Origin of the sequence: Stenotrophomonas sp. JAG2 (assembly GCF_041080745.1) — a bacterium.
GTDB classification, from domain to species: domain Bacteria; phylum Pseudomonadota; class Gammaproteobacteria; order Xanthomonadales; family Xanthomonadaceae; genus Stenotrophomonas; species Stenotrophomonas maltophilia_AA.
In genome coordinates this window covers 225,629-322,878 of sequence record NZ_JBEUMH010000006.1, presented here as the reverse complement: position 1 = coordinate 322,878, position 97,250 = coordinate 225,629, and the positions used below count along the sequence as shown (strand labels likewise).

General features: G+C 67.1%; 90 protein-coding genes, 1 pseudogene and 1 riboswitch (1 of these 92 cut by a window edge). Of the genes and pseudogenes, 44 read left to right on the top strand and 47 right to left on the bottom strand.

Annotated features, from left to right (window positions below):
* Positions 1-137 precede the first annotated feature (137 nt).
* Positions 138-2,258, bottom strand: coding sequence for a M13 family metallopeptidase (locus AB9O74_RS10400; protein ID WP_369349248.1), 2,121 nt, complete (start codon positions 2,256-2,258; stop codon positions 138-140).
* Positions 2,259-2,564: 306 nt separating this feature from the next.
* On the opposite strand from AB9O74_RS10400, the gene AB9O74_RS10395 reads away from it, so the two are divergent.
* On the top strand, positions 2,565-5,513 hold the full coding sequence (locus tag AB9O74_RS10395; RefSeq protein WP_369349247.1) for an EAL domain-containing protein: 2,949 nt from the start codon (positions 2,565-2,567) through the stop codon (positions 5,511-5,513).
* A gap of 33 nt (positions 5,514-5,546) precedes the next feature.
* On the opposite strand, the gene AB9O74_RS10390 is transcribed toward AB9O74_RS10395, so the two are convergent.
* Positions 5,547-6,428: a LysR family transcriptional regulator gene (locus AB9O74_RS10390; protein ID WP_369349246.1), complete on the bottom strand. Its 882-nt coding sequence runs from the start codon at positions 6,426-6,428 to the stop codon at positions 5,547-5,549.
* A gap of 115 nt (positions 6,429-6,543) precedes the next feature.
* On the opposite strand from AB9O74_RS10390, the gene AB9O74_RS10385 reads away from it, so the two are divergent.
* Together AB9O74_RS10385 and AB9O74_RS10380 are read left to right on the top strand one after the other, a co-directional pair.
* Complete coding sequence (locus AB9O74_RS10385; RefSeq protein ID WP_369349245.1) at positions 6,544-7,356, top strand: dioxygenase; 813 nt, start codon at positions 6,544-6,546, stop codon at positions 7,354-7,356.
* Between the two features lie 108 nt (positions 7,357-7,464).
* Positions 7,465-9,108, top strand: a complete 1,644-nt coding sequence (locus AB9O74_RS10380; RefSeq protein WP_369349244.1) for a Na+/H+ antiporter — start codon at positions 7,465-7,467, stop codon at positions 9,106-9,108.
* Between the two features lie 108 nt (positions 9,109-9,216).
* Here the strand turns inward: AB9O74_RS10380 and AB9O74_RS10375 are convergent, their stop codons facing one another.
* On the bottom strand, positions 9,217-9,468 hold the full coding sequence (locus AB9O74_RS10375; RefSeq protein ID WP_088432755.1) for a DUF3297 family protein: 252 nt from the start codon (positions 9,466-9,468) through the stop codon (positions 9,217-9,219).
* Positions 9,469-9,604: 136 nt separating this feature from the next.
* Here AB9O74_RS10375 and AB9O74_RS10370 point away from each other — a divergent pair, with 136 nt between their 5' ends.
* The gene (locus tag AB9O74_RS10370) at positions 9,605-10,147 is read left to right on the top strand and encodes a hypothetical protein (RefSeq protein WP_369349243.1); all 543 of its coding nucleotides are present in this window, start codon (positions 9,605-9,607) and stop codon (positions 10,145-10,147) included.
* 42 nt (positions 10,148-10,189) lie between these two features.
* Here AB9O74_RS10370 and AB9O74_RS10365 read toward each other — a convergent pair whose 3' ends face one another.
* The 5 genes from AB9O74_RS10365 to msrB (AB9O74_RS10345) form a co-directional block, all read right to left on the bottom strand.
* Positions 10,190-10,462 carry a DUF4031 domain-containing protein gene (locus AB9O74_RS10365; protein WP_369349242.1) on the bottom strand — a complete coding sequence of 91 codons (273 nt, stop codon included), beginning with the start codon at positions 10,460-10,462 and terminating at the stop codon, positions 10,190-10,192.
* A 14-nt stretch (positions 10,463-10,476) separates the two neighbouring features.
* Positions 10,477-10,980 (bottom strand): hypothetical protein, encoded by a 504-nt coding sequence (locus AB9O74_RS10360; RefSeq protein WP_369349241.1) that lies wholly within the window; start codon positions 10,978-10,980, stop codon positions 10,477-10,479.
* 104 nt (positions 10,981-11,084) lie between these two features.
* Entirely contained in the window at positions 11,085-12,029 is a 945-nt protein-coding gene (motB, locus tag AB9O74_RS10355) for a flagellar motor protein MotB (RefSeq protein ID WP_346489237.1), read from the bottom strand.
* 9 nt (positions 12,030-12,038) lie between these two features.
* A complete protein-coding gene (gene motA / locus AB9O74_RS10350; RefSeq protein WP_176990637.1) occupies positions 12,039-12,893 on the bottom strand; it encodes a flagellar motor stator protein MotA in 855 nt (284 codons plus the stop codon).
* Between the two features lie 147 nt (positions 12,894-13,040).
* Positions 13,041-13,508: a peptide-methionine (R)-S-oxide reductase MsrB gene (msrB, locus tag AB9O74_RS10345; RefSeq protein WP_176990638.1), complete on the bottom strand. Its 468-nt coding sequence runs from the start codon at positions 13,506-13,508 to the stop codon at positions 13,041-13,043.
* A gap of 127 nt (positions 13,509-13,635) precedes the next feature.
* Between msrB (AB9O74_RS10345) and AB9O74_RS10340 the strand changes: the two genes are divergently transcribed.
* Positions 13,636-14,058, top strand: a complete 423-nt coding sequence (locus AB9O74_RS10340; protein ID WP_369349240.1) for a classical arabinogalactan protein 4 — start codon at positions 13,636-13,638, stop codon at positions 14,056-14,058.
* 173 nt (positions 14,059-14,231) lie between these two features.
* Positions 14,232-14,402: a lana protein gene (locus AB9O74_RS10335; RefSeq protein ID WP_176990639.1), complete on the top strand. Its 171-nt coding sequence runs from the start codon at positions 14,232-14,234 to the stop codon at positions 14,400-14,402.
* Between the two features lie 70 nt (positions 14,403-14,472).
* On the opposite strand, the gene AB9O74_RS10330 is transcribed toward AB9O74_RS10335, so the two are convergent.
* A complete protein-coding gene (locus AB9O74_RS10330) occupies positions 14,473-14,952 on the bottom strand; it encodes an Lrp/AsnC ligand binding domain-containing protein (protein ID WP_019185754.1) in 480 nt (159 codons plus the stop codon).
* A gap of 149 nt (positions 14,953-15,101) precedes the next feature.
* Between AB9O74_RS10330 and AB9O74_RS10325 the strand changes: the two genes are divergently transcribed.
* Positions 15,102-16,412 carry a D-amino acid dehydrogenase gene (locus AB9O74_RS10325; protein WP_369349239.1) on the top strand — a complete coding sequence of 437 codons (1,311 nt, stop codon included), beginning with the start codon at positions 15,102-15,104 and terminating at the stop codon, positions 16,410-16,412.
* Positions 16,391-17,464 carry an alanine racemase gene (alr, locus tag AB9O74_RS10320; RefSeq protein WP_176990641.1) on the top strand — a complete coding sequence of 358 codons (1,074 nt, stop codon included), beginning with the start codon at positions 16,391-16,393 and terminating at the stop codon, positions 17,462-17,464. Before AB9O74_RS10325 ends, alr begins: the two co-directional genes overlap by 22 nt.
* A gap of 8 nt (positions 17,465-17,472) precedes the next feature.
* Here alr and AB9O74_RS10315 read toward each other — a convergent pair whose 3' ends face one another.
* Entirely contained in the window at positions 17,473-18,039 is a 567-nt protein-coding gene (locus AB9O74_RS10315; RefSeq protein ID WP_369349237.1) for a DUF3016 domain-containing protein, read from the bottom strand.
* 234 nt (positions 18,040-18,273) lie between these two features.
* On the opposite strand from AB9O74_RS10315, the gene AB9O74_RS10310 reads away from it, so the two are divergent.
* Complete coding sequence (locus AB9O74_RS10310; protein ID WP_176990689.1) at positions 18,274-20,259, top strand: ATP-binding protein; 1,986 nt, start codon at positions 18,274-18,276, stop codon at positions 20,257-20,259.
* A gap of 67 nt (positions 20,260-20,326) precedes the next feature.
* Positions 20,327-20,617: a DUF3247 family protein gene (locus AB9O74_RS10305; protein ID WP_369349236.1), complete on the top strand. Its 291-nt coding sequence runs from the start codon at positions 20,327-20,329 to the stop codon at positions 20,615-20,617.
* A 33-nt stretch (positions 20,618-20,650) separates the two neighbouring features.
* Here AB9O74_RS10305 and AB9O74_RS10300 read toward each other — a convergent pair whose 3' ends face one another.
* Entirely contained in the window at positions 20,651-20,914 is a 264-nt protein-coding gene (locus AB9O74_RS10300) for a hypothetical protein (RefSeq protein ID WP_123731285.1), read from the bottom strand.
* A gap of 142 nt (positions 20,915-21,056) precedes the next feature.
* Here AB9O74_RS10300 and AB9O74_RS10295 point away from each other — a divergent pair, with 142 nt between their 5' ends.
* The 3 genes from AB9O74_RS10295 to AB9O74_RS10285 are packed head-to-tail and all read left to right on the top strand — an operon-like array spanning position 21,057 to position 23,568.
* Complete coding sequence (locus AB9O74_RS10295; protein ID WP_369349235.1) at positions 21,057-22,178, top strand: class I SAM-dependent methyltransferase; 1,122 nt, start codon at positions 21,057-21,059, stop codon at positions 22,176-22,178.
* Positions 22,175-22,879: a pseudouridine synthase gene (locus AB9O74_RS10290; RefSeq protein WP_176990645.1), complete on the top strand. Its 705-nt coding sequence runs from the start codon at positions 22,175-22,177 to the stop codon at positions 22,877-22,879. Before AB9O74_RS10295 ends, AB9O74_RS10290 begins: the two co-directional genes overlap by 4 nt.
* Positions 22,876-23,568 carry an HAD family hydrolase gene (locus tag AB9O74_RS10285; RefSeq protein WP_369349234.1) on the top strand — a complete coding sequence of 231 codons (693 nt, stop codon included), beginning with the start codon at positions 22,876-22,878 and terminating at the stop codon, positions 23,566-23,568. The genes AB9O74_RS10290 and AB9O74_RS10285 overlap by 4 nt, the downstream gene beginning before the upstream one ends.
* A 76-nt stretch (positions 23,569-23,644) precedes the next feature.
* Here AB9O74_RS10285 and fabB read toward each other — a convergent pair whose 3' ends face one another.
* Both fabB and fabA read right to left on the bottom strand, forming a co-directional pair.
* Positions 23,645-24,853, bottom strand: a complete 1,209-nt coding sequence (gene fabB / locus AB9O74_RS10280) for a beta-ketoacyl-ACP synthase I (protein WP_369349233.1) — start codon at positions 24,851-24,853, stop codon at positions 23,645-23,647.
* Positions 24,853-25,368: a 3-hydroxyacyl-[acyl-carrier-protein] dehydratase FabA gene (gene fabA / locus AB9O74_RS10275; protein ID WP_070471641.1), complete on the bottom strand. Its 516-nt coding sequence runs from the start codon at positions 25,366-25,368 to the stop codon at positions 24,853-24,855. The genes fabB and fabA overlap by 1 nt, the downstream gene beginning before the upstream one ends.
* Before the next feature lie 231 nt (positions 25,369-25,599).
* On the opposite strand from fabA, the gene dinB reads away from it, so the two are divergent.
* Positions 25,600-26,682, top strand: coding sequence for a DNA polymerase IV (dinB, locus tag AB9O74_RS10270; RefSeq protein ID WP_179461114.1), 1,083 nt, complete (start codon positions 25,600-25,602; stop codon positions 26,680-26,682).
* A gap of 366 nt (positions 26,683-27,048) precedes the next feature.
* Here dinB and AB9O74_RS10265 read toward each other — a convergent pair whose 3' ends face one another.
* The gene (locus AB9O74_RS10265) at positions 27,049-27,972 is read right to left on the bottom strand and encodes an MBL fold metallo-hydrolase (protein ID WP_369349232.1); all 924 of its coding nucleotides are present in this window, start codon (positions 27,970-27,972) and stop codon (positions 27,049-27,051) included.
* A gap of 51 nt (positions 27,973-28,023) precedes the next feature.
* The gene (locus tag AB9O74_RS10260) at positions 28,024-28,662 is read right to left on the bottom strand and encodes an NAD(P)-dependent oxidoreductase (protein ID WP_176990650.1); all 639 of its coding nucleotides are present in this window, start codon (positions 28,660-28,662) and stop codon (positions 28,024-28,026) included.
* Between the two features lie 97 nt (positions 28,663-28,759).
* Between AB9O74_RS10260 and AB9O74_RS10255 the strand changes: the two genes are divergently transcribed.
* Both AB9O74_RS10255 and gph read left to right on the top strand, forming a co-directional pair.
* Entirely contained in the window at positions 28,760-29,662 is a 903-nt protein-coding gene (locus AB9O74_RS10255; protein ID WP_369349231.1) for a LysR family transcriptional regulator, read from the top strand.
* Positions 29,663-29,747: 85 nt separating this feature from the next.
* The gene (gene gph / locus AB9O74_RS10250; protein ID WP_369349230.1) at positions 29,748-30,398 is read left to right on the top strand and encodes a phosphoglycolate phosphatase; all 651 of its coding nucleotides are present in this window, start codon (positions 29,748-29,750) and stop codon (positions 30,396-30,398) included.
* A 150-nt stretch (positions 30,399-30,548) separates the two neighbouring features.
* Here the strand turns inward: gph and btuB are convergent, their stop codons facing one another.
* Complete coding sequence (btuB, locus tag AB9O74_RS10245; RefSeq protein WP_369349229.1) at positions 30,549-32,390, bottom strand: TonB-dependent vitamin B12 receptor; 1,842 nt, start codon at positions 32,388-32,390, stop codon at positions 30,549-30,551.
* A 121-nt stretch (positions 32,391-32,511) separates the two neighbouring features.
* Positions 32,512-32,744, bottom strand: a riboswitch (cobalamin riboswitch).
* Positions 32,745-32,896: 152 nt separating this feature from the next.
* Here btuB and AB9O74_RS10240 point away from each other — a divergent pair.
* Entirely contained in the window at positions 32,897-33,475 is a 579-nt protein-coding gene (locus tag AB9O74_RS10240) for a histidine phosphatase family protein (protein ID WP_369349228.1), read from the top strand.
* 37 nt (positions 33,476-33,512) lie between these two features.
* On the opposite strand, the gene AB9O74_RS10235 is transcribed toward AB9O74_RS10240, so the two are convergent.
* Positions 33,513-33,884, bottom strand: a complete 372-nt coding sequence (locus AB9O74_RS10235) for a TfoX/Sxy family protein (RefSeq protein WP_319206690.1) — start codon at positions 33,882-33,884, stop codon at positions 33,513-33,515.
* On the bottom strand, positions 33,881-34,363 hold the full coding sequence (locus AB9O74_RS10230; protein ID WP_088432024.1) for a GAF domain-containing protein: 483 nt from the start codon (positions 34,361-34,363) through the stop codon (positions 33,881-33,883). Before AB9O74_RS10230 ends, AB9O74_RS10235 begins: the two co-directional genes overlap by 4 nt.
* 119 nt (positions 34,364-34,482) lie before the next feature.
* Here AB9O74_RS10230 and bioD point away from each other — a divergent pair, with 119 nt between their 5' ends.
* On the top strand, positions 34,483-35,166 hold the full coding sequence (gene bioD, locus AB9O74_RS10225) for a dethiobiotin synthase (protein ID WP_369349227.1): 684 nt from the start codon (positions 34,483-34,485) through the stop codon (positions 35,164-35,166).
* A gap of 3 nt (positions 35,167-35,169) precedes the next feature.
* On the opposite strand, the gene AB9O74_RS10220 is transcribed toward bioD, so the two are convergent.
* The 4 genes from AB9O74_RS10220 to msrB (AB9O74_RS10205) all read right to left on the bottom strand — a co-directional run bounded on the left by AB9O74_RS10220 (position 35,170) and on the right by msrB (AB9O74_RS10205) (position 39,814).
* Positions 35,170-36,600 carry a PLP-dependent aminotransferase family protein gene (locus AB9O74_RS10220; RefSeq protein WP_369349226.1) on the bottom strand — a complete coding sequence of 477 codons (1,431 nt, stop codon included), beginning with the start codon at positions 36,598-36,600 and terminating at the stop codon, positions 35,170-35,172.
* A gap of 155 nt (positions 36,601-36,755) precedes the next feature.
* Positions 36,756-37,499: a peptide-methionine (S)-S-oxide reductase MsrA gene (msrA, locus tag AB9O74_RS10215; RefSeq protein ID WP_176990658.1), complete on the bottom strand. Its 744-nt coding sequence runs from the start codon at positions 37,497-37,499 to the stop codon at positions 36,756-36,758.
* An 11-nt stretch (positions 37,500-37,510) separates the two neighbouring features.
* The gene (locus AB9O74_RS10210; protein ID WP_369349225.1) at positions 37,511-39,271 is read right to left on the bottom strand and encodes a cytochrome c biogenesis protein DipZ; all 1,761 of its coding nucleotides are present in this window, start codon (positions 39,269-39,271) and stop codon (positions 37,511-37,513) included.
* Positions 39,272-39,307: 36 nt separating this feature from the next.
* Positions 39,308-39,814, bottom strand: a complete 507-nt coding sequence (msrB, locus tag AB9O74_RS10205) for a peptide-methionine (R)-S-oxide reductase MsrB (protein ID WP_176990660.1) — start codon at positions 39,812-39,814, stop codon at positions 39,308-39,310.
* Between the two features lie 146 nt (positions 39,815-39,960).
* Here msrB (AB9O74_RS10205) and AB9O74_RS10200 point away from each other — a divergent pair, with 146 nt between their 5' ends.
* Together AB9O74_RS10200 and AB9O74_RS10195 are read left to right on the top strand one after the other, a co-directional pair.
* Positions 39,961-40,683, top strand: a complete 723-nt coding sequence (locus AB9O74_RS10200; protein WP_176990661.1) for a response regulator transcription factor — start codon at positions 39,961-39,963, stop codon at positions 40,681-40,683.
* A complete protein-coding gene (locus tag AB9O74_RS10195; protein ID WP_369349224.1) occupies positions 40,680-42,149 on the top strand; it encodes a sensor histidine kinase in 1,470 nt (489 codons plus the stop codon). The genes AB9O74_RS10200 and AB9O74_RS10195 overlap by 4 nt, the downstream gene beginning before the upstream one ends.
* A 93-nt stretch (positions 42,150-42,242) precedes the next feature.
* Here AB9O74_RS10195 and AB9O74_RS10190 read toward each other — a convergent pair whose 3' ends face one another.
* Both AB9O74_RS10190 and queD read right to left on the bottom strand, forming a co-directional pair.
* Positions 42,243-42,608: a phasin family protein gene (locus AB9O74_RS10190; RefSeq protein ID WP_088432036.1), complete on the bottom strand. Its 366-nt coding sequence runs from the start codon at positions 42,606-42,608 to the stop codon at positions 42,243-42,245.
* Between the two features lie 149 nt (positions 42,609-42,757).
* A complete protein-coding gene (gene queD / locus AB9O74_RS10185) occupies positions 42,758-43,111 on the bottom strand; it encodes a 6-carboxytetrahydropterin synthase QueD (protein ID WP_176990663.1) in 354 nt (117 codons plus the stop codon).
* 188 nt (positions 43,112-43,299) lie between these two features.
* Here queD and AB9O74_RS10180 point away from each other — a divergent pair, with 188 nt between their 5' ends.
* From AB9O74_RS10180 to AB9O74_RS10165, 4 genes are all read left to right on the top strand, one after another.
* Entirely contained in the window at positions 43,300-45,945 is a 2,646-nt protein-coding gene (locus AB9O74_RS10180) for a TonB-dependent receptor (protein ID WP_369349258.1), read from the top strand.
* 90 nt (positions 45,946-46,035) lie between these two features.
* Positions 46,036-48,600, top strand: coding sequence for a M14 family zinc carboxypeptidase (locus AB9O74_RS10175; protein WP_369349257.1), 2,565 nt, complete (start codon positions 46,036-46,038; stop codon positions 48,598-48,600).
* 269 nt (positions 48,601-48,869) lie between these two features.
* The gene (locus AB9O74_RS10170) at positions 48,870-49,721 is read left to right on the top strand and encodes an EF-hand domain-containing protein (RefSeq protein WP_369349223.1); all 852 of its coding nucleotides are present in this window, start codon (positions 48,870-48,872) and stop codon (positions 49,719-49,721) included.
* 143 nt (positions 49,722-49,864) lie between these two features.
* On the top strand, positions 49,865-52,168 hold the full coding sequence (locus AB9O74_RS10165; RefSeq protein WP_369349222.1) for a TonB-dependent hemoglobin/transferrin/lactoferrin family receptor: 2,304 nt from the start codon (positions 49,865-49,867) through the stop codon (positions 52,166-52,168).
* Between the two features lie 121 nt (positions 52,169-52,289).
* Here the strand turns inward: AB9O74_RS10165 and AB9O74_RS10160 are convergent, their stop codons facing one another.
* Positions 52,290-53,690: a DEAD/DEAH box helicase gene (locus AB9O74_RS10160; RefSeq protein ID WP_176990666.1), complete on the bottom strand. Its 1,401-nt coding sequence runs from the start codon at positions 53,688-53,690 to the stop codon at positions 52,290-52,292.
* 444 nt (positions 53,691-54,134) lie between these two features.
* Between AB9O74_RS10160 and AB9O74_RS10155 the strand changes: the two genes are divergently transcribed.
* The 3 genes from AB9O74_RS10155 to AB9O74_RS10145 all read left to right on the top strand — a co-directional run bounded on the left by AB9O74_RS10155 (position 54,135) and on the right by AB9O74_RS10145 (position 57,875).
* Positions 54,135-55,124, top strand: a complete 990-nt coding sequence (locus AB9O74_RS10155; RefSeq protein ID WP_369349221.1) for a fumarylacetoacetate hydrolase family protein — start codon at positions 54,135-54,137, stop codon at positions 55,122-55,124.
* Between the two features lie 14 nt (positions 55,125-55,138).
* A complete protein-coding gene (gene maiA / locus AB9O74_RS10150; RefSeq protein WP_369349220.1) occupies positions 55,139-55,807 on the top strand; it encodes a maleylacetoacetate isomerase in 669 nt (222 codons plus the stop codon).
* Between the two features lie 127 nt (positions 55,808-55,934).
* The gene (locus tag AB9O74_RS10145; RefSeq protein WP_369349219.1) at positions 55,935-57,875 is read left to right on the top strand and encodes a hypothetical protein; all 1,941 of its coding nucleotides are present in this window, start codon (positions 55,935-55,937) and stop codon (positions 57,873-57,875) included.
* Positions 57,876-57,899: 24 nt separating this feature from the next.
* Here AB9O74_RS10145 and AB9O74_RS10140 read toward each other — a convergent pair whose 3' ends face one another.
* The gene (locus AB9O74_RS10140; RefSeq protein ID WP_369349218.1) at positions 57,900-59,027 is read right to left on the bottom strand and encodes a PilT/PilU family type 4a pilus ATPase; all 1,128 of its coding nucleotides are present in this window, start codon (positions 59,025-59,027) and stop codon (positions 57,900-57,902) included.
* A gap of 97 nt (positions 59,028-59,124) precedes the next feature.
* Here AB9O74_RS10140 and AB9O74_RS10135 point away from each other — a divergent pair, with 97 nt between their 5' ends.
* The 8 genes from AB9O74_RS10135 (at position 59,125) to AB9O74_RS10100 (ending at position 69,496) form a co-directional block, all read left to right on the top strand.
* The gene (locus AB9O74_RS10135) at positions 59,125-59,508 is read left to right on the top strand and encodes a DUF4398 domain-containing protein (protein WP_183073797.1); all 384 of its coding nucleotides are present in this window, start codon (positions 59,125-59,127) and stop codon (positions 59,506-59,508) included.
* Positions 59,509-59,510: 2 nt separating this feature from the next.
* A complete protein-coding gene (locus AB9O74_RS10130; protein WP_369349217.1) occupies positions 59,511-60,404 on the top strand; it encodes a hypothetical protein in 894 nt (297 codons plus the stop codon).
* A 364-nt stretch (positions 60,405-60,768) separates the two neighbouring features.
* Positions 60,769-60,987 carry a YdcH family protein gene (locus AB9O74_RS10125; RefSeq protein WP_176990672.1) on the top strand — a complete coding sequence of 73 codons (219 nt, stop codon included), beginning with the start codon at positions 60,769-60,771 and terminating at the stop codon, positions 60,985-60,987.
* 166 nt (positions 60,988-61,153) lie between these two features.
* Positions 61,154-62,524, top strand: coding sequence for a pyridoxal-phosphate dependent enzyme (locus AB9O74_RS10120; RefSeq protein WP_176990673.1), 1,371 nt, complete (start codon positions 61,154-61,156; stop codon positions 62,522-62,524).
* Positions 62,525-62,643: 119 nt separating this feature from the next.
* Complete coding sequence (locus AB9O74_RS10115; protein ID WP_369349216.1) at positions 62,644-63,825, top strand: cystathionine gamma-synthase; 1,182 nt, start codon at positions 62,644-62,646, stop codon at positions 63,823-63,825.
* 11 nt (positions 63,826-63,836) lie between these two features.
* On the top strand, positions 63,837-64,640 hold the full coding sequence (locus AB9O74_RS10110; protein ID WP_350463650.1) for an ABC transporter permease: 804 nt from the start codon (positions 63,837-63,839) through the stop codon (positions 64,638-64,640).
* On the top strand, positions 64,630-65,994 hold the full coding sequence (locus AB9O74_RS10105; RefSeq protein ID WP_369349215.1) for an ABC transporter ATP-binding protein: 1,365 nt from the start codon (positions 64,630-64,632) through the stop codon (positions 65,992-65,994). Before AB9O74_RS10110 ends, AB9O74_RS10105 begins: the two co-directional genes overlap by 11 nt.
* Position 65,995: 1 nt before the next feature.
* Positions 65,996-69,496, top strand: a complete 3,501-nt coding sequence (locus AB9O74_RS10100; RefSeq protein WP_369349214.1) for a glycosyltransferase — start codon at positions 65,996-65,998, stop codon at positions 69,494-69,496.
* A 62-nt stretch (positions 69,497-69,558) separates the two neighbouring features.
* On the opposite strand, the gene wecB is transcribed toward AB9O74_RS10100, so the two are convergent.
* The gene (wecB, locus tag AB9O74_RS10095) at positions 69,559-70,689 is read right to left on the bottom strand and encodes a non-hydrolyzing UDP-N-acetylglucosamine 2-epimerase (RefSeq protein WP_369349213.1); all 1,131 of its coding nucleotides are present in this window, start codon (positions 70,687-70,689) and stop codon (positions 69,559-69,561) included.
* 179 nt (positions 70,690-70,868) lie between these two features.
* On the opposite strand from wecB, the gene AB9O74_RS10090 reads away from it, so the two are divergent.
* Entirely contained in the window at positions 70,869-71,291 is a 423-nt protein-coding gene (locus AB9O74_RS10090; protein WP_369349212.1) for a hypothetical protein, read from the top strand.
* Between the two features lie 8 nt (positions 71,292-71,299).
* Here AB9O74_RS10090 and AB9O74_RS10085 read toward each other — a convergent pair whose 3' ends face one another.
* The 13 genes from AB9O74_RS10085 to AB9O74_RS10025 all read right to left on the bottom strand — a co-directional run bounded on the left by AB9O74_RS10085 (position 71,300) and on the right by AB9O74_RS10025 (position 83,339).
* Positions 71,300-72,763 carry a hypothetical protein gene (locus AB9O74_RS10085; protein WP_369349211.1) on the bottom strand — a complete coding sequence of 488 codons (1,464 nt, stop codon included), beginning with the start codon at positions 72,761-72,763 and terminating at the stop codon, positions 71,300-71,302.
* 51 nt (positions 72,764-72,814) lie between these two features.
* A complete protein-coding gene (gene rffA, locus AB9O74_RS10080) occupies positions 72,815-73,942 on the bottom strand; it encodes a dTDP-4-amino-4,6-dideoxygalactose transaminase (RefSeq protein WP_350463644.1) in 1,128 nt (375 codons plus the stop codon).
* A gap of 29 nt (positions 73,943-73,971) precedes the next feature.
* Positions 73,972-74,598, bottom strand: a complete 627-nt coding sequence (locus AB9O74_RS10075) for a class I SAM-dependent methyltransferase (RefSeq protein WP_350463643.1) — start codon at positions 74,596-74,598, stop codon at positions 73,972-73,974.
* 3 nt (positions 74,599-74,601) lie between these two features.
* A complete protein-coding gene (locus AB9O74_RS10070) occupies positions 74,602-74,946 on the bottom strand; it encodes an EamA family transporter (RefSeq protein ID WP_248285349.1) in 345 nt (114 codons plus the stop codon).
* A gap of 26 nt (positions 74,947-74,972) precedes the next feature.
* Positions 74,973-76,196 carry an acyl-CoA reductase gene (locus AB9O74_RS10065; protein ID WP_369349210.1) on the bottom strand — a complete coding sequence of 408 codons (1,224 nt, stop codon included), beginning with the start codon at positions 76,194-76,196 and terminating at the stop codon, positions 74,973-74,975.
* Positions 76,193-77,299: an acyl-protein synthetase gene (locus AB9O74_RS10060; protein ID WP_369349209.1), complete on the bottom strand. Its 1,107-nt coding sequence runs from the start codon at positions 77,297-77,299 to the stop codon at positions 76,193-76,195. Before AB9O74_RS10060 ends, AB9O74_RS10065 begins: the two co-directional genes overlap by 4 nt.
* Positions 77,296-78,693: an AMP-binding protein gene (locus AB9O74_RS10055; RefSeq protein WP_369349208.1), complete on the bottom strand. Its 1,398-nt coding sequence runs from the start codon at positions 78,691-78,693 to the stop codon at positions 77,296-77,298. Before AB9O74_RS10055 ends, AB9O74_RS10060 begins: the two co-directional genes overlap by 4 nt.
* Positions 78,694-79,437, bottom strand: a complete 744-nt coding sequence (locus AB9O74_RS10050) for an SDR family NAD(P)-dependent oxidoreductase (protein ID WP_369349207.1) — start codon at positions 79,435-79,437, stop codon at positions 78,694-78,696.
* A 2-nt stretch (positions 79,438-79,439) separates the two neighbouring features.
* Positions 79,440-79,688, bottom strand: coding sequence for an acyl carrier protein (locus tag AB9O74_RS10045; protein ID WP_193984463.1), 249 nt, complete (start codon positions 79,686-79,688; stop codon positions 79,440-79,442).
* A complete protein-coding gene (locus tag AB9O74_RS10040; RefSeq protein WP_369349206.1) occupies positions 79,685-80,443 on the bottom strand; it encodes a hypothetical protein in 759 nt (252 codons plus the stop codon). Before AB9O74_RS10040 ends, AB9O74_RS10045 begins: the two co-directional genes overlap by 4 nt.
* The gene (locus AB9O74_RS10035; protein ID WP_350463637.1) at positions 80,440-81,426 is read right to left on the bottom strand and encodes a glycosyltransferase family 2 protein; all 987 of its coding nucleotides are present in this window, start codon (positions 81,424-81,426) and stop codon (positions 80,440-80,442) included. The genes AB9O74_RS10040 and AB9O74_RS10035 overlap by 4 nt, the downstream gene beginning before the upstream one ends.
* 228 nt (positions 81,427-81,654) lie before the next feature.
* Entirely contained in the window at positions 81,655-82,593 is a 939-nt protein-coding gene (locus AB9O74_RS10030; RefSeq protein WP_369349205.1) for an electron transfer flavoprotein subunit alpha/FixB family protein, read from the bottom strand.
* Complete coding sequence (locus tag AB9O74_RS10025; protein WP_369349204.1) at positions 82,593-83,339, bottom strand: EtfB protein; 747 nt, start codon at positions 83,337-83,339, stop codon at positions 82,593-82,595. The genes AB9O74_RS10030 and AB9O74_RS10025 overlap by 1 nt, the downstream gene beginning before the upstream one ends.
* Before the next feature lie 261 nt (positions 83,340-83,600).
* Here AB9O74_RS10025 and rfbB point away from each other — a divergent pair, with 261 nt between their 5' ends.
* Genes rfbB through rfbD form a run of 4 tightly spaced genes read left to right on the top strand, consistent with a single transcriptional unit; the run spans position 83,601 to position 87,016 of the window.
* Positions 83,601-84,656, top strand: coding sequence for a dTDP-glucose 4,6-dehydratase (rfbB, locus tag AB9O74_RS10020; RefSeq protein WP_369349203.1), 1,056 nt, complete (start codon positions 83,601-83,603; stop codon positions 84,654-84,656).
* A 31-nt stretch (positions 84,657-84,687) separates the two neighbouring features.
* Complete coding sequence (gene rfbA / locus AB9O74_RS10015; protein ID WP_369349202.1) at positions 84,688-85,575, top strand: glucose-1-phosphate thymidylyltransferase RfbA; 888 nt, start codon at positions 84,688-84,690, stop codon at positions 85,573-85,575.
* Positions 85,572-86,129: a dTDP-4-dehydrorhamnose 3,5-epimerase gene (gene rfbC / locus AB9O74_RS10010; RefSeq protein WP_369349201.1), complete on the top strand. Its 558-nt coding sequence runs from the start codon at positions 85,572-85,574 to the stop codon at positions 86,127-86,129. The genes rfbA and rfbC overlap by 4 nt, the downstream gene beginning before the upstream one ends.
* Positions 86,126-87,016 (top strand): dTDP-4-dehydrorhamnose reductase, encoded by an 891-nt coding sequence (gene rfbD / locus AB9O74_RS10005; protein WP_369349200.1) that lies wholly within the window; start codon positions 86,126-86,128, stop codon positions 87,014-87,016. The genes rfbC and rfbD overlap by 4 nt, the downstream gene beginning before the upstream one ends.
* A gap of 134 nt (positions 87,017-87,150) precedes the next feature.
* On the opposite strand, the gene AB9O74_RS10000 is transcribed toward rfbD, so the two are convergent.
* On the bottom strand, positions 87,151-88,554 hold the full coding sequence (locus AB9O74_RS10000) for a mannose-1-phosphate guanylyltransferase/mannose-6-phosphate isomerase (protein WP_369349199.1): 1,404 nt from the start codon (positions 88,552-88,554) through the stop codon (positions 87,151-87,153).
* A 15-nt stretch (positions 88,555-88,569) separates the two neighbouring features.
* On the bottom strand, positions 88,570-89,919 hold the full coding sequence (locus tag AB9O74_RS09995; protein WP_369349198.1) for a phosphomannomutase: 1,350 nt from the start codon (positions 89,917-89,919) through the stop codon (positions 88,570-88,572).
* Between the two features lie 159 nt (positions 89,920-90,078).
* Between AB9O74_RS09995 and AB9O74_RS09990 the strand changes: the two genes are divergently transcribed.
* The 3 genes from AB9O74_RS09990 to AB9O74_RS09980 are packed head-to-tail and all read left to right on the top strand — an operon-like array spanning position 90,079 to position 92,095.
* Positions 90,079-90,813, top strand: coding sequence for a CoA transferase subunit A (locus tag AB9O74_RS09990; RefSeq protein WP_070426573.1), 735 nt, complete (start codon positions 90,079-90,081; stop codon positions 90,811-90,813).
* Between the two features lies 1 nt (position 90,814).
* A complete protein-coding gene (locus AB9O74_RS09985; protein WP_369349197.1) occupies positions 90,815-91,447 on the top strand; it encodes a CoA transferase subunit B in 633 nt (210 codons plus the stop codon).
* Between the two features lie 57 nt (positions 91,448-91,504).
* Positions 91,505-92,095 carry an alpha-ketoglutarate-dependent dioxygenase AlkB gene (locus AB9O74_RS09980; RefSeq protein WP_369349196.1) on the top strand — a complete coding sequence of 197 codons (591 nt, stop codon included), beginning with the start codon at positions 91,505-91,507 and terminating at the stop codon, positions 92,093-92,095.
* Here the strand turns inward: AB9O74_RS09980 and AB9O74_RS09975 are convergent.
* Genes AB9O74_RS09975 through AB9O74_RS09960 form a run of 4 tightly spaced genes read right to left on the bottom strand, consistent with a single transcriptional unit; the run spans position 92,073 to position 95,602 of the window.
* Positions 92,073-92,732: an ABC-type transport auxiliary lipoprotein family protein gene (locus AB9O74_RS09975; protein WP_369349195.1), complete on the bottom strand. Its 660-nt coding sequence runs from the start codon at positions 92,730-92,732 to the stop codon at positions 92,073-92,075. The two genes, AB9O74_RS09980 and AB9O74_RS09975, sit on opposite strands and share 23 nt — an antisense overlap.
* Positions 92,729-93,655 carry an MlaD family protein gene (locus AB9O74_RS09970; protein ID WP_176991044.1) on the bottom strand — a complete coding sequence of 309 codons (927 nt, stop codon included), beginning with the start codon at positions 93,653-93,655 and terminating at the stop codon, positions 92,729-92,731. The genes AB9O74_RS09975 and AB9O74_RS09970 overlap by 4 nt, the downstream gene beginning before the upstream one ends.
* Before the next feature lie 3 nt (positions 93,656-93,658).
* Positions 93,659-94,486, bottom strand: a complete 828-nt coding sequence (locus AB9O74_RS09965) for an ABC transporter ATP-binding protein (protein WP_176991045.1) — start codon at positions 94,484-94,486, stop codon at positions 93,659-93,661.
* A 3-nt stretch (positions 94,487-94,489) separates the two neighbouring features.
* On the bottom strand, positions 94,490-95,602 hold the full coding sequence (locus AB9O74_RS09960; protein ID WP_176991046.1) for an ABC transporter permease: 1,113 nt from the start codon (positions 95,600-95,602) through the stop codon (positions 94,490-94,492).
* 159 nt (positions 95,603-95,761) lie between these two features.
* Here AB9O74_RS09960 and AB9O74_RS09955 point away from each other — a divergent pair, with 159 nt between their 5' ends.
* Entirely contained in the window at positions 95,762-97,021 is a 1,260-nt protein-coding gene (locus AB9O74_RS09955) for a threonine/serine exporter ThrE family protein (RefSeq protein WP_088432072.1), read from the top strand.
* 90 nt (positions 97,022-97,111) lie between these two features.
* On the opposite strand, the pseudogene AB9O74_RS09950 reads toward AB9O74_RS09955, so the two are convergent.
* A pseudogene (locus tag AB9O74_RS09950) lies at positions 97,112-97,250 on the bottom strand (H-NS family nucleoid-associated regulatory protein) (its annotated part continues 236 nt past the right edge of the window); the annotation flags it as partial.

Below are 97,250 nucleotides of genomic sequence, written 5' to 3'. Positions count from 1 at the left end.
CCCCACACCCCACCCATGCCCGCCCAAACCAGCGCAAACGCAGACCCCAGCCGTTGCTCCGCTCCAGCTTTGCAGGGCAAAAAAAACGGGCGCCGTAGCGCCCGTTCTTTCATCTCAGCAAAGTGCGATGAAACACCTCACCACACCTTGACCCGCTTCTCCGGCGCCAGATACAGCTTCTGGCCTTCCTTCACCTCGAAGGCCGGATACCACGCATCCAGGTTGCGCACCGTCAACGCACGGAACTGGCCCGGTGCATGCACATTGGTCAACAGCGAATTGCGCAGCGCCTGCTCACGCGCCTTGCTGCGCCACGCCTGCGCGAAGCCCAGGAAGAACCGCTGATCCGGCGTGAAGCCCTCCAGCGTCTGCCCCGGCTTGCCCTGCAGCGACAGCTGATACGCATCGTAGGCCGTCGACAGACCTGCCACATCGGCAATGTTCTCGCCCAGCGTCAGACGACCATTCACCGAGACCCCCGGGAACGGACTGTAGCTGCTGAACTGCGCCGCCAGCGCATCGCCTGCCGCGTTGAATTGCTTCAGATCCTCCGCCGTCCACCAGTTCTGCAGCTTGCCCGTCTCATCGAACAGAGCACCGGCATTGTCGAACCCGTGGCTGATCTCATGGCCGATCACCGCGCCGATCGCACCGTAGTTCACCGCATCATCGGCCGCACCATCGAAGAACGGCGGCTGCAGGATCGCGGCCGGGAACACCAGGCGGTTCTCCAGCGGCACGTTCATCGCATTGATGGTCTGCGGCAGCATCGCCCACTCGCTGTGGTCGACCGGCTTGCCGAGCTTGGCGATGTTGCGGCGGTACTCAAACAGCTCCGCCCGCTCGGCATTGCCCAGCGCGTCATCGCGCTTGATCTCCAGGCCGGTGTAGTCGCGCCACTTGTCCGGGTAGCCCATGCCGACGGTCAGGCCCTCGACCTTGGCCTTGGCGCGCGCCTTGGTCTGCGGCGACATCCACTCCAGTGCATCGATGCGCTTGGCGAACGCGGCAATGATGTTCTTGGCCATCTCATCGGCGCGGGCCTTGGTGGCCGGGTCGAAATGACGCTCGACGTACAGCTTGCCGATCGCTTCGCCGACCGCATGGTTGCTGTCATCGACGGCACGCTTCCAGCGCTCGCTCTGCTGCGGCGTCCCGTTGAGCGTGGTGCCGTGGAAGGCGAAGCGCGCATCGGCGAACGACTTGGGCAGGTACGGTGCGGCGCGGTCCAGTGCGTGGAAGGCCAGGTAGTCCTTCCAGACCTCCAGCGGCTCGGTGGCGACCAGGCGCGAAATGCCGGCCACGGCCTTGGGCTGCCACACGATGAAGTCCTGCTGGGCATCCAGGCCGGCGGAGGCCAGGAAGGCGCTCCAGTCCATGCCCGGCGCCTTCGCGCTCAGGTCGGCCTGCTTCCAGGCGTTGGCGCCCTTGGCGACGTCGTTGGTGGCTTCCTGCGTAGAGTGCGCCTGGGCGATCTTGGTCTCCAGCGCGACGATGCGCTGGGCCTTGGCCGCCGGATCGGCGACGCCGGCCAGCTGCAGCACCTGCGCGATGTAGGCCTGGTACTGCTTGCGGATCTCGGCCATGCGGCCGCCCTGCAGGTAGAAGTCGCGGTCCGGCAGGCCCAGGCCGCCCTGCACCAGGTACGGCGCGGTGCGGTCGGGCTGCAGCAGATCCACCGACACCCACACGCCGAACAGGCGGTCGGTGTAGAAGTTGGTGGCGTTGAGCAGGTCGACGTCGGCGCGCAGGGTGCCGCCCAGGGCGGTGGCGAGCGCGGCCTTGTCACCGATCCCGGCGATGGCGTCCAGCTCGGGCTTGACCGGGGCGGCGCCGCGCGACTCGATGCCGGTCTCGTCCATGAAGGCGGCGTAGTAATCGCCGATCAGCTTGGTCTCGCCTTCGGCCTTGGTATCGGCCGCGGCGCCCTCGAGGATCGCGCGGGTGTCGGCCAGCGTCTTTTCGGAAATGACGTTGAAGCTGCCGTAGCTGGAGCGGTCGGCCGGAATCTCGGTGTTCTTGACCCAGGTGCCATTGGCGAAGCCGAAGAAGTCATCGCCGGCGGCGATGCTGCGGTCCATGCCGGCGGCGTCGAAGCCGAAGCTGCCCAGCTGCGGCGTGGGCGCGGCCGGTTGCGCCGGGGCGGTCTCGGGCGCGGCGGCGGCCGGCGCAGTGGCCTCGCGGTCGCAGGCGGCCAGGCTCAGCGACAGGCTGGCGGCAATGGCGAGCATCAGGGTGGGGCGACGCAGCTTGGACATGGGGCTTCTCAGCAACGGAAACGTCCAAGTCTAATCCCGTCCGGGGCGCCCGGTTATGCCGGCTGCGGCGGCATCGGGTACCGGATGTGCCCGTCCCCCGGGTTCACCGAGGTGAACCGCCGCCGGGGTGCTTCCCGTGCCGCGTGCGCTGGTGCATGCTGGGGCGGCACGGATTCCGCGCGCGCCTTCTGGGCGCCCGCGTGGCGATCAAGGCGTCAAGAATCCCGGGCAGCGGCCGCTCAGGTTTGGGGAAACCAGGAAGCGTTTACAGATGAAGTCAGCCTGTCGTGCGGAAAAAGGGTTGCGATGCCCGCGTTGAACCGTGCCCTGGCGCGGCCGCTGCGGACCTTCGTGTGGCTCGGGGCCTGCCTGGGCGTGCTGCTGGCCGCCGGGCTGGTGGCGATGCTGGTCAATGATGCCCAGCGCCGGCAGGAAGCCGCGCAGCGCCAGAGCTCGGCGCTGGCGACCGGTGCCCAGCGCCTGCTGCGGCTGGAGCTGCGCAATCTGGAGCGGGCCATGCAGGGCATTTCCCGGGACGGGGCGCTGCTGTTCCAGCGCGTGCCCGCGCAGGCCCCGGACCTGCTCGATGCGGGCATCGCAGGCACCCTGCAGCGGCATGCCGAACTGCACAGCATCGTCGTGGTCGATCAGTACGGGCGCGCCCTGACCAGCGGCAGCGGCGACCTGCAGTTGCCGCTCTGGGCAGTGGATGACAACCGCGGCAGGGGCAGCCAGCTGTTCCTCGGTCCGCCGCAGGCGCTGGACAGCACGCACTGGATCCTGCCGCTGGCGTTGCCGATGGGCGGAGACCGCTGGCTGCTCGCACGGCTGCGCACCTCGGAACTGCAGTCGGTCATCGGCGGCATGGATACCGGCGAGGCCGGGGTGATTTCGATCACCGACCCACAGGGCTATGTGCTGGCGCGCAGCCCCGATCCGGTGGGCGTGGTGGGGCGCCGCTTCGGCCTGGCCAAGCGCGAGCTGCTGCGCCGCGATGCCCTGACCCCATTGGGGACGGAGACCAGCGCGGTCGATGGCGTCGAGCGCATCTCCAGCCTCAGCACGCTGGCCCAGTACCCGCTCGCGGTGTACGCCGGGTTGGGCCGGCGCGATGTGCTGGCGGCCTGGTGGCCGTATGTGCAGGCCTCGGTCGGGGTCTACCTGCTGTACTGGGCGCTGTTTGGCGCGGTCTATGTCAGCCTGCGCCGCGCCACGCGCGACCAGGACAGCCTGAGCGAGGAGCTGCGTACCGGCCACGCCGAACTGCGCATGGCCCATCAGGTCGGCAAGGTCTGCACCTGGTACGTGGACGAGGATGCCTGCCTGCTGCGCTGGTCACCGCTGGCCCGCGAGATTTTCGGCATCGATATCGAGAGCCTGCCGCTCGCCGATTTCTTCGCGCGCGTGCACCACGACGACACGGCGCGCATGCAGCAGGCCTTCGACGCCGCGTTCGCCGGCAGCGGCGTGCTCGATGAAATGTTCCGCCTGGTGTTGCCGGGCGGGGCGATCCGCTGGGTCTCCGCGCGCGGCCAGCGGGTGGCGGTGGTGGACCGCGAGCGACGCATGATCGGCGCGCTGACCGATGTCAGCGAGCGGGTCGATGCGCTGGCCCGTGTGCAGCAGGCCGAGCGCCAGTTCCGTCTGTTGTTCGATCGCAATCCGGCGCCGTTCTGGGTGTTCGATCCGGACACGCTGCGCTTTCTCGAGGTCAACGAAGCGGCGGTGCGCCAGTACGGCTACAGCCGCGATGAATTCCTGTCGATGAGCATCCTCGACATCCGCCCGCGCGAAGGCTGGGAGGAAATCCGCGGGGCGATCGCGCAGGCCCGCATCGGCGATGTGCAGGACGCGCAGGTGCGCCTGCACCAGCGCAAGGACGGCAGCGTCTTCGAGGTGCGTGCGCATCTGGCGCGGCTGGATTTCGATGGCCGCCAGGCCTGTCTGGTGCTGGCCGAGGACGTCAGCGAGCGGCTGGCCTATGAGCGCGACCTGGCCTACCACGCCACCCACAACCCGGCGACCGGCCTGCTCAACACGCGCGCACTGGCCGCGCAGCTGGACGAGGAGGGCGGGGCGTACACGATCGCGTACGTGCAGTTCCGCGGCCTGCAGCTGGTGTCGGACACGCTGGGTCGCGAAGTCGGCGACGTGGTGCTGCAGGCGATGGCCAAGCGCCTGGGCGGGCTCGGCGTGCGCTACGGCCTGCTGGCCTTCCAGCCTGCCGAGGATTTCATCTTCGCCATCCGCGACGACCATCAGCGCCAGACCGCGCTGGATACGCTGGTGCAGACGGTGTCCGAACCGGTGCGCGGGCAGGATTGGCTGCACCAGTTCGAGCCGCGCATCGGCGTCGCCGTGAAGTTCGACGGCGATGCCAGCACGGCCGAGCAGGTCATCGGCATGGCCGCGCAGGCCGCGCATGCGGCGCGCGACGAAGGCAATGTCATCGCGTGGTACGACACCACCGTGAGTTCCCGTTTTGCCGAGCGGCTGCGCCTGGCCGGGCGCATCCACAGTGCGATCGATACCGAGTTCGAGCTGTACTACCAGCCGATCTGCCACGCCGGCGACAGCAGCCCGGCCGCGCTGGAAGCCCTGCTGCGCTGGCCGCAGGCGGATGGCAGCTTCATTCCGCCGGGCGAGTTCATCCAGCTGTGCGAGGACACCGGGCTGATCCTCGCGCTCGGCCGCTGGGTGATCCGCGCCGCGGCACAGGCACAGCGGCAGCTGGTCGATGCCGGCTGGGACCTGCCGATCGCGGTAAACGTCTCGGCGGTGCAGTTCTTCAACAGCGATCTGGTCGCCGAATTCACCCGCGCCAGCCAGGAGTTCGGGCTGGCCCGCGGTGCGCTGCAGGTCGAGCTGACCGAGAGCAGCCTGATGCGCAAGCCGGGCCAGGCCAAGCAGACCATGCAGCGCCTGCACGAGCAGGGCATCTGCATTTCGCTGGATGATTTCGGCACCGGGTATTCCAACATGTCCTATCTGCAGCATCTGCCGCTGGACATCCTGAAGATCGACCGCAGCTTCGTGGCGGACGTGGAAACCAATCCGCGCAATGCCTCGATCTGCCGCGCGCTGCTGTCACTGGGCCACAGCATGGGCCTGACCATCATCGCCGAAGGCGTGGAGACCCCGGGCCAGCATCAATGGCTGGCCGCGCACGGCTGCGACCAGGTGCAGGGCTATCTGCTCGGCCGGCCGATGCCGCTGGCCAAAGTGATCGCACAGCTGGAATCGGTGGAGGCGTAACGCCGGGGGCTGCCCGGCCGCCGCCACGCGTGGTCAGCCCAGCGCTTCGACCAGGTAGTCGATGAAGCTGCGGACCTTGGGCGCCAGATGGCTGCGGCTGGTGTACACCGCGTGGATGCCGATGCCGGGCACCGCCCACGCGGGCAGCACGCGTTCCAACCGGCCGTCGGCGATGGCCTCGGCGACCAGGAAGTCCGGCTGCACGATGATGCCCATGCCGGCGATCGCGGCCTCGCGCAGCACATCGCCATTGTTGGCGCGGATGCTGCCGTGCACCGGCACGGAGACCTCGCCACGCGGGCCGTGCAGCTGCCAGGCATCGCCACCGGCCCAGTAGCTGTAGCTCAGGCAATCGTGTGCGGACAGGTCTTCAGGCTGCTGCGGGCGGCCGTGCGCATCCAGATACGACGGCGCCGCGCACAGGCTGATCTGCACGTCGGCGAGCTTGCGCGCGATCAGGGTCGGGCTGGGCTGGCGGGTGATGCGGATCGCCACGTCGTAGCCTTCTTCCACCATGTCCACCAGGCGGTCGGACAACGACAGGTCCAGTTCCACCTGCGGGTAGCGCGCGCGATAGCCGGCCAGCAGCGGACCGAGCCGCGCGATGCCATAGCTGACCGGCGCGTTGATCCGCAGCCGTCCGGAGGGCTCCAGCGCCTGCGCGCTGATGCCGGCCTCCAGCGCATCGAATTCGGCCAGCAGACGCACGCACTCGGCGTAATAGGCCGCGCCCGTGCTGGTCGGGCTCACGCGACGGGTCGTACGGTTGAGCAGGCGGGTCGACAGGCGCTTTTCCAGCGCGGCGATCTGCCGGGTGACCCCCGCCGTGGACAGGTCCAGGGCCTGCGCGGCGGCACTGAAGCCGTTGCGCTCGACCACGGCGACAAACACACGCATGGCGTCCAGAGTGTCCATTGTTTCTCTTTCCGGAATAAACAGCGTCGATGCATCGTATTTATTGGCGGATCCGTACGCAATAGTCTGAGATCCAGGAACCGCCCCGGTTGGCGTCCCGCTATTGGAGTCCGTGATGTCCCGCTTGCCCTCCCTTTACATCTCCCACGGTTCGCCGATGACCGCGCTGAATCCCGGTCTGATCGGCGAGCGCCTGGCCGCACTGGCGGCGCGCCTGCCGCGGCCGCGCGCGATCGTGATGGCCTCGGCGCACTGGCTGACCCACCAGCCGGTGGTGGGCGGGCATGCCCAGCCGCCCACGATCCACGATTTCGGGGGTTTTCCGCAGGCGCTGTTCGATCTGCAGTACCCGGCGCCGGGCGACCCCGCACTGGCCCAGGAGATCGCGCAGCGGCTGACTGCGGCCGGCCTGCCGACGGCGACCGATCCGCAGCGCGGCCTCGACCACGGTGCCTGGGTGCCGCTGCGCTTCCTGTACCCGCAGGCGGAGATTCCGGTCGTGCCGCTGGCGATCCAGCCATTGCTTGGGCCGGCCCATCAGTTCGCGCTTGGCCGCGCGCTGGCGCCGCTGCGCGAACAGGGCGTGCTGTTGATCGGCTCGGGCAGCATCACCCACAACCTGCACGATTGGCGCAGCTACCAAGACGGCAAGGAAGCGCCGTATGTGCGGCCCTTCATCGAGTGGGTGGAGCAGCGCCTGCAGGCCGATGACAGTGCCGCACTCCTGGACTACCGCCGTCAGGCCCCGCACGCCGTGCAGGCGCACCCCAGCGACGAGCACCTGCAGCCGCTGCACTTCGCGATGGGCGCGGCCGGTGGTGATGCGCTCGGCGCACAGCGTATCGATGCCGGCATCGATGCCGGTTTCCTGGCGATGGACATCTATCGCTTCGACGGCGCCGACGCGCAGCTGCTGTCCGCCGACTGAGCCTGGTTCGCCCCGCGCATTCGCGTGGCGGCGCACGTGTGGTACGTTTTTTCCTGTTTCCGGCGCCGGCTGCCCGCAGCCTCCCCCGCGCTGCTTACTGGAAAATGCATGCATACCATTGAAGTCGTCCTGGCGATGCTGGTGGCGGTGGTCGCCAGCGGCTACCTGGTCCGCGTCCTGCCGTTGTCCCTGCCGCTGCCGCTGGTGCAGATCGGGCTGGGCGCGGTCATTGCCGGGGTGTTCAACCGCGGCCACGCGCTGGAGCCGGAGATGTTCTTCCTGCTGTTCCTGCCGCCGCTGCTGTTCCTGGATGGCTGGCGCATCCCCAAGCAGGGCCTGTTCCGCGATAAAGGCGTGATCCTGGAGCTGGCGTTCGGGCTGGTGGTGTTCACCGTGATCGGTGCCGGCTTCCTGATTCACTGGATGATCCCGGTGATGCCGCTGGCCGTGGCCTTCGCGCTGGCGGCGATCATCTCGCCGACCGATCCGGTGGCGGTCGGTTCGATCGCCTCGCGCGCGCCGATCCCCAAGCGGCTGATGCACATCCTGGAAGGCGAGTCGCTGCTCAACGATGCCTCCGGCCTGGTCTGCTTCCGCTTCGCGGTGGCAGCCGTGATGACCGGCACCTTCTCGCTGGCGACAGCCTCGCTCACCTTCCTGTGGGTGGCGGTGGCCGGGCTGGCGATCGGTGTGGCGGTGACGCTGGGCGTGTCGACCTTCCAGCGCTGGCTGTGGCGGCGCTTCGGTGAGGAGCCCGGCGCGGCGCTGCTGGTGAATCTGCTGATCCCGTTCGCCGCCTACCTGCTGGCCGAAGAGTTCAACGCCTCGGGCATCCTCTCCGCGGTCGCCGCGGGCATCACGATGAGCTACGTGGAACTGAGCGGCCGCGTCTCGGGCAGCATGCGCGTGCAGCGTACGGCCGTGTGGAACATGCTGCAGTTCAGCTTCAACGGCATCATGTTCGTGCTGCTCGGCGAGCAGCTGCCCGGCATCGTCGAGCGCGCGATCAAGACGGTCAGCGAGAGCGGGCACCACAGTGCGTGGTGGCTGCTGGTCTACGTGGTGGTGATCAACCTGGCGCTGGTGCTGCTGCGCCTGGCCTGGGTGTGGCTGTCGCTGCGCTGGAGCCTGCTGCGCGCGCGGCACCGGGGTGAAGCACGCCCGGGCACGTCGTGGCGGATCGTGGTGGCGACCTCGCTGGCCGGCGTGCGCGGGGCGATCACCCTGGCCGGCGTGCTGACCCTGCCGCTGTTCCTGCCCGATGGCAGTGCGTTCCCGGCGCGCGATCTGGTGATCTTCCTCGCCGCGGCGGTGATCCTGATCTCGCTGGTCGGGGCCAGCATCGCGCTGCCGCGCCTGCTCAAGGGGCTGGAACTGCCGGCCGATTCGGGCGAGCGCAAGGAAGAAGACCTGGCCCGCAAGCTCGCCGCCAAGGCCGCGCTGGCCGGGGTGGAGCGTACGCGCCAGCAGCTGGTGCAGAACCAGACCACCGAGAACGTGCAGCTCTACAACGACGCCGCCTCACGGGTGAGCCTGCTGTACCAGCGCAATCTGGAGAAGGACGCCGGGCCGGATGCCGATCCGGAAAAGGTGAAGCGGATGGAGCAGGGCTATCGCCAGCTGCGCACCGCCGGGCTCACCGCCGAGCGCGAAGAGCTGTTCCGGCTGACCCGGCGCGGGAAGATTTCCGATGAGATCTCGCGCAGGCTGATCCGCAACCTGGACCTGCTGGAGACGCGGCAACGCGATTGAAGCCGCACCGTGCCACCCCATGGGTGGCTGCGCGGACCTGCTGGAACCCACGCGCCCGGGACGAAGGGCAGCCACCCATGGGGTGGCTCTACCCCGGCACACGTGGGATCAGGCGTCCGGCTTCTGATCCAGGAAGTAGGCCACCACGGTGCCCTTGATCTTGATCGTCATCGGGTTGCCGCGACGGTCGCGGGCCTTGCCGGCCTGCACGCGGATCCAGCCTTCGCTGACCGAATACTCCTCGACGTTGTCGCGCTCGACATCGTTGAAGCGGATGCCCACGCCGCGCTCCAGCGCAGCGGCATCGTGGAAGGGGCTGGCCGGGTTGATCGCCAGGTGATCGGGAGGGGTATCGCTCATGGTCACAGGATGCTGACGACCACCAAGGCCGTCTTCTGGCGTACAGGATAAACCGCAGCGGGCCCCGCGCCGAATTTCGCTTCCTGCCAACGCCCTTGCACGGCAGAATGCGCCCCTGTCTCCAGGAATACCGGTCATGCCCGACAACAGCGATTATTTCGACTTCGAAGAAGAGGAACGCGATTTCGACGAGGACGATTTCGAGGCGCGGATCTGGAACCTGTTCGTGCTGATCAACCCGGGCGATGAAGAACTGGCCCTGCAGCAGTTCAACCGCTGGCGCGAGGCACTGCTGGAAAGTGGTGAAGGCATCGATGAAGACGCCGACTGGCTGCCGCCGATGATGGCTGCGATCGCCTGGCAGTCCGGCTTCGAGGTCGAGCGCAGCGATGCCGATGCGCTGATGTCGGCCGTCAACGAGCTGTCCGCGCGCTGGAACCTGCAGATCGACTGGGGTGGCGACCTGGACGATGAGGATTTCGCCGCCGGGGTGGACGCGCCGGCGCTGATGGCTACCGCCCACGACCGCCTGCGCGAGCACAACTATGCGCTGTGGAGCGTGGATTCCGGCAATGACACCCTGGCCGGCTGGATGGCGCTCAACCGCGATGACGACGCGATGCTGGCGCTGTGCTCGCTGCTGGGCGTGGAAGTGCGGCCGGGCAGCGATCCGTTCTGACGGCGTGACCGCGGTCTGCGTATGCCGACCAACGGTCGGCACCTACCGGTATTGGCTTCTCGCATTGGCGATGACCGCTTTGACCAGCTCGCGGTCCGTATGCCGTGAGATGGCCTGTGCGCCCAGGGCGATCGCCTGCAGGCGCAGCGGGGCGGGCACGTCGTAGTGCGCGCCGCTGCGGCGGTTCTGGAACGCCCGCAGCGGAATCCCGAGCTGCGCCGCCATGGCGTGCAGCTCGGGCAGGGTGTCGGCCATCAGATGCGCCCAGCGCTCGCCGCGCCAGGGGTGTACCGCATCGTCGATATAGACCGTCACCGGATCGCCGTGGCTCAGGCCTGCGGCTTGTCGTCGCTGGCGGCCGGGGCCGGCTCGGCATCTGCCGGGGCAGCGGCGGCGTCGTCGGCCACGATCTCGGCATCGTCGGCGTCGGCGTCGGCTTCGTCGTCACCTTCCACGCCTTCGAACTCGGAAACCAGCTGCGACAGGTACTCGTCGGCGGTCTTGCCTTCATCGGCGGCCAGGTCGTCGATCAGCTGCTGTAGCTGGGTCGAGTACTCCAGGTTGACCTTGCGGCCTTCCTTCTCCTGGACGTTGGACAGGTGCTTGAGCATGGCCAGCATCGGCACCGGGTTGTCGGCGTTGCCCATGGTCTGGCCGCCGATGGCCAGCAGCCACTCGGTGCCCTGCAGGCCGATCGCGGCGACGACCTGGCCTTCTTCGTTGGTCAGCACGGCATGGTTCTGCACCGGCTGCTGGGCGTTGAGGCGGTTGATCGGACGCTTGGGCTGCTGCTTCTTGCGCTTGTCGCGCTTGGCCTTGGACTGCTTGGACATGAGGACGGTCTATCTACAAAAGGAAAGACCCATTGTAGTGCCGGCCGCTGGCCGGCTCCACGGATTCCCTGAATTCCCCCCTGCAGCTCCCGCCGCCGCGCCCCTTACGGCGCGACAGCCGGCGCCAGCGCCGCCTGGATATCCGCATCGGCCGCCGTGGGCGACAGCGCCACTTCCTGGCCGGCACCGGCCAGGGCGGCGGCCTCGGCAGCCTTGGTCATCACCACGATGCTGATCCGGCGGTTGATCGGGTTGTCCGGCTGGGTCCGGTCGAACAGCACCGACGAGGACAGGCCGACCACACGGGTCACCTTGTCTTCGGTCATCCCGCCATCCAGCAGCGCACGCCGGGCGGCGTTGGCGCGGTCGGCGCTGAGCTCCCAGTTGCTGTAGCCATGCACGGCGTTGTACGCGGTGGTGTCGGTATGCCCGGTGATGCTGATCCGGTTCGGCACGTGGTTGATGAACTGCGACAGCTCCCGCAGGATCTCGCGCGTGTAGGGCTTGAGCGTGGCGCTGCCCATGTCGAACATCGGGCGGTTCTGCTTGTCCACGATCTGGATGCGCAGGCCTTCCGGGGTGAGGTCGAGCAGCAGCTGGTCCTTGAACGGCTCCAGCGCCTGGCTCTTGCTGATCGCTTCTTCCAGCTCCTGCTTGAGCGCTTCGAGCTGCTGCTTCTCCCGCTCGCGATCGGTCTGCGGCACCGGCTTGGTGGCCTGCTGGCTCTGGAAGGGATCGTTGCTGTTGCCGCGCGAGATGTCGGTGGCGCCACCCAGTTTGATCATCGAGGTGCTGGCGCCGCCCGGACCGGCCATGCCGGGGGCCGGAGTGGAGCTGCTGCCGGCCAGCGGGCTGGGGTTGCGGAAGTACTCGGAGATCGCCGCGCGCTCGGGCTTGGTGGTGGCGGCCATCAGCCACAGCACCAGGAAGAAGGCCATCATCGCGGTCACGAAGTCGGCATAGGCCACCTTCCAGGCACCGCCATGGTGCGCGGCGTGGCCGGCCTTCTTGACCCGGCGGACGATGACGGTGGGTTTGTTCTCGGCCATGGCGCTGCCTTACTTGACCGTCTTGAGGTGCTGTTCGAACGCGCTGAAGCCCGGACGCACGTTGGACGGCAGGGTCTTGCGGGCGAATTCGAGGGCGATCTTCGGGTTGTAGCCGCGCAGGCAGGCCAGCAGGGCAGTCTTCACCGATTCGTAGATGCGCGCGTCCTGTTCGGCGCGGGCTTCCACGGCCGAGGCCAGCGGGCCGACGAAGCCATAGGCCAGCAGGATGCCCAGGAAGGTGCCGACCAGTGCGCCGGCGACGTGCGCGCCGACTTCGGTGATCTCGCCGCCGATCGAGCCCATGGTGATCACGATGCCGAGCACCGCAGCCACGATGCCGAAGCCCGGCAGGCCGTCGGCGACCTTGTTGAGCACCGCCGCCGGCTGCATCGCCTCGCCGTGATGCTTCTCCAGCTCCATCTCCAGCAGCGGCTCCAGCTCATGCGGCTCGATGTTGCTGCCGATCATCAGGCGCAGGCAGTCGGTGATGAAGTCGACCAGGTGATGGTCGGCCTGCACCTTGGGGTAGTTGGCGAAGATGCTGCTCTCGGCCGGGCGCTCGACATGGTCTTCCAGCGCCATGAAGCCTTCGCGGCGGGCCTTGTTGAGCAGTTCGTAGAGCAGGCTGAGGACGTCGATGTAGTCCTGCTGCTTGTAGCGCGGGCCCTTGAACACGCCGACGGTGGCCTGCAGGGTCTGCTTCACGGTTTTGACCGGGGTGCCGACCAGGAACGCGCCCAGCGCGGCGCCGCCGATGATCACCAGTTCATAGGGCTGCCACAGCGCGCCGAGTTTGCCGTGCGCGCCCACATAACCGCCAAGCACGCTGAGGATGACGACGAGAAGTCCAACGATGATGAGCATGGGGCCGACGCGGGAAGGGGATACCTCCATGTCGGCCCCTTCACACCTTTTCTGAAGGGGGGCGTTCGACCAATGTCACACTTTTGCGCCGTCGCGTGCGGGCCCAGCCTCAGGCAAGCCGCAAGCGTGCGGACCGACGGGCCGTGCTTACGCCGCCGCGCCGGCTTCAGCACCGCCGCGCTGCAGGGGATCCGGATAGGCCTGCCCGTTGGGCGTGAACGACAGCGAGACCGAGTTCAGGCAGTGGCGCTCGTGGGTCGGCGGCGGGCCATCGGGGAACACATGGCCGAGATGGCTGTCACATCGCGCGCAGACGATTTCGGTGCGGACCATGCCATGGCTGGCATCGCGGATCTCGCGGACATGGGCCGGGTCGAAGGGGGCGAAGAAGCTCGGCCAGCCGGTGCCGGAGTCGAACTTGGTGCTGGAGCGGAACAGCGGCAGGCCACACAAGCGGCAGCCGTAGACCCCGTCCTGCTTGTTGTCCAGGAAGACGCCGCAGAACGGCGCCTCGGTGCCATGGTGCAGCAGCACGCGCTGTTCATCGGCACTGAGCCCGGCGACCAAGGCCTGGCGCTGGGCGTCGGTGGGCGGGGAAAGGTCGAAAGCGGTCATGGGCAGTCCTCGTGGCGATGCACCCTACATTGGGCCGCCGCCCGGGAGTTCCAAGCCGCCGTTGTTCATGGCGCTGATACCCGCACGGGTGCATGGTGAAGGCCTGAACCGCCGCCGGGAGATCGCCATGTACCGCCCACGTCGCCTCGCCGCTGCCCTGCTGGTGCTGCTGCCGTTGAGCGCGGCCGCGCAGATCGGCCCGCCGCCCAAGCCCACCGCCACGCGCCCGGTGGTCGCGCCGCAGCCGACGCCCACGCCGCTGCCCATCCCCGTCCAACCGGCGCCGGTCGACAGCCTGTCCGGGCAGATGGCGCCGGTGAAGTCGTCCTCGCAGACCCAGCAGCAGCTGCGCACGCATCCGATCCAGAGCAAAGGCCCGTCGCAGCCTGCGCCGATGCAGGGGCCCGCGATACAGGGCAAGGTCTACGACCGTCATGGCCGGATCATTCCCGGGGCCCGGCAGGTGAGCCCCAACCGTGTGCTCGATACCCGCACCGGCCGTTACTACGACTCCATTCCCAGCGGCGACGGCCAGCAGATCAAACCGTAAACGACGGGGGTCGCCGGCGAACAAGATGAATGGTTTACATCGCCTTGCCCGCAGTCATCGCCGTCAACGGAATGCCTCACCGATTTTTCGCCTGTGATTAACCGGCTCGGCGAGACCCTGTCCACGCGCCGCAACACAGCGCATCCCCGAGGTTTTTCGAGAAGAGTGCAATCATGGCTAACCAGCAGAACCGCAGTCCCGGCAAGGCGCCGCAGGAACAGCAGGGCAGTCAGCAACAGAACCAGAAGCCCGGCCAGCAGAACCAGCAGCAGTGGGACCAGCAGAATCAGAAGGGCGGCAAGCAGCAGGACCAGAAGCATCAGGACCAGAAACAGCAGCGCTGATGCGCTTGACGCAATGAACGAAGGCGGTGCGCACATGCGCGCCGCCTTTCTGCTTTGAACCGGCCCGCGCTCAATCCGGGATCGGCAGGGTCAGGGTTTCCTTGACCTCTTCCATGACGATGTAGCTCTTGGATTCACGCACATGCGGCAGGGTCAGCAGCGTGCTGCCAAGCAGCTTGCGGTACGAGGCCATCTCGCTGATGCGCGCCTTGAGCAGGTAATCGAAGTCGCCCGAGACCAGATGGCATTCCAGCACGTTGGGCAGCTTCAACGCCGCACGCCGGAACTCTTCGAAGATGTCACCGGACTTGTAGGCCAGGCTGATCTCCACGAACACCAGCAGGCTGGCCTTGAGATAATGCGGATCGAGCTTGGCGTAGTAGCCGGTGATGGCGCCGTCGCGCTCGAGCCGGCGGACGCGCTCGGTGCAGGGCGTGGTCGACAGGCCGACGCGCTCGCCCAGCTCGGTGAAGGAAATCCGGCCCTCGTCCTGCAGGATGCGCAGGATCTTGCGGTCGATCTTGTCCAGTTCGCGGGCACGCGCAGCCATCGGCGTCAGCCTCTCAAGGGTGTTGGCAGGACAATACCCTGCCTCAGGCTCTAAAAACAGGCGAATTGCTTGGTTGTGGCTGACTATACTTCCTCAATTATGGTCCCTGCGTGCTCCTGCGCAGGGAATGATCGGGTTGGAGAGGTGTCATGCGCGTTCTAGTCCTTGGCAGCGGTGTGATCGGCACGACCAGTGCCTGGTACCTGCGGCAGGCCGGGTTTGAAGTCACGGTCGTCGACCGCCAGCCCGGTCCGGCGCTGGAAACCAGTTTCGCCAACGCAGGCCAGCTGTCGTTCGGCTATACCTCGCCCTGGGCGGCCCCGGGCGTGCCGCTCAAGGCGGTCAAGTGGCTGTTCTCCGAACATGCACCGCTGGCGATCCGCCCCGGCCTGGATTGGCACCAGTACCGCTGGCTGGCGCAGATGCTGCGCAACTGCACGCACGAGCGCTACGCGATCAACAAGGCGCGCATGGTGCGCATGTCCGAGTACAGCCGCGATTGCCTCAACGACCTCCGCCGCGAGACCGGCATCGAGTTCGAAGGCCGCGACCTGGGCACCACCCAGCTGTTCCGTACCCAGCAGCAGCTGGATGCCTCCGCGCAGGACATCGAGGTGCTGGCGCAGTACGGCGTGCCCTATCAGGTGCTCGACCGCGACGGCATCATCGCGCACGAACCGGCCCTGGCCGGCGTGGCCGACACGCTCGTCGGCGCGCTGCGCCTGCCGCGCGACCAGACCGGCGACTGCCAGCTGTTCACCCGCCGCCTGGCGCAGATGTGTGTCGATGCCGGGGTCGAATTCCGCTTCGACCAGGACATCGCCGGCCTGCAGAGCGACGGCGACCGCATCACCGGTGTGCGCATCGACGGCAAGCTGGAAACCGCCGATCACTACGTGGTCGCGCTGGGCAGCTATTCGCCGTCGCTGGTCGCGCCGCTGGGCATGCAGCTGCCGGTGTACCCACTCAAGGGTTACTCGCTGACGCTGCCGATCACCGACCCGGCGATGGCCCCGACCTCGACCATCCTGGACGAAAGCTACAAGGTGGCCGTGACCCGCTTCGACGACCGCATCCGCGTGGGTGGCATGGCCGAAGTGGGCGGGTTCGACCTGTCCCTCTCGCCGCGCCGCCGCGCCACGCTCGAGAAGGTCGTGCGCGATCTGTACCCGCACGGCGGCGATCTGTCGCGCGCCGAGTTCTGGACCGGCCTGCGACCGGCCACGCCGGATGGCACGCCGGTGGTCGGCGCCACGCCGTACCGCAACCTGTTCCTCAATACCGGCCACGGCACCCTGGGCTGGACCATGGCGTGCGGCTCCGGCCGCTACCTGGCCGACCTGATGGATGCCCGCCAGCCGCAGATCAGCACCGAAGGCCTGGATATCTTCCGTTACACCCACCACGCCGCGTCCGTCCGTCACCGTGAGTCGAGTTCATGCGCCCAGCCCGTGCGTTGATTGATCTGGACGCGCTGCGCGGCAACTACCGGCTGGCACGCGAACTGGGGGGCGGCAAGGCCGTTGCAGTGATCAAGGCCGATGCCTACGGGCACGGTGCGGTGCGCTGCGCCCGTGCGCTGCAGGCCGAGGCCGATGCGTTCGGCGTGGCCTGCATCGAGGAAGCGCTGGAACTGCGGGCGGCCGGCATCACCGGTCCGATCCTCTTGCTGGAAGGCTTCTTCGACGCTGACGAGCTGCCGTTGATCGTCGAACACGATCTGTGGTTCGCGGTCGGCGCGCCGTGGCAGGTCGAGGCGGTCGCCGCGTTCCAGACCACCGCCACGCTTACCGTGTGGTTGAAGCTGGACAGCGGCATGCATCGCCTGGGCCTGTGGCCGGACGAGTTCCGCGCCGCGCATGCCACGCTGAGCACGCTGGCGCATGTCGGGCCGATGGTGCTGATGACCCACATGGCGCGTGCCGACGAACTGGACAGCCCGCGCACCCGCGAGCAGGCCGACGTGTTTGCCGCCGCCATCGAGGGTCTGGCCGGGCAGACCAGCCTGTGCAATTCGCCCGCGCTGCTGGGCTGGCCGGACGTGCGCAGCGACTGGGTCCGTCCGGGCCTGATGTTGTACGGGATCAACCCGATGCCCGCGCATACCGCGCTGACCCAGCGCCTGCGCCCGGTCATGACCATGCGCTCGAAAATCTTCGCGGTGCGCGATATCGCGGTGGGCGAGCCGGTCGGCTACGGCGCGCGGTTCGTCGCGCAGCGGCCGACCCGGGTCGGCGTGGTCGCCCTCGGCTATGCCGATGGTTACCCGCAGTTCGCGCCGAACGGCACGCCCGTGCGCATCGATGAGCAGCCCGGCATCGTGATCGGTCGGGTCTCGATGGACATGCTCACCGTCGACCTCACCCACCTGCCGCAGGCCGGTATCGGCAGCACGGTGACGCTGTGGGGCGATGCCCCGCGCATCGAGGCGCTGGCACCGCTGTGCGGTGTCAGTGCCTACCAGCTGCCGTGCGGCGTGAAGCGGGTCGTGCGCGAGTACCTGGGCGGCTGAGGGATGGCTCAGGTGCTGGCGGTGGCCTGGTTGCGCAGCTCGCGCCGGATCCAGTCATCCAGCAGGCGCTTCTCGTAGCGCAGCGGATCGGTGTCGCTCTGCCGGCCGATGTTGTGCAGGTAGCCGGTGTCCTGCAGCTTGCGCTCCCCTTCGCCGATCACCTGGCCCTGCGCATCCTTGAGGGTGTAGGTCAGCGACACGCGCGGCGGATAGATGTCGCGCATCACCCGGATGTCGTTGGAGCGCGGGCCGTGCCACGGCTCGTAATCGCCGGCGCGTTTGATGTCGGTAAACGTCACTTCCAGCGTCTGGCCAGGCTGCAGCTCCTTGCCGGCGGTGGTCTGGACGTACTTGGCCAGCTGCTGCACCCAGTCGCCGCGTTCGGCTTCGAAGCGGTTGTTGCTCTGGCGGATCTCGGTGAACTGCGCCGGGTCGGTCCAGGTCACCTGGACCGGGCCATCGGCCTGGAGCGCGCGCGGGGCCTGCGGGTCGGTCACGGTACGCGGGGCGGCGGAGGCACTGCCGACGAGCAGCAGGCCAGCCAGAGCGCCGGCGATCAGGGATGTGCGGTTCATGACAACTCCTGGGTCGCGATCACAAGTGGGATCAGGTGCCCAGTGTGATCCCGATCCGGGTGGCCCACAATGCAGGCGTGTATGCTCCGCCTCTGCGGTTGGCGCCAATTCACCCAGGCCCGCCCCCCGACCCTCGGCGCTTGACGCTGCGAATACGCGCGTTGGCCGATCCTGTCCTCCTCTGTTTCGCCAGTTGCCTCATTGAAGCCCTTGCCCAGCCTGCCCACTTCGACGTTGGAACGCGCCTCTTTCCTGGCTTCATCGCCGGATCCGGCCCTGTATCGCACGGTACTTGAACGCCTGAATGCGGGGTTCTGCATCATCGAAGTGATCTTCGATGACGCGGGTGTCGGCGTTGACTACCGGTTCGTCGAGGTAAACGAGGCGTTTGCCCGTAACACCGGGCTCGACAACGCCTGTGGCCAGCGGATGAGCAGCCTGCAGCCCGGGCATGAGCAGGATTGGTACCGTGTCTATGGCGAGGTGGCACTGAGCGGCCAGGCCAGGCAGTTCGAGATGGAAGCACGCGCCTTGAACCGGTGGTACTCGGTCGAGGCGGTCAGGGTGGGCGAGCCCGGCGAGCATCTGGTGGCCGTGGTGTTCTTCGACATCACCAACCGCAAGCACATCGAAGTGGAGCTGGCCGAAAGCGAGGCGCGCTTCAGTGCGCTGGCCGATGGCCTGCCGATGCCGGTCTGGGTGCTGGATGAGCGTGGCCATTCGCGCTTCGTCAACAGCGCCTTCAGTGAGTTCTTCGGCGGCGATGAGCAGCGCGTGCCGGATGACGTCTGGCGTGGGCTGGTGCATCCCGATGATGCCTCGGTGTTCGATTACGAACTGCAGGAAGCGCTGAAGTCGCAGCGCTCCATGCACGCGCTGGTCCGCGGCCGCCGCGCCGATGGCCAGTGGCGCTGGCTGGAAATGAATGCGCGTCCGCGCTTCTCGCGGATGGGCCGTTTCATCGGCCTTGCCGGCAGCAGTCCGGACGTGACCGAGCGCCGCGAGATCGAAATGGCGCGCGAGGAACTGCTGCAGTCCGAGCGTGCCGCACGCAGCGCTGCCGAAAACATGGCGCGCTTGAAGGATGAGTTCCTGGCCACGCTGTCGCACGAGCTTCGCACCCCGCTGACCACCATCCTGGGCTGGAGCGAACTGCTGCTGCAGCGCATCGACAACACCAGCCCGATGTACAAGGGCCTGGGCGTGATCGCCAACAGTGCGATGGCGCAGAAACGCCTGATCTCGGACATGCTGGACCTGAGCAGCATGCTGCTGGGCAAGGTCCAGCTGGAAGTGGAGATGCTGGATCTGCGCGCGCAGCTGGAAGAAGCGATGCGCGCGCAGGAGCTGGTCGCCGAAGGCAAAGCGCTGTCGATGGAACTGGTGATGCCCGACGAGCCCTGCCTGGTGCTCGGCGATGCCACGCGCCTGCAGCAGGTGCTGTGGAACCTGCTCTCCAACGCGATCAAGTTCACCCCCGCCGAAGGGCGCGTGATCCTGACCCTGGCCGCCGACGGTGGGCAGTGGTCGATCACAGTGACCGATTCCGGCGACGGTATCGCACCGGAATTCCTGCGCCATCTGTTCAGCCGCTTCCGCCAGGCCGACGGCACCACTACGCGCCGCCACGGCGGGTTGGGGCTTGGGCTGGCGATCGTGCAGCAGCTGGTCGAACTGCATGGCGGCGTGGTCGCGGCCAGCAGCGAGGGCCACGGGCAGGGGGCGAGCTTCAACGTGCGCCTGCCGCGCTATCAGCCACAGGCTGACGGTCGTCCGCTGCGCGAAGTGTTCAGTGGCCCGATCACCGAGCAGATCATCGAACCGTACCCGCTCAAGGGCCTGCACCTGCTGGCCGTGGAAGACCAGCCCGAAGTGCTGGAGTACCTGCGGCGGCTGCTGGAGGAACAGGGGGCCTCGGTCACCACGGCCTCCTCGGCCGGGGAAGCGCTGGCCCTGCTCAACGAGAACGGGCATGAGGGCATCGACGCGCTGCTGACCGATATCGGCATGCCGGGCATGGATGGCTACGGGCTGGTCCGCACGCTGCGCGACAACATGGGGGTGGAACCCGACGCGCTGCCGGCCGTGGCGGTGACGGCGCTGGCGCGTGCCGACGATCGCAAGCGCGCGCTCGCCTCGGGCTTCCAGGAACATGTGGCCAAGCCGTATTCGGTGGCCCAGCTGGTCGCCGCTGTGCGCGGCGTGCTTGGCGGGCGCTGAGCGTCCGCCGTTGGCGGTGTGTTGACGCCGCCACGGGCACACTGAGGCGTACGCCACAGGAGTTGCCATGTCCCGTTACGCCCCCCGCATCCACACCGATCCGGCCGCCATCGCGGCTCTGGAAGCGCTGCTGCCGCAGCTGCATGGCCAGATCCAGGTCGAACTCACGCTTGACGATGGTAGCCGCCTGCTGGGCACCGTTGCCGTGCAGCCGACGCTGCAGCAGTACCGCGACGCCGAGGAGAACGAAGGCAGCAATGGCCAGCTGCGGCTGGACGATCTGGACACCCCGGTGCAGCAGCACGTGGTGTGGCTGGACCAGATCAAGGCCATCCGGCAGCTGCCCTACCGCGAGTGATCGCGGTGGGCAGGCGCGCCGCCAGAGACGGGATCAGTGGATGAATTCGCTGGGTTCGGCCTCGAAACGGCGCGCGTAGGCCCGCTCATCGGCGATCCGGGCCACTTCTTCATCGGCCAGGTCCGGGGCGCCATACACCGCATAGGCCACGCTGCCGTCGGCCGTTTTGCCGACCTGGTGGAGCCGGTAGCGCGAATGGCCGCCGCCGGTGTCTTCGGGGTAATGCACCGGTGGTTGGCTGCCCTCCATGTCCATCTCGCTGTTGTCGACTACGCCACCGACGAACAATGCACGCATGAGCCATCTCCACGGGAAGTGAGGCTCCACCCTGCCGGTTTGGATGTTGTCAGGGCATCAACAGGACGTTGAATAAACGCAAATCCGGGTGGGGCGGGGCGAACCGGTAGAATGGCGGCCTCTTTCAAGATGTGCCCCCCGCATGGCTGCCCAGCACGACGCTCCCCTGGAAACCCTGTTCCTGCCGTTCGCCAGTGGCGTGCTGTCCTGGCCCGCCGGCCCCGTGCTGTTCCTGCGCGCCCGCGATGGCGCCCCGCTGCGCGAGCACGCCCAGCCGGCCCAGCTGGTCTGCGAGCAGAGCTTCCGCCCGTTCGCCGATGCGCTGGAAGCCAGTGGCTGGACGGTGCGCGACGAACAGCAGCTGGCCACCGATGCCACCCGCTACGCGGTGGTGCTGGTGCTGCCGCCGCGCCAGCGTGAGGAAGCCAAGGCCCTGTTCGCCCGCGCGCTGGCCCTGGCCGCCCCGGGCGGCATCGTGGTGGCCTGCCAGCACAACAACGAAGGGGCGCGCTCCGGCGAAGGCGACCTGCAGCAGCTGGCCGGCCTGGGCGGCAAGCTGACCAAGAACCACTGCCGCGCCTACTGGACCGCCCCGCTCAACGGCCAGCACGACGCCGCGCTGGCGCAGCGCTGGGCGTCGCTGGACGCGCCGCGCGCGATCCTGGGCGGCCTCTTCCAGAGCCGCCCGGGCATCTTCGCCTGGGACCGCATCGACCCGGCCTCGGCCCTGCTGGTCGAGCAGCTGCCGGCCGATCTGGCCGGCCGTGGCGCCGACCTGGGCGCCGGCTTCGGCTATCTGTCCGCCGAAGTGCTGGCGCGCTGCCCGAACGTGACTGCGCTGGACCTGTACGAGGCCGAAGGCCGCGCGCTGGCGCTGGCCCGCGAGAACCTCGGCGCGCTCGGCAAGCCGGCGGCGCTGGCCTACCACTGGCAGGACGTCACCGCCGGGATCGACGGCGAGTACGACTTCATCGTGACCAACCCGCCGTTCCACACCCCGTCCCGCGCCGACCGTCCCGACATCGGCCAGCGCTTCATCGCCGTGGCCGCGCAGGCGCTGCGCCCGGGCGGCCGGATGTGGCTGGTGGCCAACCGCCACCTGCCGTACGAGCAGATCCTCAACGAGAGCTTCGGCCAGGTCCGCGTGGCCGCCGAGCGCGATGGCTTCAAGCTGATCGAAGCGACCAAGGCCAGCAAGAACGCCACGCCGGTCCGGACGCCGCGCAGCACCGAGCCGAAGTGGGGCCGCGGAGGCCGCGCATGAAGCTGGTCAAGCTGTTGGCCAACCTCGGCTATGGCAGCCGCAAGCAGGTGCAGGGGATGTTCCGCGCCGGCCTGATCACCGATGCCGAGGGCGAGGTGCTGTACGCCGACGACGCGGTCGCGCATGAGGCGATCCGGGTCGAGGGCGAGCCGCTGGACCCGCCGCAGGGCCTGACCCTGCTGCTGCACAAGCCGCGCGGCTATACCTGCTCGACCAAGGACAAGGGCCGGCTGATCTACGACCTGCTGCCGCCGCGCTATCGCGACCGTGCGCCGGTGCTGTCCTCGGTGGGGCGCCTGGACCGCGATACCAGCGGGATGCTGCTGATGACCGACGACGGCGCGCTGCTGCACCGGATCGTGTCGCCGAAGTCGCGCCTGGACAAGGCCTACGAGGTCACCTTGGCCGAAGACCTGCGCGGCGATGAAACCGCGCGCTTCGCCAGCGGCACGCTGCTGCTGGAATCGGATGACAAGCCGCTGCTGCCGGCCGAGCTGCACGTCAACGGGCCGCGCCAGGCGCAGTTGGTGCTGCATGAAGGCCGCTACCACCAGGCCCGCCGCATGTTCGCGGCGGTCGGCAACCACGTCGAGGCACTGCATCGCAGCCGCATCGGCGGGCTGTCGCTCGGCGGGCTGCCGGAAGGCGAGTGGCGCATGCTGGATGCGGCCGATCTCGAGACACTGTTCAACGTCCCATGACCGCCTTCGCCGCGCTGCCGTTCCTGCCCGACGCCGTCATCTTCGACATGGACGGCCTCATGATCGACAGCGAGCGGGTCTCGGTCGCGTGCTGGTCGCAGGCGGCGCAGGAACTGGCGCTGCCGTTCCCGGAGGGGTTCTGGCTGCGCATGGTGGGCCTGGGTGATCGCGATTGCGAACGCCTGCTGCTGCAGACGGTGAATGCCGCGCAGGTCGCTGCGCTGTTCGCGCGCTGTCATGACCTGTACGAGGCGCGTACGCAGCAGGGGCTGCCGCTGCGTCCGGGCATCCTGGAGATCCTGCAGCTGCTGCACGAACACGGCATTCCGCGTGCGGTGGCGACCTCGACGCGGCAGCCGCGTGCCTCGCGCAAGCTGGCGGCGGCCGGGCTGCTGCCGTTCTTCGAGGTGGTGGTGACCAGCAGCGACGTGTCGCATCCCAAGCCGGCCCCGGACATCTATCTGCTGGCGGCGCAGAAGCTGGGCAAGGACCCGGCGCGCTGCCTGGCGCTGGAGGATTCCCCCGCCGGCATCCGCGCGGCGGTGGGGGCGGGCATGACCGCGATCCAGGTGCCGGACCTGGTGCATCCGGACGAGGAACTGCGTGCGCTGGGGCATCGCATCGTCGATTCGTTGCTGGATGCGCGGCAGTTGCTGGTGCCGTTGTTGCGGATGACCGGCCCGCGGTAACGAATGGCGTTGCCCGTCTGGACCACGAAAAAGCCCGGCACAAGGCCGGGCTTTTTCATGTCGATCCAGGCGGTACTCAGAGGCGACTGAACACCAGCGCCGCATTCGTGCCGCCAAAGCCGAAGCTGTTGGACATCACGGTGTTCAGCTGTGCCGGCTGGGTCTGCTGCACGATCGGGAAGCCTTCCACCAGCGGATCCAGCTCGCCGATGTTGGCCGAGCCGGCGATGAAGCCATCGCGCATCATCAGCAGGCAGTAGATCGCTTCGTGCACGCTTGCCGCGCCCAGCGAGTGGCCGGACAGCGCCTTGGTCGAGGACAGCGGCGGAATGCTCTCGCCGAACACTTCACGGACGGCCTTCAGCTCGGTGACGTCGCCCAGCGGGGTCGAGGTGCCGTGCGTGTTGAGGTAGTCGATCGGGGCGGTGATGTGCTCCATCGCCATGTTCATGCAGCGCACCGCGCCTTCACCGGACGGAGCGACCATGTCGGCACCATCGGAGGTGACACCGTAGCCGACCAGCTCGGCATAGATGCGCGCACCACGGGCCACGGCGTGGTCGTAGTCTTCCAGCACCAGCATGCCGCCGCCACCGGCGATGACGAAGCCGTCGCGGTCCTTGTCGTACGGGCGCGAGGCCGACGCCGGCGTCTCGTTGAAACGGGTCGACAGCGCGCCCATCGCATCGAACATCACGCTCATCGACCAGTGCAGGTCTTCACCGCCACCGGCGAACATCACGTCCTGCGCGCCATGACGGATCAGGTCCGCGGCGGCGCCGATGCAATGCGCCGAGGTGGCGCAGGCGGCCGACAGCGAATAGCTCAGGCCTTTGATCTGGAACGCGGTGGCCAGGCAGGCCGACACGGTGGAGCACATCGTGCGCGGCACCATGTACGGGCCGACCTTGCGCACGCCACGCGCACGCAGGATGTCGGCCGATTCCACCTGCCACTGGCTGGAGCCACCGCCGGAGCCGGCGATCAGGCCGGTACGCGGATTGGCGACCTGTGCTTCATCCAGGCCGGCATCGGCGATGGCGTCGCGCATGGCGATGTAGGCGTAGGCCGAGGCATCGCTCATGAAGCGCTTCACCTTGCGGTCGATCTGCGCGTCCAGGTCCAACTCGATGTTGCCGCCCACGTGGCTGCGCAGGCCGGCTTCGGCGTGATCGGGCAGGTGGCGGATGCCGGCGCGGCCTTCACGCAGTGCCGAGGACACGGTGTCCAGATCGTTGCCCAGGCACGAAGTGATGCCCATTCCGGTAATGACGACGCGACGCATCAGAAGTTCTCAGTGGAAGTGAACAGACCTACACGCAGGTCCTTGGCAGAATAGATTTCGCGACCGTCCACCAGCATGCGGGCATCGGACTGTGCCATCACCAGCTTGCGGTTGATGACGCGCGAGATGTCGATTTCGTAGGTAACGCGCTTGGCGCTCGGCAGCACCTGGCCGGTGAATTTGACTTCGCCGCAGCCCAGGGCGCGGCCACGGCCGGGCGCACCGATCCAGGTCAGGAAGAAGCCGGTCAGCTGCCACATGGCATCCAGGCCGAGGCAACCGGGCATGACCGGGTCGCCGAGGAAGTGACAGTCGAAGAACCACAGGTCAGGGCGGATATCCAGTTCCGCGCGTACCATGCCTTTGCCATGGGGACCGCCGTCCTCGCGGATGTCGGTGATGCGATCGAACATCAGCATCGGATCATTGGGCAGGCGGCCGCTGCCCGGGCCGAACAGTTCACCGCGGGCGCTGGCCAGCAGCTGGTCGCGCGAGAACGCGTTGAGACGAGTCATGGAAAACGCAATCCTGAAGAAGTTGTCATCGGGGTGAGCCGACCACAGGTCGACTGCTCTTGCATGAAGCAAGTGCTCAAGAGTGCATGAGAAAAAGTGATTCAATCAAACGTTTTAACCGTACGCCGCCGTAGTGTTTTCAGGTTCAAAAACGCATGTCGTTGTTATCCAACAACCATACTGCGGCGTGTGGCTGTAATCTTGTTCATCTGAATCCGAGTGCCGACGCCCGTGTCCCGCCCCCGCAAGATCATTCACGTCGACATGGACGCCTTCTACGCGTCCGTGGAGCAGCGTGACGACCCTTCCTTGCGGGGCAAGCCGGTGGTCGTGGCGTGGCGGGGGATGCGCTCGGTGGTGTGTGCGGCGTCCTACGAGGCACGGGTGTTCGGGGTGCGTTCGGCGATGCCGGCGGTGCGTGCGGAGCGGCTGTGTCCGGATGCGGTGTTCGTGCCGCCGGATTTCGTGCGCTACAAGGCGGTCTCACGCCAGGTGCGCGAGATTTTCCTGCGGCATACGGACCTGGTGGAGCCGCTGTCGCTGGATGAGGCGTATCTGGATGTGACCGAGCACAAGGGCGGGATGACGGTGGCGACGGAGATCGCGCAGATCATCCGTGCGCAGATCCGCGAGGAGACGCAGTTGACGGCCTCGGCGGGGATCGCGCCGAACAAGTTCCTGGCGAAGATCGCGTCGGATTGGCGCAAGCCGGATGGTCAGTTCGTGGTGCCGCCGCATCGCATCGAGCAGTTCCTGACGCCATTGCCGGTGAACCGTGTGCCGGGCGTGGGCAAGGTGATGGCGGCGAAGTTGGCGGAGCTGGGCGTGGCGACGGTGGGCGATCTGCGCACGCTGCCGCTGGAGGAACTGGAGGCGCGGTTCGGGACGTTCGGGGGACGGTTGTTCAATCGTGCGCGGGGCGTGGATGAGCGGCCGGTGGAGCCGGACCAGCCGGTGCAGTCGATTTCGTCGGAGGATACGTTCGCGGAGGATCTGTTGCTGGAGGATCTGGCGCCGGCGATCGTGCAGTTGGCGGAGAAGACCTGGCAGGCGACGCGGAAGACGGACCGGGTGGGGCACACGGTGGTGTTGAAGTTGAAGACGTCGCAGTTCCGGATCATTACGCGCAGTTTTACGCCGGAGTCGCCGCCGGATTCGTTGGAGGAGTTGCGGGAGATTGCGTTGGGGTTGCGGGCGCGGGTGGAGTTGCCGTTGGAGACGCGGTATCGGTTGGTGGGGGTGGGGTTGGGGGGATTCCGGGAGCGGGAGGTGGTGCGCCAGCCGGGGTTGTTTGATCACCTTGGTGATGTGTAGCTGGGCGGTATTCGTCCGTGTTTTTTGCCGTGTTTCTTGAGCTGTCTAAGTGTTGACGGCAACGGCGACAGCAACATCAACATCAACATCAAGATCAAGATCAAGATCAAAATCAAAATCAAAATCAAAATCAAGATCAACTGCTAAGGCGCTGGTATCTGCGTGGTGAGGGCTTGGGACGACGCGGGTGGGGTATCGGGACCCGCCGCAAGTACGTCCATGTAGGCTCGTGTGTTGCCATCCATGGCAACACACGGTCCCGATACCCCACCCGCGCCGTCCCTCCGACACAGGTCGGTGCGCAGAGAGGAAACGCGTCGCGCTTTTCAATGTGCGCAATGACGTTGGGCTTCTACGAATGCGCCTTTACGGCCACTGCATTTCGCCCTTGGCTACTTTCGCGCTCAGTTCCAATGAGCTCTCGCCGGCCAGGTTTGGATAGCGCTTTTTCATTGCGGCGATCAGTGCGTTGGCGTCTTTGCTGCGTGCGGTTTCTTCCTCGAAGGCGCGGATGTAGTCGGCGGTGAAATCCACTGTGCTGATGTCGAGGGGGGCACCTGCTGCGTAATGGCCGGGGATGACGCGGGTGGGCTTCAGCGCCTTGATGGTTGCCAGTGTCTGCAGCCAGTGCGCGTGCGATTGGGCGCTCTGGGTGTCGGCCATCCAGACGTGTTCGCCGGCGACGACCGGGATGCCGCCTAGGACGGTGTGGAGGGTGGGGATCCACAGGACGGTGCGGTCCGGGGTGGGGCCGGTGAGGCCGATGATCTTGATCGGTTGGCCTTCGAGGGTGAGGGTGTCGCCGGCGATGGATTTGGGGATAACGATGCGGGTCGGTTTGCCTGCGCCCATCTGTGGGCCCCAGTACGCGAGTTTGGCGGCCTGGGTGGCGTTGATATGGGCGACGGTCGCGGGGGTGGCGAGGATGCGGGCGCCCGGGAAGGCGTCCTGCAGGGTGGCCAGGCCGAAGTAGTAGTCGGGGTCGCCGTGGCTGATGTAGATCGTGGTCAGCCGTTTGCCGGAATCACGGATGCGCTGGACGAGTTGCGCGGCATCGGTGGCGGCGAACTGTGCGTCGACGAGGATGGCGTCGTGGCGGCCGGTGATCAGGGTCGACGAGACGGCGAACAGGGCGTCGTCGCCGGGGTGGTAGGGCTGCACCGCGAGGGGAGCGGCCTGGGCCGGGGCGGTCGCGGCCGGGCCGGCGTGGCTGCTGGTCGGCGCGAGGGCGGTGAGGCCGGTGATCAGGGCCAGGCTGAGGGCGAGAGGGGCGCGGGAGAGCATGGACATGCGGTGGGTTCCATCCAGGGCCCCGGCGGGGATCGCCGGGGCGGGCAGGGCTCAGTACGCGACGGTGGCGATCTGGCGGAGGTACTGCGGGGTCTCGATCTCGCTGACGAAGGCGTCGGCGTAGTCGGCGTAGCTGATCCGGCTGTGGCCGTCATCGCCGACCAGGAAATTCCTGGCCTGGGTGCGGAAACCGCCGCGCTGCGGGCCGGGGCCGATTTCGGCGGCGGGGGAGTAGAACGTCCAGTCGAGGTCGTCGACGGCGCGCAGCTGCGTCAGCGTCTCGCGGGCGGCCAGGGCGACCGGCTTGTAGGCGTCCGGGAAGCCCTCGGTGTCCACCAGCTGCACGCCGGGGGCAACTTCCAGGCTGCCGGCGCCACCGACCATGATGAAGCGGGGCACGCCGGCCTGGCGCGCAGCGGCGACCAGCGCGGCACTGGTGGTGGTCACCGTGGCGGGGGCATCGCCCGGGCGCGGGCCGAAGGCGCTGGCCAGGACGTCATGGCCGGCGATCACGGCGGCCAGCGCGTCGGTGTCATCCAGCGCGGCCACGGCCAGCTGGGCGCCGTCCAGTTCAGCCGGGAGGTCGGTCTCGCGGCGCACGATGGCGGTGACCTGATGGCCGCGGGCGAGGGCCTGGCGGGCGATTTCACGGCCGATGTTGCCGGTCGCACCAACGAGAGCGATTTTCATGGGGGAGGTCCGTTTGAGGAAGGAAGGCCAGCGTATGCCTCTGGAATCGAACGAAAAACCGCGTATAACGGCCTAATTTGTTGCACGGATCGATCAAATGGACCGGATGACCGCCATGAACGTGTTCGTCGAGGTCGCCGAGCGCGGCAGCCTGACGGCGGCGGCCGAGGCGCTGGAGATGTCGCGGGCGATGGTGACGCGCTATCTGGCCGAGGTGGAGCGCTGGCTGGGCGCGCGGTTACTGCACCGGACCACGCGCCGGATCAGCCTGACCGGGCCGGGCGAGGCGGCGCTGCTGCGCTTCCGCCAGATGCTGGCGATCGGCGATGAACTGCGCGGTGAGCTGGCCACCGACAACCCCGAGCCGCACGGGCTGCTGCGGGTCACCGCGAGTGTCTCGTTCGGGCAGATCCACCTGGCTGCGGCGGTGGCCGAGTTCGTCAAACGGCATCCGCTGACGCGGGTGGAACTGCTCCTCGTCGATCGGGTGGTGAACCTGGTCGAAGAGCGCGTGGATATCGCCGTGCGCATCTCGCGCGCGATCGATCCGAGCCTGATCGCGCGGCCGTTGGCGCCGTGCCGTTCGGTGCTGTGCGCGGCGCCGGCGTACCTGGCCGAGCGCGGTACGCCGGCCACGGCCGACGCACTGGCCGCGCACAACTGCCTGACCCATCACTACGTCGGCAAGAGCGTGTGGCACCTGCAGCGCGAGGGACGGAAGATCGCGGTGGCCGTGGGGGGCAACATCAGTGCCAATGAAGCGTCGCTGCTGCTGGAAGCGGTGCGCGCCGGTGCCGGCATCGCGATGCTGCCCACGTACCAGATCGCCCCGTTGCTGCGCAGTGGCGAACTGATCGAAGTGCTGCCCGATTACGAGGTTGAAGGGCTGGGCATCCACGCGGTATATGCGTCTCGCCGGCAGTTGCCGACGATCATGCGCAGCTTCCTGGATTTCCTGGTGGAGCGGTTCAGCAGCCCACGGTTCCTGGCGTCGCTCTGAGCGCCGGGCGTCAACGGCGCATGAGCTGGAACGCGCAGGGGCGACCTTACAATGGCCTCCCCACGTCGTTGAAGTGAGTGTCGTCTTGTCCTATCCGTATCCGTTGGTGGTGTTCGATCTGGATGGCACGCTGGTGGACAGCGCTGCCGATATCGCCGAAGCGCTCAACCGCACGCTGCAGGACTGGCAGTTGCCGCGCGTGCCGGAGGCGACGGTGTTGACGTGGATCGGGGATGGCGTGCGACGGCTGGTCGAGCAGGCGTTTACCGCAGCCGGCAGTGATATCGATCTGGACAAGGTGATGCCGGGTTTCATGCGGCACTACGAAGCGTGCCTGTTGCGCAGCCCGCGCCTGTTCGATGGTGTCGCCGAAACTGTGGCTGACTTGCGCGCACGTTCGGTGACGCTGGCGATCTGCACCAACAAGCCGTCCGCGCTGGTGGCGCCCTTGCTGCAGCACTTCGGTCTGCAGGACGCATTCGCGCTGGTGCTGGGCGGGGATTCCTTGCCGGAGCGCAAGCCGAGTGGTGCGCCGTTGCGGCACATCGCGGCGCAGTTCGGCGTGGCCGTCGAGGCAGCGTTGATGGTGGGCGATTCGATCACGGATTACCGGGCGGCCGTGGATGCGGGCATGCCGGTGGCGCTGGTGCGTTATGGGTATCCGCGCGGGCTGGATCTGGACACCGTCGAGGCGATTGCCGTGGTGGATGATCTGCGGGAACTGCTGGTGCTGTGACGCATCAAGGCGTGTGCCGACCAACGGTCGGCACCTGCCAGGATCAATGAGTGCCGACCAACGGTCGGCACCTACCAGGTTCAATGAGTGCCGACCAACGGTCGGCACCTACCGAGGCCGGGACGGCGGCGGTGCCGCCGTCCGGATGCCTTATTTCGGCTGGTAACGCACGCTGAGGCGGTATTCGCGGCCGGGCTGGTTGTACCAGGCAACGGTTTCGTAGTCGCGGTCGAACACGTTGCTGACCCGACCCAGCACCGACCAGTCACGGGTCAGGGCGTATTCCAGGCGCAGGTCGAGGGTGCCGTAGCCGCCCAGGCGCACGGTGTTGGCCGCGTCGTCGTAGCGCTTGCCGGCGCCGTTGGCGGTGAGGCCGGCGCGGACGTCACCGAAGCGGCGATCCACGTCCAGACGCGCGGTGTTCTGTGCGCGGCGGGCCAGCCAGTTGTCGAACTGCGCGCTGCCGTTGGTGCGGTTGCGTGGGTCGGTGTGGCTGAGCTGTGCGTTGAGGTCGAACCCGGCGACGGTGATCGCGCCGGTCAGTTCGGCACCGCGGATGCGGGCCTTTTCGACCTGCGACATCATGAAGGTGGTCGCGTCGTAGGTGATCAGGTCATCGATGCGGGTTTCGTACACGTCCAGGCCCCAGCGCCAGCCGTCGCCCTGCTGGGCGATGCCGACGTTCGCACTCTTGGACTTCTCCGGATCCAGGGTCGGCACGCCGCTCCACGGGTCGTAGAGGTCGCTGAAGGTCGGCGCCTTGAACGCGGTGCCGTAGCTGGCGTTGAGGCGGAACCCGCTGCCCAGCTCCAGGCCCCAGCCGAGGCTGCCGGTGGTGTGGTTGCCGAACTGCTCGTTGTCGTCGTTGCGCACGCTGGCCTGCAGGTGGTGTGCGCCGAAGCGACCCTGGTACTGCGCGAACACGCCGGTGTTGTCGCGGCTGTCGACCAGGTAACCGGCACTGCTGCCGTCCAGGTTGTCCTGGCTCCAGTCCACGCCGGCGCTCAGCAGCTGGCCCTCGGCGATGCCGATATCGGCCTGCACCGAGGCGCTGTCGCGGTGGGTCTGCGCGTTGCCCAGCCAGGTGTCGCCGTTGAAGTTGTCCGATTCGTTGTCGGCGCGGCCGACATTCACGGTCAGGTTGAAGCGCTCGCTGGGCGTGTAGCGCAGCTTGCCGCCGAGCACCTGCTGCAGGGTCTCGGAGTAGTTGTAGTAACCGTCGTAATGGTTCTCGCCTTCGGCACGCAGCGCGGTGCCTTCCAGGCTCAGCGTATCGGTCAGCGCATAGCCGCCGCGCAGGCTCATCGACAGGTTGCGGTAGCCGTCGCGGTCGGGCTCATCGGCGCCGCACCCGGCGAACGGCGACACCGAGCCGCGGCAGGCGTTGATGCCATCGGTGTGCTGGTAGGCGATGTCGGTGCCGAACCAGCCACGCGCGCCACTGCCGCCGAAACCGCCGCTGGCCTCACGCAGGCCGTTGCTGCCCCCACCGAGCTGCAGGTGCGGCGCGAACTGGCCGGCGTTGCGACGGGTGAAGATCTGGATCACGCCACCAATCGCATCGGCGCCGTACAGACTGGACTGCGGACCCCGCACGATTTCGATGCGCTCGATCTGCGCCAGCGGCAGGTCCTGGATCATGGCCAGGCCGAGGTCGCCGGTGTTGATGCGCACGCCATCGACCAGCACCAGGGTGTGGGCCGAATTGGTGCCGCGCAGGAACAGCGAGCTCTGCTTGCCCAGGCCACCGCTGTTGTTGAGGTTGATGCCGACACGGCCGCGCAGCAGATCCTGCAGCGACGGCGCTTGGCTGCGCTCGATCTCGGCGCGGTCGATGACCTGTGCCGGCGAGATGCTGTCCTGCAGGGCGATCGGGGTGCGGGTCGCGGTGACCAGCACCTGGTCCAGTGCGGTGGCATCGTCCTGTGCGGACGCCAGCAGGGGCAGGGCCGACAGCACGGCCAGGGAAAGAACGCGGGTTTGCAGCTTCATCGATGACTCCATGCACCGCGCACGCCCGCGCGGCAAGGGGTGGGGATGATCGCGCTGCAGGGGCCATCGACGGTGGGCGGGCGCGCAGGCGCCGGCTTGCCGCCGCCATGCCCGCCGCATCGCAACCAGTCGTCTTCCAGGCCGGTCTCCGGGCTCGCGGGTCGATGGCGGTGCCATCGTGCCAGGCGCCTTCCCATGCCGGAGCACAGTGGCGTAGTGCCTGGTGTTTCCACGCTTACCGTTGCGGGGGCAGCGCCGGAGTGGCGGCGTGGCACAGGGCCTGACGCGTCACCGGCTTCCCGTTTCAACCTGGCGGCCTTGCAGCCCCGGGTCACCTGAAAGTGGGCGCAGTCTAAGCCATCGGCCGGGTCGGTGGAGCGCACCGGTTAGAATGCGCCTCGCTTTTTCGATGTGATCTCCATGACCCCAACGTGGTTGCAGCACCCCGGCACCGACGCCCGTGACCCGCACTGGCCGGCCGCAGTGGGTAGCAGACGGGGCCTGGCATGATCCTCGACCTGATCCGCCACGCCAGCACCGGCCGCGACGATCACCTGGATGGCCGCACCGATCCGCCGCTGCACGAGGGCGCGACCGAGGCTATGTGCGCGCGCTATGCAGGGCTGTCCTGGCAGCGTGTGCTGTCCTCGCCACGGCAGCGTGCACGCTCGAGCGCCGAGGCGCTGGCCGCTCTCCACGCGGTGGACGTGGAGGCCGACGAAGAATGGGAGGAACTCGACTTCGGCGACTGGGATGGCCTTGCACTGGAGGCACTGCCGATGGACGCACTGTCGGCTTTCCATCTGGACCCGCATGCCAATCCACCGCCGCACGGGGAAAGCTGGGGCCATTTCGAGCGTCGCATCGTGCGCGGCCTGCATCGGTTGCTGGATGACCCGGACCCGGTGCCGACCCTGATCGTCAGTCATGGCGGGCCGCTGCGGATGGTGCTGTCACAGGTGTGTGGTCTGCCGATGGCCATGTGCTGGGCGCTGCGCATCGATCACGGCACACGCGTGCGTCTGCGCGTGGAGCGCGAGGATGACCGGCTGTGGGGCGAACTGCTGGAGCTGCAGCAGGTGTGAAGCGCACGGGTACCGACGGTGTATCGGTGCCCGCGGATCAGCGGTGGTCGTCGTCGCTCTCGAACGGCGGTGCTTCGTCGCCGTCATCGTCGCGATGCTCCACCGTGCGGTCATAGACCGGACCGGAAGCCGGGGGGGCCTTCTTCAGCGGCTGGTCGGCGATGATCGCTTCGTACTCGGCCACCAGCACAGTGCGGCGTGCTTCCGGCAGTTCCTGCCAGTGGCAGTCCTGCAGCGCACCTTCCAGCGAGTAGAGCAGGTTCAAGCTGGGCTTGAAGCCGGCGCGGCGCACCTTGACGAAGGCACCGACCGCACCGACCGCCACCAGGTCTTCCGGCGTACGCAGACCGACCTGACGCAGCCAGGCTGCGCTCTTCGGGCCGATGTTGCGCAGCTTGACGCCACTCATCCCAGGGCCTCGACGAACACGGCGGCGATCGCTTCCAGACCGGCCTGGTCCTCGGCATCGAAGCGTGCCAGCGAGGGGCTGTCCAGATCGAACACGCCGACCAGGTCACCGTTGTGGACCAGCGGCACGACCAGTTCCGAGCGCGAGGCCGAGTCGCAGGCAATGTGGCCCGGGAACGCGTCGACGTCTTCGATGCGCTGGGTCACGCGCTGCGAGGCCGCGGCGCCACACACGCCCTTGTCGAGCGGAATGCGGACGCAGGCCGGCAGGCCCTGGAACGGGCCGACGACCAGTTCCTTGCCGTCGAAGAAGTAGAAGCCCACCCAGTTCAGGTGCGGCAGGGCGTGGTAGACCAGCGCCGACAGGTTGGCCGCATTGGCGATGCGGTCGCGCTCGCCGTGCACCAGGGCGCGGGCCTGGGCCAGCAGCTGGCCGTACTGTTCCGGCTTGCTGCCGGTGAGCGTGGAAGTATCGAACATGGCCGCAGTCTACCAAGCTGCACGCCCGTCTGCGCCGGGCCCGACGGAACGCAGCGGACCGCGTGGCGGCGCTGCCGGGACGGCGGATAATGGCGCGTTTCCGCTTCCGGTCGTCCCCCATGTCCCTGCCTGCGCCGCGCCCTGCCGCCCTGTTCGTCACCGGTACCGATACCGGCATCGGCAAGACCTTCAGCAGCTGCGTACTGCTGCATGCCCTGCGCCGCCACGGCGGCACCGCCGTGGGCATGAAGCCGGTCGCCAGTGGCTGCGAGCGCACGCCCGAGGGCCTGCGCAACGAGGATGCCACCGCCCTGCTGGCGGCCAGCATGCCGGCGCCGGCATACGACGACCTCAATCCGTTCGCGCTGGAGCAGCCGCTGGCCCCGGAGATCGCCGCCGCGGAGGCGAGCGTGCAGCTGTCGCTGGCCCCGATCGAAGCGGCGTTCGCACGCCTGCGCGCCAGCGCCGATACGGTGGTGGTCGAGGGTGTGGGCGGCTGGCTGGCGCCGCTGTCGGCCACGCTGGACCAGGGCGACCTGGTGCAGGCACTGGAGTTACCGGTGGTGATGGTGGTCGGCCTGCGCCTGGGCTGCCTCAACCACGCGCGGCTCACCGCCGACGCGATCGCGGCCCAGGGCGCGCGCTGCATCGGCTGGATCGCCAACGAGGTGGATCCGACCATGGCACGACGGGATGAGAACGTCGCGCTGCTCACCGCGCGGCTGTCGATGCCGTGCTGGGGGCGGCTGCCGTATGCGCCGGGCGCGGATCCGGCCAGCCTGGCGGGCCGCCTGGTGTTCTGAGCGTCAGCCGTCCGCGCGGGTCAGCAGCGCCGTGGCCAACCGACCGACCGTGGCGATGGCGCCGGTGAAACGTTCGTCCAGCTCCTGGCAGCAGGACAGGCGCAGGCAATGCCGGTAGCGCGCACCGCGCGAGTAGACCTGGCCCGGCATGAACACCACGCCCTCGGCCAGCGCCTGCTCGAACAGCTCCCCGGCATCGATCGCCGCGGGCAGCTCCACCCACAGCAGGAAGCCGCCGGTCGGCTGGGTGGCCGACGTGCCCGGCGGGAAATGCTGCGCGATCAGGCCGCGCACGTGGCTGACCTGATCGCTGTAGAGCCGGCGCAGCCCGCGCAGGTGATGCTCGTAGTTGCCGGCTTCCAGGAACGCGGCCACCGCATCCCCGAGCAGGCGCGATTCCGCGCCCGAGGAGTGGAACTTGAGCAGTTGGATATCGGCGGCGAAGCGTCCGCCGTCGAGCCAGCCGATGCGGTAGTCCGGCGCGAGCGTTTTCGAGAATCCGCTGCAGACCATGATCCAGCCCTCGCGGTCGAAACTCTTGGCGAGCGGTTCCAGCGGCTCCTTGAACTGCAGTTCGGCGTACACCGCGTCTTCGATCAACGGCACCTGGTAGTAGTTCACCAGCGCGGCCAGGCGCTGCTTGTTCGGCACCGGCATGCTGCCGCCGAGCGGATTGTGCACGGTCGGCATGGCCATGATCGCGGCGATGCCGCCGGCGTCCAGCAGCGCTTCCAGCGCGTCCAAATCGAGCCCATCGCGCGGATGGGTCGGCAGTTCGATCGCGCGCAGGCCCAGGCTGCGCAGCAGCGGGTAGATGTTGAAGTACGAGGGTGCTTCGATCGCGACCGCATCGCCGGGCTTCGTTACCACACGCAGCGCGAGCTGCAGCGCTTCCATGGCGCCATGGGTGAGCACCAGCCGGTCGGTGGTGGTGTGCAGCCCCAGCCTCGGCCCACGCTGCACGATCTGCGCCAGCAGGCGTGCCGCGCCATTCGGGCGGGCATAGGTTTCCACGGTGGTGGCCGCGCGGCGCAGCACCTGCGCGGTGCTGCGGGCCAGCTGCGCACCGGGATAGAAGCGCTTGCCGCGCGGCCCGGCGAAGGCCAGGTCGACGATGCCCGGCTGCTGCTGCGCGGCCAGCACGCGCGCCATCATCGCCTGCTGTGCGGGGGCGGTCGGCGGCGAGGGCGCCTGCCGCAGTGACTGCGTCGGTTCCGGCAGGCGCGGGCTGACAACGAAGCCGGCCTTGGGCCGTGGCAACACCAGCCCGGCATCCTCGAGCTGCCGATACGCGGCGATCACCGTGTTGAGGCTGAGGCTGCGCTGCGTCGCCAGGCCGCGCAGCGATGGCAGGCGGGTGCCGACCGGCAGCCGTCCGCTGCGGATCGCATCGGCCATTTCATCGGCCAGGGACTGGTAGAGGTTGGTCGCCATCGGCAGCTGCATCCATGGAAATCTGTAACCGTGCGGATGCCAGTCATCTGCATCTGTATCCGCGTCCGGCGCCAGCCTACCATGCGCTTCCAGACTTCCCCCACGCACGGCAGGATCTTGTGTGCCGTGCGTCTTTTCTTGTGTTTCCCGCGCGGTCAGCGCGCTGAAATGGTGGTGCTCACCAGGCGCGGCTGCTCACGGTACAGCGCCGGGAACTGCTGTTTCAGCGCGACGACCTTGGGCAGGTCGTTGATCCGGATGTACAGCGATTCCGGATGCAGCGTGAGGTAGTTCTGGTGGTAGCCCTCGGCGGCGAAGAACGGTTTGCCGCCTTCGACCTGGGTCACCACCGGCGCGGCGTAGGCCTTGGCCTGCTGCAGTTGGGCGATGTAGGCGCGGGTCGCACCCCGCTGGGCCGCGTCGTCGGCATACACCGCCGAGCGGTACTGGGTGCCGCGGTCCGGGCCCTGCCGGTTGAGCTGGGTCGGGTCGTGGGCCACCGAGAAGAACACCTGCATCAACTGGCCGTAGCTCACCTGTGCGGGATCGTAGGTAACCTGCACCGCCTCGGCATGACCGGTGCCGCCGCTGCCGACGCGCGGATAGGTCGCGTTCGCCGCGCTGCCGCCGATGTAGCCGGAGAGCGCGTTGTCCACGCCCTTGATGTGCTGGAACACGCCCTGCACGCCCCAGAAGCAGCCGCCGGCAAAGACCACCTGGGCGCGCTTCACCCCGGGCTGGCGCAGGTCCGCGGTGCCGGTAGGCGCCGGGACGGCCACCGTCGTGGTGGCCGCGGCAGCATGTGCCGGCCGATCAAGACCCACCACGACGCTGACGGTGAGTGCGGCGATGGCGACAGCGATGCCGCCGGCCACGAGTTTGTCGACTGCGATTTTCATGCGATGGCTCCTCACCCAAACGTAAAGGCGTAGGCGTGCACGCCCGGATCGAGGAACTCGATCTCGAAGGTGCGCTCCTGCACGGCGCCGGACTGGCGGATCAGCTGATACAGACGGTTCTCATCGACCCGGCCCTCACCGTCGGCCGAGACGTCCCCGCCGGCCGCGGCGCCCGGCGGCAGGCCGTCGATGCGCACGCGGAAGCGCACCGGTCTGCCGTCTTCGCCCGGGGCCAGCACCAGGTGCAGGTCGCGGGCATGAAAGCGGAAGGCGATGCGGCCACCGGGCGCTTCCAGCCGGGCATCTTCGTTGCCTACGGTCCAGCGTCCGGCCAGTGCCCACTGGTTGTGCTGCAGCGTGGGGGGCACGGTGTAGTCGGCGGGTTGATCGTGGCGCTGCCCACCGGGCGAAGCGAAGTTCTCGGCGCGCGCATGGCCGAGGTAGGTCTCGGGCGACTTGAGGTTGTCCATGTCGGCCTGGCGCGCCACGCCGTCCAGCGTCATCGCCACCGGTGCATCGTCACCGGGCAGTGTGTTGCCGGCCTCGCGCAGCAGCTGGCGGATGATCTGCTCGGACTGCGCGTAGTTGCCTTCGCCGAAGTGATGCGCACGGATATTGCCCTGCGCATCGATGAAGTAGTGCGCCGGCCAGTACTTGTTGTTGAAGCCGCGCCAGATCGCGAAGTCGTTGTCGATCGCCACTGGGTAGGTGACCTTCAGATCCTTCACCGCGCGCTGCACGTTGGCCAGGTTGCGCTCGAAGGCGAACTCCGGCGCATGCACGCCGATCACCACCAGCCCGTGGTCACGGTAGCGCTCGGCCCACTCGCGCACGTAAGGCATGGCACGCAGGCAGTTGATGCAGGAGTACGTCCAGAAATCGACCAGCACCACCTTGCCGCGCAGCGCCTGAGCATCCAGCGGCGGGCTGTTGAGCCAGCCGGTGGCACCGGCCAGCGAGGGCAGGGTGCCTTCCACCGGCAGCGGTGCTCCGGGCGTGATGGCGGCGGCGCGCATCATCGCTCCGCCGGCCGGTGGCTCCTGCGCCGGCAGCACGTCGAGCAGGCCCTGTTCCAGCTTGGCGGTGCTGACCGTGGACAGCCGGGTCAGCAGGCCGGTATCCCAGCCCATCGCAATGGCGACCACCGCCAGCAACGCCGCGATGCCCAGCCCACGACGCACCCACTCGCCCACGCCAAGGCGGCGTTTGAGCGCGGCGAACACGCGCCCGCCGATCCAGATCGCCAGCGCCAGCGAGGTCGCCGCACCCAGCGCATAGGCCAGCAGCAGTCCGCTGGTGCCGACACTGGCGCCCTGCAGCGCCGCACCGGTCAGGATCAGGCCGAGGATCGGACCCGCGCACGGCGCCCACAGCAGGCCGGTAGCGATGCCGATCAACAGCGAGGTGCCGACGCCCCCGCGCCCCGCGTCACTGGCCGCATCGGCCGAGGCGCTCAGCCGCGCGCCCAGCCGCTGGAACGGCGACAGCAGCCGATCGGCCAGCGCCGGCCACAGCAGCGCCAGCGCGAACATCGCCATCACCACCAGCGCGATCCAGCGCCCGATCTGGTTGGCCTGCGCCACCCACTGGCTGCTCACCGCTGCCAGGCTGGCGACTACGGCGAACATCAAGGCCATGCCGATCAGCAGCGGCAGGCCGCTGCGCAGGAAGGGGCGGTCCGAGCGGGCGAACACGAACGGCAGCACCGGCAGGATGCAGGGGCTGAGGATGGTGAGCACGCCACCGAGGTAGGCCAGCACGAGCAGAAGCATGGAGAGGTCCTTCTATGACGCGGGAAAGTGCGGCGCTCAGGCCGCGACGAAATTCATGGCCACGCCGTTCATGCAGTAGCGCAGGCCGGTCGGGCGCGGGCCGTCATCGAAGACGTGGCCGAGGTGGCCACCGCAACGCCGGCAGTGCGCCTCGACACGCACCATGCCCAGCGTGGTGTCGCGGTCTTCGCCGACGGCATCGTGCAGCGGTGCCCAGAAGCTGGGCCAGCCGGTACCGCTGTCGAACTTGGTGGAGGAAGAGAACAGCGGCAAAGCGCACCCGGCACAGGTGAAGGTGCCGCGCCGGTGCTCCTTGTTGAGGGGGCTGCTGAACGGCCGTTCGGTGCTCTGCCGGCGCAGCACGCTGTACTGGGCAGGCGTGAGCTGTTCGCGCCACTGCGCATCGCTGCGCATGACCTCGAACTGGCGCGCAGGCGCGGCGGGGGCAGCCGGGGCGGGTCCGCTGCAGGCGGTCAGTCCGAACAGGCCGGCCGCGGCGGCCATGCCGCCCATTCCAAGCACATTGCGACGTGTGTAGCGCATGGCCGATCTCCGGGCACGGGAACGATGCGGCCATGCTGCGCCCGGCCCGGTCAACGAATCCTCACGCAGGGTTAAATTTTCCGTGACACATTCAGGTCGCGATCCGTCGACAATGGCGCCATGCCCTCCTGCCGCCCCCCGAGCCGATGAGCAGTGCCAAGCGCGTCCTGATCGTCGAAGACGATGTCCACATCGCCAACCTGCTGCGCATGCACCTGCGCGATGAAGGCTATGAGGTCACCCATGCCGCCACCGGCGACGAAGGCCTGGCCCTGCTCGAAGCGCAGCCCTGGAGCGCCCTCGTGCTCGACCTGATGCTGCCCGGCGTGGACGGGCTGGAGATCTGCAAGCGCGCCCGTGCGATGACGCGCTACACGCCGATCATCATCACCAGTGCGCGTGCCAGCGAAGTGCACCGCATTCTCGGCCTGGAGCTGGGCGCGGACGATTACCTGGCCAAGCCCTTCTCGATGCTGGAACTGGTGGCACGCGTGAAAGCGCTGCTGCGCCGGGTCGAGGCGATGGCGCAGAACGCGCGCATCGATGCCGGTGAGATCGACGTCGCCGGGCTGCGTATCGATCCGGTCGCGCGCACGGCACTGGTCGACGGCCGCGCGCTGGAACTGACCCCGCGCGAATTCGACCTGCTGTACTTCTTCGCCCGCCATCCCGGCCAGGTGTACTCGCGCATGGACCTGCTCAACCAGGTCTGGGGCTACCAGCACGACGGCTACGAGCACACCGTCAACACCCACATCAACCGGCTGCGCAACAAGATCGAGCGCGACGCGGCGAACCCGCAACGCATCCAGACGGTGTGGGGGCGCGGTTACAAACTGGTCGATGCCAACGAGGGCGCAGGCGCATGATCCGGCTCACGCTTTCGCAACGCCTGTCCGCCGTGTTCTTCACGCTGCTGTTGCTCTGCGGGGGCGCGCTGCTGTGGATCCAGATGCGCAGCACCGCCGTGCATGAGCAGGAAACCGTGCAGCGCCTGTCGCGCGGGCTGGCCGAGCACATCGCGCGCAGTGGCGAGCTGATGGATGGCCGCGGCATGCGCAATGGCGAAGTGCGCGCACTGTTCGGCAAGCTGATGGCGGTCAACCCGAGCGTGGAGGTGTACCTGCTCGACGACCAGGGGCGCATCCTGGGCCACGACGCGCCGGAGGGGCATCTGAAACGGGCCCGGGTCGATCTGGGTCCGGTGCAGGCGCTGCTGCGCGATGAGCCGCTGCCGATCCTCGGCGACGACCCACGCAGTGCGACCGGCCGCAAAGTATTCAATGCGGCGCCGCTGTGGGTGCAGGGACGGCAGGCGGGGTACATCTACGTGGTATTGGTCGGTGAGCAGCGCGAAGCACTCGCCGCCAACATCGCTGCCAACAGCACGCTGCGCACCACGTTGTGGTCGCTGGCGATCGTCGCGGTCGTTGGCCTGCTCGCCGGCCTGGTCGCGTTCCGCTGGGTGACCCGCCCACTGCGCCAGCTGACCCGGCGCATCCAGTCCTTCGATGTCGATACCGCCACGCCGGATGCCGCGCCGCCGCCGGCCCCGTTGCGTGCCGGTGAGCGCGACGAGCTGGCGATCCTGCAGCACAGCTTCGGCCACATGACCCAGCGACTGGGCGAGCAGTGGCAGCAGCTGCGCCAGCAGGACCTGCAGCGGCGCGAGCTGGTCGCCAACATTTCCCATGACCTGCGCACGCCGCTGTCGTCGCTGCACGGCTACCTGGAAACACTGGCACTCAAGGACGCCACGCTCAGCGCCGACGAGCGCCAGCGGTATCTCTCGATCGCCCTGTCGCAGAGCCACAAGGTGGGGCGGCTGGCCCAGGCCCTGTTCGAGCTGGCCCGGCTGGAGCACGGCGGGGTGGTGCTCGACCGCCAGGCCTTCTCGCTGCCGGATCTGATCCAGGATGTATTCCAGAAGTTCGAGCTGGCGGCCGAGTCACGCCGGCAGACGCTGGGCGCCGACATCCCGCCCGGCGTGCCGCCGGTGGTCGCGGATCTGGCGTTGATCGAGCGGGTGCTGACCAACCTGTTGGACAACGCCATCCGGCATACGCCGGAAGGTGGCCGTGTCACCGTGACGCTGCGCGCGGCCGAGGGCGAGGTGCAGGTCAGCGTGGCCGACACGGGCCCCGGCATCGCCCCCGAACAGCGCGACACCCTGTTCACCGCGATGCCGGCACTGGGCAGCCAGCGGCCGGACAGCGGCGGGCTGGGCCTGTTGATCGTGCATCGCATCCTGCAGCTGCACGGGCGCGACATCCGCCTGCTGGACCACCGTGACGGGGCGCTGTTCGTGTTCTCGCTGCCAACGACGCGGCAGTAGCGCCGGACAAAAAAAGACCCGACAGAGGGAGGGTTCTGTCGGGTCTGGGATTGCGTGGGGGGAGGGACCCACGCAAATTCGATGTTGTCCGGCTCAGCCGCGCGTCTTGCCTGCGCTGGGCGTGGCGGCCGCGAACGGCTGCCGGGCGAGTTCGCCGAAGGCTTCGGAGGCCTTCAGCCCCAGGCCGGCCACTTCCTGGCTGGCGCTGGTCCAACGGGCGAGGTTGTCACGTGCCAGTTGCGCGCCCTTGGGCAGCAGCGACTGCAGCGTGCCGGCATCCTGTGACTGCACGATTTCACCGAAGAACCCGCTGGTGGCGGTGATGTTCTTCTCCAGCGTCTTCAACTGCACCCCGAACATGCTCTCGGCATTTTCCAGTGCGAGCCGGTTGGCACGCGTGGCCGTGGCGGCCAGCTGGCGGGTGTAGTCGCTGAAGGAATCGGTGAACGCGGACGCCATGGTCAGGACGGCTCGAGAACGTTGATGCAATGCAGCATACGCCGAAAATATTGCGATGCAACATGTTTTGCCCGAACCGGTCCGGATTTACCCGGCTGCGGTCAGAAAACCTTCAGGATCAAAGGGATGGCAAGGCATCCCGAGGGCGATCAACCGCGATAGCGGCAGCCCGAGGTGCAGGTTTCGTGCACCGTGACTTCGCTCAGCTCGGGCAGGGCCGGCTTGAGTTCGTTCCAGATCCAGATCGCCAGCCGTTCGCTGGTCGGGTTCTCCAGGCCGGGGATGTCGTTGAGGTAGTGGTGGTCCAGGCGGTCGTAGATCGGTTGGAAGGCGGCCTTGACGTCGCCGAAATCCATGATCCAGCCGGTCTGCTCGCCAGGCTCCCCCTCCACCTTGAGTTCCACCCGGAACGAGTGCCCGTGCAGGCGCGCGCACTTGTGGCCCGGCGGCACGTTGGGGAGGTGGTGAGCGGCCTCGAGGGTAAAGACTTTGAAGATTTCCATGGCCGCATTGTAGCGGTGGGCCGGGGGTCCAGCAGGCCCGGCGCGTTAATTGTTGCTCACGAAAACATTTCCATCCGGATGAAGAGATGTTAGTTTCTCTTATATCCGTATGAAGAGATGTTATTGGCCGTGGTTCAGCCAGGCATGGACTACTGCGGAACTTGTCGTCCACCACCCCACTGAAGTTCATGCCCAAGCACACTCTTCTCGTAGCGGCGTTGTCCGTCGCTCTGGCAACGCCTTTGACCGCGTTCGCCGACGCCGCCCCCGATGCCGCCGCCACCGGCGACAGCAAGACCCTCGCCGCCGTGCGGGTTACCGGGTCCAACATCAAGCGCACCGATACCGAGTCGGCCAACCCGGTACAGGTGATCGAGCGCCAGCAGCTGGAGGAGACCGGCAAGGCCACCGTCGCCGACCTGCTGCGCTCGATCTCGGCCAACACCGGCAACGCCGCCAACGAAACCACCAACAACGGGTGGGCCTCCGGTTCGGCCGGCATCGGCCTGCGCGGCCTGTCGCAGAAGAACACCCTGGTGCTGCTCAATGGCCGCCGCCTGGCCAACTACGGCTTCCCGGCCGGCGGCCTGTCGGACACCTTCGTCAACCTCAACGCGCTGCCGCTGGTCGCCGTGGAGCGCATCGAAGTGCTCAAGGACGGTGCCTCCGCCGTGTACGGCTCCGATGCCGTGGCCGGTGTGGTCAACATCATCACCCGGCAGAATTTCGAAGGTGCCGAACTCGGTGGCAGCCTGGGCACCGCCGATCAGGGCGGGCTGGACGAGCAGAACCTGAAGTTCATCGGCGGCATCGGTGATCTGGACACGGACGGCTACAACATCCTGGTCAGCCTGGAAGGCTACAACCGCGAGCGCCTGGACCAGGACCAGCGTGACCTGACCAAGTCCGGCATCTACACCGACAAGCCCGGCGGCCGCTGGAACGGCTGGTCGGCCAAGGGCGCACGCTATCTGGTCAACGGCACCTCGGTGCCGATGCTGGATGCCAGCGGCAACTGCCCAGAAGGCACCACGCTGGTCGCCAGCGCGCCGATCGACGGCCTGGCCGGCAACACCTGCGGTTTCAACCAGGCCCCGTACACCACGCTGATCCCCTCGACCAAGCGCTACCAGGCCTACGTCAACGGCACCTTCCGCGTGAACGACAACGTCGAAGCGTTCGGCGAAGTGCTCTACAGCGACATCAAGGGCGTTTCCTGGTTCGGCAGCAGCCCGTTCTTCACCCTCGAGAGTGGCCGCTTCGCGCTCAACGCCGACACCGGGCTGGCGGAGCCGGTCTCCTCCAATCTGCCGGCGAGCAGCCCGTACAACCCGTACGGCCGCGCCGTGCCGATCGAGTACACCTTCTTCAACCTCGGCGCGACCATCAAGACCAACCGCTCGCAGGCCTACCGCGGCCTGGTCGGGCTGCGCGGCAGCCTGCAGAACTGGGATTGGGAAGTCGGTGCGTTCGGCGCCCGCAGCAGCGAGCGCGAAACCGTCTCCGGCGGCTTCGCCAACCGCTACGCGCTGGCCGATGCGCTGGCCAGCGGCAGCTACAACCTGCTCAATCCGTCGGCGACCCCGCAGGACGTGCTCAACGCGATCAACATCAGCACGCTGCGCCCGGCCGAGTCGGTGCTGCAGGGCGTGGACGCCAAGATCTCCGGTGCGATCGGCCATACCTGGGCCGGTGAAATCGGCTTCGCCGCCGGTGCCGAGTGGCGCCGCGAGAAGCTCGATTCCAACAACCCCTGGCAGATCGATGCCGGCCTGCAGATCCGTCCGGCGATCGCCGAAGTGCATGGCGAGCGCAAGGTCACCGCCGCCTATGCCGAAGTGAACGTGCCGCTGGCCGAGCGCCTTGAACTGCAGGCCGCGGCGCGTGCCGATCACTACAGCGATTTCGGTGATGCGTTCTCGCCCAAGCTGAGCCTGCGCTGGCAGCCGTGGGACATCCTGCTGGTGCGTGCGGCCGCCTCCAAGGGCTTCCGCGCGCCGTCGCTCTCGGAGAACTCCAACAGCACCAGCATCGCCTACGGCAGCGTGATCGATCCGCGCGACCCGGATGTGCCGGGTTCGCGGCAGAACCCGACCTTCTTCACCGTCGGCAACAACGACCTCAAGCCGGAGCGCACCAAGAGCTTCAACGCCGGCATCGTGCTCTCGCCGTGGTCCAACACCAGCCTGAGCGTGGACTACTACCGGATCGAGCTGGAGAACCTGGTCGGCACCAACAACACCCAGACCCTGGTCACCGATGACGTGCCCGGTGCGGTCCAGCGCGATGAGCGCGGCAAGCTGCTGGCGGTCTACAACCGCTACCAGAACCTGAGCGAGCTGAAGACCTCCGGCTTCGACGTCGAGCTGCGCCAGCGCTTCCCGACCGCGCGTGCCGGCGACTTCGGCCTGAGCACCGCCTTCACCCACGTACGCGACTACAGCCGCCCCACCGTGGTCGGCGGTCCGCTGGTGGATTACGCCGGCAGCAACCTCGGCGCCACCCTGCCGAAGAACAAAGCCACCACCACCTTCGACTGGAGCTACGGCGATTTCCGCACCGCGCTGACCTGGTACTACACCAGCGGCTACGACCAGAAAGCCAGCGCCGCAGCCACCGCCGTGCAGGATCGCGTCGATGCGTACAACCAGTTCGATCTGTACCTGGGTTACACCGGCATCGACAAGCTGACCCTGTACGCGAAGATCCAGAACCTGGCCGACGAAGAGCCGCCGTACGACGCCTCGTTCCCGGGTATCCGCGCGCCGTACGACTTCAGTCAGTACGACCTGCGCGGTCGCTACTTCACGGTCGGCTTCGACTACCGCTTCTGACCTCATCCACTGCACCGGAGCGTGCGTATCCACAGGGCCGGAAGGAACCGGCCCGTCTTTCGGGGAATCGCTGTGTCTCTGCAACGTCGTCTGCTGTCTCCCATCGCCTGGTTGGCGCTGGTGCTGTGCCTGTTCGCTGCGCCTGCCTCCGCGCAGAGTGCGTACTTCTTCCCGGCCGGCGGTGATTTCGATCCGGCCGTGCCCACGCCCCAGCAGTTCCTCGGCCATGAGATCGGCAGCCGCTACACGCGGCACGATCAGCTGGTGGCCTATTTCAACGAACTGGCCAGGCACTCGGACAAGATCAGGGTCGAGGAGATCGGCCGCAGCTACGAGGGCCGCCCGCTGCTGATCGCCACGGTGACCTCGGCGCAGAACCTGCAGAACCTGGAGACGCTGCGCCGCCAGCACGTCACCCTGGCCGATCCGGCGCAGCCGCTCTCGGCCGCCGGCAACAGCCCGGTCGTGGTGTGGCTGGGCTACAGCGTGCACGGCAACGAGACCTCCAGCGGTGAAGCGGCGATGCTGACCGCCTACTACCTGGTCGCCAACCGCAGCGCGGAAACCGCGCAGTGGCTGCAGCGGGCGGTGGTGCTGTTCGATCCGGCGCAGAACCCGGACGGGCGCGACCGCGCGGCGAGCTGGCACAACGCCTACGCATCGTCGCCGGCCTCGGCCGACCCGGCCGACAAGGAACACGTCGAGCCGTTCCCGCAGGGCCGCACCAACCACTACTTCACCGACCTCAACCGCGACTGGCTGGCGCTGACCCAGCAGGACACGCGACCGAAGATCGCCTATTTCCATCAGTGGTATCCCAACGTCCAGATCGATTTCCACGAGATGGGCAAGGACAGCACCTACTACTTCGAACCGTCGCCGGCGAGCATGCACAGCCCGCTCATTCCGGCATCGTCGTATGAGTTCAACAAGACCCTGGCCAAGTACCACGCGCAGTCGCTGGATGCGCTGGGCTCGCTGTATTACACCGGGGAAAACTTCGACAACTTCTCGCCGGTGTACGGCTCGACCTACCCGGACTTCCACGGCGCGGTCGGCGTGACGGTCGAGCAGGCGAGTTCGCGTGGCCGGGTGCAGGAATCGGTCAACGGCCTGCTGACCTTCGGCTTCACCATCCGCAACCAGGTGGCGACCGGCCTGGGCACGGTCCGTGGCGCGGTGACCGAGCGCGACGGGTTGCTGAAGCTGCAGAAGGACTTCTTCCAGTCCGCGTTGAAGCAGGCCAACCAGCAGCCGGTGAAGTCGTTCGTGTTCGGCGACGCGGCCGATCCGGGCCTGACCCAGCGGCTGCTGGACCTGCTGCTGCAGCACCAGATCACCGTGCAGGCACTGAGCGCGCCGGTGACGGTGGACGGCCAGCGTTTCGAGCCGGGCAGCGCCTACGTGGTCCAGGCCGCGCAACCGCAGTTCCGGCTGGTGCATTCGATCTTTGCCGATACACCGCCGATAAAGGGTGATGTGTTCTACGGCAGCACCTCCTACGCGATCGCGCCGGCCTACGGCATCGCTTTCGCCGCCAGCCGCAGCCGGATCGCCGGTGGCGAGCGCGTGGCCAGCGTGCCGGCCGCGAACGGTGGCGTGGCGGGTGGCCAGGCGGGCTACGCCTATGTGTTCGATTGGCGCGACTACAACGCCAGCCGCGCGCTGTACGCACTGCAGGCCAAGGGTCTGCTGACCCGCGCCGCGTTCCAGCCGTTCACGGCGGCCACCGCACAGGGGGAGCAGTCGTTCGGTTACGGCAGCATCGTGGTGCCGGTTGCCGGCCAGCCGCTGGCAGGCGCCGAGCTGCTCGCCGCGGTCGACGCGGCCGCGCGCAGCAGTGGCGTGCACATCCAGGCAGTGTCGAGTGGGCAGAGCCGGGGTGGCATCGATCTGGGCAGCGACAGCGTCAAGGCGCTGCGCAAGCCGGCAGTGGCCCTGGTGATGGGCGAGGGCGTCAGCGCCACCGAAATCGGCTCGGCGTGGTTCCTGCTCGACCAGCACCTGCAGCTGCCGGCGAGCAAGATCGATCCGGCCCAGCTGGGCAAGACCACGCTGGACCGCTACACCACGATCGTCCTGGCCGGCGGCACCTACACCGGCGTGGATGCCACCGCAGTCGCGGCGCTCAAGCGCTGGATCAACGCCGGTGGCTCGTTGATCACCTACGGCACCGCCGCGCGCTGGGCGATCGAGCAGAAGCTCAGCGATGAAGTGCTGGGGCCGGAGGAGAAAGAGCCGGAAGCAGCGCGGCGTGCGTTCGGTGACCAGCGTGACATCGCGGCGATCGAGCGCGTCAGCGGCAACATCCTCAGCGCGGACGTGGACAATACCCATCCGCTGGGCTTCGGCGTGCCGCGCCGGCAGCTGGCGGTGAACAAGGAGAACGGCCTGAGCTTCCAGCCCAGCCGCAACCCGTTCTCCACCGTGGTGCGCATCGATGAGGCGCCCAAGGTCAACGGCTACCTGTCCGAGCGCAACCGCAGCCGCGTCGCCGGTGCCGCGTGGCTGGTGGTGTCGCCGCAGGGGCAGGGCAACGTGGTCCTGTTCGCCGATGACCCGGCCCACCGCAAGTACTGGCACGGCACCGAGCGCCTGCTGTTGAACGCGATCTTCTTCGGCAACCAGCTCAACCCGGCCAAGCCGCGCGGCTGACGTCTCCACTTCAGGTAGTGCCGGCCGCTGGCCGGCCCCCCAAACACCCCCACCCACGCAGCCGACGCACCGTCGGCTGCATTCGTTTTGCCCCATCACATCCCCCGTGAAAATTCCGTATTGCGAATCATTCGCAATAAGAATAGGATGGCGCCCGCTCACGCTGGACGCGAGCGTCACCGGTACGTCGCGCCGATCCACGCCAAACCCGCCCGGTTGCGCGTCCGCGTCCTCGAACCGTCACCGTCCTTTTCTCCAGGGGAACCACCATGAAGATCGACCCGCTCACCGCTGCCGTGCTGGCACTGGTGTTGGCCCCGGCCGCCCTCGCGCAGCCGGCCACCACGACCGCCACGGCGTCGCCGACCGCGGCGGCCTTCCTGGCGCAGTTCGCCACCGAGGGCACCGACAGCGTCAGCTGGGCCCAGTTCGAGGCCTTCCGCAAACAGCGCTACGCCGAGACCGACCGCAACCACGACGGCCATGTCGAGGAACAGGAATACGTCGACGAATACCTGCAGCGCTTCGATGTCCGCCTGGCCGACGCACGCGCCGGCCACCTGCGCCAGACCGACACCCGCTTCAAGGCGTTGGACCGCGACAGGAACGGGGCGATCAGCCGCGCCGAATACGATGCCGCCGGGGAACGCACCTGGGCCGGTTACGAGGCATCGCAGGACGCCACGCAGGAAACCGCTGCCGCGTCCTCGCGCGATCCGTTGAAGATGCCGACCTCGCATACCGCCAACGGCATGCTGGAGTTGTACGACCGCAACAAGGACGGCGTGGTCGATCGCGCGGAGTTCGACGCGGCGCGTGCGGCGGGCTTCGCCGCCACCGATACCGACGGCAACGACGCGTTGTCGCTGACCGAGTACACCACCGAGTTCGAGGGCCGCCTGGAGCAGCAGCGCCAGCGTGTCCGCGCCGATGCCGGGCGCCAGGCCCGCGTGCGCTTCGCCTCGCTGGACAAGGACAAAGATGGTCGCATGACCTTCGCCGAGTATCAGCTGTCGGGCAAGCGCATGTTCGACCGTGCCGACAGCAACGGTGATGGCGTCGTCGATGCGCGCGATCCCGAGCCGGTCGCCGGCGCGCACTCGGCCAACGGCAACCGCTAGCGGCCCGTAGGCGGCCCTGCCGCCCCCTGCACACGTACCTGCGCCTCCCAGCCCCGCTCGATCAGCCGATCGCCGCAGCCAGGAACGGCCCGCCGCCACCGCGGCGTTTCCGCCATTCCCCATCCCTCCTGCGGAGTCCGATCATGAAGTCGTCCCTCACCCTGCTGGCCCTGGCGGTTGCCGCCAGCCTGTCCGCCACCGTGCACGCCGAAACCCTCAACGACGCCAGCACGCTCGATACCGTGCGCGTGCAGGCCGAGCGTGCCAAGAAGACGCGCTCGACCAACCAGAACGTCACTGTGCTCACCGTGGCCGATCTCGAGAACGAGATGGCCAATACGATGGAAGAAGCGATCCGCTACATCCCCGGTGTGAGCATCGTGGACATGGGCCGCTTCGGCGACAACGGCTTCAACATCCGCGGCCTGGAAAGCGACCGCGTGGCGATCACCGTCGATGGCTTGAGCCTGGGCGAATCGGTGGAAACCGCGCGTTCCTATGAGTTCTTCCGGGGGGGCCGCGGCGACGTGGACATCGATACGCTCAAGAGCCTGGCCGTGATCAAGGGCGCCGACGCGATCAGCGCCGGCAGCGGCGCGCTGGGCGGCGCAGTGGTGTTCACCACCAAGGATCCGGCGGACTATCTCACGCCCACCGGCAACGACACCCACCTGGGCTTCAAGGCGGGCTACTCGGGCGCCAATGACGAAACCATGGGCACGCTGACCTTTGCCAACCGCACCGGCATCGTCGAATCAATGCTGGTCTATACCCGGCGCGAAGGCCACGAATCCGAATCGTGGTACGACACCACGAATGATCGCATCGGTGTCGGTCGCCGCACGCCCGATCCGGTCGACAGCACCCGCGACAACCTGCTTGGCAAGCTTGACCTGCAGCTCGACGACGCCAATACGCTGGGCTTTCTGTACGAGCGTGGCCGCGCCACCAACGACGTGGACAACCTGTCGCGTGTCTATGCACCGGGCTACCTGTCGCGCAAAGGCCATGACACCAACGACCGCGACCGCTACGGGGTGAACTACCAGTGGCGGGCCGACAACGCGCTGTTCGATACCCTGGATGCGCAGGTGGATCGCCAGGTCACCGACAGCCGTGGCATCACCACCATCGTGGCCGGCAGCGGCTGCCCGGGCGGCGCCACGCCGTGCCTGCGCAGCGAGAACCGCTCCACCAAGCAGACCCTGGACCGTGCCGCGGCCGACTTCAGCAAGGTCTTCGCCACCGCGGGCGCGCGCCATGACGTGGTGTACGGGCTGGCCTGGCAGCAGCGCGACATCGATTTCACTGCGGTCGACACGCGCTGGAACGCGGCCGGGGCCGTGGCCTCGGTGGAGATCGATCCGCGCCAGGTGCCCAAGACCGACGTCACCGCCTGGAACCTGTACCTGCGCGACAGCGTGCAGCTGCTCGACGAACGCCTGACCCTCAGCGCGGGTGCGCGCTACGACCGTTACGACTACTCGCCGCAGGTGGACGCCACCTTCGTGGACCGCACCGGCACCGTACGTGACGTGAGCTTCGCTTCGCCGACCTGGCAGCTGGGCGCCGAATACCGCTTCCTGCCCGACCACGCGCTGTGGGCCCAGGTGGGTCGTGGCTTCCGTGCGCCCACCGTGGCGGACATGTACTCGCCGACCAGCGCCACCCAGGTGATCAACGCGCAGAACGGCCAGCCGCTGCTGCTCAACGACACCGTGTCCAATCCGGATCTGGAGGCGGAAAAGAGCCTGAACCTCGAGTTCGGCTACCGCTGGAGCACGGACCGCGCGCAGCTGGGCCTGTCGGTGTTCCGCGACCGCTACGAGAACTTCATCGAGTACACCAACCTGGTCCAGTCGGTACCGGGTGGCTTCCGCACCACCGCGACCGGCCCGGTGCTGTATTCGCGCAACTACACGATGCCGACCAACGCGGGCGAAGTGACGGTCAAGGGCGTGGAGCTGGAGGGCCGCTGGCAGATCAGCGATGCGTGGTCCTCGCGCCTGGCCGCCTCCTACAGCGAAGGCGAGAAGCGCAATGGCGATCCGCTCGACAGCATCGTGCCGGCCAGCGCCGTACTCGGCGTGCGCTATGCCCCCTCGCCGGTGTGGAATCTCACCGCCAGCGTGACCCACGCCGTGGCCAAGAAGGCCAAGGACGCCTACACCACCGACGCCACCGGCAAGGTCACCACGCCTGCCTTCGTCGACAAGGCCGATGGCTACACCGTGCTGGATCTGTACGGCACCTGGAACGTCACCCCGCAGTGGAAGCTCAGCGCTGGCATCTACAACCTGACCAACGAGGAGTACTACCTCTGGCAGCGCGTGCGCAACATCAACAAGGGCACCAACACGCTGTACGGCTACGTCAACGATGAGGGCATCGGCCGTTACAGCGAGCCAGGCCGCAATGCGCGGATCACGGTGGCCTACAGCTTCTGAAGCAGGCGCACAGACCGGGGGGCCGGGCAGGTAGTGCCGGCCGCTGGCCGGCTCCCGACAAACAAAAAAAGGGCGACGCAGATGCGTCGCCCTTTTTGCGTCTCAGCGATGCCCGAAGGAATCAGCTGGCGCGACCGCCACCGCCACCCTGGCTGCGGCCGCCACCGGCGTTGCCGCCGCCACGTCGCTGGCCCTGCGGCTGACCGCCGCGCGGCGCACCGCGGCCGGCGCCATCACGCTGGCCGCCACCGGCCTTCTTCGGGCCGGCATGGGCGTGGCGGGGAGCCTCGGCGTGCGGACGACGCGCGTGCTTGCGCGGGGTACGATCGCCACCCGGCAGCTCGGCCTTGCCCGGCGCGCTGTTGCCCCAGCGGATCGGGGTCTGCGGCTCGAAGCCCGGCACGTCGCGGATGTCCATGTCCTTGTCGAGCAGGCGCACGATCTGGCGCAGCAGCTTGGCTTCGTCCTGCGCGACCAGCGAGATCGCCTGGCCGGTCGAACCGTTACGGCCGGTACGGCCGATGCGGTGCACGTAGTCCTCGGCCACCATCGGCAGGTCATAGTTGATGACCTTCGGCAGCTCGTTGATATCGATGCCGCGCGCGGCGATGTCGGTGGCGACCAGCACGGTCACGCGGCCGGCCTTGAAGTCGCCCAGCGCACGCAGGCGCTGGCCCTGGCTCTTGTTGCCGTGGATCGCCGCGGTCTTGATGCCGGACTTGTCCAGGAACATGGCCAGCTTGTCGCAGCCGTGCTTGGTACGGCCGAACACCAGGGTCTGCTCACGGCTGTCCTGGGCCAGGAGGTGCAGCAGCAGCTCGCGCTTGCGCGGGCCATCGACCGGGTGCACGCGGTGGCTGATGTTCTCGGCAACGGTGTTCTTCGGCGTGACCTGGATCTGCTCCGGGTTGCGCATGAACTCCAGCGCCAGCTGCTTGATGCTCTCTTCGAAGGTCGCCGAGAACAGCAGGGTCTGGCGGTTCTGGCGCGGCAGCTTGGCGAGGATCTTCTTGATCGACGGCAGGAAGCCCATGTCGAGCATGCGGTCGGCTTCGTCCAGCACCAGGATTTCGATGCCGGAGAGGTCGACGCTGCGGCGCTCGATGTGATCGATCAGGCGGCCCGGGCAGGCGACCAGCAGGTCCACGCCACGGCGCAGCACGTCGAACTGGTTGCCCATGCCGACGCCGCCGTAGATGCAGGCGCTCGGAATGCGCAGGTACTTGCTGTAGCCACGCAGGCTGTCATGCACCTGGGTGGCCAGCTCGCGGGTCGGGGTCAGCACCAGTGCACGCGGACGGCGCGGGCCATCGACGGCCTGCGGGTTGGTGCCCAGGTGCTGCAGCAGCGGCAGGCCGAACGCGGCGGTCTTGCCGGTACCGGTCTGTGCGCCGGCCAGCAGGTCGCGGCCTTCCAGGGCGAGCGGGATCGCCTGCTCCTGGATCGGGGTGGGGGTTTCGTAGCCCTGCTCGGCCAACGCGCGCAGCAGGAACGGGGCAAGGCCCAAGGATTCAAAAGACATCGGGTGGAAGCTCCAAAGACAAAGTAACGCCAGGCCGAATGGCCGGACGCGAGGCAGATCAATGTGATCGGCTGACTCGGAGCGTTCCCGTAAACCGCGCTGCGAGAATTGGGTGCAGTCGACGCGGTGCGCAGACTGGAATGCATGACGAATGGCGTCGGAGTGGGGGCGGGCGACGGATCGTTTGATCCATATCGCCGGCGATCCCGAAGGGAAACGGACGGCCGCTGCAGACCCGGATAGTCTAACGGATGTTTGAGACCCATACCAAATCCCCCTGTTCAGCTTGGGAGCAGGGGCCAGAGCGGTAGAGCCACGCCACGCGTGGCTGCTCCTGCGCGTCGGCAATGCATTACGGTAAAGCGATGCGGCGGTGCAGCTGGTCGGCCCGCCAACCATTTGATTACACTTGAAACCTATTTTCGCGATCCCGGATACCCACCCATGAAGCTTGGTTCTTTGAAGGAAGGCGGCCGCGACGGCACCCTGATCGTGGTCTCGCGCGATCTGCGCCAGGGCGTGCGCGCCACCGGCATCGCCGCGACCCTGCAGCAGGCCCTGGAAGACTGGAGCCACCTGGCGCCGCGCCTGAACGCCCTGTACGAGTCGCTGAACGACGGCGATGCCGACGGGGTGTTCGACATCGACCTGCAGGCGCTGGCCGCACCGCTGCCGCGCGCCTACGAGTTCGTCGACGGCAGCGCCTACCTGCCGCACGTGGCCAGGGTGCGCCGCGCCCGTGGCGCCGAGGTGCCGGAGAGCTTCTACACCGATCCGCTGATGTACCAGGCCACCAGCGCCGGCTTCTACGGCCCGCGCGATGCGGTGAAGGTGGTCAGCGAGGAGTACGGTATCGATCTGGAAGCCGAGCTGGTGGTGATCACCGACGACGTGCCGATGGCGGTGACGCCCGAGCAGGCCGCCGGCCATATCCAGCTGATCGGCCTGGTCAACGATGTCTCGCTGCGCAACCTGATCCCGGGCGAACTGGCCAAGGGCTTCGGCTTCCTGCAGTCCAAGCCGCGCTCGGCGCTGTCGCCGGTGTTCGTTACCCCGGATGAGCTGGGCGAGGCCTGGCAGGACAGCAAGGTCCACCTGCCGCTGGTCACGCATGTCAACGGCACCTGGTTCGGCGCGCCGGAAGCGGGCGTGGACATGCAGTTCAATTTCGCCCAGCTGGTCGCGCATGCGGCCAAGACCCGCCCGCTGGGCGCCGGTGCGATCGTCGGCTCGGGCACCATCGCCAACGAAGACACCAGCAAGGGCGCCTCCTGCTTCGCCGAACAGCGCACGGTGGAAACCCTGCGCGACGGCAAGCCGAGCACGCCCTTCATGTCCTTCGGCGACGTGGTGCGGATCGAAATGTTCGATGCAGAAGGGGAGAGCATCTTCGGTGCGATCGAGCAGCGCATCGAGCAGGCGTCCAAGCCCTGAGCGCGGAGGCGGCGATGCAGATCCCGGTCGACGACGGCATCGTGCTGTACACCTACTGGCGCTCCAGCGCCGCCTACCGCGTGCGCATCGGCCTGGAACTGAAAGGCCTGGGCTGGGAGGCACGGCCGGTGCATCTGGTGCGTGAGGGCGGTGAGCAGCACCAGGCGGACTATCGTGCACGCAACCCGCAGCAGCTGGTGCCCACGCTGCTGCATGACGGGCACACGTTGACCCAGTCGCTGGCGATCCTGGAGTACCTGGACGAACGGTTCCCGCAGGATCCGCTGCTGCCGGATGACGCAGCCGGCCGTGCGCGGGTGCGCGCGCTTGCCCAGCTGGTGGCCTGCGACATCCATCCGATCAACAACCTGCGGGTCATGCAGTACCTGGAGCGCACGCTGCACGCGGGCGCGGAGGAACGTGCCCAATGGACCCTGCACTGGATGGCCGACGGCTTCGCTGCGATGGAAACCCTGCTGGCCGGAACTCCGGACACGGGCACGTTCTGCCATGGAGACCGCCCCGGCCTGGCCGATGCCTGCCTGGTGCCGCAGCTCTACAACGCCCACCGCTTCGGCCTGGACCTTGCGCCGTACCCGACGCTGCGCCGCATCGAAGCGGCCTGCCTGGGCCTGGGGGCGTTCGACCGCGCACGACCGGAACGGCAGGCCGACGCTGCCTGATGGGGTGTGGCACGCGCCCCGTCCGGGCCTGCTGCTGAAGCCGTCTGCACGGTAAGCTGGCGCGTTGGTCCGCACGGGACAGTGCGGGCGCACCGTCGACACCTGCTAACAGGCAAGGAAAGTAACGATGAAGGTTCCAGAGAGCTTGCCGGCACCGGTGAAGAGCTGGGGAGTGGTGATCCTGATGTTGGGCGCCGCCGCCGCCTTCAGTGCGGGCACCCGGGGAAGCGGCAGCATCGTTCTTCTGAGCTATCTGCTGGTGTCCGCCGCGGCGATGCTGGCCTTCAAGGTGGAAAAGCGGTTCATGGAGTTCCGCTTCGGCGCGCTGGTGCTGCTGGGCGTCTGCATTGCCGTGGCCGCGTGGGGGCTGATGTTCAATTCCGGGCAGCCCAGCGACTTCGGCGTCTACTACCGCTGCGGCATTGCTGCCGGATCCAGCATGTCCGAGTGGCTGGGAAAGTGCCAGTCCGCGTACCTCGACGAGAACAGCACTTATTGGCTCAGGTCGTACTTCTATTCCGCGCTGATCGGACGTTTCTTCGGTGACAACTACGTCGCCTTCAAGTTGGGCAATGTCCTGTTGCATTGCCTGGCGCTGATCGCGTGGTTTCTCGGGGTCAGGAAGTTTTATGGCGCGGGCGCGGCGGCGGCCTCGGTGGTGCTTCTTGCCGCCTTTCCCGAGTACTGGTTCGCGACCAGCCTGGTGACGACGGACAATGCGGCCATCCTCATGGTGGTCCTGTTCCTGCTGCTGCTTCCGAAGCTGGAAGCGCGGCTGTCGGTTTCCATTGCGTCTGCGTTGGCCGTGGGGGCCGTTGCCTTCCTGGGCAACCAGTTGAGGTCGATCGGCGGGATCTTCATGGTTGCCCTGCTGCTGTGGGCAGTCTGTCGAACCCTCGAAGGGCGCCAATGGCGCGTGGCAGGCGCTTCGCTGTTGGCCTTCTGCTCATTCCTGACGGTCAGCTACGCCTTCAATGCGGCGAACCCGACGGGGCTGCCGGACCTGGTGAGCCCGATGCGGGTGCTGTCGTCCGTTGACTTCCACACGGGCCAGGATTTTGGTGTCAATTACTACTGGGCCGAGCATTTCTGGGTGGCGACACCCGAGGCGAGCCGGCTCGCGAACGCAGCGTACAAGGTATCCACCGAGTTCAATTCGGGCTTCGCGGCGTGGCCGCTGTATCTCTTCAGGAAGTCCGAAATCATTTTCACCGGCGCTGGCTACTATGGGCTTTCGGCTTTTTCGTATCCTCCTGGCAATCCGGATTCGCTCATCACCGATGTCGTGAACGACATTCCCTTCTTCGCGGGTCTCTCCCCCTGGTTAGGCCTGTACGTCTTCGCACTCCTTGCCCTGTCGCTGGTCTGTGTGTTCAAGGTCCGTCTTACAGGGCTGTCCCTTTCCTGCCTGGTGTTCGTGGCGGCCTTTGGGCTGGTGGTCATCGGCGCCGGTGAGTCCCAGGCCCGATACAGCGCGCTCATCGCCCCGGCCCTTTCCCTGCTTGCCGCGCTGGCGATCTTCGGCGGCCGGGAGCAGGGCGTGATCAGCGCCAATGGCAGAAGCCATCTGATCGGCGGGGGGGTGCTGGTGCTGGTCTACCTGGCGGTGACCGCGATCTCGACGGCGCTTCCGTCATCGGAAACGATCATGGGCCGCACCGCACTTTCGGCGTCGACGACCGGAAGCACCGGCGACTGCGGCAATGAGGGCGTCTCGTTGAGCCGGGACTACAAGAAGCTTCGCATCGCGTTCGCCGAAGGACGATCCTGCGCCCGGGTCGCCATTCCGCTCGGTCCGGATGCGGCTTCGATAGGGTTCTACCTGAGCGGGTCGAAACTTCCGTTCAAGTTCGAGGATCGCGTCGACTCGCCCATGGCGTACGTGCTTTCCGCCGGCGGGAAAGACATCGCCGCGGGTCGCCTGGGGAAAGAGACCGTCCAGTGGGTGGAGGCGCCGCTCGAAGCCCGGCAGGGCGACTCGGCGATGCTCACGGTCAACCGCGGTGAGGGGCGGGCCGCGGACTATCTGGATGTGACGCTGATCAGAGTGTCGCGCCGGCGGCAGTAAGGGACTGCCGCCAGCGGGCCCGGGTCAGAACCCGTGGGTGATGCTCGTCTGCGCGGCCGAAAAATCCGCGTACGGATCATGCTCGCCGCTGCCGCCTTCGGACAGCCGGAACTTCAACGCCAGGCCATCGCGCGAATCGGCCGCACGCAGCGCTTCCTCCTGCTCGATGATGCCGTTCTTGGCCATCCGGAACAGGCACTGGTCGAAGCTCTCCATGCCTTCTTCCAGCGACGCTTCCATCGCCGCCTTGATCTCGTGCACCTGGCCGCGGCGCAGCAGGTCGCGGATCATCGGCGTGTTGATCAGCACCTCGGTGGCCGGCAGGCGACGCCCGTCCTTGCCCTTGACCAGGCGCTGGGACACCACCGCGCGCAGGTTCAGCGAGAGGTTCATCAGCACGTTGCGGTGCGCGCTCTCGGGGAAGAAGTTGAGGATGCGCTCGATGGTCTGGTCGGCGTTGTTGGAGTGCAGGGTGGCCAGGCACAGGTGCCCGGTTTCGGCGAACGCGATCGCCGCCTCCATGGTCTCCGCATCCAGGATCTCGCCGATCAGGATCACGTCGGGTGCTTCACGCATCGCGTTCTTCAGCGCGTCGTGGAAGGTATGCGTGTCCAGCCCGACCTCGCGCTGGTTCACGATCGACATCTTGTGCTTGTGCAGGTACTCGATCGGATCCTCGATGGTGAGGATGTGCCCGGTCGTGGTGGTGTTGCGGTGGTCGATCATCGAGGCCAGCGAGGTCGACTTGCCCGAGCCGGTCGAGCCGACCACCAGCACCAGCCCGCGCGGGGTCATGATCACGTCCTTGAGGACCTGGGGCAGGTTGAGCTCTTCGATGCTGGGGATCTTGCTGCGGATCGCACGGATCACCATGCCGACCTCGCCGCGCTGCTTGAACACGTTGACGCGGAAGCGCCCCGCATCGGGCAGGGCAATGGCCATGTTGAGCTCGAGCTCGCGCTCGAACTGCGGGGCCTGGCCTTCATCCATCAACGAGTAGGCGATCTTCTTGACCATCCCGGGCGGCAGCCCGGTATTGCCCAGCGGATAGAGTTTCCCCTCGATCTTGATGTATACCGGTGCTCCGGTCGTCAAGAACATGTCCGACGCGTTCTTTTCGGTCATCAGCTTCAGGAAATAGCCGATATCCATGCGAAATGTTTCCCCAACAATCAGCGGCTTGCCATTGCAAGCGCACCGCAGGCTTCCGACAATGGCCGCGCACACAACTCTGGCGACGGCACCCCCAATGAAACCTAGCTTCGCACAAATACGACGGGCCCTGTATGTGACGGTGTGCGCATTCGCGCTCTCTGGTGCTGCACAGGCGCAGGATGGCGCCCTGGAACTGATGCAGGCCCGGCAGGCGGTCGACAAGGCCACCCAGGCCGATGCCGACCAGTACGCCCCGGACCTGATCGCCGTGGCCCGCCAGGGCCTGGAGCAGGCCCAGCGCGCGGCCGGCGACCGCCGCGAGCGCAAGAACGCGCCGATGCTGGCCGTTCGCGCCACGGTCGATGCCGACCTGGCCCGCGCCCGCAGCGAGGAAGCCACCGCCACCGCCCAGCTGCAGCTGCGTCGCAATGAAGTCAGCCAGCTGCAGCGCCAGCTCGCCACCGGGGAAGACCGCTGATGATGTCCACCAAGATGCGCATGCCCTGCCTGCTGCTGGCCGTCAGCCTCAGCCTGCCGCTGCTGGTCCAGGCCGCCGATGACCCCGCCGTGGCCCAGCTGACCCAGCGCCTGATGGCGATCCAGGCGAACCCGGATGCGGCCCAGCTGGCCGCCTTCGAGCGCCTGCAGGCCCAGCAGGCCGTGGCCGATCTGGCCAAGGCCAAGCGCCGGGATCTGGACCAGGCCCGCTACCTGGCCGAGCGCCGGGTCGAGATCGCCGAGACCAGTGTCCGCGCTGCCCTGGCCCAGCGTGAGGTTGACCAGCTCGAACGCACCCGCAGCGAGCTGCTGATCGAAGCCAGCCGCCGCGATGCGCAGCGGGCCCGCCAGGAAGCCGAGCGCCTGCGCGTCCAGGCCCAGATCCAGGCCGAGGAAAGCGAACGCCTGCGCCAGGCGGCCGAACAGGAAGCCCTGGCTCGCCAGGACGCCGAAACCGCGCTCACCAGCGTGGCCGGCAAGCAGACCGCCCGCCTGAGCGCGGCCCAGCAGAACGCGGCCAAGCTGGCCCGTGAAGAAGCCGAGCTGGTGGCAGGCAGCAAGTTGCCGGGCTCCAGATTCGACAGCCGGGGCGAAGTGTTCACCTTCAATGGCGACGCCTTCGCGGCCGGCAAGGGCAGCCTGTCCGGCGGGGCCAAGGGCCAGGCCAAGGCGCTGGCCGAGTACCTGAACATCGGCAAGAAGGGCCGGGTCCGGATCGAGGCCTACGACGCCGCGGCCGGTGTCGGCCAGCAGCGCGCCGAGGCCCTGCGCGACGCGCTCGTGGCCGCCGGCGTGAGCGCCAGCCGGCTGCAGGTCGGCGGCAAGAAGGCAGCGGCGACCAAGGCGCGTTCGGCCGAGGTCATCATCGCGCCGTGATGCCTGACCGGAAGGGCGTCATGCCCGCGGGGCATGACGCAACTGGTTGTTTTTGTTTAATTTCCGTTGTTCTGCGTGTTCAGCCTGAACCCCGCCTAGGCGGGCTCGACGATATCGTCTGAAAGGGTTGAACCGGCTCCGAAGCAAGCGTAGGGTCAGTTGTCCGGGTCGCCTTCCGCGGCCTGGACGATTGGAGGGCCGGCAATGCACCAGCGCCACGAATCAGAGCAGTCCGAGGTCCAGGTTGAACTGGACGCCGCTGTGGGTTCGCAGGTCAGGGTTGCCGTGCACTCCGCCCCAAGCAGCGCCCCGTGCCGTCAGGCCGGGGCGTTCTTGTTTCTGCAGAAGCGATAGGAGGTTCATCATGTTTGAAGGTCAGCCCCAGAGCGACATCGACGCACGGCGCAAGCAGGATCCGGAATTCAAGGCGCTCTACGAACGGCATCAGAAGTTGAACAAGAAGTGCATGGATGCCGAGCTGGGCGTACTTCCGATAGACCGCCTCACCCTGGGACAGATGAAGCGTGAGAAGCTGCTGGCCAAGCAGAAGCTGGAACGGATGTACGCCTCCCCCGTGCACTGACGCCTTTACCTCCACGTCTATTAGCCCCTACGTCGCGGGCGGTTCCGGTCACCTCGTCGACCGGTGCCGTCCGCGCCGCTTGATGAACGCGGCAACCTGACTTTCGCCGCCAACCGTCGGATAATCACCGGTCCGGCCGCATTGCGGCGCGAATCGATGTGAACCGATGGCAATCCACTCCTCCGTACTCGAACTCATTGGCCAGACCCCGATCGTCAAGGCCCAGCGCCTGGATACCGGCGTCTGCGAGCTTTACCTGAAGCTCGAGAGTGCCAATCCCGGAGGATCGATCAAGGACCGCATCGGCCTGTCGATGATCGAAGCCGCCGAGCAGCGGGGCGACCTCAAGCCGGGCGCGACCCTGGTCGAGGGCACCGCCGGCAACACCGGCCTGGGCCTGGCGCTGGTCGCCCAGCAGAAGGGCTACAAGCTGATCCTGGTCGTGCCGGACAAGATGAGCCGCGAGAAGATCTTCAATCTCAAGGCGATGGGTGCCGAAGTGCGCCTGACCCGGTCGGACGTGGCCAAGGGCCATCCCGAGTACTACCAGGACATGGCCAAGCGCGTGGCCGAGGAAACCCCCGGCGCATACTTCATCAACCAGTTCGGCAACCCGGACAACCCGGCCGCGCATGAGTTCGGCACCGGCCCGGAAATCCTGGCGCAGATGGACGGCGACCTGGACGCGATCGTGTTCGGTTGCGGCAGCTCGGGCACCATGACCGGCCTCTCGCGCGCCTTCGCCACCCTCTCGCCGAAGACCGAGCTGGTGCTGGCCGATCCGGTCGGCTCGATCCTGGCCGAATACATCAATGACGGCGTGCTCAACGACAAGTCGGGCAGCTGGCTGGTGGAAGGCATCGGCGAGGACTTCCTGCCCTCGATCGCCGATTTCAGCCGCGTCACCAAGGCGTACGCGATCAGCGATGCCGAGAGCTTCCACACCGCGCGCGAGCTGCTGGGCAAGGAAGGCATCCTTGGCGGCTCCTCGACCGGCACCCTGCTGGCCGCGGCGCTGAAGTACTGCAAAGAGCAGACCACCCCGAAGAAGGTGCTGGTGCTGGTCTGCGATACCGGCAACAAGTACCTCTCCAAGATGTACAACGACTACTGGATGCTGGACAACGGCTTCCTGGAGCGTCCGCAGTCCGGCGACCTGCGCGATCTGATCCTGCGCCCGTACGGCCAGCGCGACACCGTGGTGATCGGCCCGAACGACCTGCTGACCACCGCCTACCAGCGCATGAAGCTGTATGACGTCTCGCAGCTGCCGGTGATGGACGGCGACCAGTTGGTCGGCATCGTGGATGAAAGCGACGTCCTGCTGCACGTCTACGGCGACGAAGCCCGCTTCCGCGACCCGGTCGCCACCGCGATGGTCAGCAAGCTGGACCGCCTGGACGTGAAATCCCCGATCGAGGCCCTGCTGCCGGTGTTCGACCGTGGCCAGGTCGCCATCGTCATGGACGGCGCCAACTTCCTCGGCCTGATCACCCGCATCGACCTGCTGAACTACCTGCGCCGGCGCGTACAGTAAGCGTCTGTGTCGCAATGAACCCATGTTTATCCGCGTCAACGGCCGATTAAGCCGCCGCTGATAGACTTCCGCTCCTTTTGCGGGGGCCCCTGTCGGGGCTCCCCTTGCCGGGAAACAACATGTCCGATCACGCTTCCTCCGGGCACGGCGAACGCCCGCTCGCGCTGGCCACGCTGGCCATCCACGGCGGCCAATCGCCGGATCCGAGCACCGGCGCGGTGATGCCGCCGATCTATGCGACCTCCACCTACGCCCAGTCCAGCCCCGGCGAGCACCAGGGCTTCGAGTACTCGCGTACCCACAATCCCACCCGTTTCGCCTACGAGCGTTGCGTGGCCTCCCTGGAAGGCGGCAGCCGCGGTTACGCGTTCGCCTCGGGCATGGCCGCCAGCTCCACGGTGATGGAGCTGCTGGATGCCGGCAGCCACGTGGTGGCGATGGACGACATCTACGGCGGCACCTTCCGCCTGTTCGAGCGCGTGCGTAAGCGCACCGCCGGCCTGCAGTTCAGCTTCGTCGATCTGACCGACCTGGCCGCGTTCGAAGCCTCGATCACCCCGCAGACCAAGATGGTCTGGATCGAGACCCCGACCAACCCGATGCTGAAGATCGTGGACATCGCCGCGGTGGCCGCCATCGCCAAGCGCCACGGGCTGCTGGTGGTGGTCGACAACACCTTCGCCTCGCCGATGCTGCAGCGTCCGCTGGAGCAGGGCGCGGACCTGGTCCTGCACTCGGCCACCAAGTACCTCAACGGGCACTCGGACATGGTCGGTGGCATGGTCGTGGTCGGCGACAACGCCGAGCTGGCCGAGCAGATGGCCTTCCTGCAGAACTCGATCGGCGCCGTCCAGGGCCCGTTCGACAGCTTCCTGGCCCTGCGCGGCCTGAAGACCCTGCCGCTGCGCATGAAGGCGCATTGCGCCAACGCGCTTGCCCTGGCCCAGTGGCTGGAAAAGCATCCGGCTGTCGAGAAAGTCATTTACCCCGGCCTGACCTCGCACCCGCAGCATGAGCTGGCGACGCGCCAGATGAACGGCTACGGCGGCATCGTCTCGATCGTCCTCAAGGGCGGTTTCGAGGCGGCCAAGCGTTTCTGCGAGAAGACCGAACTGTTCACCCTGGCCGAATCGCTCGGTGGCGTGGAAAGTCTGGTCAACCATCCCGCGGTGATGACGCATGCCTCGATCCCGGTGGAGCGCCGCGAAAAGCTGGGCATCAGCGATGCGCTGGTGCGGCTGAGCGTCGGGGTGGAGGAACTGGGCGATCTGCAGGTCGATCTGGAGCGGGCACTTCAGTGAAGGGGCGCGACATGAATGATCGCCGGTCACTGGCGACGCGGCTGAGCTTGGCCTGGGAGATGGCCAAGCGGGACGTGTTCGCCCGCTACAAGGGATCGGTGGTCGGACTTGCCTGGTCGTTCTTCTACCCGGTGCTGATGCTCGGCGTGTACACGTTCGTGTTCGGGGTGATCTTCCGGTCGCGCTGGACGGCGGCACCGGGTGAGACGCCGCTGACGTCCGAGTTCGCGCTGATCCTGTTTTCCGGCCTGGTCGTCTATGGCTTCTTCTCCGAATGCTTGAACAAGGCACCGGGGCTGATCACGGCCAACGCCCAGTTCGTCAAGAAGGTGGTATTTCCCCTGGAAGTGCTGCCGGTCTCCACGGCCCTGTCGGCGCTGTTCCACATGCTGGTCAGCCTGCTGGTGCTGCTGATCGCCATGCTCCTGCTGAAGGGAAGCGTGCCGGCAACGGCCGTGGCGTTCCCCGTGGTGGTGATGCCGCTGCTGCTGGCGACGCTGGGCTGCACCTGGCTGTTCTCCGCACTGGGCGTGTACCTGCGCGATCTCGGGCAGGTGATGCCGCTGGTGACCACGATGCTGCTGTTCCTGTCGCCGGTGTTCTATCCGATCACCGCCGTTCCAGCGTCCTTCCGGCGCATCGTGGAACTCAATCCGATCACAGGCGTGATGGATGGCGTGCGCGATACCCTGATCTTCGGGCATTGGCCCGATCCGCGGCTGCTGCTGTGGCAGTTCGCCGTAGGCCTGGCGATCATGCTGGTCGGGTTCGTGGTATTCCAATACGTGCGCCGAGGTTTTGCCGATGTCATCTGATCCGCTCATCAAGGTGCGCGGCCTCGGCAAGCGCTATGACATGTTCGCCAAGCCTGTCGATCGACTGGTGCAGTTGATCGCGGACCCGGTGCGGCGCGGGCTGCGCATGGCGCCCATGCAGCACAGCAAGGAAGTGTGGGCGCTGCGCAACGTCAGCTTCGAGGTGCCGCGCGGTGAAGCCCTGGGCGTGATGGGGCGCAACGGGTCCGGCAAGAGCACCATGCTGCAGATGCTCTGCGGGACGCTGACGCCTACGGAAGGCGAAGTGGAGGTGCGCGGCCGCATCGCGGCGCTGCTCGAGCTTGGCGCGGGATTCAATCCGGAATTCACCGGCCGCGAGAATGTCTTCCTCAATGGCCGTCTGCTTGGCCTGGAGCAGTCCCAGATCGAAGCGCGCTTCGATGACATCTGTGCATTCGCCGATATCGGCCAGTACGTGGACGAGCCTACCAAGACCTACTCCAGCGGCATGTTCGTCCGTCTGGCATTTGCCGTGGCCACGTCCGTCGATGCAGACGTGCTGGTGGTGGATGAGGCGCTGGCGGTCGGCGACGCGCGTTTCCAGGCGCGCTGCATGAAACGCATCCGCGCGATCCAGGATGATGGTGCGTCGGTGCTGTTCGTCAGTCACGACGTTGCCGCGGTGCGCACCTTGTGCCAGCGCGCGCTGTGGCTGGATCGGGGGGTGATGAAGGAGCTGGGACCGGTCCTCCAGGTCAGCTCACGGTACATGGAAGCGATCTTTGCCGACGATCCCGATGCGCTGCACGTGCCCGTGGGTGCTGCCGCGGACGGCGAGGTCGGCGTCGCGCCATTGGTCGACGGCGACGCGGGCACGCTCGACATGCCGGTCGAGGCGGCCGTCATTCCCGCGCTGGCCGCGGCCAGCCGGGAGAAGCCGCTCGCGCATTGGGGTCAGCAGATCGGGTTGATCCACGCGGTCACGCTGAAGAACGCCGCCGGTCGGGAAACCGAGTTGATGGAGTGGGGTCAGCAGTGCCGCATCGGGCTGGTGGTGACACTGCCCGAGGATTACTCGCCCGATACCTTCTGCGTTGCATTCTCGATCAAAGACCTGCGCGGGCACGACATCGTGGTGTCCAGCACGGCCGATACCGATGTCGCCCTGCCTGCCCATTGGCACCCGGGCAAGGTGGTGGAGATCGAATTCTCGTTCGAGAACGGGCTGGTGGAAGGCAAGTATTTCCTGGTGGCGGCGGCGGAGAAACGCGTCGGCCCCGTCGTGGAGTACTACGAGTACATCGAAGGCGTCCGCTACTTCTCTGTAGCCAGTTCCATCCGCCATTTCGGCATCTATCAGCCGAAGATCGAACACCAGTTCAAGGAGTCCTAGCGTGTCTGAGACTGTCATCAATTCCAAGGGCTACTGGAACGAGCGCTTCGGCGACGACTGGGAGGACCTTGGTGGGCGCGAACAATCGCGCTTCTTCGGCGCTGTGGCCCTGCAGATGTTGCCGGCGTGGCTGGTCCAGGCCAGCAACCGGCAGCAGTTGAGCTGGTGCGACTGGGGCTGCGCGCTTGGCGATGGCACCAATGAAATCGCCCAAGGCATGCCCGGGACGACGTTCACCGGCGTGGACTTCTCTGCGGTCGCCATTGCCGATGCCGCGGAGCGCTTCCCGGGTCAGCAGTTCATCAGCGAAGACTGGCTGGCCCCCGGCGCCACCCCGGCGGTCAACCGCTTCGATGTCCTGTTCAGCTCCAATACGCTGGAACATTTCCACACCCCCTGGGACGTGCTTGCGACCATCGCGCCGCAGGCGCGGCACTGCATCGTGCTGATGCTGCCGTACCGCGAGCGACATCGCATCGAGGAGCACCATGCCTCCTTCATGCCCGACAACATCCCGCAGCAGATCGGTGGCAAGGTGCTGGTGCATGCGCAGGTGCGCGATACCCGCCATGACCATCCCTGCTTCTGGCCGGGCGAGCAGATCATGCTCGTCTGGGCCGATCCCGCCTGGCTGGCGGCCGAAGGTCTGCACCTGAGCGACCTGATGCTCGACCAGGAGCCGGGAAGCCCGCTGGAGTCGCTGTCCACGTCGGCCGTGGCGCTCGCCCATGCGCTGAGCAACGGGTTGGCGACCGTGCGCAGCCACGTGCCGGCCGACCCCTCGCAGGTCGCCATGCTCGACCAGATCCGCACTGACCTGGACCGTTGGCAGATGATCCGCGATGCCACCGCCGGTTCGACCGGCCCGGCATGGAGCGAAGACCAGCAAGCGCGCGATCGGCGCGACGCGGAACTGCTCGGTCAGGCCCTGGCCGCGTTGGCCCCGCTGTTGACCGGCAGCGCACTGCTCGATCGCCTGCACGTCGCGGTAGAGGATCTGTCCAGCCGGCAGGACGCACTGCACCAGGCAACGCTGAGCGAAAGCGAGCGCCGCGAACGCGATCAGGATCGCCAGCAGAAGAGCCTGGCCGAGATCGACATCGTGCGACGCCAGGCCGAACAGGCACTGGCCGAAGCGGACGCGATCCGACAGCAGGCGGCCGAGTCCCGCGCGCAGGCGGACCACAGCCTGGGGACCACGCTGCGCCTGGGTGAAGAGATCGTGGCATTGCTGGGCCCGTCGGTCGGCTCCCATCTCGACGCCATCTCGGGCAAGGCCGATGCGTCCCAGGACGTGCAGCTGCAGCGGTTGCGCATGAGGCTGCTGGCGATGGACCAGGAACTCGACAAGGTCTATTCGAGCACTTCGTGGCGGGTGACCACCCCGATCCGCGTGGTGCGCCGTCTCCTGTCCAGCCCGAAGCAGGAGCTTCGCAATCTGCTCGGGCGTGCGCCCCGGTCGGTGCAGGGCGCTGCGCGCTTCGGGCTGCGCACGCTGCGCACCGGGCGGGTGGATCCGTCCGACAAGGCGAGGCTGATCGAGTTGATGTGGCCATCGCCGCAGGTCAACGTCACCGACCCGCTGGCGGCGGTGGACTATTCGCATCTGCCGCCGCTGGCTGCGCTGGATGAGCAGGGCACGGATGTGTTCATCTGGTCCGTCATCGACTGGACGTTCCGCACCCAGCGGCCGCAACACCTCGCCATGGCGCTGGCGGCCAAGGGGCATCGCGTCTTCTATGTGTCCAACAATTTCGTGGACGCAGGCCAGCCCGGTTTCAAGGTCGATGCGCTCGACGATAGTGGTCGCCTGTTCCAGATCCACCTGAACCTGTCCGGCGCGCCGCAGATCTATCACGCCATGCCGGACCAGGACCAGGTGGCGGCCATCACCGCCAGCCTGGCCTCGTTGCTGGGTTGGACGCGTTCGATCCGCTGCATGTCGTTCGTACAGCATCCCTATTGGCTCGAACCGGCGCAGTCGCTGCCCAATGCCAAGCTGGTGTATGACTGCATGGATCACCACGGAGGCTTCGAAGACAACGCCGAAGGCATCCTGGGAGGCGAACGTTCGTTGATCCAGCAGGCGGACCTGCTGGTGGTGACGTCGCAATGGCTGCACGATGAGCTCAGCCCGCAGGCGAAGAACATTGCGATGGTGCGCAACGCCACCGAGTACGAGCATTTCTGCACGCGCCCGCAGAAGGTGTTCAGCGACGCGAAGGGACGGCGGATCATCGGTTACTACGGTGCCATCGCCGAATGGTTCGACGTCGAGCTGCTGCGCCGCATTGCGCTGGATAATCCCGAGGCGCTGGTGCTGATGATCGGGCGGGACACCGCGAACGTGTCGTCCCAGGTCGGGGATATCGCCAACATCCGTTTCATCGGTGAGGTCCCTTACGCCGAGCTGCCTTACTGGCTGCATGCATTCGACGTATGCCTGCTGCCGTTCAAGGTGATTCCGCTGACGCTGGCGACCAACCCGGTGAAGGTCTACGAGTACCTCAGCGCGGGCAAAGCGGTGGTGTCGGTCGACCTGCCGGAGCTGTCCCAGTTCGAAGGCCTGGTGCGACTGGCCGACGACCACGACGGTTTCCTTGCCGAGGTGAAACAGGCGTTGGCAGAGGACCGCGATGACGCGGCCCTGCGCCAGCCGCGCCAGGCGTTTGCCAGCAGGCAGACCTGGCAGCACCGTGCGGAAGCGCTGGACCAGGCGCTGTCGTCCATCGACGAGCCGCTGATCAGCATCGTCGTGTTGACCTACAACAATCTTGACTACACCCGGCAATGCCTGCACAGCCTGGAGACCTATACGGACTACGACAACGTCGAAGTGATCGTGGTCGACAACGCTTCCTCAGACGAAAGCCCTGCATTCCTTGCGGCATGGGCAGAGGCGGGCCCGCGTCGGCGTTTCATCGCCAACGAGGCCAACCTTGGTTTCTCGGCGGGCAACAATGTCGGGCTCCGGGTTGCCAAGGGCGAGTACCTGGTCATGCTCAACAACGATACGTATGTCACCCCGGGTTGGCTGCGGACGCTGCGCAACCAGATCCGTCGGCATCCGCAGGCCGGCCTGGTGGGCCCGGTCACCAACAACATCGGCAACGAAGCCAAGATCGACATCGCCTACGACACGATGGAAGAGATGGTCGAACGCGCGGGTGTGTATACGCGCGCGCATGCGGGCCAGAGCTTCCCGGTCCAGACCAGCGCCTTCTTCTGCGTGATGATCTCGCGTCAGGCCTACGAGCTCGTGGGCGGACTGGATGAGCAGTTCGGTGTGGGCTTCTTCGAGGACGACGATTACTGCCGCCGGCTGGAGCAGAACGGTCTGCAGCGACTCTGTGTCGAGGATGCCTTCGTCCATCATCAGCTGTCCGCAAGCTTCAACAAGCTCAAGGCGGAAGTGAAGCAGAAACTGTTTGAACAGAACAAGGCGCTGTACGAAGCCAAATGGGGGCCGTGGACGCCCCATGGCTATCGCGCGCGCCGGTAACACTGCATCCGCGACACCTGTCCTGCCGAAGCAGGGCAGGTGTCCTCATCCGGAGAGCTGGATCAGCCGGCAGCAACCCGTTTTGCGATCTGCATGGCCGCCGTGCCATTGCCATACGGATTGTGGATGCGGGAGAACCGCGCATAGGCGGTCGGGTCGTCCAGCAACCGGGTCGCTTCGCCGACGATGCGGGCGGCATCGGTACCGACCAGTATCACCGTTCCGGCTTCAACGGCCTCCGGGCGCTCGGTCACGTCCCGCATCACCAGCACGGGCTTGCCCAACGAGGGCGCTTCTTCCTGCACGCCGCCGGAATCGGTGATGAGCAGATGCGCACGCGACATCAGGTACACGAACGGCAGGTAGTCCTGCGGTGGGATCAGGCTGATGGCCGGATGGTCGGCCAGCAGTCGTTTCACCGGCTCCTGCACGTTGGGATTGAGGTGCACCGGGTAGACGACCTGTGTGTCGCCGCGTTCGGCCAGCTCGCGCAGTGCCGTGCAGATCTGCTCGAAACCATCGCCGAAGTTCTCGCGGCGATGCCCGGTGACCAGCACCAGCTTCTTGCTCTCATCCAGGAACGGGAACCGCGCGGCCAGTTCGGCGCTGAGGGCGGCGTCGGCTTCGATGCGCGCGGTGACCTGCAGCAGCGCGTCGATGACGGTGTTGCCGGTGACTTCGATGCGCGCCTCGTCGATGTTCTCGCGCCGCAGGTTTTCCCGCGCGCGCTCGGTGGGCGCGAAGTGCAGCGACGTCAGCGGCGCGGTGAGGCAGCGGTTGCCTTCCTCGGGCCAGGGCGCATAGATGTCGCCGGTCCGCAGGCCCGCTTCAACGTGCCCAACGGGTACCCGGTTGTAGAACGCCGCCAAGGCCGAGGCCAGCGTGGTGCTGGTATCGCCATGGACGAGAACGAGGTCGGGCGCATGGCGGGCAATCACATCGCACATGCCCATCAGGATCTTGCTGAACAGCCCCTGCAGCGTCTGCCCCGGCTCCATCACATCCAGGTCTTCGTCGGGCGTGATGCCGAAAAGATCCAGGACCTGGTCGAGCATCTGCCGATGCTGGGCGGTCACCACGACGATGGGCTCCACGCCCGGGGTCAGGCGCAATGCTTCGACGACGGGGGCCATCTTGATGGCTTCAGGGCGGGTACCGAACACCACCAGCACTTTCTTCGGCGTTTGCTTCATCGATGTTCCTCGATCATGGAGCAGAGCGGCGCAGCGCAGCCGCGGGCATGGACGTGGAATTATCCCAGAACACCGCGATGATGTTCGTCCCGGGCTGCACCTTCGTTCAGCGCAGGCGCTGCGCTGTCGCCCCTGCCTTGACCCCCGGCTAGAATGGCCATCTTTGGCCGGAGACGCTCATGATTCACGGTAGGCGCGTACTGCTGTTCGGGGTGCTGTTGTTGAGCGCCTGCCAGCGCCCGCCGGCGGACGCTTCGGCGGTGGGATACCGGGTGGTGGACGAGGGCCGGGCCCACGGCAACTGCGTGGTCTGCGTCCAGCCAACGGCGACACCGGCTTGCATCGACGGTGGGCAGGCGGCCCAGATCCAATGGCACGTGCCGTCGGCGGACGACGCCCAGGCCGTGCGGATCGAGGTCCGGCGCGCCGACCAGTCCATCCTGGAGGTGGCCACCGGGCCGTCCGCGGGGCAGGCGGCGCTTCCCGTACCGGTGCTGCCGACGGATCGGATCAGCGTCGTCAGTGCCGGCACGGGCGCGGAGCTTGCCTTCACTCGTGTTGCCGAGCCGACAGGCTGCGCGCTGCCGCCTGCGGATCACTGAGCGGACCCTCAGGGGGCGGGCGCATCCACCAGTTCGACCGGGCCCGCGTCCGCGTCGAGTGACTCCATGGAATAGCGCTCCAGCATCCGCGTGGAGAACGCATTGAGCTGGTGGTCGCGGAGCAGCGAGATCGAGCGGACCTGCTCGTCCCGGTCGGCCTGGCAGATCACCAGCGTGGGAGCGCAGGAGGCCAGCCGCACGGTGGGATCCTTGCCGAGCAGGATCATCTCGCGCCCCATGTTGTTGCCGTAGTTCTGTACGTACACCGCGTCTGCCCAGGTCACCTTGGACAAGGGCCACTGGATCGCGACCAACGCAAGCAGGCCCAGGCCCACCAGCGTCCGCTGGGGCCAGCGCCACGCCGACCAGTCGGCGCCTGCGGCCATCAACGTGACCGCGACGGTGCCCAACTGGTACAGCATCAGGTAGCGCTGCTGGAACACGTAGTCCGGCCCGAACATCGACACCCGGCCGATGACGATGCCGGCGACGGCCCCGTAGCAGAACAGCATCAGGGTCACGGCGATGAACTGGGTGCGGTTCCATGCATCGCGCCATGCCCGCCACCAGAACCAGGCGTGCGCCGCGACGACCGCCAGTCCGGCGGCCCGATGCAGCAGCTCGGCCTTGGCGGGCACGTAGAACTGCAGGGCAGGGCGATCGGAAATGGACAGCGCGGCAATGGACAGGACCATCTGCTGCAGCCGCTCGGCGCCGAAGCCACGCAACGCCGAGAGCGCCGACGGCCCTGCCGCCGCGTCGGCGAGATGGGGATGCAGGTAGAAGCGGCTCGCCAACCCGTACGCGACCACGGACACCGCCACGACGGCGACCACGGCCGCGGTGCGCCGCCAACCGGCGCCCCGCTGTTTGGCTTCAAGGATCAGCAGCGCAAGGGCGATGCTGATCGCGCAGATCAACGCGGCGCTGTCGAGCGTGAAGGCCACCGCTGCCGCCACAAGCCACAGCGCCAGCCAGCGTCCGTGCCGGACCGCGTGCCAGCTGGCCATGGCAAGCCCGATCAACGCCAGGGGACCCAGGTAGCCCAGGGTCACCAGCGACCAGTTGAAGACCATGCCGCCACTGAGCGAGACGAAGCTCGCGGCCGAGGCGGTCATCGGCAGGATCCACCACGCACCCCGGTCCCGATCGCGGTTGTCGCAGCGGGCGGCATGCAGCATCAGCAACCAGGCGGCCGCGGCAATGGCGAGCCCCATGTAGGACTCGATCACGAAGTCCAGATCGAACGACTCCGCATTCCACAGCAGCAACAGCTTCTGGATCGGCTGGGCGTGGTCATCCGCGCTGCGCTTGATGTACAGATCCTGCAGCGTTACACCGCCGTGGTAGTGCTTCTGCAGGAAGGCATCGATGAAATACCAGCCATCGGAGGTGACAAACGGAATGCTCGCGTAGGAGATGTACATCGCGGCGTTGATGAAGGCCGCGCTGGCCATGACGATGACGACCATGGTGGGCCAGTCGAACGCCGGCTTCCGGGAAAACGCCTGAATGTGCATCTCTCAGCCGACCAATGCCCTGTCGGCCGCAGCGAGGATCTCAGGGAGGTGGTCTTCCACGCCGATCCATAGCGGCATTCTCACCAGGCGCTGGCTGATGTCATCGGTGACCGACATGTCCGAACCGGTCCGGCCGTGCGCCAGTCCCGCCGGCGAGGAATGCAGCGGAATGTAATGGAACACCGCCTGCACGCCGTGCTCCCTCAGGTCCTGGATGAACCGGGTACGGATCTCCAGCGACGGCAGCAGCATGTAATACATGTGTGCGTTGTGGGTGCAATGCGCCGGAATCGTGGGGCGGGTGAGCAGCCCTGCGGCCTCATGGGCTTCGGCCCAAGCGTGGTAGCGGTCCCAGATGGCCAGGCGGCGCTCGGTGATGTCCTCTGCCGCATCCATCTGCGCGGAGAGGAAGGCGGCCGTGATCTCGCCCGGAAGGAACGAGGAACCCACGTCCACCCACGTGTACTTGTCGACCTGGCCGCGGAAGAACCTGCTGCGGTTGGTGCCCTTCTCACGGATGATCTCCGCGCGCTCGGCATGCGTGCTGTCGCGGCAGAGCAGCGCCCCGCCTTCGCCGGAAATGATGTTCTTGGTCTCGTGGAAGCTCAGGGCGCCCAGGTCGCCGAGCGTACCCAGCGGGCGTCCCTTGTAGCTGGACATGATGCCCTGTGCGGCATCTTCCACCACGGCCAGGCCATGGCGTGCCGCGATCGCCAGGATCGTATCCATCTCGCACGAGACGCCTGCGTAATGCACCACGCAGATGGCCTTGGTACGGGGCGTGATGGCGGCTTCGATCAGCGCCTCGTCGATGTTCAGGGTGTCGGCGCGGATATCCACGAAGACCGGCACCGCGCCGCGCAGCACGAAGGCGTTGGAGGTCGACACGAAGGTGTAGGACGGCATGATCACTTCATCGCCCGGCACCAGGTCCAGCAGCAGGGCCGCCATCTCGAGGGCCGCGGTGCAGGAGTGGGTCAGCAGGGAACTGCTGGCACCGGTCCGCTCGGTCAGCCAGGCGTTGCACTGCTTGGTGAACGGACCATCTCCGCTGAGGTGGCCATTGGCATGGGCGTGGGTGATGTTCACCAGCTCTTGGCCGGTCATGTAGGGCTTGTTGAACGGAATCACTGGTGCTCCTGATCGCGGCTGGGCGGGGCCTAGCGCACGCATTCCATGATGTAGTGTGTATACGGTACGTAAAGCATATCGTCTCTGACCTGGCCCTTCACCGCGCCGAATTCAGCCTCGGCCAGGGCCTGGTAGGCCGCCGGCGTGCGGATGCTCTGGCCCCGGTCACGGGCGATCAGGGCCCGCGCGATGGGCGACTGGCCATCGATATAGGTACCGTCCAGCGAGATGAAGCGGCCGCCCGGTTTCAAGGCGGCGTGCGCGGTGCGCATCAGGGCGCGCGCGCGATCATCATCCAGGTGGTGCAGGATGCCGATCGCCAGCACCAGATCGGCGCCCTGTTCCTCGGTGCCGGCAACGCGGTACTCCGCGACGTCCATGCACTCGAAGCGCGCGTGGGCGCCGTGCCGTTGCCGGGCCGCGGCGATGTAGTCCTCGGACAGATCGAATCCCACGTAACGCAGTCCCGCCGGCATCTGGCTGAACAACTCACCGGTGCCGCAGCCGATGTCGAGGATGCGGTCGCCGGTGCGTGGGCGGATGTGATCCCGGATCAATCTGGCGCGGGATCGCTTGGCGCCGAGTAGATTCTGCAGCAGATCGTAGACTTTCGGATGCGACAGTACAGCGTGCAAACCATCGGTCTTCTGCGACATGATTCAGGCCCCTGAGCGTGATAGCACGATGACCCCGAGGATGATCAGGGCAGTGCCCGCGATCTTATGTGAGTCGAAGGACTCCCGGAAGAGCAGGACCGTCAGCACCGCGACCAGCGGGAAGCTCAGTGCCGTGAAGGGATAGGCCTTGCTCAGCGGCATCCGGCTGATCGCGGCCATCCAGCACAACGAGGCCCCGAACGCGGCCGCGAAGGCGCTGATCACCCACGGATTCAGCAGCAGGGTGATGATGGCACGCGGGTTGAGGCCGTCGATGGTCGCCCCGGGGTTGAGCCCGACCTGCCATTTCAGGGTGATCTGACCGTAAACGGTCAGCAGGATGGTCATTGCGATAAAGACGTAGCTCATCGGATTCAGGTCGCCGGCAGGGTGATTTTGCGGGTGAGAACGTCAAGCAGGTCGTTGCCGTCCCATACGGGGTGGAAATCCAATGCCCGTCCGAACGGCACGACCCGGTCCACGGCTCGGTTGCCGAGACCGGACAGGAAGGTGCCCAGGTCCTGCGCAGTGAATCCATGCTGCACCAGGGTCTGGTCCCGGTCATCCAGCTGCGCGGCAAGCTCGTGCAGCGCCTGCAGCTCGACTTCGACGACCAGGCCGTGGCCCGACTGGATCTCCCGGATGTGACCGTCGGCGTGACCGGTCTCCAGGCGGAGCGGATACAGGCCCATCGAGTCCGGACTATGGACGCGATGGCCCAGCGCGGCCAGCAGATTGGCGTCGGTCACGCGCGCCATCAGCGCGGCGGGCTCGTCCTCGATCTGTCCGGCCTGGGCGCGAACGGCAGGCCAGAAGCGTGCCTTGGCCGCCGCGACATCCGCGGCAGTGCCGATCCAGTAGACGCACCGGGGCGACGAGCAGGCCTGCTGGCCGAACCACAGCACGTCATTGCAGAAGCGGCGGGCCAGTTCCTCGATCTCGATGTCGGTGCTGGCGGTCAGTGCGGCCGCACGGACCACCGCAACGCCAAAGCGGTCCGGGAATGCCAGTTCCACCGCGAGGGGCGCGATCGGCAGCGAACGGATCTTGGCGACGGTGGCATCGCCGCCCCAGATGATGCGGGAATGGCAGTGGCGCGAAATCTGGCTGGTGATCGCGTCGTCATGCGGGTACGTCAGCAGCACCGCACGTTCCAGTACCTGGGGATGCAGGCCTTCGCGGTGCATCGCATGCAGGATCGACACCAACGCGTCACGCTGGGTGCTGGGCTTCTGCGACAGGCGCGCCACGTTGGTGTTGCCCGCCAGTACCGACATCAGCCAGGCGTAGGCGAACAGCACATCGACGTTGGCCGGCGCGAGGTGGAAGACGAGCCCGCGTGCCAGGTTCAGTTCCGACGGTCGGCCCGCCAGGCGCTGTGACAGCTGGTTGACCGCGGCACCGCGGAACCAGTGGCCGAGGGTGGCCAGCTCGGGATGCTCGCGCAGCTGCGGGAGGGCGAAGATGCGCTTGGAGAATTCGGCGACGAACTCGCGCAGCGGTGCCGAGAACGGCACCACGGGCGGAAGTGCGGAGAGCCGCGCCAACTCGCTGTCCAGCGTGGCGTGCGGGTGGATCGAAAAGAGCAGAGTCGTCATGCGCCGGGTACCGTCCGAGTGTCGCTGCAGCCGCGGATTTCCACGTTCTTGATACGTCCCAGTACACCGAAGTACTTGCCGGGCCGTCCGCAGGCGCAGTCGTCCTCGCCGTGGATCACACCCAGGTCTTCGGTCAGCAGGCTATGGCCGGGATAGCTTTCCGGCAGCAGGCTCAGCACCTGGATCGCGCCGACGGTGCCATGCGGCACGGGCGCAAGGTCCTGCAGGTCACGCACGATCACGTCGGCATAGGCCGGCGCATGCAGGTGGCCATGTTCGCATTCGAAGAAGATCGACCCCACCTGCTCGACCATGCCGTAGTAGTTGTGCACCCGTTCGATCGCGAACGTGCTCGACAGCGCTGCCTTGTACGCGGCGTTGTCGACCTTCTGCTCGTCCATCTTCTTCCAGCCGCCGCCATGCACGAGCATGCTGCCGGCGGGGAAGCGGATCTGCTTGCCGTCGCGCTGCGCGGCCTGCACGAAGGACTGCCAGACGATGAAGGTGAAGCCGAACAGCAGCACCGGCTCGTCCGGGTGTGCCTGCAGCCAGGCCTCCAGCGCGGCCCAGTCCGGTTGCAGCGATTCATCGAGCAGGTACAGGTGGTCCCGGCCGAAGTTGGAAAAGCCCAGGATGCCGGCCGCGCGCGCATTGAAGCGGCTGCGGTCGCGCAGGAAGCTGTCGTCGTCCACCACCAGCATGCGCATGCGCTTGGCACCGGCGAAGTGCGAGAAGATCCGGGTCAGTGCCCGGGCCTGCGCACGCGCGGTTTCGGCATCCAGGAAGATGCGCGAGACAGCCGCCCCGGTCGTGCCGCTGGAGACCAGGGTGCGCGACACCTGGGCGTCATCGATGCTCTTCAGGTCGAGCAGCTTGAACATGCGTACCGGCAACCACGGCACGGTTTCCAGTGTCTGGGCCGGTGAAGCCGGCCACAGCCCGTCCAGGATGCGCGCGTAGGGCGCGCAATGCGACTGGTGGTGCGCGGTCAGGCGGTTGAGTCCTTCCAGCAGCCAGGCCCGCTTGCGGTCGCGGTCCAGGCCGAATACATCCACGTCCAGCGCGCTGGAAGGGCTGGCCACGGGGGTGGCAGGCAGGGTCACGTTGCTGCTCCTTGTCCGGTCATCTGCCGGAGGCTCTGATAGTCCACCTTGCCGCTGGCCATCAACGGCAAAGCGTCCAGGTGGATCGCGCGGACATGGCCGCCGAAAAGCTTGTAGCGGGCCTGCACCAGCTGGCGGACCTGGGCCTGCTCCGCGATGGCATCGCCATGGCTGAAGGCGACCAGGTCATCGTCACCGCCGGAGCAGACGATCTGCTGCCCGAGCGCAGCCGACAGCATCGCCTCCACCTCGTCCAGGTTCACGCGGTTGCCCGAAATCTTCAGGAAGCGCTTGGCGCGCCCGATGATGTAGTGGAACCCTTCGTCGTCCACCCGAACCAGGTCACCGGTCCGCAGCACACCGTGCATGTCATCGCCGTTGCCCAGGTCCGCGCGTTCGACCGCATACCCCATCATGACGTTCGGCCCGGAATAGACCAGTTCGCCGCTGGCCGCATCGACCTGCATGCGCCCACCGGGGACGGGAATGCCGATGCTGCCGATCTTGTCCAGCAGGCGGTCGGCCGGCACGTAGCTGATGCGGGGCGATGCCTCGGTCTGGCCATACATCACATAGAACGCAACACCATGCTCCTGGCTGGCGGTGGCGAAATACTGGACCAGCTCGTCGCGCAGGCGCCCACCGGCCTGGGTCAGCATCCGCAGGCTCGGCAGCTGCATGCGGGCCAGGCCCATGCGCCGGAGGATCTCGAAGGTGGCAGGCACGCCGGACAGCGAGGTGATCGCATGCGTCCGCGCGGCGTCCCAGAATTCGCGGGTCATCAGGCTGTCGTTGCTCAGCACCACCGATCCGCCACAGGCAAGGTGGCTGTTGAGGATCGACATGCCGAACGAATACGCCAACGGCAGCGTGGTGATCGCACGATCCGACGGCTGCAGCCCGAGGTAGGCGACGATCGCCTCGGCATTGGCGTCCAGGCCACTCCCCGACAGCCGTACGAGCTTGGAAGAGCCGGTGCTGCCGGAGGTGCTCAACAACAACGCGAGATCGGGATGCGGTGCGATCGCGGGCGCAGCGGCCTGGCGCACGTGCAGTGCGAGCACGGTGTCGCGCTGCACGGTCTGGTAGCCATCGGCGGCTTCACCGGTACTGGCGACCCAGTCCGGCTGGTAGTGCTCGACGAGATCGGCGAGCAGGTCCGGATCGATGTCCGGCTGCAGCAGCAACGGCACATGGCCGGTGCGCAGCGCGCCAAGGTAGAGGGCGATCGCTTCGACGCTGGTGGGCATGCACAGCAGACCCATGCCGCGCCCCGCAGGCAGTGCAGCCGCCTGCTGGTCGGACAACCGGGCCAGCGTCGTGAAATCCAGCTGCTGGTCGCCGTCGACGAGGGCGATGCGGGACCCGTGTTGTTCCAGATTCCAGAACGGCATTCAGACCACCATCTGTCCGTCGATGCCGATCACCTGGCCGGTGACATAGCTCGACGCGTCGCCCAGCAGGAAGGACACCAGCGCGGCGACTTCCTGTGGCGTACCGGCACGCCCCATCCCGATCGAGGCCACGCGCTTGGCGTGCGCGGCCTCGGGCATGCCGCGGGTCATGTCGGTGTCGATGAAGCCGGGCGAGACGGCATTGACGCGGATTCCGCGCGGCGCCAGCTCTTTGGATGCCGAGCGCGTCGCGCCGACCAAGGCGGCCTTGCTGGCGGCGTACAGGCTCAGGCCGGCCGCGCCGTTGACGCCCATGATCGAGACCAGATTGACGATGCTGCCCTTGCCGGTGCGTGCCATCAGGCGCGACGCATACTGCATCGCCATCAGCGGCGCCTTGACGTTGACGGCCAGCACCTGGTCGATGTCTTCTGCGCGGATCATGCCAAGCAGGCCCTCATGCAGCACCCCTGCATTGTTGACCAGTCCGTCCAGGCGACCGAAACGGGAAAACACCTGCTTGAACAGCGCGGCAATCGCGTCCGCATCGGTCAGGTCCAGCGCCGTACACAACGGCGCGGGGGCACCAAGCGATTCGACCTCCGCGGCGAGGCTGGCCAACGCCTGCTCGTCGCGCGCCACCAGGACAAGCTGAGCCGGCTGTGCGGCCAGGTGCAGCGCGATCGCCCGTCCGATCCCGCGCGAGGCACCGGTAACCAGGATGACAGGCACGGCGGTGGACATGCTCAGACAGCCGCGCCGTGCTTGCGCAGGATCTCGCGCGCCTTGCCGACCGAGCTCATGTCGATCACTTCGTCCATGTCGATCATCACGCCAAAGGCTTCTTCGAGCGCGGCAACCACGGACATGTGCGCGATGGAATCCCACTGCGGGATGGTCGCGTAGCGCAGATCATCGTTGATGGTGTCCGGGGCGATGCCCAGCACACGGGCGAACACGGCGACAACTTTATCTTCGGTAACGGCATCGTTCATAGAAATTTCCTGAACCCAAACAGGGTGCTGTTGAAATGGAATCCGAGACGGGCATACAGATTGAGGATGCCCGTGTTGGCGGCAGAGACGAGCGTGGTGCACTGCTGGATATCCCGGGCGGCAAGGGATTCCAGTGCGGTGACCCACAGCGGCAGCGCCAGCATCGCGTAGGGCGCGGTGGCGCCGGTCAGCAGCAGTTCGGCACTGCGTTGTTCGGGATTGACGCGCTCGGCGTGGAAGCCAATCGTCCTGCCGCGCGATTCGGCGACCTGGGCAAGCCCGCCGGTGACGAGGTCCTCGACCCAGTTGGCGGTGCGGTTGGCCGCGCGCGCCGGGTCGATGGCCGGATCTTCAAGGAACCTGCCATGGGCGAAATCCGTGGCCGCGATACGGCGAAGCTCCGGGATATCCGCCGCGGTGGCCGGGCGCAGCGTCGGCAACATGCCGCGCGGGACGGTGGGCAGGTGGGCGAAACCACTGCGCGAGACGGTCAGCGAGGTTTCAACGAACTGGTAGCCGTGCTGCAGCAGCGCGGCCTTGGCCACCGGAGACGCCGCATCGATGCGGCCGAACAGGTAATGCACCGATTGGCCGGCGCACCAGTGCTCGAGTTCCGCCAGCAACGGACCGGCCTGGTCGACCGTCGCGATATCCAGCGCAGTGACTTCGGCGGTGACGAAACCCAGCGCCCGCTCATCCCACGGTGTAAGGCGCGCGGCAATGCGGCCCTGGCCGTGATCGAAGACGACGCTCATCGCGCTTCCCGCGCATCGTTCACCGCATCGGCAACGATGTAGTAGGGGCGGCGCTGCACGTTCCGGAAGACCTGGCCCACATACAGCCCGACCACGCCCAGGCAGAACATCACCAGGCCACCGATCAGCCACACCGATCCGATGATCGAGGTGTAGCCGGCGACTTCGATATCCCCGTCCCACCAGCGCAGCAGGCTCATGCCGACCAGTACGAAGGCGACCAGCGAACAGACGATGCCGGTCCCGGCGACCATGCGCAGCGGTTTTTCCGAATAGCCCAGCGCGATGTTCATCGACAGCTTGAGCAGTTTGCGGAGGGTGTAGGACGTTTCGCCGACGGCGCGTGCCTGGTGCTGGACCGGGAGCTTGCCGGTACGGAAGCCGGCCCACTTGACCATCAGGGGGAACGAACGGTCGCGTTCGGGCATCTGGCAGACGGCATCGATCACCTTGCGGTGGAAGATGCCGAAGTTGGCGGTTGTCGGGTCCTGCGGGACGCCGGTAAGCCAGCCCAGCAGGGTGAAGAAACCCCAGGAGGAGAGCCGTTTGAGCGGTTTGTCCTGGCGTTCGATGCGCTGTGCGAAGACCACATCCAGCTGCTCGTCGATCGCCTTGCGGTACAGCGCCGGGATTTCACTGGGCGCATCCTGCAGGTCGCAGTCCATCACCACCGTCCAACGGCCCGTCGCATGCTCGATGCCGGCGGAGATCGCTGAATGCTGGCCGAAATTCCGCGACAGGCGCAGTCCGCGCAACCACGGCCGGGTGCGTGACAGCTCTTCGATGCGGGCCCATGCCCCGTCGGGGCTGGCGTCGTCGACGAGGATCATCTCGAACGACACGGCCATGGACGTCGCCGCAGCCTGTACCTGGTCCACGAGATCTTCCAGGCACCCCTGGCACCCGTAGACCGGTGCCACGACGGAAAGCGCCACGCCGTGAGCCGGGTCGGAGCTGTGGGAGGGAAGGGAAGTGGCGGTCATCTGATCAAGAATCCTTCGGCGCCCAGGCTCGTTGGGGGGTCGGTCGACACAGTCGAACGGCGCTGCGGGCGGCACGGTGCCGCGCTTGATCCTGGCAGTCCGCAGCCCGCACGACGTTCAGCGTCAGCGGTCGGCGATTATAGCTTTACCCGGCGGTCCGGGCTGGAGACGCGCCCGATCCGCGTCTCACACCAGCCAGCGACCGCATGTGCGGTCGCTGGCTGGACCTTACAGAGCCGCTTCCAGCTCGGGCAGCAGGGTGAACAGATCCCCCACCAGCCCGATATCGGCGATCTCGAAGATCGGGGAGTCCGGATCCTTGTTGATCGCGACGATGGTGCCGGCGTCCTTGATGCCGGTCAGGTGCTGGATCGCGCCGCTGATGCCCACGGCCACGTACAGCTCCGGCGAGATGATCTTGCCGGTCTGGCCGACCTGCAGGTCACTCGGCACATAGCCGGCGTCCACGGCGGCGCGCGAGGCACCGACCGCGGCACCGAGCTTGTCGGCGAGCTGGAAGATCACCTTGAAGTTCTCTTCCGAGCCCACGCCACGGCCGCCGGAGACGACACGCTTGGCGCTCTGCAGGTCCGGGCGGTCGGTGGCACCGGCCGCCAGGCCGATGAAGCGGGTGTGGGTCGGCAGGGCCGCATCGACACTGGCCGCTTCCACGCTGGCGCTGCCGCCCTTGGCCGCTTCCGGCCAGGACGCCGCACGCACGGTGGCGACCACGATCTGGTCGGCCGGCACCTCGACGGTGATGATGGCGTTGCCCGCGTAGATCGGGCGCTTGAAGCTGTGGCTGCCTTCCACGGTCATCAGGTCGGAGACCTGGTTGACCCCCAGCAGCGCGGCCACGCACGGCATCAGGTCCTTGCCGAACGTGGTCGAGGGGCCGAACACATGGGTGTAGCCGGCGGCCAGCTGCGCGATCTGCGGGGCCAGCACCTGGGCCAGCGCCTGCGCGTTGGCGGCGTTGGTCACGGTCAGCACCTTGGCCACGCCGGCCAGCTGCGCGGCGTCGGCAGCCACGGCGGCCGGATCGGCGGCCAGCACCAGCACGTCGATGCTGGCGCCGCTGATCGCGGCGGCCGCGCTGACGGTCTTGGCGGTGGCGGCGTTGAGCTTGCCGTCGTGGTGTTCAGCGACAACGAGGATCTTGGTCATTACAGCAACCCCTTCTGCTTGAGTGCGGCGACCAGTTCGGCCGCGTCCTTGACCATCACGCCCTTGCTGCGCTTGACCGGCGCGGCGTACTGGGTGGTCTTGAAGGTATCCGCGGCGTCCACGCCGAGGTCGGCCAGCTGCAGCGTCTCCAGCGGCTTGGCCTTGGCCTTCATGATGTCCGGCAGCTTGATGAAGCGCGGCTCGTTCAGGCGCAGGTCGGTGGTGACCACGGCCGGCAGATCCACTTCCAGCGTCTCCAGGCCGGCATCGACTTCACGGGTGACCGTGGCCTTGCCGTCGGCAATGTCCAGCTTGCTGGCGAAGGTCGCCTGCGGGCGGCCCCACAGCGTGGCCAGCATCTGGCCGGTCTGGTTGGCGTCGTCGTCGATGGCCTGCTTGCCGAGGATGACCAGGTCCGGCTGTTCCTTCTCGATCAGCTTGAGCAGGGTGCGCGCAGCGGTCAGCGGCTGGATGGCCTGGTCGGTCACCACATGGATGGCGCGGTTGGCGCCCATGGCCAGGCCGTTGCGCAGGTGCGCCTGGGCATCGGCCGGTGCGATCGTGGCGACCACGACCTCGGTGGCGATGCCCTTGTCACGCAGGCGCAGCGCTTCTTCGAGGGCGATTTCATCGAACGGGTTGGGAGACAGCTTGACGCCGTCGGTGACCACGCCGGAACCGTCCGGCTTGACCTGAATGCGGACGTTGTAGTCCACCACGCGCTTGTACGCGACGAGGATTTTCATCTGGTGCGGGATCCTTCAATAACGGGGGAACGTCCGGTTCTGTACACAGCAACCGGTTCGGGGGTGGGACCGCGATTCTAACTGGCACAGGGGCACCATGCGAATGCGTATGGTTGTGTTGCAGTGCGGCATGAAATCCACGAAAACCCCCTGTCGTTCACGCTGGGCGGGCAGTCGTGAAGACGGCCGCCATGTATCCTGTTGCGCTGAGCCGGGGCGCCAGCAGGCCCCCTGCACGCACATCGAACAGGAGAACGGGTAGTGCCCACATGGCTTGTCACCGGCGGAGCCGGATTCATTGGCGGTAACTTTGTCCTCGAAGCGGTCGCCAAAGGCGTGCGTGTCATCAACCTGGATGCGCTGACCTACGCGGGCAACCTGAAAACGCTGGCCTCGCTGGACGGCAATCCGGACCATGTGTTCGTCGAAGGTGACATCGGCGACCAGGCGCTCGTCGCCCGCCTGCTGGCCGAACACCGCCCGGACGCCGTGCTGAACTTCGCCGCGGAAAGCCACGTGGACCGCTCCATCGACGGCCCTGGCGCGTTCATCCAGACCAACGTGGTCGGCACCCTGGCGCTGCTCGAAGCGGTGCGCGACTACTGGAAGGCACTGCCGGCCGACAAGGGCCAGGCGTTCCGCTTCCTGCACGTGTCCACCGATGAGGTGTACGGCACCCTCGGCGAGACCGGCAAGTTCAGCGAGACCACCCCGTACGCGCCCAACTCGCCGTACTCGGCGTCCAAGGCGGCCTCGGACCATCTGGTGCGCGCGTTCCACCACACCTACGGGTTGCCGGTGCTGACCACCAACTGCTCCAACAACTACGGCCCGTATCACTTCCCCGAGAAGCTGATCCCGCTGGTGATCGCCAAGGCCCTGGCCGGCGAACCGCTGCCGGTCTATGGCGACGGCAAGCAGGTCCGCGACTGGCTGTTCGTGAGCGATCACTGCGAAGCGATCCGCACCGTGCTGGCCAAGGGCCAGGTCGGCGAGACCTACAACGTCGGCGGCAATTCGGAGAAGCAGAACATCGAGGTGGTACAGGCGATCTGCGCCCTGCTCGATGCGCGTCGCCCGCGTGAGGATGGCCAGCCGCGCGCCAGCCAGATCACCTACGTGACCGATCGCCCCGGCCATGACCGCCGCTATGCGATCGATGCCTCCAAGCTCAAGGACCAGCTGGGCTGGGAGCCGAAGTACACCTTCGAACAGGGCATCGGCTTCACCGTGGACTGGTACCTGGACAACCAGGACTGGGTCAACGGCGTTCTCGACGGCAGCTACCGCCTGCAGCGCATCGGCACCACCGCCTGAGCGCGGTGATCACCAGACAGAGGACAACCGCATGACTCAACGCAAGGGCATCATCCTCGCAGGTGGCTCGGGCACCCGCCTGTATCCGATCACCAAGGGCGTCAGCAAGCAGCTGCTGCCTGTGTACGACAAGCCGATGATCTATTACCCGCTCAGCGTGCTGATGCTGGCCGGGATCCGCGACGTGCTGATCATCAACACGCCGCACGAGCAGGCGCTGTTCCAGAGCCTGCTGGGCGATGGCTCGCAGTGGGGCATGAACATCGCGTACGCCGTGCAGCCCAGCCCGGACGGGCTGGCGCAGGCCTACCTGATCGGCAAGGAGTTCATCGGCGGCAAGCCGAGCTGCCTGGTGCTGGGCGACAACATCTTCCATGGCCACGGCCTGCGCGAAGTGCTGCGCAACGCCGACCAGCGCGACACCGGCGCGACCGTCTTCGGTTACTGGGTCAATGATCCGGAGCGCTATGGCGTGGCGGAGTTCGACACGGCCGGCAAGGTCATCGACCTGGTCGAGAAGCCCGAGAAGCCGCGGTCCAACTATGCCGTCACCGGCCTGTACTTCTACGACGGCAACGCCAGCGATTACGCCGCGGAGCTGAAGCCGTCGCCGCGCGGGGAGCTGGAGATCACCGATCTCAACCAGCGTTACCTGCGCGAGGGCAATCTGCATCTGGAAGCGCTGGGCCGTGGCTATGCGTGGCTGGACACCGGCACGCACCAGTCGCTGCTGGAAGCCTCCAACTTCATCGAGACCATCCAGACCCGCCAGGGCCTGCAGGTCTGCTGTCCGGAAGAAATCGCCTTCGGCCAGGGCTGGATCACCGCCGAACAGCTGGAAGCGCTGGCGGCGCCGTTGATCAAGAACGGCTACGGCCAGTATCTGCACACGCTGGCGCAGCGGGGCATCGTGCCGTGAAAGTGATCGAGACGTCCCTGCAGGGCTGCAAGGTGATTGAACCGGCCGTGTTCGGTGACGAGCGCGGGTTCTTCTACGAAACCTGGAACGCCGAGCGGTTCGCCGAACACGGTCTGCCGACCCGGTTCGTGCAGAGCAACGTGTCGTCGTCGGCCAAGGGCGTCCTGCGCGGGCTGCATTACCAGTGGCCGCGATCGCAGGGCAAGCTGGTCAGCGTGCTGGAGGGCGAGGTCTATGACGTCGCCGTCGACATCCGCCGTGGCTCGCCGACGTTCGGCCGCTGGGAAGCAGTGGTGTTGAGCGCGGACAACAAACGGCAGTTCTGGATTCCGGAGGGCTTCGCCCACGGCTTTGCCGTGCTGTCCGAGCGCGCGCTGTTCAGCTATCTGTGCACGGATACGTACGTCAAGGAAGCCGACGCCGGCATCCGCTGGAATGACGCCGACATCGCCATCGACTGGCCGATCAGCGCGCCGACGCTCTCGGGCAAGGATGACGCTGCGCCGTTCCTGAAGGACATCGCCGAGGATCGCCTGCCGGTGTACCAGCCGTGAGCATTCTGCTGCTGGGGGCCAACGGCCAGCTCGGTCGTGAACTGCAACGCGCGCTGGCTCCGCTGGGCACGATCGTGGCGACCACGCGCAGCGGCGTGCTGCCCGACGGCAGCACGAGCGAGGTGGCCGACTTCGACCAGCCCGGCTCGCTGACCGCACTGCTGGACCGCGTCCGGCCGACGCTGGTGGTCAATGCCGCCGCCTACACCGCAGTGGACCGGGCCGAGGACGACCGCGAGGCGGCTTTCCGTGCGAACGCCGAAGCACCCGGTGTACTGGCGCGCTGGTGCGCACAGGCCGGCGTCCCGCTGGTGCATTACTCCACCGATTACGTCTTCGACGGGCAGGGCACGCGCCCCTATCGCGAGGATGACGCGACGGCGCCGCTGGGCGTGTATGGCGCCAGCAAGCTGGCCGGTGAGGACGCCATCCGTGCGGCCGGTGGGCGGCACCTGATCTTCCGTACGGCGTGGGTGTATGCCTCGCACAGCGCCAATTTCCTGCGCACCATGCTGCGGGTGGGCGCTGATCGTGATGTGCTGCGCGTGGTCGCCGACCAGGTCGGAACGCCTACACCAGCGGCGCTGATTGCCGACGTGACCGTACAGGCGTTGCAGCATGATGGCGCGCTGTCGGGTACCTGGCATCTGACGGCCACCGGTGAGACCAGCTGGCACGGCTTTGCCGAAGCGATCTTTGCCGAGGCGGTAGCGGCAGGCGTACTGCCGCGTGCGCCGAACGTCGAGGCGATCACCACGGCCGAGTACCCGACGCCGGCCCAGCGCCCCGCCTATTCGCATCTGGATGTGACGAAGCTGGAGCGGGACTTCGGCGTAGCGCTGCCAAGCTGGCAGGACGGCCTGAAGCAGGTCATCGCGGACTGCTGACCCGAGGGTAGAGCCACGCCATGCGTGGCTGGCGCGGTGTCAGGATTCCAGGCAGGGCAGCCACGCATGGCGTGGCTCTACCGGCAACAAAAAACCCGGCCTTGGCCGGGTTTTTTCATGGTTCATCCGCGCGCTCAGGTACGACCGTACGTGTCCTCGAACCGCACGATATCGTCCTCGCCCAGATAGCTGCCGGACTGCACTTCGATCAGCTCCAGCGGCAGCTTGCCCGGGTTTTTCAACCGATGGGTCACGCCCAGCGGGATGTAGGTGCTCTGGTTCTCGGTGAGCAGCAGCACTTCTTCGCCGCGGGTCACTTCAGCGGTACCGCTGACCACGATCCAGTGCTCGGCGCGGTGGTGGTGCATCTGCAGGCTCAGCGTCGCACCCGGCTTGACCGTGATGCGCTTGACCTGGAAGCGGGCACCGTTGTCGATCGAGTCGTAGGCGCCCCACGGCCGGTACACCTTGCGGTGCCACGTCGCTTCGGGACGACCCTCGGCCTTGATCCGCGCGACGACCTGCTTGATCTCCTGCATGCGGTCGCTCTTGCCGACCATCACCGCATCATCGGTTTCGACCACGATCACATCGTCCAGGCCGACCAGCGCGATCAGGCGCTCGCCGTAGGCGAAGGTGTTGCGGCAATCAATCGCGATCACGTCGCCGTGGTGCGCGTTGCCTTCTCCATCCTGCTCGGACACATCACGCAGCGCTGTCCACGAGCCCACGTCGTTCCAGCCGGCATCCAGCGGCACGACCACGGCGTCGGCGGTTTTTTCCATGACCGCATAATCGATCGAGTCCGATGGCACGGCGGCGAAGGCTTCTTTGTCCAGGCGGGTGAAATCGTTGTCGCGCCGCGCCTGCTGCCAGGCGGTGCGGCTGCCGGCGAGCATGGCGGGATTGAACTTCTCCAGCTCGGCCAGGAAACGGGACGCCTTGAACAGGAACATGCCGCTGTTCCAGAAATACTCGCCGGACTGCACGTAGGCGCTCGCGGTTTCCGCATCCGGCTTCTCGACGAAACGATCCACGGCACGGACGTCACCGCCGGAGGCTGCCTTGATGTACCCGTAGCCGGTTTCCGGGCCCGTCGGCACGATGCCGAAGGTCACCAGCTTGCCGGACTCGGCAGCCGGAACCGCCCGCAGCACCGCGGCGCGGAATGCGTCCTCGTCGGCGATCACATGGTCCGAGGGCAGCACCAGCAGCAGCGCGTCATCCCCATCCCGGGTCGCCTCCAGCGCGGCCACCGCGATCGCCGGTGCGGTGTTGCGGCCGACCGGCTCCAGCAGGATCGCCTGCGGCTCCACGCCGAGCTGCTGCAGCTGCTCGGCGGCGACGAAGCGGTGCTCCTCGTTGGCGACGATCAGCGGCGCGCGGCCGGCGATCGGTGCCACGCGCTGCCAGGTCGCCTGCAGCATGGTCTGCTCGCCCGACAGCGCGAGGAACTGCTTGGGGTAGGACTCGCGCGACAGCGGCCACAGGCGGGTGCCGGAGCCGCCGGAGAGAATGACGGGAAGAAGGCTCTGCATGGTCGGGGCCTCGCCTCAGGCGTCCTTGAGCAACTGGGAAATTTCATCGGTGCGCGCGCGCAGCAGTGCTGCATCGCCGCGGGTTTCAACATTCAGGCGCAGCAGCGGCTCGGTGTTGGAGCTGCGCAGGTTGAAGCGCCAGTCGCCGAAATCGGCGCTGATGCCGTCGGTGTGGTCCAGCGACGGTGCCTGCGCGGCGTAATGCTCCATCACGCGGGCGACGGAACGCTTGGCGTCGGCCACCTTGAAGTTGATCTCGCCGCTGCACGGGAACTTCTGCATGCGCGCTTCGACCAGATCGGCGAGCGAGCGGCCGGATTCGGACACCAGCGCGGCGATCAGCAGCCACGGGATCATGCCGGAATCGGCGTAGGCGAATTCGCGGAAGTAGTGGTGCGCACTCATCTCGCCGCCGTAGACGGCATTTTCCGAGCGCATCTTTTCCTTGATGAAGGCGTGACCGCTCTTGCACAGCACCGGCAGGCCACCGGCTTCCTCGACCATTTCCACCGTGTTCCAGGTCAGGCGCGGGTCGTGCACGATCTTGCCGCCCGGCTGGCGGGCCAGGATCGCCTGGGCGAGCAGGCCAACCAGGTAATAGCCCTCGATGAAGCGGCCGTTGTGGTCGAAGAAGAAGCAGCGGTCGAAATCGCCATCCCAGGCGATGCCGAAGTCCGCGCCATGCTCGCGCACGGCCTGCGCGGTGAGCTCGCGGTTTTCCGGTAGCAGCGGGTTGGGGATGCCGTTCGGGAAGCTGCCATCGGGCTCGTGGCAGATGCGGATGAACTCCAGCGGCAGGTGCGGGGCGAGCAGATCCACGATCGTGCCGGCGCCGCCGTTGCCGGCATTGACCACCAGCTTCAGCGGCTTGAGCGCCTTCGGTTCGATGTAGCTCAGCAGATGCGCGATGTAGGCGCTCTTGTCCGGATGCGACTGCAGGCCGGCGATCGGCGCGGCGGCGGGCGCCTGGTCGGCTTCGACCGCATCGGAGATCGCGAACAGGCCGGTATCGGAGCTGATCGGCCGGGCCTGCTCCTTGACCAGCTTCATGCCGTTGTAATCCATCGGATTATGGCTGGCGGTGACCATCACGCCACCGGCGGCCTTCAGGTGATCCACCTGGAAATAGACTTCCTCGGTCCCGCACAGGCCGATATCGAGCACTTCACGGCCGGCGCCGCGCAGGCCGGCGGCGAGGGCGTCCTGGAGGGCGCCGCTGGTCAGGCGGACATCGTGGCCGACCACCACCGTGCCGGGCGACAGCTGCGCGGCCAGTGCCACGCCGATACGGCGGGCCAGATCTTCGTTCAGTTCATCCGGAACCCGGCCGCGGATGTCGTACGCCTTGAATGCGGGGAGCGTCATCTATTCAGTCCTTCTGACAGTCAGCGCAGTAGTCTAGCCGCTGCCGTGTATGGGAATCGTTTTCAGCCGGGTGGGCGGGCGGGCAGCGGACGCCAAAGCCGGGGAAAGGCCCGTGCAATGGCTACAATGCCTGCTTCCATCAACGAGGTGAGGGCGTAGATGAGCAAGTCCCCAGACAACGCCGGGCGACGTGGCAAGCAGTACGCCAGTGCGGCCGAGGCGCTGCAAGGTGCAATCGCCGATGGTCAGACCCTGGCGGTTGGCGGGTTCGGCCTGTGCGGTATTCCCGAGGCCCTGATCGCCGCACTGCGCGATACCGGCGCCAAGGATCTGACCGTGATCTCCAACAATGCGGGCGTGGATGGCTTTGGCCTCGGCCAGCTGCTGGCGACCCGGCAGATCCGGAAAATGATCTCGTCCTACGTGGGCGAGAACAAGGAATTCGAACGCCAGTACCTGGCCGGCGAGCTGGAACTGGAGTTCAACCCGCAGGGCACCCTGGCCGAGCGCCTGCGTGCCGGTGGTGCGGGCATCCCGGCCTTCTTCACCGCGACCGGCTACGGCACGGTGGTGGCCGAAGGCAAGGAAACCCGCGAATTCGATGGCAAGCACTACGTGATGGAGACCGCGCTGCGCGCCGACGTCGCGCTGGTCAAGGCGTGGAAGGCCGACGAGGCCGGCAACCTGGTGTTCCGCAAGACCGCGCGCAACTTCAACCCGGCCTGCGCGATGGCCGGCAAGCTGTGCATCGTGGAAGTGGAAGAGGTGGTGCCGGTGGGCAGCATCGATCCGGACCAGGTCCACCTGCCGGGCATCTACGTGCACCGCATCGTGCACAACCCGCATCCCGAGAAGCGTATCGAACAGCGTACCGTGCGCCAGGAGGCGAACTGAGATGGCCTGGACCCGCGATGAAATGGCACAGCGCGCCGCGCGCGAACTGACCGACGGCGCCTACGTGAACCTGGGCATCGGCCTGCCGACCCTGGTCGCCAACCACATTCCCGACGGCGTGGATGTGTGGCTGCAGTCCGAGAATGGCCTGCTCGGCATCGGCCCGTTCCCGACCGAGGCCGAAGTGGATGCCGACCTGATCAATGCCGGCAAGCAGACGGTGACCGCACGCGCGGGCGCCAGCTACTTCGGCAGCCACCACAGCTTCGCGATGATCCGCGGCGGCCACATCAACCTGGCCATCCTCGGCGCGATGCAGGTCACCGACAAGGGCGACCTCGCGAACTGGATGGTGCCGGGCAAGATGGTCAAGGGCATGGGCGGGGCGATGGATCTGGTCGCCGGCGTGCAGCGCGTGGTGGTGCTGATGGAGCACACCGCCAAGAGCGGCGAGCACAAGATTCTGCCCGAGTGCACGCTGCCGCTGACCGGCGTGGGCGTGGTCGATCGGATCATCACCGAGCTGGCCGTGTTCGATGTCACCGACAAGGGGCTGGTGCTGGTCGAGGCGGCCCCGGGCGTGGGCATCGATGAGCTGAAGGAAAAAACCGGCGTGGCCTTCGGCCAGGCCTGATCGCTGGTGCCACCGTGGTGTCCGTCGGACGGGCACCACGCGGCTGCCGAGGATTCCATGGACCTGCACCTGCGCGACGCTGAAGTACGTTGGCACCGCCACTGGCTGCCCCGCGACGCTGCGGACACCCTCCAGCGCACGCTCCGCGACGACGTCCCGTGGGAGGTGCACAGGATCCGCATGTTCGGCCGCCAGGTCGATTCCCCGCGCCTGAGCTGCTGGATGGGCGACCCGGCCGCGCGTTACCGCTATTCCGGCACCGAGTTCGTGCCGCAGCCCTGGCATCCCGCGCTGCTGCCGCTGCGCGATCAGTTGGCTGCCTGCTGTGGCCACGCGTTCAACAGCGTGCTGCTCAACCGCTACCGCGATGGCGATGACGGCATGGGCTGGCACAGCGACAACGAACCCGAACTGGGGCCGGCGCCGGTAATCGCGTCACTGAGCCTGGGCGCGCCGCGGCGGTTCCTGCTGCGCCGTCGGGACGACCATGCGAGGAAGGCCGAGGTGCTGCTCGACCACGGCGATCTGCTGGTGATGGGCGGGCAGACCCAGCGCCATTACCAGCATTCCCTGCCGAAGAGCGCGCGACCGCTGGCCGAGCGCCTGAATCTCACGTTCCGCTGGATTACCGCACCCGGGCAGGGGTGACCGCGCTGCGGGCGTGATCCTGCTCGCCGGTCACCAGCGTCCAGCCCACCACGTTCGTGGTCAGCGTCTGCAGGCCCTGTTCCAGCGCGGCGGTCACCTGGGCGACGTCGGTGCTGCCGACCGGGTTTTCCTGGCGGAACGTACGATCAGCGACGACGCGCTGGTCGATCACGTGGATCAGTTTCGCGTTGACTTCGATCAGCGCGGTCGGCGTGGCCTGGCCACGGTAATCGGCTTCGAAGCGGCGCACGTCCATGGCCAGCTTGTAGTCGGCGCGGATGCCGGTGGTGACCCGGGCCACGCCGTTGATGCGGCCGGAATCCTCGAAGCCACGCACCAGCGCGTCGTCGAGCATGTCGGTGGCCGGCTGTGCCCAGCTCACGCCCTTGTAGACCTCCAGTTCGGAGGGAGTCGGGCGCACGTTGATGCGCGGGCTGTCGACCACGCGCGCGGCACTGGGCTTGACCAGCACCAGCTGCCACTCAACGGTCGGCCAGCCCGGGTCGGCCTGGATGCGGACCACGGGCGAATAGATGGTCACCGCGCTGCGTTCATTGCTGCCCAGCAGCGAACAGCCGCCAAGCGCGGCGATCAGGGCGATCGGCAGCAGAGGCCGGAAGAAGGTCGGGCGGCTCATTTGGGTTCGAACTCCTTGGGTGCGTCGCGGCCGAGCAGATAACGTGCCGGGTTGTTGTCCAGGCGGTCACTGACCCGGCGCAGGTCGCGGATCAGGCCACGCAGCTCGGTCAGGGTCGGGCCGAGCTGGGCCAGGCCATCGTTGGCGAAGCTGTTGATCGCGGCGCGGTTCTCGCCAAGGATCGAGTCGGCATTGCCGGCGGCCGAATCCAGCTTGCTCAGCGTGGTCTCCAGCTTGTCCAGGATCGGCGGCAGCTGCTGCACGAGGTTCTTGTCCAGGCGCTGGATGGTGCCGTTGGTGCTCTTGAGGGTGACATCCAGGCTGCGCGCGGCGTCGCGCGCGCTGAGCAGCAGCGCCTGGGTGCCCTGGTCACGGTCGGCCAGGCCGCCGCTGATCGTTTCCAGGTTGGCCAGGGTCGCATTGATGCTGGCCACGTTGCGGTCGCTGAGCACCTGGTCCATGCGCTCGACGATGCGGTTGGCCACGTCGGTGATGTTCTGCAGCGCCGACGGCGTGGTCGGGATGATCGGGGCCGGATCCTTGTTGACCGCGGTCAGCGCGGCGGACTGCGGCGTGCCGCCACTGAGCTGGATGATCGACGGGCCGGTCAGGCTGGTGATCGCCAGTTTGGCGCGGGTGTCGGTCTTGACCGGCGTATTGGAGTTCAGCCGGATCCGCGCGACCACCTGGCGCGGATCGTCCGGGACCAGGTTCAACTCGGTGATCGAGCCGACCGCGATGCCGTTGTACTGCACCGGGCTGCCGACCGACAGGCCGGTGACGGCCTCGCGGAACACCACGCGGTATTCCGTCCAGGTGCGGTCGGAGGAGTACTTGGCGGCCCACAGCCCGAAGGCCAGCAGCGCCAGGCCCACTATCAGGGTGAAGGCGCCGATCAGGACGTAATTGGCTTTGGTTTCCATGGCTTACTCGCTCTCGTGCTTTGCATCGCGCGCAGCACGCGCGCGCGGTCCGTGGAAGTACTCCTGGATCCACGGGTGGTCCAGTTGTTCGATCTCGTGCAGCGGGGCGTTGGCGATGACCTTCTTGTCGGCCAGCACCGCCACCCGGTCACAGATCGCATACAGGGTGTCCAGATCGTGTGTGATCAGGAAGACAGTGAGGCCCAGCGCTTCCTGCAGGGTCTTGATGAGGCGGTCGAACGCGGCCGCGCCGATCGGGTCCAGCCCGGCCGTGGGCTCGTCCAGGAACAGCAGCGGCGGGTCCAGCGCCAGCGCGCGGGCCAGGCCGGCGCGCTTGCGCATGCCGCCGGACAGCTGCGAGGGTAGCTTGTTGATCGCATCGGCGGGCAGGCCGGCCAGCTTCACCTTGAGCAGGGCCAGCTCGTAATGCCAGCGCTCGGGCAGTTCGCCGTGATGTTCCTTCAGCGGCACCTGCACGTTCTCGCCCACGGTCAGCGAGGAGAACAGCGCGCCATCCTGGAACAGCACGCCGGTGTTGCGTTCGATATGCAGCCGGTTGGCCGGATCGCTGGAGCGGGCGTCGACGCCGAGCACCTCGATCTGGCCATCGTCCGGCGTGCGCAGGCCGAGGATGCTGCGCATCAGCACCGACTTGCCGGTGCCCGAGCCGCCGACCACGCCGAGGATCTCGCCGCGGCGCACGTCCAGGTCCAGTCCGTCGTGCACGACCTGCGTGCCGAAACGGTTGGTCAGCCCACGCACGCGGATCAGCAGTTCGCCGTCGTCGGTGGCGGCGTCGCGGTCAGGGGCCGGGGCGGTATCGGTGTTCATCGGTTACCAGCCCATCTTCATGAACCAGAGCGCGGCGAACGCGTCGAGGATGATCACCAGCGAAATCGCCTGCACCACGCTGGAGGTCGTGCGCTCGCCGACCGACTGCGCGGTGCCTTCGACCTTGAGGCCTTCCAGGCAGCCGATCAGGCCGATCACCAGCGCGAACACCGGCGCCTTGGACAGGCCGACCAGCATGTTGCGCACTTCCATGGTGTCGTGCATCCGCGCGATGTACATCTGCGGCGGGATATCCAGATCGAACGCGCCCACGGTGATGCCACCTGCCAGGCCGGCGATCATCGCGATGAAGGTCAGCAGCGGCAGGGTGATCAGCAGCGCGATCAAACGCGGCAATACCAGCAGGTCGACCGGGTCCAGGCCCAGAGTCTTCATTGCGTCGATTTCTTCGCGGGCCTTCATCGCACCGATCTGCGCGGTGAACGCACTGGCGGTACGGCCGGCCAGCACGATCGCGGTCAACAGCACCGCGAACTCGCGCAGGAAGGCGATGCTGACCAGTTCGACCACGTAGATCTCCGCGCCGAAGTCGCGCAGGATCGTCGAGCCGAGGAACGCGATCACCGCACCCACCAGATACGACAGCAGCGCCACCAGCGGTACCGCATCCAGGCCGACCTGTTCCATCTGGGCGACCGTGGCGGTCAGGCGGAAGCGGCGCGGCTCCTTGATCAGGCGCCCGCCCTTGACCAGGTTCTCGCCGAGGAAACTGGCCAGCGCCACGATGTTGTGGCCCATGCCGTGCACGCTGACACCGAGCCGCTCCAATGCGGCCAGCACGCCGAAGTCGCGCTTGGCCTTGGGCCGGTCGTCGGCGACTTCCTCGATGGTCGAGACCAGCGCGCGATGCTCCTCGCGGAACGTCACGGCGTCTTCGCCCAGGTCGGCGCGGTGCGCGACACGCAGCAGCTGCAGTACGCCGGCCGAGTCGAGCAGGGTGATCCCGCTGGCATCCAGACCGGTCACTTTTTCCGGAAGGCCGCGCAGCACTTCGGCCGCGTCCAGCGCGGTGCGCAATGTCCAATGGCCAGACAACCGGATCAGGCCGGGTTCCTGGGCATCCTGCTCGAGATGGGGGGCTTGGTCTGAGGTCATGTAGGCGTCCTGCGCGCAGCATAACCTGTCCGGGTGCATGGCTCGCGTATGCGCCGACCGGGCTGAACGCGTCGGTCGGCAAGGCCCCGGCCTGCACACCGCGGCACGATGACGCCGGGATTCTTCAGGCCGGGGCGTGTTCGGGTAATACTACGGCGCATGTCTGCCGACGCCCCCACCATCGTTGCACCACCGGCCACCTACGCACAGCGCGTGGCATTCGTTTCGGAAATGGCCGGGCGCCTGCACAGCTATGGCACCACCGCGCAGCGGCTGGAAGCGGCCGTGGTCGCGCTGGCGCAGCGCCTGGACCTGGATTGCGAGCCGTGGTCGAACCCGACCGGGCTGATCCTGAGTTTCAGCGATCCGACCAAGGCGATCGGTTCCTCCGACATCACCCGTGTGATCCGGCTGGCACCGGGCGAGAACGACCTGCACAAACTCAGCATCGCCGACCAGATCACCGACGCGGTCGCCAACGGCACCATGAGCATCGCGCAGGGCCATACCGCGCTGCGCCAGCTGGACAAGGATCCGGGCCGCTGGGGCAAGATCCGCACCATTCTTTCCTACAGCCTGGGCGCGGCGGGCGTGGCCGGCCTGTGGAAACTGCCGTGGCTGGATATCGCCACCGCCGGGGTGATCGGCCTGCTGATCGGCGTCATGGGCATGTACACCGATCGCCGCCCGGCCACGCGCGAAGCCAATGAGGCATTGGCGGCGCTGCTGGCCGGCTCGGTGGCGACGCTGGTGGCCTCCTTCATCGGGGCGCTCAATCTCAATACGGTGATCATCGCCTCGCTGGTGGTGCTGCTGCCCGGGATGTCGCTGACCAATGCGGTCAACGAGCTGGCCAGCCAGCACTGGGTTTCGGGCACGGCGCGGTTTGCCGGTGCGGTGACCACGATCCTGAAACTGACGGTGGGCGCGGTGATCGCGGTGACGCTGTCGGGCATCGTGGGGCTGGAACCGCTGGTGCGTGCCTCGCGGCCGCAGGCCGACTGGGTCGAATGGGGCGCGCTGCTGCTGGCCGCGTTCGCCTTCGCGATGTTGTTCAAGGCCAACCGTCGTGATTTCCCGTGGGTGATGGCCGCGGCGGTCGCCGGCTATGCGATCTCCAAATTCGCGGGCCAGGCCTGGGGCATCCCGGCCGGCATTTTCATGTCGGCGATGCTGCTGACCGCCGCCGGCAATCTGTTCGGTCGGCTGGCACAGCGCCCGGGCGCGATCATCCGGCTTCCCGGCATCATCATGCTGGTGCCCGGCAGCACAAGCCTGCGCGGTGTGCTGACGCTGGTCCAGCAGCAGGACATGAGCGCCGGCCAGACCGTGCTGATGACGGTGCTCAACGTGGTGATGGCGCTGGTGGCCGGCCTGCTGTTCGGCAATCTGCTGATTCCGGCGCGCAAGAATCTCTGACCGTCCCGGTCGATGCACGCCCGGCCGGCGGAAACGAAAACGCCGGCGCGAGGCCGGCGTTTCCCTGTGCAGCAGTTACTGACCGGCTTACTTCTTGATCAGGAACTCTTCGACCTTCTTGCCCTTGGCGGTATGCGCGGCCAGCCAACGCGGCTGCTTGCCACGGCCGGTCCAGGTTTCCTTCGGGTTGGCCGGATTGCGGTACTTCGGGGCAACCTTGCCGAGCTTG

Coding starts and splice junctions, on each gene's coding strand:
- AB9O74_RS10400 (WP_369349248.1), bottom strand. CDS start 2,258: ATGTCCAAGCTGCGTCGCCCCACCCTGATGCTCGCCATTGCCGCCAGC.
- AB9O74_RS10395 (WP_369349247.1), top strand. CDS start 2,565: ATGCCCGCGTTGAACCGTGCCCTGGCGCGGCCGCTGCGGACCTTCGTG.
- AB9O74_RS10390 (WP_369349246.1), bottom strand. CDS start 6,428: ATGGACACTCTGGACGCCATGCGTGTGTTTGTCGCCGTGGTCGAGCGC.
- AB9O74_RS10385 (WP_369349245.1), top strand. CDS start 6,544: ATGTCCCGCTTGCCCTCCCTTTACATCTCCCACGGTTCGCCGATGACC.
- AB9O74_RS10380 (WP_369349244.1), top strand. CDS start 7,465: ATGCATACCATTGAAGTCGTCCTGGCGATGCTGGTGGCGGTGGTCGCC.
- AB9O74_RS10375 (WP_088432755.1), bottom strand. CDS start 9,468: ATGAGCGATACCCCTCCCGATCACCTGGCGATCAACCCGGCCAGCCCC.
- AB9O74_RS10370 (WP_369349243.1), top strand. CDS start 9,605: ATGCCCGACAACAGCGATTATTTCGACTTCGAAGAAGAGGAACGCGAT.
- AB9O74_RS10360 (WP_369349241.1), bottom strand. CDS start 10,980: ATGTCCAAGCAGTCCAAGGCCAAGCGCGACAAGCGCAAGAAGCAGCAG.
- motB (WP_346489237.1), bottom strand. CDS start 12,029: ATGGCCGAGAACAAACCCACCGTCATCGTCCGCCGGGTCAAGAAGGCC.
- motA (WP_176990637.1), bottom strand. CDS start 12,893: ATGCTCATCATCGTTGGACTTCTCGTCGTCATCCTCAGCGTGCTTGGC.
- msrB (WP_176990638.1), bottom strand. CDS start 13,508: ATGACCGCTTTCGACCTTTCCCCGCCCACCGACGCCCAGCGCCAGGCC.
- AB9O74_RS10340 (WP_369349240.1), top strand. CDS start 13,636: ATGTACCGCCCACGTCGCCTCGCCGCTGCCCTGCTGGTGCTGCTGCCG.
- AB9O74_RS10335 (WP_176990639.1), top strand. CDS start 14,232: ATGGCTAACCAGCAGAACCGCAGTCCCGGCAAGGCGCCGCAGGAACAG.
- AB9O74_RS10330 (WP_019185754.1), bottom strand. CDS start 14,952: ATGGCTGCGCGTGCCCGCGAACTGGACAAGATCGACCGCAAGATCCTG.
- AB9O74_RS10325 (WP_369349239.1), top strand. CDS start 15,102: ATGCGCGTTCTAGTCCTTGGCAGCGGTGTGATCGGCACGACCAGTGCC.
- alr (WP_176990641.1), top strand. CDS start 16,391: ATGCGCCCAGCCCGTGCGTTGATTGATCTGGACGCGCTGCGCGGCAAC.
- AB9O74_RS10315 (WP_369349237.1), bottom strand. CDS start 18,039: ATGAACCGCACATCCCTGATCGCCGGCGCTCTGGCTGGCCTGCTGCTC.
- AB9O74_RS10305 (WP_369349236.1), top strand. CDS start 20,327: ATGTCCCGTTACGCCCCCCGCATCCACACCGATCCGGCCGCCATCGCG.
- AB9O74_RS10300 (WP_123731285.1), bottom strand. CDS start 20,914: ATGCGTGCATTGTTCGTCGGTGGCGTAGTCGACAACAGCGAGATGGAC.
- AB9O74_RS10295 (WP_369349235.1), top strand. CDS start 21,057: ATGGCTGCCCAGCACGACGCTCCCCTGGAAACCCTGTTCCTGCCGTTC.
- AB9O74_RS10290 (WP_176990645.1), top strand. CDS start 22,175: ATGAAGCTGGTCAAGCTGTTGGCCAACCTCGGCTATGGCAGCCGCAAG.
- AB9O74_RS10285 (WP_369349234.1), top strand. CDS start 22,876: ATGACCGCCTTCGCCGCGCTGCCGTTCCTGCCCGACGCCGTCATCTTC.
- fabB (WP_369349233.1), bottom strand. CDS start 24,853: ATGCGTCGCGTCGTCATTACCGGAATGGGCATCACTTCGTGCCTGGGC.
- fabA (WP_070471641.1), bottom strand. CDS start 25,368: ATGACTCGTCTCAACGCGTTCTCGCGCGACCAGCTGCTGGCCAGCGCC.
- AB9O74_RS10265 (WP_369349232.1), bottom strand. CDS start 27,972: ATGTCCATGCTCTCCCGCGCCCCTCTCGCCCTCAGCCTGGCCCTGATC.
- AB9O74_RS10260 (WP_176990650.1), bottom strand. CDS start 28,662: ATGAAAATCGCTCTCGTTGGTGCGACCGGCAACATCGGCCGTGAAATC.
- AB9O74_RS10255 (WP_369349231.1), top strand. CDS start 28,760: ATGGACCGGATGACCGCCATGAACGTGTTCGTCGAGGTCGCCGAGCGC.
- btuB (WP_369349229.1), bottom strand. CDS start 32,390: ATGAAGCTGCAAACCCGCGTTCTTTCCCTGGCCGTGCTGTCGGCCCTG.
- AB9O74_RS10240 (WP_369349228.1), top strand. CDS start 32,897: ATGATCCTCGACCTGATCCGCCACGCCAGCACCGGCCGCGACGATCAC.
- AB9O74_RS10235 (WP_319206690.1), bottom strand. CDS start 33,884: ATGAGTGGCGTCAAGCTGCGCAACATCGGCCCGAAGAGCGCAGCCTGG.
- AB9O74_RS10230 (WP_088432024.1), bottom strand. CDS start 34,363: ATGTTCGATACTTCCACGCTCACCGGCAGCAAGCCGGAACAGTACGGC.
- bioD (WP_369349227.1), top strand. CDS start 34,483: ATGTCCCTGCCTGCGCCGCGCCCTGCCGCCCTGTTCGTCACCGGTACC.
- AB9O74_RS10220 (WP_369349226.1), bottom strand. CDS start 36,600: ATGGCGACCAACCTCTACCAGTCCCTGGCCGATGAAATGGCCGATGCG.
- msrA (WP_176990658.1), bottom strand. CDS start 37,499: ATGAAAATCGCAGTCGACAAACTCGTGGCCGGCGGCATCGCTGTCGCC.
- AB9O74_RS10210 (WP_369349225.1), bottom strand. CDS start 39,271: ATGCTTCTGCTCGTGCTGGCCTACCTCGGTGGCGTGCTCACCATCCTC.
- msrB (WP_176990660.1), bottom strand. CDS start 39,814: ATGCGCTACACACGTCGCAATGTGCTTGGAATGGGCGGCATGGCCGCC.
- AB9O74_RS10200 (WP_176990661.1), top strand. CDS start 39,961: ATGAGCAGTGCCAAGCGCGTCCTGATCGTCGAAGACGATGTCCACATC.
- AB9O74_RS10195 (WP_369349224.1), top strand. CDS start 40,680: ATGATCCGGCTCACGCTTTCGCAACGCCTGTCCGCCGTGTTCTTCACG.
- AB9O74_RS10190 (WP_088432036.1), bottom strand. CDS start 42,608: ATGGCGTCCGCGTTCACCGATTCCTTCAGCGACTACACCCGCCAGCTG.
- queD (WP_176990663.1), bottom strand. CDS start 43,111: ATGGAAATCTTCAAAGTCTTTACCCTCGAGGCCGCTCACCACCTCCCC.
- AB9O74_RS10180 (WP_369349258.1), top strand. CDS start 43,300: ATGCCCAAGCACACTCTTCTCGTAGCGGCGTTGTCCGTCGCTCTGGCA.
- AB9O74_RS10170 (WP_369349223.1), top strand. CDS start 48,870: ATGAAGATCGACCCGCTCACCGCTGCCGTGCTGGCACTGGTGTTGGCC.
- AB9O74_RS10165 (WP_369349222.1), top strand. CDS start 49,865: ATGAAGTCGTCCCTCACCCTGCTGGCCCTGGCGGTTGCCGCCAGCCTG.
- AB9O74_RS10160 (WP_176990666.1), bottom strand. CDS start 53,690: ATGTCTTTTGAATCCTTGGGCCTTGCCCCGTTCCTGCTGCGCGCGTTG.
- AB9O74_RS10155 (WP_369349221.1), top strand. CDS start 54,135: ATGAAGCTTGGTTCTTTGAAGGAAGGCGGCCGCGACGGCACCCTGATC.
- maiA (WP_369349220.1), top strand. CDS start 55,139: ATGCAGATCCCGGTCGACGACGGCATCGTGCTGTACACCTACTGGCGC.
- AB9O74_RS10145 (WP_369349219.1), top strand. CDS start 55,935: ATGAAGGTTCCAGAGAGCTTGCCGGCACCGGTGAAGAGCTGGGGAGTG.
- AB9O74_RS10140 (WP_369349218.1), bottom strand. CDS start 59,027: ATGGATATCGGCTATTTCCTGAAGCTGATGACCGAAAAGAACGCGTCG.
- AB9O74_RS10135 (WP_183073797.1), top strand. CDS start 59,125: ATGAAACCTAGCTTCGCACAAATACGACGGGCCCTGTATGTGACGGTG.
- AB9O74_RS10130 (WP_369349217.1), top strand. CDS start 59,511: ATGTCCACCAAGATGCGCATGCCCTGCCTGCTGCTGGCCGTCAGCCTC.
- AB9O74_RS10125 (WP_176990672.1), top strand. CDS start 60,769: ATGTTTGAAGGTCAGCCCCAGAGCGACATCGACGCACGGCGCAAGCAG.
- AB9O74_RS10120 (WP_176990673.1), top strand. CDS start 61,154: ATGGCAATCCACTCCTCCGTACTCGAACTCATTGGCCAGACCCCGATC.
- AB9O74_RS10115 (WP_369349216.1), top strand. CDS start 62,644: ATGTCCGATCACGCTTCCTCCGGGCACGGCGAACGCCCGCTCGCGCTG.
- AB9O74_RS10110 (WP_350463650.1), top strand. CDS start 63,837: ATGAATGATCGCCGGTCACTGGCGACGCGGCTGAGCTTGGCCTGGGAG.
- AB9O74_RS10105 (WP_369349215.1), top strand. CDS start 64,630: ATGTCATCTGATCCGCTCATCAAGGTGCGCGGCCTCGGCAAGCGCTAT.
- wecB (WP_369349213.1), bottom strand. CDS start 70,689: ATGAAGCAAACGCCGAAGAAAGTGCTGGTGGTGTTCGGTACCCGCCCT.
- AB9O74_RS10090 (WP_369349212.1), top strand. CDS start 70,869: ATGATTCACGGTAGGCGCGTACTGCTGTTCGGGGTGCTGTTGTTGAGC.
- AB9O74_RS10085 (WP_369349211.1), bottom strand. CDS start 72,763: ATGGTCGTCATCGTCATGGCCAGCGCGGCCTTCATCAACGCCGCGATG.
- AB9O74_RS10075 (WP_350463643.1), bottom strand. CDS start 74,598: ATGTCGCAGAAGACCGATGGTTTGCACGCTGTACTGTCGCATCCGAAA.
- AB9O74_RS10070 (WP_248285349.1), bottom strand. CDS start 74,946: ATGACCATCCTGCTGACCGTTTACGGTCAGATCACCCTGAAATGGCAG.
- AB9O74_RS10065 (WP_369349210.1), bottom strand. CDS start 76,196: ATGACGACTCTGCTCTTTTCGATCCACCCGCACGCCACGCTGGACAGC.
- AB9O74_RS10055 (WP_369349208.1), bottom strand. CDS start 78,693: ATGCCGTTCTGGAATCTGGAACAACACGGGTCCCGCATCGCCCTCGTC.
- AB9O74_RS10050 (WP_369349207.1), bottom strand. CDS start 79,437: ATGTCCACCGCCGTGCCTGTCATCCTGGTTACCGGTGCCTCGCGCGGG.
- AB9O74_RS10045 (WP_193984463.1), bottom strand. CDS start 79,688: ATGAACGATGCCGTTACCGAAGATAAAGTTGTCGCCGTGTTCGCCCGT.
- AB9O74_RS10040 (WP_369349206.1), bottom strand. CDS start 80,443: ATGAGCGTCGTCTTCGATCACGGCCAGGGCCGCATTGCCGCGCGCCTT.
- AB9O74_RS10035 (WP_350463637.1), bottom strand. CDS start 81,426: ATGACCGCCACTTCCCTTCCCTCCCACAGCTCCGACCCGGCTCACGGC.
- AB9O74_RS10030 (WP_369349205.1), bottom strand. CDS start 82,593: ATGACCAAGATCCTCGTTGTCGCTGAACACCACGACGGCAAGCTCAAC.
- AB9O74_RS10025 (WP_369349204.1), bottom strand. CDS start 83,339: ATGAAAATCCTCGTCGCGTACAAGCGCGTGGTGGACTACAACGTCCGC.
- rfbA (WP_369349202.1), top strand. CDS start 84,688: ATGACTCAACGCAAGGGCATCATCCTCGCAGGTGGCTCGGGCACCCGC.
- AB9O74_RS10000 (WP_369349199.1), bottom strand. CDS start 88,554: ATGCAGAGCCTTCTTCCCGTCATTCTCTCCGGCGGCTCCGGCACCCGC.
- AB9O74_RS09995 (WP_369349198.1), bottom strand. CDS start 89,919: ATGACGCTCCCCGCATTCAAGGCGTACGACATCCGCGGCCGGGTTCCG.
- AB9O74_RS09990 (WP_070426573.1), top strand. CDS start 90,079: ATGAGCAAGTCCCCAGACAACGCCGGGCGACGTGGCAAGCAGTACGCC.
- AB9O74_RS09985 (WP_369349197.1), top strand. CDS start 90,815: ATGGCCTGGACCCGCGATGAAATGGCACAGCGCGCCGCGCGCGAACTG.
- AB9O74_RS09980 (WP_369349196.1), top strand. CDS start 91,505: ATGGACCTGCACCTGCGCGACGCTGAAGTACGTTGGCACCGCCACTGG.
- AB9O74_RS09975 (WP_369349195.1), bottom strand. CDS start 92,732: ATGAGCCGCCCGACCTTCTTCCGGCCTCTGCTGCCGATCGCCCTGATC.
- AB9O74_RS09970 (WP_176991044.1), bottom strand. CDS start 93,655: ATGGAAACCAAAGCCAATTACGTCCTGATCGGCGCCTTCACCCTGATA.
- AB9O74_RS09965 (WP_176991045.1), bottom strand. CDS start 94,486: ATGAACACCGATACCGCCCCGGCCCCTGACCGCGACGCCGCCACCGAC.
- AB9O74_RS09960 (WP_176991046.1), bottom strand. CDS start 95,602: ATGACCTCAGACCAAGCCCCCCATCTCGAGCAGGATGCCCAGGAACCC.
- AB9O74_RS09955 (WP_088432072.1), top strand. CDS start 95,762: ATGTCTGCCGACGCCCCCACCATCGTTGCACCACCGGCCACCTACGCA.